Raw genomic sequence first — 84,057 nt, 5'->3', positions numbered from 1 at the left:
ATGCATCAAGCCACCACGAAGTGGTTTTGCATGGCTTGATGCCTGTAACAGGAAGCCGAAGGCTGAACTGTTACAAGAAAGGAGAGCTTTGCAATGAGTGAACCAGATGTATTGGTGTATCTGATGACCGGGTTTTTGGACAGTGGAAAAACACAATTTTTAAATTTTACTTTGAAGCAGGAGTACTTTCAGATTGATGGAACAACACTTCTTCTGCTCTGTGAAGAGGGAGAAGAAGAATACGATGCAGAAGAACTGAAAAAATATGATGTAGTCATGGAATCCATTAATAGTCAGGAAGAACTGACAGAGGAGTATCTGTTGGCACTGGATATTAAGTACCGCCCGGAGCGTGTCATTGTGGAGTACAATGGCATGTGGAAGGTCAGCGATTTTGAAGCTCTCCGTCTGCCTGCCGGATGGGGGATCGAACAGAAACTGACAACTGTAGACGCAAGTACATTTCAGATGTATCTGACGAATTTAAAGCCGTTGTTTGTGGAAATGGTCCGCGGGGCGGAAATGGTTCTTTTTAACCGTTGTACAGACATCAAGCCGCTGGCAGGCTACCGCAGGAGTGTCAAAGTTGTCAGTCCGCGCGCAGAAGTGATTTTTGAAGACGATGAGGGTGAAATTGAAAATATATTTCAAGGGGATGTGCCTTATGATATGAATGCGCCCATAATTCAGATTCGGCCGGAGGACTATGGGATCTGGTACGTGGATGCGATGGAGAATCAGGACAAATACCGGGGAAAAACGGTGGAATATACGGCAAGGGTGCTGAAACCGAAGAGTTTCCCGTCTAAGTTGTTTTTCCCGGGAAGAATGGCAATGACTTGCTGCGAGGATGATACTACATTTTTAGGATATGTTTGCAAGAGCGCCTATGCGCCGAAGTTAAAAGCCGGGCAGTGGGTGACGATTCGCGCAAAGATACGCTATGAGAAGCTGGCAATGTACCACGGAAGCGGTCCAGTGCTGGAGGCGGAGTATATTGAAGAAGCCGAGGCGATTCCAGAACTGGTATATTTCAACTAGGGATGAACGGATTGCTGTTTACTCAGGTCTGCACATTTTGACTGCGAACAATAACCACATATTATTCTATAAGTGAATCTGGAAAATCTCCACTTGTCATACTTTTTTATATGAAGTATAATTAACGGCAGGAAAGACATGTGCTAAGTAGTTCCTGCGGATATTGTAATTACAGACAATTTGCTAAGAATCTGGAGGTAGATGAGATGGGGAAAACATTTGATGTCATTGCGATGGGAGAATTGCTGATAGACTTTACAATGAATGGACAGAGTGAGCAAGGGAACAATTTGTTTGAAGCCTGCCCGGGAGGAGCGCCATGTAACGTGCTTGCCCTGTTAAATAAGATGGGGAAGAAGACGGCTTTTCTAGGCAAGGTTGGTAAGGATCAGTTTGGAACGCTGCTGAGAGGAACGTTAGATGAAGTGGGGATTGATACGACCAGTCTTCTGACAGATGACGAGGTTAATACAACCCTTGCCTTTGTACATACATTTCCGGACGGAGACCGGGAATTTTCTTTCTACCGTAATCCGGGAGCAGATATGATGCTGACAGAGGATGAGGTAGACCCGGAATTTCTTGCACAGACAAAGATTTTCCATTTTGGTACCCTGTCTATGACTCATGATGGTGTCAGAGCCGCAACAAAGAAGGCTGTTAAAGCAGCAAAAGAAGGAGGAGCGCTGATTTCCTTTGATCCGAATTTGAGAGAACCGCTGTGGAGTTCTCTGGATCTTGCAAAAGAGCAGATGGAGTATGGATTCTCCCAGTGTGATATTTTGAAAATTTCAGATAATGAGATTCAGTTTGTATCTGGTATGGAGGATTATGACGATGGTATCCGTTATCTTCAGGAGAAATATCACATTCCGTTGATTCTTCTGACTATGGGAAAGGATGGAAGCCGCGCTTATTATAAGGGAATGCGTGTAGAACGCAGCGGTTTTTCTGTGAAGACGATTGAGACAACCGGAGCAGGAGACACATTCGGGGGAAGTACATTGAATTATCTTCTTGAGCATGATTTTGACAATCTGACAGAAGAACAACTCGGTGAACTGCTCATATTTGCCAATGCGGCAGCGGCGATCGTAACTACCCGTAAAGGAGCAATCCGTGCAATGCCAAAGCGCGATGAAGTAGAAACACTGATGCGGCAATAAATAAAATAGATATGAAAACATGCCAACAGATTCTTTAGAAAATAGGAATCTGTTGGCAATTATTATCTGGGAATACTCTTTATGAATGCTTTCTTCCTTCAAGGAAACTTTTAAATTTACCCGGTGAATAATTTAAAATTAGTTCTGCTGGGATTTCTGCCAGCTTTACCATCTCCTGTGCATAACTACAGTCTCCAATATGCTTTACCCCGTGACTGTCGCTTGACATGAGAATGGGATGGTGAAAATGTTTACATAGGTTCAGGATCATCAGTGTATTAAACCGGGTATCACCCCGATACCCATCGGGACTCAAAGAACTATTGTTGATTTCTAACAGAACCTGATGTTCAACAGCGGTTCTTACAAGCGCCAGAGGATCAACAGGATATCGTTCATCATCGCAATGTCCGATGATACAGACATAAGGATTCTTCATAGCGTTGATGTAAGCAGTTGTATTCTCTTCGATTGTGCCGGGCTTCTTGATCGGTGTATGTACACTGGCGATCACATAATCCAGATCCTTTAGAACCGAATTGTCCAAATCCAGTTTTCCATGACCGTCCAGAATGTTGACCTCTGCTCCGTAGAGCATTTCTATACCAAAGCGTTTCCTTTGTGCATAAGAGAGATTGCGGAAATATGATGGTCTTCCTCCGCCGAAGGTGGCGGGACCATGATCGGAAATACCCAGCAGTTTTAAATTGCTGGAAACCGCAGCCTTTGCCATATCGGTAATCGTAGCAGTAGATGCGTGGCCGCTTGCAATGGTATGTGTATGCACATCTAATTTCACAAAATCCATTTTACGTCATCCTTTTTAGTATTCTCAAAATAAAAAAGTCTGGTTTTTCAAATTTTACTTCAAAATAAAATAAAAAAATTTTCTATTATTATAGTATGAATTGTTTCTTATATAATGTCAAGAGTAAAAAGACAGAAAAAATATAAATTCAAAACAAAAACCAATATAAAAATGTTGTATTTTGTGGGATTGGAAATGTTATTAGCAAAAACAATGTTGGTTTGTGTTGTGATTTTGTTGACTTGAAGAGGAGAATAGAGTATAATGATGATAACTAATGGGAATGGGCGTATACCTTCTCAAAACAGTTAAATTATACGGGGCAGAACGGCTTATTACCTGTTTTGCTTTTGTATGGAAAGGAGATACAAGAAGATGGGGTTATATACCTATAATGCTGCAGACATTCAGAAGTCAGACCGTATTCCAAAGCTGGTTGAGAATCTGTACGCAAAGCTGCCGGAGATTGAATCGGCACGTGCGGTTTTGATTACGGAGTCTTATAAGCAGACAGAGAATGAGCCGATGATCATCCGCAGGGCAAAGGCATTTCAGCACATTCTGGAGAATATTCCGATCACGATCCGGGATTTGGAATTGATTGTCGGAAGTACGACACTTGCCCCCAGAGGCTGCCAGACTTATCCGGAGTTTTCTTATGAATGGCTGGAAGCGGAATTTGACACTGTTGAGATAAGAAGTGCAGATCCGTTTTATATTTCTGAGAAGACTAAGCGTGAACTTAAGGAAGCAAATGCCTACTGGAAGGGTAAGACAACCAGTGAACTGGCAACGTCCTACATGGAACCTGAGACGCTGCTGGCAATGGAGCACAACCTCTTTACACCGGGGAACTATTTTTATAATGGCGTGGGTCATGTGACTGTTAAGTACTGGGAAGTACTTGATATTGGTTTTGGAGGCATCCGGGGGAAGGCACAGGAAGAGCTGGAGAGGTTGAGCCTGGCAGATGGAGAATATCAGAAAAAGTCTCGTTTCCTGCGCGCAGTGATCATTAGCTGTGACGCTGCAGTTACATATGCAAGACGCTATGCTGCGCTGGCATTGGAACTGGCTGAGAAGTGCACAGATGCAGCAAGGAAGATGGAGCTTTTGCAGATTGCCCAGAATTGTGCCAATGTTCCGGAAAAGGGCGCAAAGAGCTTTTATGAGGCATGTCAGTCCTTTTGGTTTGTACAGCAGCTTTTGCAGATTGAATCCAGCGGTCACTCCATTTCACCGGGACGGTTCGATCAGTATATGTATCCTTATTATAAGAAGGATATGGAAAATGGCAGGCTGACAAGGGAGTTTGCCCAGGAGCTGATGGATTGTATCTGGGTGAAATTAAATGATCTGAATAAGTGCCGTGATGCGGCGTCCGCAGAAGGTTTTGCAGGCTACAGCCTGTTCCAGAACCTGATCGCGGGAGGTCAGAACAGTGAAGGAATTGATGTGACGAACGATTTGTCCTTTATGAGCATTCAGGCATCTATGCATGTGTTTTTGCCGCAGCCGTCGCTGTCGGTTCGTGTATGGAACGGTTCTCCGCAGGAATTCTTAATTAAAGCAGCGGAGCTGACCCGCACAGGAATCGGACTTCCGGCATATTACAATGATGAAGTGATCATTCCTTCCTTATTAAGCCGTGGATTAACACTTGAGGACGCACGCGATTACAACATTATCGGATGTGTTGAACCGCAGAAGGCGGGGAAGACCGAAGGCTGGCATGATGCGGCTTTCTTCAATATGTGCCGTCCGCTGGAACTGACATTCCATAATGGAAAGGACAAGGGCGTGCAGGTAGGACCGCAGACAGGTGATGTGGAAGAAATGGAGTCTTTTGAAGAGTTCTATCAGGCATACAAGACACAGATGGATTATGCGATAAAGCTGTTGGTCAATGCGGACAATGCCATTGATATGGCGCATGCAGAGAGATGTCCGCTTCCGTTCTTGTCATCTATGGTGGATGATTGTATGAAGAGCGGTAAAACGGTTCAGGAGGGCGGAGCTGTATACAACTTTACCGGACCGCAGGGGTTTGGCGTTGCGAATATGGCGGATTCTTTGTATGCGGTGAAGAAGTTGGTCTATGATGAACAGAAGATCACAATGAAAGAACTGAAACGAACATTGACTGTTAATTACGGAAGAGGTCTGAACGCAGACGACATTGCTGCTATGGCTGCGGAAATCGTCAGGGACATGAAAGAAGCAGGACAGGCAGTTGGTGAGAATGAAGTAGCAGCAGTACTGCAGACGGTTGTTGCGGCAACGGAGTCTGAGGAAATGAAGGCAGCCGGAGACAAAATCCTTGCAATGATTGAAGAGGTGCCGAAGTTCGGCAATGACATTCCGGAGGTGGATGCATTTGCAAGAGATGTGGCATATACCTATACAAAACCGCTCCTCCAGTATTACAATCCGAGAGGCGGACAGTTTCAGGCGGGACTCTATCCGGTATCTGCAAATGTACCGCTTGGTGCACAGACCGGGGCTACGCCCGATGGACGTCTGGCATATACACCGGTTGCCGACGGTGTTTCACCATCCGCAGGAAAGGATACACAGGGTCCGACTGCAGCAGCCAATTCGGTAGCCCGGCTGGATCATGGAATTGCTTCCAACGGAACACTGTTTAATCAAAAGTTCCATCCGTCAGCCTTAAGCGGCAGAAGCGGGCTCGAGAATTTTGTGGGGTTGATCCGTTCCTATTTCGACCAAAAGGGAAGTCATATGCAGTTCAATGTAGTCAGCCGAGAGACACTTCTGGATGCACAGAAACACCCGGAGCAATACAAGCATCTGGTTGTGCGTGTGGCAGGTTACAGCGCATTGTTTACTACATTGTCTAAGTCTTTGCAGGATGATATCATCCGCAGAACAGAGCAAGGATTCTAGGCAGCGGTGAATTCACAGAGGAAGGAACAAAGACAATGCAGGACTATTTAAAGAAAAAGGGACGTATCTTTGATATTCAGAGATATTCCATCCATGACGGCAATGGAATCCGCACGATTGTATTTTTAAAAGGATGTGTACTTCGCTGCCGCTGGTGCTGCAATCCAGAGTCACAATCCTATGAGATTCAGACCATGATGGTACAGGGCAGACCGAAGATCGTGGGACGTGATGTGACGGTAGAAGAGGTGATGGAGATTGTTGAAAAGGACCGCGCCTACTATCGGAGAACAGGCGGCGGAATTACTCTCTCGGGCGGAGAAAGTCTCTGTCAGCCGGAATTTTCAACGGCGCTTCTTAAGGCTGCAAAGGAATCGGGAATTAGCACTGCAATGGAAAGCATGGGTTGTGCCGAATGGGAGATCATCGACGGATTGCTTCCTTATCTGGACCAGTACCTGCTTGATATCAAGCATATGAATCCACGGAAGCATAAAGAGTATACCGGCAGGTCTAATGAACTGATGCTGGAGAATGCAATGAAGATCGCACGGTCTGGCAAAACAGAACTTAGTATCCGGATTCCGGTCATTCCGGGATTCAATGATACTACGGAGGAAATCAGAGACATCGCTGCCTATACAAAGCAGCTCCCTAATGTAAAGAGAATTCATCTTCTGCCTTATCACAGACTTGGTCAGGATAAGTATGAAGGTCTGGGAAGAACGTATCTGATGGGAGATGTGCCTCCCCCGGAGAACAATAAAATGGAAGAATTGTTAAAGACCGCCGGGGAAATCTCTGGAATAGAGTGTCAGATAGGTGGTTAAAGTGAACAGCAACAAACAACATTAAAACAACACAAAAACCACAAGAAAACAAGTTGACTGATGTGGGATTGTGTGGTAATATCAAATTAGTAACAATACAAAACAACTTTCGTTGTAAAAATCCAAGGAGGATAAAAGGATGCAAAACGAATACGAAATCAAAAAAGAAATGTGTGAAATCGGAAGAAGAGTTTACGATCGTGGAATGGTTGCTGCAAATGACGGTAACTTCTCTGTTAAGCTGAATGACAATGAATTCCTGTGTACACCGACAGGCGTGAGCAAAGGATTTATGACACCAGAGTATATCTGTAAAGTAGATGCAGAAGGTAATGTACTTCAGGCAAACAAGGGATTCAGACCTTCTTCTGAGATTAAGATGCACATGCGTGTGTACAAAGAAAGACCGGACGTTAATTCTGTAGTACATGCTCATCCGCTGTATGCAACAACATTTGCTATCGCAGGTATTCCGCTGACACAGCCGATCATGCCGGAAGCAGTGATCGCTTTGGGATGTGTACCGATCGCAAAATACGGCACACCGTCCACATATGAGATTCCGGACGCTGTATCAGAGCATCTTCAGTATTTTGACGCAGTTCTGCTTGAGAACCATGGAGCGCTTGCATATTCTGACAGCCTGCTGGCAGCATATCACAAGATGGAATCTCTGGAGTTCTATGCACAGCTGTTATGGCAGACAATGCAGATCGGCGGACCTCAGGAACTGAATAAAGAGCAGGTTGAGAAATTGTATGAGATCAGAAGACAGATGGGATTAAAAGGAAAACATCCGGCAAACCTCTGCCCGAATGCAAAAGCTGGTAAGCCAAGCTGCCATAGCTGCGGCGGTTCTTGCAGCAGTGCAGCACCGACAGCAGACGCAGAACTGATCGCGTCTATTACAAAGAAGGTTATGGAGCAGTTAGGTAAATAGTCAGCCACAGTACAGGTTAAGGTATTGCAGTAAGTGCAGAGCCTGTAAGAAAAGGCTCAGATAACAGGAGGCCTGTTATGAATGAACAGGATATTTCCAGAGCGGTACAGACCGTATTGGAGGAAATGCAAAATAAAGAAGCACATCATCACGCAGAAGGACATGTTTGTAAATGCAGTAAATATAAGATGACTTTGAAGCTTGCCAATGCTTTGATTGAAAAGGTCAAAGAAAAAGCGGCTGCTATGGGGATTCCGGTGGTTGTTGCAGTAGCGGACAAGTCCGGAAGACCGGTGGCAGTCCAGTGTATGGATGATGCTTACATAGCAAGCTATGACATAGCAGTAAATAAGGCCTTTACTTCTGCAAGCCTGAAGATGTCAACCGATACACTCAGTACGCTGAGCAGACCGGGAGATTCTCTTTATGGCATACAGTTCACCAACGCGGGCAAGATTGTGATCTTCGGCGGTGGTGAACCGTTGGAAGCAGAGGGCAGAATAATAGGAGCGCTGGGAGTAAGCGGAGGAAGCGCGGAGCAGGATACGGCTCTGGCGGCTTACGGTAAGGCAGCTCTGAAGGAGGTAATAGCGTGTCTGTAAATGAACAGATGGTTCAGGACATTGTGCAGGAAGTAATGGCAAAAATGCAGATTGCGGCTGACGTAACAGGAAGCCGTGGCGTATTTGCCGATATGAACGAAGCAATCGAAGCGTCCAAGAAGGCGCAGAAAATTGTTGCTAAAATGTCCATGGATCAGAGAGAAAAGATTATTTCCGTCATCCGCAGAAAAATCAAAGAAAATGCTGAAACTTTTGCACGGATGGGGGTTCAGGAAACCGGTATGGGAAATGTCGGACACAAGATCCTGAAACATATATTGGTAGCTGAGAAGACACCGGGAACGGAAGATATCACAACTACCGCATGGTCCGGAGACAGAGGACTGACTCTGATCGAGATGGGACCTTTCGGTGTGATTGGAGCGATCACACCATGTACCAACCCAAGTGAGACCGTATTGTGTAACACAATGGGAATGCTGGCAGGAGGCAATACAGTGGTATTTAATCCGCATCCTGCAGCGATTAAAACTTCTATTTTTGCGGTCAATTTGCTGAATGAGGCTTCTCTGGAAGCGGGCGGACCGGACAATATCGCAGTAACCGTGCAGAAACCGACAATGGAGACCAGCGATATCATGATGAAACACAAAGACATTCCGTTGATCGCGGCAACCGGAGGTCCGGGTGTTGTAACAGCCGTACTTTCCTCAGGTAAGAGAGGAATCGGTGCGGGAGCAGGTAATCCGCCCGCATTGGTAGATGATACGGCAGATATCCGTAAGGCAGCAGAGGACATTGTAAACGGATGTACGTTTGATAACAACCTTCCGTGTATTGCTGAAAAAGAGATCGTAGCAGTCGATTCTATTGCAGATGAGCTCATGCATTACATGGTGTCTGAGCAGGGATGCTACATGATCTCAAAGGAACAGCAGGACGCACTGACCGCAGTTGTATTGAAAGGTGGACGTCTGAACAGAGATTGTGTAGGACGGGATGCAAAGACACTGCTTGGTATGATCGGAGTTACCGTACCGGATAACATCAGATGTATTACATTTGAGGGACCGAAGGAACATCCGTTGATCGCAGAAGAGCTGATGATGCCGATTCTTGGAGTTGTCAGGGCAAAAGACTTTGATGACGCAGTGGAACAGGCAGTATGGCTGGAGCATGGCAACAGACATTCTGCACATATCCATTCCAAACATGTGGATAATATCACAAAGTATGCAAAGGCAATTGATACGGCAATCCTTGTGAAAAACGGACCGTCTTATGCGGCTCTGGGATTCGGAGGAGAAGGCTTCTGTACATTTACAATTGCAAGCCGTACAGGTGAGGGATTGACAAGTGCAAGTACATTTACAAAGAGAAGACGCTGTGTAATGACAGAGTCCCTCTGTATCAGATAATGGAGGTAGCAAAATGGAAATGAATTCTACGAATGTAGAAGCTGTTGTAAAACAGGTGTTGGAAAGTATGCTGAACCAGCAGGTTTCTGCGCCTGCGGCAAATGCAGGAAGTCAGGCGATTCCGGCAACAGCACGCGTTGCGATGCTGACAGCTTTGGAGCATTATGATATTAAGGAATTCCCGATGCCGGAAGTTGGCGATGGAGATATTCTTGTAAAGGTTGAAGGATGCGGCGTCTGCGGAACAGATGCACATGAATTCAAAAGAGACCCGTTCGGACTGATTCCGGTAGCACTCGGACATGAGGGGACCGGAGAAATTGTTAAGATGGGTAAGAATGTAAAGGCTGACAGCGCCGGTAAGCCGCTGAAGGTTGGAGACAAGGTTGTTACTTGTATGATCTTCAAGGATGACCCGGATATTGAGATGTTCGACCTGAACAAGAAGAACATCGGAGGAGCAGATGTATACGGACTGCTTCCGGATGATGATATCCATCTGAACGGATGGTTCTCCGATTACATTTTGATCCGTGAAGGTTCTTCAGTTTTCAATGTAAGTGATCTGGATCTGAAATCCAGAATCCTGATCGAACCATGCGCAGTACTGATTCATGCTGTAGAGAGAGCTAAAACAACAGGAATCTTAAGATTCAACAGCAGAGTCGTTGTTCAGGGATGCGGACCGATCGGATTGATCTGTATCGCAATTTTGCGTACCATGGGTATTGAAAATATTGTTGCAGTAGACGGCAATCAGCAGAGACTTGATTTTGCAAAAGAAATGGGAGCAGACAAGTCTGTGAATTTCATGGAACACAAGGGTGTTGACGCTCTGGCAGACGCAGTGAAGGACGCATTCGGCGGACACGCAGCAGACTTTGCATTCCAGTGTACAGGTTCTCCTGTAGCGCATGCGAACATTTACAAGTTCATCCGCAACGGCGGCGGACTTTGCGAGCTGGGATTCTTCATCAATGGAGGAGACGCAACGATCAATCCTCACTTTGACCTGTGCGCAAAGGAAATCACACTGGTTGGTTCTTGGGTATACACACTGAGAGATTATGCAACTACATTTGATTTCTTGAAGAGAGCAAAAGGAATCGGACTTCCGATGGATAAGCTCATCACACATGAGTTCCCACTTGAGCAGATCAATGAAGCTCATGTGACCAATCTCAAACAGGCAGGTTTGAAGATTGCAATTGTAAATAAATAACGCAATCCCACATAAAGGAGAATTGATATGGGAGAGGCAGTAGGTATGTTGGAGGTGTTTGGGTTGGCAACCGCATTTGCAGCGGCAGACGCAGGCTGCAAGGCAGGGAATGTTACACTCGAAACTTTTGATAAGAACAAACCGGCAAATGCGGACGAATTACCTGTACCATTGATCGTTATGGTGAAGTTTCGCGGAAGTGTGTCAGATGTAGCGGCGGCTCTGGAGGCAGCAAGCGCAAGAGCAAAGGAGCTTGCAGGAATCGTAACTGAATACGAGATTGCAAGACCGACAGAAGATACAGAAAAGATGTTGAAACTAAGTGGTATGGATAAATAAAGCATAAAAAAATAGTATTTTAATTTCAGGAGGAAATAAAAATGGCACAGCAGGCATTAGGAATGGTAGAAACAAGAGGTCTTACAGCAGCAATTGAGGCTGCAGACGCAATGACAAAGGCAGCAGAGGTTACTCTGGTAGGAACAGAGAAGATCGGCTCCGGACTTGTAACTGTTATGGTACGCGGAGATGTTGGAGCTGTTAAGGCAGCAGTTGAGACTGGCGCAGACGCAGCAGGAAGACTTGGAGAGCTCGTAGCTACACATGTAATCCCGAGACCGCATAACGATGTAGAGAAAATCCTTCCTACCGTTTAATTTGTGTAATCATTGAGTAAAGGAGCAGTCTCATGGGACAGGCATATGGATTTTTTGAAATTCCGAGTGTGACCGCAGCAGTCGCAGCGTTGGATATTATGTGCAAGACCGCTGATGTGGAGATGGTCACATGGGAGAAAAAATTAGGTGGAAGACTTGTAACAATTATTATCCGCGGAGATGTCTCGGCGGTGACACAAGCCATCGAAACTGCCGCAGCAAATGGAATCAAACAACCTGTTGCTCATGTGGTGATTGCGAGTCCTCATGAAGAGATTATCAAGCTGGTGAACAACAGCGCGAATCGGATTGCATAAGGAGGGCAGGTACAATGGCAGAAGAAAAGAAAACGACTGCGAAAGCAGGAGAAGCAAAGAAAACAACGACGGCCAAATCACCTGCAAAGACTGTACAGAGAGTCAAAAAAACTGTACAGAAAGCAGAAGCGAAGGCAGAAACAATGATCATCCAAAAGGAGGAAAAAAGAATGTCACAGGAAGCATTAGGAATGGTTGAAACAAGAGGTCTTGTAGCATCTATTGAAGCAGCAGATACTATGCTGAAAGCTGCAAATGTAGTGCTGGTAGGAACAGAGAAGATTGGTTCCGGTCTTGTAACAGTTATGGTCCGTGGAGACGTTGGAGCAGTTAAATCAGCAGTAGAGTCTGGTGCAGAAGCAGCAGGAAGACTTGGAGAGCTTGTAGCTACACATGTAATTCCAAGACCTCATACAGACGTTGAGAAGATTCTTCCGGCAATTAAATAATCAGGTTGCTGAAACTGTGATACCTCTCAGGGTATCATAATATGGGAAACCTCCGGGACGATTGTAAGTACCGGAGGATTTCTCATAAAAAAGAGGAGAATTGATATGGACAATAATAACGTAGCATTAATTACAAAAATGGTATTAGATGTCATCGAGAGTCAGAAATCATCCAAAGAAAATGGATACCTTGTACCGGTAGGTGTTTCTGCAAGACATATTCATCTGACACAGGAGCACGTTGAAGCCTTGTTCGGAGAAGGCTATCAGCTTACAGAGAAAAAAGAGCTGATGGGCGGGCAGTTTGCGTCCAATGAAACAGTTACGATCGTGGGACTTAAGCTCCGTGCTATTGAAAATGTCAGAATTTTAGGTCCTGTCAGAAGCAAATCTCAGGTTGAGGTTTCTGCTACGGATGCTCTTCGTCTCGGTGTGAAGGCTCCGATCAGGGAATCAGGCAATATTGCAGGTTCTGCGCCAATTGCAGTTGTGGGACCAAAGGGCGCGATCTACCTGAATGAGGGCTGTATCGTTGCAAAGAGACATATTCACATGGCTCCTAAGGATGCAATGGCAGCGGGAGTACATGATGGTGATATCGTTTCTGTGAAAGCAGATAATGAGCGCGGAACCGTATTTAATAATGTACAGATCCGCGTGGATGACAGCTTTACACTGGAGATGCATATCGATACGGATGAAGCGAATGCAGCAAAAATTGTAACAGGAGATACAGTGCGCATCCTGTAACAGTGCAGCCGTAGGACTGAACTGTTACGGAGTTTGTGACTGGGAGAGGAAATTATGCTGATAGGAAAAGTTACAGGAAGTGTTGTTTCAACACGCAAAAGCGAAAATTTGATCGGAAATAAATTTATGATTGTAGATGTGTTGGAGCATATGCAGACCGGAGCCCGCCAGATAATTGCAATTGATAAGATCGGCGCGGGAATTGGAGAATATGTGCTGGTTGCGCAGGGAAGTGCGGCAAGAGTCGGAACCGGCATGAAGGACGCACCTATCGATGCTGCAATCGTTGGAATTATTGACGATGGAACAAGACTGGAGTAAAAGAATATGGATATGAAAGAATTAAGCAGCATATTGCAGCAAAACGGTATTGTCGGTGCAGGTGGTGCGGGATTCCCTACATATGCAAAGTTAAATGAGAATGCAGAGACTCTGATATTAAACTGTGCGGAATGTGAGCCGCTTTTGAGGTTGCACAGACAGATGCTTGAAAAGTATGCACAGGAGATTGTAGATACGTTCCACTTGATCGGAGAAGCAGTTGGAGCAAAAGAACTGATTATCGGGATTAAAAAAGCTTATACCGGGGCGATTGATGCGCTTAACGGTGTAATTGGCGAATATCCGGAAGTAAGATTGGGACTTTTGGATGAAGTGTATCCGGCAGGTGATGAAGTTGTACTCATTTATGAAGTGACCGGCAAGGTAGTACGTCCCGGCGGTCTGCCCATTGAACAGGGGGTTGCAGTATTTAATGTAGAGACCGTATACAATGCATACAGAGCTATTCATCAGGCAGTGCCGGTAGTAGATAAGCTGGTGTCTGTTGTTGCTGAAGTAGAGCATCCGGTAACTGTACGTGTTCCGATAGGCACATCTATTGAGGAGACAGTACGGCTCGCAGGCGCTGCTACAACAAAGAATCCGGTATATTTTATCGGAGGACCGATGATGGGATTCATTGGAAACGGTTCGCAGCCGGTGACAAAGACAACTAATGCCGTACTTGTTCTTCCGGAAGAGCATTGTATTATACAGAGAAAAAGACAGAAAACTTCTATTGATTTGAAGCGTGCGGCGGCTTGCTGCTGTCAGTGCTCCATGTGTACGGATCTGTGTCCGAGAAACAGACTGGGACATCCGATCCAGCCACATTTGTTCATGCGCGCTGCAACTTGTAAGGACATTCAGGAGCCGGATATTTTTGTAAATACATTTTTCTGTAGTTCCTGTGGACTGTGCGAGATGTACTCCTGTTTCCAGGGATTGTCTCCGAGAACATTGATGGCGGAATACAAAGCAGGACTTCGGGCAAATGGTCTGAAACCGCCGCAGGTAACTCCGGCGGAAGTGGGGCAGGAACGTGAGTACCGGAAGGTGCCGATGGAACGGTTGATGTCAAGACTGGATCTGACGAAGTATAACAAAGAGGCTCCGTTGGACGAATCAGAGGTTCCGGTTTCTAAAGTCAAGATTCTCTTAAGCCAGCATATCGGCGCCCCTGCTTCACCTATTGTAAAGCAGGGTGATAAGGTGGCAAAGGGACAGATGATCGCAGAACCGGCAAAGGGATTGAGCGTGGGAATCCATGCTTCCATTGATGGAACAGTCAAAGAAATTAGTGATAAATATGTAATCATAGAAACGCAGGGAGGACGTGCAGGTAAATGAGTAAGGCAATTGGAATGGTAGAATATAAGACTGTTTCAGCAGGTGTTACCGCAGCAGACGCGATGGTAAAGACCTCTGAAGTCAGTATCATTGAAGCACAGACCGTATGTCCGGGAAAATATATCGTGATTATTTCAGGAGACCTGAGTGCAGTCAATGCAGCAGTTGACACGGCGAAGACTCTTCACGGCAATCATCTGATCAACAGTTTTGTGCTCGGTAATCCGCACGAATCCATTTTTCCGGCAATTTACGGGGCTACAGCGATTGAAGATGTATCTGCACTTGGTATCATGGAAACCTACGATGCGACTTCCATTATTGTGGCAGCCGATGAAGCAGCAAAGACTGCTATCGTAGATCTGATTGAACTGCGTGTAGCAAGAGGCATGTGCGGAAAATCATATTTGATGCTGACTGGAGAAGTGGCGGCAGTAGAAGCGGCGATTGAACGTGCAAAGAACGTTGTGGCAGAGAATGGAATGTTCTTGGATTCCAGCGTGATCGCACATCCAGATAAGCAGATTAGGGACGCAATATTATGATGTAAGCATCAAAAGATGTTTTGACGCTTTTGATACCCGTATCATATAATAAAAACCAGGAGACAGTGCGATGCTTGCAATTGAACGGCGAAAAGAAATATTAATGAAGCTGCAATCTGAACGGCGGGTTGTGGTAAGTGAATTAAGTCAGCTTTACGATGTATCGGAAGAGACCATACGGCGGGATTTAGAAAAACTGGTGAATGACGGCGTAGCCATTAAGAGCTACGGCGGAGCGGTAATTAATGAGAATTCTAATCTTGATATTCCATTTAACATCAGAAAGAACCGTAATGTAGTCGGCAAGCAAAGGATTGCGGCGCAGATTGCTGAATTAGTTAAAGACGGTGACAGTATTATGTTGGATGCCAGTTCTACGGCGGTCTATATTGCAAAAGCGTTGAAGGAGAAAAAGGATCTGACGGTAATCACGAATTCCATTGAAATTATCATCGAATTGCTTGATATGTCTGAGTGGAATGTGTTTTCTACTGGGGGATTGACAAGGGAAGGTTCTTTTGCGCTTGTGGGACCCCAGACAGATAAGATGCTGAAAGCTTTCCACGTAGACAAGGCAATTATATCCTGTAAGGGGATTGGCTCAGATAAATCATTTACAGATTCGGATGAGCTTCATGCGAATAATAAGCTGACAATGCTGGAGGCTGCGTCGATGAAGATTCTGGCGGTAGACAGCAGTAAGTTTGACAAGACAGCGTTTACGGCGATCGGAACACTGGATGATATAACAACAGTTGTTACCGATGAAAAACCGGAGACAAAATGGCTTCAGTTATTTGAGGAAACCGGGATAAACTGTGTTTATCCATAACAGAGGGATAATATGAAAAGCTTTGATATTAAAACTAAAATTTTTTTCGGAGATAATGCGCTGGACAGACTGGAGGAAATCCCGTATAATAAAATATTGGTGATCACGGATCCTTTTATTGCGGACAGCAGTATGATTCAGCTGGTGACTGTACCTTTGGAGAAGGGGCATAAGCAGTATGATATTTTTAAAGATGTTGTGCCTGATCCACCTATTGAGAAAATTTCAGAAGGGGTACAGAAAATGCTTGCCTATAAGCCAGATGCAATTGTTGCGGTTGGCGGCGGCTCTGCGATTGACTCTTCCAAGTCAATTCGGGAATTTGCCCTTCGGGTGGAAAACTATGGAGATGTAGGACTGATTGCGATTCCAACGACGAGCGGGACTGGTTCGGAGGTGACATCTTTTGCAGTTGTAACAGACTCAAAAGACCGGGTCAAATATCCGCTTGTATCTAGGGATATGATGCCGGATGAGGCGATTCTGGATGCGGAGTTAGTCAAGAGTGTACCGCCGGCAATAACGGCGGACACTGGAATGGACGTATTCACCCATGCACTGGAAGCCTGTGTCAGCATTAATAGGAATGAATTTGCAACAGCGCTTGCCGAAAAGGCGATTGAGATTTGCGGCGTGTTTCTGCTTCGGGCATATCTGGACGGAAATGATACTCATGCAAGACAGAAGATGCATGCAGCGTCTTGTCTTGCGGGACTGGCATTCAATTCTGCATCACTGGGACTGAATCACGGAATGGCACATCAGTTAGGGGCAATCTTTCACATTCCGCATGGACGTGCCAATGCTATGCTGCTGCCTCATATCATTGAATTTAACAGCGACATCAATAAGCACAGCAAGAGCAGAAAAGAGTATCTTCCGGCGGTGAAAAAGTATGCAACAGTGGCGCAGATACTTGGATTGAGCAGTTATAATAAGATTATGACGGTCCGTTCATTGGTGAACTGGGTGCAATTCATGTTAAAGGAAATGGATATTCCGTTGTCGATCTCGCAGATGGGAACGATTTCGGAAGAAGAATATTTCAGGGCGATCGACAGAATGGCAGATGCTGCATTGGCAGATGCATGTACAGCGACCAATCCGCGTGTGCCGTCTAAAGAAGATGTTATTGCAATATATAAAGATTTATGGTAAAAACGTTACTGCGCACAGTAACCAAAGAACTGCTCTGTATAGAATCAGAACTTCTATACAGAGCAGTTCTTATATATGTTTGTAATTTATTAGTTTATAAATCTGTAAAGTGCACTTTTGCTCCTATTTACTGCTAATAGTAATCTCGATATTCACTTGGCGTCATATGTACGATTCTCTCAAAGGCTCTCAAAAATGTGAGAGTTGTCTTAAATCCTACCTGTTCTGCGATAGAGGTGACGGAAAGTTTGGAATAAGCCAGCAATTCTTTTGCTTTATTGATCCGAAATTCATTAACATATTGATGAACTGATACACCCAACTGCTGTTTGAACAGTTTACAAAAATAATATTTAGAGAAACCTACCTCGGCGCAGATTCTGTCAACAGAAAGATCTTCTTTGTAGTTTATGGAAATGAACTTTATTGCTGTATTTACACTGGTTTCTTGAGCAGGGGTCAAATCTTTGATGATATTGATATTGTAAGTTAAATCATATAATGATGTAAAAATATTGTGAAGCAGCATGGAGGTATGGAGATACTTCCATGTATTATTGGTAACGGAAGAATCACAGGCTAATTGATAAAGTTCCATAAATGCGTCCAGAACTCCGGAAAAAGGGTTAATCAGGATCACATTATTCTTCGTCCGGATTAGATTGTAGAACATTTTTGCATGAGTACCCCGGATAATGAAGTAATAGAATTTCCAATCCTTTGAAACCCGGGTGAAGGTAAGCGGCGTATTGCATGCTGTTGTGATCACAGAATGTGGCTGGATATATTGTGTGGCGGAGGTCTTGCTGTAACGTGCTGTTCCCTCAAGAGAATAAAGCAGCAGATAATCATTATAGTTATTCGCCATGCCAAGTTCAAATTTACGTTCAGAACAATACCCACACTCCAGGACAAGAAATGGAAAAGATTCTGCCAGTGAAGAAGTATGGAAGCTCTGTGTCTCAAATTCCTGTGGAAAGGAACGTTTCAGTGACGGCATATCAATTACTCTCCTTCTGTATTTTTGTTATCTTCTATAGTGTAATATGAATAAAAGTAAAAATCAAATAAAAAATTTGTTATTCATATTGACATAAAACTTATTTTTAAGAGTATTGTGATAATTTGAAAAATATCACAACAAAATAGTCGAAAAATGGCAGTGTACAAGTAAAAAACGCCAAAAAGACAAGAAATGATAGTAAAAAACCTATTTTTGATATTGAATATTGGGATAAAAATAGGGATATTAGATACACAAAGATACGGACGATGGTAAAACATCGGAAGTAAAACCGGAAAACAGAAGAAAGGGGCAAGACAAGATGAGTGAATATATCTTGGAACTGAAGGATGTAGTAAAAACCTTCGGTGGTGTTACAGCATTGAATGGTGTGCACTTTCAGTTGAAACGCGGTGAGATTCATGCTCTTATGGGTGAGAACGGTGCCGGAAAATCTACATTCATTAAAGTTATTACAGGAGTTCACCAGCCAGACAGCGGACTAATGCTGCTAGAGGGTGAAAAGATTACGTTCCGTTCCACAGAAGATTCTGCTAAGATGGGAATTGCAGCAATTTACCAACACGTTACAGCGTTCCCGGATTTGTCAGTAACAGAAAATATTTTTATGGGACAGGAGATTAAGAATAAGCTGGGAATTTATAATTGGAAATTGATGACAAAAAGAGCAAAAGAATTAATTGAACCTCTGAGTAAAAATATTGATGTTTCCAAACCGATGAGTACCCTTTCTGTAGCACAGCAGCAGCTTGTTGAGATTGCGAAGGCACTTTCCAGAGATGCCAGAATTCTGATCATGGATGAACCGACAGCTTCTCTTTCCAGAAGAGAATGTGAAGAGCTTTATCAAATTGCAGAAAGGCTGAGAGATGAGGGTGTATCGATTATCTTCATTACACATAAGTTTGAAGATATGTACCGGCTGGCAACACGGGTTACGGTATTCCGTGATTCACAATACATAGGATGCTGGGACGTAGATAAGATTTCCAATCAGAAACTGATCGGTGAGATGGTTGGCCGTGAATTGACTCAGATGTATCCGCCGAAGAACGCGACAATTGGAGAAACAGTATTGAAAATAAATAGCATTTCCAAGGAGGGATTTTTCAAGGATGTTTCTTTCGATGTTAGAAAGGGTGAAATCCTTGCACTGACAGGACTGGTTGGAGCAGGACGTACAGAAGTGTGCCAGAATATTTTCGGTATCATGAAACCAGATACAGGTTCTATTGAATTAGAGGGCAAGGAAGTGAAGATCAGCAGCCCGATTGATGCTTTGAATCTGGGGATTGGATTGCTGCCGGAAGACAGGCAGACACAGGGACTGATCAACGAACTTCCGATTTACCAGAATGTATCTTCCGCTGATATGAAGAAATTTATCAAGGGCGGCAAGTTAGATACAAATGCAGAAGAAGCAAAGGCGATTGAGCTGTGTCAGAAGATTCAGCTAAAGGCAAAAGACATCAGTGCGCCGCCGTCATCACTGTCAGGAGGTAATCAGCAGAAAGTGGTATTTGCAAAACTCTTGAACTGTGATCTGAAGGTGTTGATTCTGGACGAGCCTACAAAAGGTATTGATGTAGGTGCTAAATATTCTATTTATGAGATTATGAATGAACTGACAGCCAATGGATATGCGATTATCATGGTATCCTCTGAAATGCCGGAGGTACTTGGTATGGCAGACCGTATCGTGGTTATGCGCAGCGGGCGTGTGGCAGGTTCTTTTGACGCAGATGGAACGACTCAGGAAATGATTCTTGAAGCTTCATTAAAGCAAGATGAGGGGAAGGAGGACTAAAGGATGAACAAGAATAAATCTATGGTTTCAAAAATTACTGAAAGCAGAAACTTTGGTCTGGTTCTCGGTCTGGTAGTTCTTCTCATTGTAGCAAGGATTATCACCCCGTCCATGTATTCTGTGAATTCAATCATCAACATGCTCCAGAACAATGCGGTTTACGGATTGCTTGCAGTTGGGGAAATGATGGTTATCATTACAGCAGGTATTGATATTTCAATTGGTGCGACACTGTCTCTGACAGGCGTCGTATGCTGCCGTCTGATGGCAGAAAATCCGGGTGTTCCGGGAATTGTGTGGCTGTTGCTTGCGTTGGTGATCGGAGCGCTCTGTGGTGCTTTCAATGGAATTTTGGTGGGTTACTTTAAGATGGTTCCGATGATTGCGACGCTTGGTACAATGTATATTTTCCGTGGCTTCTCTTTTCTGTTCAGCGGCGGACAGTGGTGGTTCCCGCATCAGTTTACAGAAGGATACATGGCATTTGCAACAAAGAAAATTGCAGGTCTGCCATCCATTCTCTGGATACTGATCATTGTATTTGTCCTGGCGATTATTTTCCTTGGATATACAACAAAGGGAAGACGAATTTATGCAATTGGTACAAATAAAGAATCATCACAGGTAGCAGGTATCAAAGAAGCTAAGGTTGTATTCCTTGCAATGACATTGTGCGGTATGCTGGCAGGTCTTTCAGGGATGCTTTACACAGCCAATTACGCAACCTGCAGTTACATGATAGGCGACGCATACGAGATGACTGCAATTGCTATTTGTATTCTCGGCGGTGTCAGCATTGTCGGCGGTAAAGGAAAAGTAGACGGCGTTATTATCGGTTTCCTGATGATGGCGGTAATTACATATTTTATTAGTTTGCTTCCAGGTTTAAGTGTATGGTCTGATGCAATTCAGGGAGCGATTATTATCGCAGCCGTTGCTCTTAACAAATTTACGGAGCGCTCTGCTGAAAAGAGAGCACTGAAAGAAAGGAGTGCTTTGATCTAATGAGTGGAGAAAAGAATACAAATGTACCTGTAAGAGATTTATCTGTAAAGCAGGGATTTAAATTATCAAAGTTTTTGGTTAGCTGGGAAATGGTTCTGATCTATATACTGATTCTTATCAATCTTGTATTGATAGCAACAAGGACGAACCTTTATTTTGCACCGGGTACAATACAGGCGATCATTCAATCTGGTATGGATGTATGTCCGCTGGTTCTCGGGATGATTCTGATCCTGATGTTGGGAGATATTGACGTATCTGTAGCGTCTACAATGATTTTTGCATCTATGGTCACAGGTCTTTGCTGTCAGTCAGGAATGCCGGCAATTATCGGTGTTGTCCTTGGTATCGGGGCAGGAGCTCTGTGCGGTGCATTTAATGGATTTTTTGTAGCATATATCGGAATGCCGGCAGTTATCGTAACCATAGCGACTTCTATGCTGTTCAGGGGAGTTGTAAAAATTATTCTGGATGTAAATGTATTGAAAGTATTTCCAAGTTTCTATACAACCGTTGCATGGACAAATATTGCAGGAATCCCATTGTCACTGATTCTTTTCTTGGTCATGGGCGCAGGATTCGTATTCTTACTTCAGAAATCCAGATTCGGACGTAAACTGTACATAATTGGTAACAATCCGACATGTGCACAGTATTCAGGAATTGATGTAAAGAAAACAAAACTGATCGTATTTGTTATCATGGGCGCTATGTGCGGAGTTGCTTCTATTTTCTTTGTAGGAAGAATGGGAGGAAGTGTTTCATCCACAATGGGTACCGGATATGAAATGACTGCTATTGCTATTTGTGTACTCGGCGGTGTATCTACAAACGGTGGCAAAGGTAAGGTTTACGGACCCGTTATCGCAACATTGATTATGGCATTTTTAACTTATACGCTGGGACTTCTGGAAGTAGATGCCAACTCCAGAAAAATTGTGACGGGCTTCATCCTGATCATTGCGGTACTGATTCCGAACGTGAACAGAGAGTTACTTGCAAGCATGAAACTGAAGTTCATCTATAAAGGAAATAAGAATATAGAAGCATTGAATGTTAAGACAGCAGCAGAAGTGAAGGCGCTGAAAGAATCTATTGCAGAAGCGAAAAAAGATACTTCTTTAAACGAGACAGACAAAGCTTCCAAGATTAAAAAAGCAGAAGACAAGATTGATTCTCTCCAGAAAAAATGTAAGAAACAGACAGAACTCTGGCTGCGGGAGCAGAGAGAAGATGAGAAAAAAGCGAAAGAGAGATTCGCGGCAAAATAATAACTATATGCTATAAACAGCAGAAAGCTGTTTATATATAAAAAAAGGAGGATTATAGTATGAAAAACTGGAAAAAACTTGTTGCATTGGGAATGAGCGCAATGATGCTTGCATCATTAGCAGGATGCAGCACAACATCAGCTCCGGCTGAAGGCGGCAGCGAAGAAGCACCGGCAGCAACTGATGAAGGCGGAAAAGGCGGAGACATGGAAGGAACTCATGTGTTCATGTTCAAATCTACAGGAAATTCTTTTGGTGATTTGATGTATGAAGGATTTGCAGAGTATCTTGAAGCTAAGGGCGAAAAGACAGCATACAAGAGCCCGGCGGAAACAACAGTTGCAGCGCAGGTTCAGATGCTTGACGAATTGATTACACAGAATGTAGCTTCCATCACAATTTCTACAAACGGTGATGCAGGTTATGACGAAGTGTTCAAGAAAGCTCAGGAAAAAGGTATCCCGATTGTATCTGTAGACTCAGAGGCTAATCCAGAATACCGTATCTGCCACACAAATCAGGCTGAGACACAGGATATTGGTTCATATCTTGTTCAGGCAGCAGTATTGATTACACTTGGCGTTGACTATCCGGGAGATGGCAAGATGGAAGAAACAGTTAAATCAGAGCTTGGCAAATATTCAGGTGATGAGATTAAATTAGGTGTTCTTTCTGCATCTATTGATACACCAGTACAGAACTCTTGGATTGCAGCTATGGAAACAGAGCTTGCAAAAGACTTCTACGCTGGAAAAGTTAGTGCAGAACTTGACAAGAAATATGGTAACGATGACCTGACAGAGTCTACAACACAGGCCCAGGCATTTATTGCAGAGAACGCTGTTGACTGTATCATTTCTCCTACTACTGTAGGTATCGCAGCAGCAGGACAGGCTCTGAAATCTGCAAACAGCGAAATCAGACTGACAGGTCTTGGACTTCCGTCTGAGATGCAGTCCTTTATGCCGAAGTCAGCTGACGAAGATGCATTTGAATATGTATGTCCATACATGATGCTGTGGGATGTTATCCACCTTGGAGCAGTATCCGGTGCAGCTACATATGCAGCAGTTACTGATGGATTTGACGGAGCAGCAGGCGCTTCCTTTGAAATGGATGCTTTCCGTGATTACGAGGCTACAACATACGAGGCTTATGAGAGTGGAGAGGGTACAGCAGTTCTGGCTGGTACACCGTTCATCTTTGAAAAGAATAATATGGCAGAATGGATTGACGTTCTGTAAGAAGAACAAGTACAGAATTAGCTTAGCAAACAAAATAGAATGAAAAAGAAATGCCTGAACAAAACGGAATAATTCCGGGATGTTCAGGCATTTCTTTTCTGGTCTGGTAGAGCAGGAATTAAAATTATTTTTTTCCCTCAGAGGCATTTGTAAATTTAATATGCTGCTCTTCAAAAAACTTCAGCCAGTCATCGGAAAGTGACTGATTGCAGATTACACGGTTGATCATATACAAAGGAGCGATTGCCGATAATGTAATTTTACCAAACTTTGTATGATCGGCGATCAGGATACGCTCTCTTGCGTGTTCAAGCATTTTCCGCCGGATGCGTGCCTGACTTTCGCTGGAGTCAGTCAGACCGCATTCTATGCTGACTCCGGTACAAGATATGAACGCCTTGTCTGCATAATAGGTTTCCAGTGTTTCAAGGGCTGTGCAGCCATTAAAGGTTTGATACTTTTTATCCAGTTCACCGCCTACGCATATAACACGTGCGTTCTTTGAATCCGCTAAGGCATTTGCAATAAAAAGTGCGTTGGTAATTACAGTGATGTTTTTAAAATTACAGAAGCTCTGCGCGATTGCAAGGGCAGTCGTACTGGGGTCAAGAAAAACGGTGTCACCGTTTTGCGTAAAGCGGAGCGAGACAGAGGCAATGGAAGCTTTTTCCTTGCGGTAAGCATCCCGTCTCATATCATAGGAAAGCTCCTGCCGGGTATTTTGTCCGAGATAAGCTCCACCGTAAATCCGTGTAATACCATTCTCTTTCTCAAGCTCAGACAAATCTCTCCGTATTGTTTCTTCACTTACATCAAATGCAGCGCTGAGTTCTAATACGGTTACGCTCCCGTTTTCGTGTATTGCGGAAAGAATTTTTTCTTTTCGTTCCACGGGCATTAATGTTCTCTTTTTCATAATCTTTGACTCTCTTTATCAGTTGTTTTTTGCTAAAGAAGCGTCTGAGTATCAATGAAAATAGATTGCCGGATTAGATAAGATGCTCCTTTAGGTTCTCATATTGGTAAAATGTTTCCAGTGCGATTTGAATCTCGGTATCCCACCCGTCAGCCAGTTTTTGGTTATCTTCTTCTTTTGTTCCATCGGCATAATAGATTTCCCCGCTCTTTAAGTTAGAAGAAATACTGTAGATTGCTGCAGCTTTCTTTTTGAGCATATGTGCCGTAGTAAAGATAGCGGAAGCTTCCATATCCAAATTCACGCAGCCATAGCTGTATACACGGTCAATAAATTCGGGCGTTTCACCATAAAAAGAATCATCGGTAGAGCCGATTCCGGCATGTACATTAGTCGAACTTCCGGCAAGCGCAGCTTTTGCCTGTTGGATTAAGAGATAAGTCAGCTCAAAATCCGGTACTGCAGGGAAAGCGTCCGGGACGAAAAACTTAGAGGTGCCTTCATTCTTCATTGCACCGGTACTGATTAACAGATCGCCGACTTTAATTTTCGGATCAAGCGCCGCGGAGCTGCCGATTCGGATAACTGCTTCAGCTCCGATGTTGATCAGCTCCTGTGTAGCTATGGAAGCAGAAGGGCAGCCGAGACCCGTGGAAGTCACGGATACCTTTACTCCTTTATAATAGCCGGTAAATGTACGGTGTTCACGATGCATTCCGATAAATTCTACATTGTCCAAATATTTTGAGGCGCGGTCACTTCGTGCCGGATCTCCCGGTAAAAGGACATATTTTCCGATATCGCCTGGTTTTAAACCGGTGCAGTATTGACGGATTTCACTTGAAATTACTGACTGCTTGTCTACAGATCCCATATTATTTTCCTCCTGTTTTATCGATTTGCTGGATGATATAGTTTGCTGCTTTTTGAGCCTGATACAGGATTTCTCTTGTATCGGCACGGCAGAATTGCTTGTCTTTCATCAGAAATTCACCGTCTACCATAACGTCATTGATCTGTGTATCTGTATAGACAATATGAGAAGAAATATTCTCTGCGTTGAGGCGGAGAATCGGAGTCATGGCAGGCGTATCAATATCAATGGAAATGATATCTGCCCGCTTGCCGGGTTCAAGACTCCCGATCAAATTATCCATTCCAATTGCTTTTGCACCGCATATGGTCATCATTCGGACTGCGTCAATGGCATTCATGATACAGGGATTCATTTCAGTTACTTTCTGGATGAGAATGCCTGTTTTGGCGTCTGACAGAAGATTTAAACTGTTGTTGCTTTGTGCTCCGTCTACTCCGATTGTGATATTAATTCCCTTTTCTCTCAGTTTGGGAATTGGAAGAATACCTTCGCAGAGTTTTAAATTTGTGACGGGGTTATAGCTGACAGAAGCATGGTATTTGCGGAAAATATCCATGTCATCGTCAGAAAGGCAGATACAATGTGCGAACAATGTCGGACATTCAAAAATTCCGGCTTCTTCTGCTACCCTTGCAGGAGACATCCCATAAAGTTTCATCGCTGCGTCATTATCCCGCTGCGTTTCCGAAAGATGCATATGTATCATTGTACCATATTGCTGTGCAAGTTGCACGCATTCTTTTAGCAATTCGGGCGTGGTGCTGTACACATCATGAGGGCCGACACAAGGGTATATACGGCTGACAGATTTTTCGTGTCCGGGAATTGAATAAAAGTGCTCCAGATAGTCAGCAGCATCCTGGAGAGAATGAGCTGACTGTGGTGTTTCAAAGGAAAAAATACCCGGAGCTACAACAGAGCGAAGACCGGATTCCTCGGCGGCTTGAGAAATGGCATCGGCAAAATACCACATATCTACATTTGTGGTCATTCCGTTTGAAAGATATTCAAGGTAGCCGAGGCGGGAACCGGCATAGGTCAATTCCTGATTGAGATGTCTTTCGGCGGGCCACATGTATTTGGTCAGCCACTCGTGGAGAAACTTATCATCGGCTAACCCGCGGAAAAGGACGGATGGTGAATGTGTGTGTGTGTTGATCAGACCGGGCATGAGAATCCGGTTTTTTAAGTTGTACACCGTTCCTTTTTCGGGGATATCGTTTGCTGTTCCGATTGATTCAATGGTATTTCCACGAATCACAATTCTTCCGTCAGGGATACAGTCGTTGTTCTCGTTGACAGTAAGAATCGTGCAATGGTCAAGGGTTAGATAATTCTGCTCTTGAATCAATTTTAACCACCTCCTTTTTGTGGAGTATAGCATTAAAATCAACAAAAATCAACAAAAACAGTCAAAAAGATTGACACTAATATGGCGGTGTGATAGCATGGCAAGAAAATAGAAATAACAGGGAGGCAGCGAGATGGTAAAAGCGGCGATTATCGGTGCGGGGTTTGCAGGGGATGTACATGCCGAAGCGCTTCATGCATGCGGTGTATGTGTGGAGGTTGTTGTATGTCTGTCGGTGGAAGAAGCAAGGGTTTTTGCAGAAAAATGGGGGATTCCGAAGTGGGGAGATGACATCGCTCTTGCACTTCAAGAGGAGATTGATGTAGTTCACATTTGTACGCCGCCGACAACGCATGGAGAACTGATACGGAGCGTTTTGAAGGCAGGAAAACATGTAATGTGTGAAAAACCACTGTGTCTGGAGAATGAGGAAGCAAAGGAATTGCTGGAATCGGCTGCAAACACAGATAGGATTTGTGGATTAATGTTGAATGTCCGTTATCATATGGCATGTAAGAGAGCAAGACAACTGATAGCATCTGGAGAATTGGGGAGACCGGTGCTGATTCACGGAACATATATGCAGGAATTTGGCGCATTCCCGGCGCGTCTGGACTGGCGGTATAATGAAAAAACAGCAGGAAAAATGCGTACTGTAACCGAAATAGGAACGCATTGGCTGGATATTGCGCAATATATATCAGGACAGCGGGTAAAAGCCGTATCTGCCCAATTCGGCTGTTTTCATGAAACCCGGATTTTAAAAGACGGGAACACATATGCCGTTGATTCGGGAATGCAAGGAGAGCAGGTGTTTGTGGGAACAGAAGATGCGGCTGCAGTCAATCTGCGTTATGAAAACGGCGCTATTGGTACGCTTTTGCTATCGGGAGTTTCACAGGGGCGGGGGAACTATCTGAGTTTGGAAATTACCTGCGAAAATGGAAATATATGGTGGAACGAAGAAGAAAATAATGTGCTGAATATCGGAAGAAAAGGTGAAGGGATCCAAAAAGAAGTATTTGCATTTGGAAATGGATTTGCAGATACGTTTCGTTCTCTGATGCGCGCGTTTTATGATGCGGTTGAAAAAGGAGAAAAAACAGACGGATATCCCGGATTTGACAATGGAGCCGCAATCTGCCGTGTGTGCTGCGCGATTTGGGAAAGTGCACAGCAGGATGCGCGCTGGATAGAGATTGGAGGGTGAAAGATGGGGGTTAAGGAGAAGAAAAATGAATTAACTGCGGAGGAAGTGATCGAACTTCTGGAGCTTGAGCCGCTGGAAACAGAGGGCGGAATGTTTAAACAGACTTATTTCAGCAGCAGGAGAGAAGGCGGGATTCCCTATACGCAGGCGATTTATTATTTTTTGACAGAGCATTCGTTTTCTCATATGCACAGACTTACTAGTGAGGAAGTATACCATTTTTATATGGGGGATTGTGTGGAACTTTGTGAGTTAAAGAAAGATGGGAGCATGAAAGTGGTCAATCTCGGGACAGATATCCGTGCCGGAGAGCGTCCGCAGTATGTGGTAGAAGAGGGCTCATGGCAGGGGGCACGCCTGAAACCGGGCGGAAAATGGGCGCTTCTTGGAACAATGATGTGTCCGTGCTTCTCGGAAGGATGTTATGAACATGGAAATGCTTGTAAATTAAAGGAAAAATATCCGGAAGCCGAGTCGTATATTGAAGCTTTGACCGGAGAAGTCCGTGCATATTAACGAAAAAAATGCAGAAAAGTCATGGAAAATGATGGAAGAGTAACAAAAACAGAGGTGGGGACACGGTAAATTATATTGACAAATCAATGTTTTTTGTGATACTATGTGAAAAACACAAAAACGGTCAAAAATCAACAAAAAGGAGGAAATTAGAGCATGAAAAGGGAGTTTTTGAAAAAGATGACTGCAGTATTATGTTCCGGCGTTATGGTATTCGGCATAGCTGGATGTGGAGATTCCGGCAATTCGGAAACAACGGATGAGAGTGAAAAGTCAGAAAAATCGGCAAAAGTGGCGATTGTGTACACTGTGACTGGAAAAGGCGATTTATCCTTTAATGATTCGGCTTACAAAGGAGCAATGCGTGCAGTAGAAGAGCTGGGAGTTGAGGTTATCGAGGTAGAGCCGACCAGTTTATCAGATACAGAACAGGCATTTGAAGAAATGTCAGCGGAAGGGGATTACGACTTGATCATCGGACTTACTTATGAACCATTGGATGCGATTACCCAGGTGGCTCCGAATTATCCGGATCAGAATTATGCGTTAATTGATACCGATGCCGGTCAGGATAATGTGGAATCTTATATTGCACGTGAAAATGAGTCTGCATTTATGGCAGGATGTTTTGCGGCACTGATGCAAACCGAGGGGACAAGCACGCTTTTAAACGATGAGAAAAAGATTGGAATTGTGCCGGCAATGGATGCAGATGTGCCGAACAGACATGTAACAGGATTTACCTGCGGTGCAAAATATATCGACCCGGAAGTAGAAGTAATGGTAGACTATGTCGGAAGCTTTTCTGATACAGCAGCAGCGCAGGCTATAGCAAAGACCATGTATAATAATGGCGCGGATATTATTTACCAGGTAGCAGCAGGAGCTGGACTGGGCGTGTTTAAGGAAGCAGAAGACAATGGGTTTATTGCAATCGGACTGGATGATAATCAAAATCCGCTGCATCCGGACATCATTGGTATGAGTACTTTGAAAATGGTGGATGAATTCGTTTATACAGCTATTGAAGATGCAATAGGAGATGATTTTAAAGGCGGAGAAGTCATGTCAATGGGACTGAAAGAGGGCGGCGTAAGCTATACATTTGATGAAAGCAACATTGAAGTTCCGCAGAGCATCAAAGATAAAATGAAAGAAATTGAAGAGAAGATCATCAAAGGAGAACTTGAGATTCCGAATTCTCTGGATGGGATTGAAAAATTTGATGCTTCTTATTCAAACTAAGTAGAATTGACGTCAATTTACATTGATCAGAAAAGAGGCACTGTGATTTCGCTGTGCCTTTTTGCATACAACGGGGAATTTTGAAAACGGCAGCAAAGGAGAGAAAAGAAGATGAAAGCAGCTCTTCAGCTTAGTCATATTACGAAAAGATTCGGAAACGTAACAGCGAATGACGATATTAACCTGTCGATAGAGAAGGGAGAGGTACATTGCATTCTGGGAGAAAACGGCTGTGGAAAAACAACGCTTATGAATGTGATCAGCGGGCTGTACAGACCGGAAACGGGAGAGGTGTTTGTGAATGGAGAAAAAGCACAGATTGACAGTCCAAGGGATGCAATGAAGTATAAGATCGGGATGGTGCATCAGCATTTTATGCTCTTCAACCAAAACACTGTTTTGGAGAACATTATTGTGGGAGAGGAACGGTGCGGCGCTGTTTTAAAGACGGAGGAACAACGAAAAGAACTCCAGCAGATGATCGACAAATATCAGTTTCATGTCAATCTTGATGATAAGATACGGGATTTGTCTGTAGGTACGAAGCAGAGGGTGGAGATTTTAAAAGTACTCTACAGGGGCGCGGATATCATTATTTTTGATGAACCGACTGCGGTGCTGACACCGCAGGAAGCAGAGCATTTGATGGAGATTATCCTGGAACTAAAAGAAAGTGGAAAAACGATTTTATTCATATCTCATAAATTGAATGAAACATTAAAAATCGGAGATGCGATCACCGTCCTGCGAAAAGGACGCATTGTGTATGAATCCAAAAAGCAGAACACGACGGCTGAAAAACTGGCATTTGAAATGGTTGGAAAAGAGACAAAATTCGGAGGATTTACTAGAAATGAGTATTGTCCGGGAGATCCTGTACTAAAAGTGACGGAGGTCGGTCTGAAGGCTGAGAAAAAACCAGTTTCTTTTCAGGTTCGTGCCGGAGAGATCCTGGGAGTTGCGGGAGTCGATGGAAATGGACAGCAGGAACTTGAGCAGTTGATCGTGGGGATTTTAAAACAAAAAGAAGGCAGGATTGAGTTTTTAGGCAGGGACATTTCACAAAGTTCGATTATTGAGAGAAAGATGGCGGGGATGGCATATATTCCGTCAGACAGATTGGAATACGGGGTCATGGAGGGAGAATCCCTTTTGTTTAATTATTTACTTGGAAATCATGCAAGAAAGGGATTCAACATGCATGGGTTGATCCAGCATAAGAATTTGAAGCTTTATGCAGAGAAGTCTGTAAGTGAATATGATGTGCGTACAGTGGAGATTCAGGAAAAAATCGGAAATTTGTCAGGAGGAAACCAACAGAAAATGGTACTTAGCCGCGAGCTGAGTCAGAAGCCTAAACTAATTATAGCAGGTCAGCCAACGAGAGGACTGGATATCGGGGCAATTGAATTTGTACATACAATGTTATTGAAGGAGCGGGATAAAGGAAATGCTGTGGTGCTAATCAGCGCCGAGTTAAATGAAATAACAGAATTGAGTGACAGGATCCTGGTGCTTTATGACGGGGAAATTATGGCAGAGGATGCAGCGGACACATTTACAAGAGAATCACTGGGACTTCTGATGGCGGGGAAACGGAAAGAAGGTGAAGAACAGTGAAAGAAAAAGCAAAAAGAAACCTAAAAAAACTTACATTTCCCACAGTTACCTTTTTACTGGCGCTTTTTATCAGTGGAATCGTACTTGCGGTTATGGGATATTCCCCGTTAAAGGCATATCGACTGATATTTCTCGGAACTTTTAAGACAACGAGCACCATGGGAAATGCATTAGCAAACAGTATCCCGCTGATGCTTGCCGGCCTGGCAGTATCTTTGGCGGGAAAGGCGGGTATTCTGAATCTGGGCGTAGAAGGGCAGTTGTATATAGGCGGAATGTTAGGAACGGTATGTGCATTGTTCCTTCCTGTCCAGAACAGGATATTGATGCTGTTTCTTGTTCTGGCAGTGTCAATGCTGGGTGGAATGCTATGGGGTGGTATCGTAGGAGTGCTGAAGGCGAAATTCAAGACAAATGAGGTAGTGGTAGCGTTGATGCTAAATTATGTGGCTATTTTGTTTACCTCGTATTTGGCGGCAGGACCTTTGAAGGATCCGGATGCAGCCGTGAACCAGACTGCTAAAATCCCTGAGAACGCACGGTTTGTCCGTTTGATTCCGCGGACACAGATTACGGCGGCGATTTTTATCGCAGTGATCGTCAGCGTTTTGATCTGGTTTGTCTTCCAATATACTGTGGTTGGATATAAGCTAAGGAGTGTAGGCTCGAATGCGAAAGCATCTCTGGCAAATGGGATTCAATGCGGCAGATATCTGATTCTTTCTATGTGTCTGTCCGGTGCGGTTGCCGGTTTGATCGGTTCTACAGAGATTATGGGAAAATATTATCGCTTTACTGAAGGATTTTCAAATGATATCGGATTCACAGGAGTCGCGATCGCGGCGCTGGCAGGATATAACCCTTTTGCGGTAGTCTTAGTATCCATTCTATTCGGAATATTAAACGCAGGCTCACTGACCCTGGGAAGAGAAATGGGAGTGTCCAGTAAGATGTTTATGGTGATGCAGGGCATTATAGTCTTATTTGTAGCCACACCATATTTGCTTGAGTTGTTTGTGGCATGGAGAAGAAAAAAGGAAAGGGGGAAGAGCTAATATGCAGGCATGTTTTGATTTTATATTTTTAGCTGTAAATTTGGCGGTTCCTCTTGTTTTGGCGGCAGAAGCAGCTATGATCGCAGAGCGGTCCGGCGTGATCTGCCTTGGCGTTGAAGGAATCATGATATTCGGAGCATTTTTTGCCGTGACAGGAAGCTATTACACTGGAAATCCATGGCTTGGCGTATTACTTGCAGTAGCGGGCGGCGCACTTGCGGGGTGGATTTATGGAATATTTGCGGTCACGTTGAAAGGACAGCAGGTAGTAGTCGGGGTAGCCGTGAATTTTTTTGCAGCCGGTATTACACCGATGGTTACACAGCAGATATGGGGAAGCGAAGGGGCGAGCGCAACAGTCAATTCCATTGGCACGATGGATTTGTCCAAAATCTTTGGTGGAAGTACCGGGATTTCTTGGTTCGTATTTCTTACTATTTTGATTGTAGCAGGAATGTGGTATTTTATGTATAAGACGAAATATGGACTGCGGCTTCGGATGACAGGGGACTTTCCCCTTGGACTGCAAACCTGTGGGATCAATACCAACCGTTACAAATTATGGGCGATGACGGCAAGTGGAATTCTGGCTGCTGCCGGAGGCGCATACTTATCTGTGGGATATGGAAATCTGTTCGTTACGGATATGGTAGCGGGAAGAGGATACATGGGAGTGGCGGCAAATATTTTCGGAGGCTGGACGCCTCTTGGCGGCGCGTTTGCGGCTTTGTTCTTTGCAGTTGTGCAGACTCTGCGGTATACGCTGACGGATCTGGAACTTCCATCCCAGTTGATGCAGATGCTGCCGTATCTTGTAACACTGATCGCTCTGGTATTATTTGGGAGAAATTCAAAATCTCCGGAAGGGCTTGGAAAACTGTAAGCAGTTAAGAAAATAAAAAATAGGAGGAAAGAGATGGGAAAAACAATAAAACCCGTAGAATGGATGGGAGATTATGTAAAAATTCTGGATCAGACATTGTTGCCGGAGACAGAAAAATTTATGGAAATCCGGCAAGCAGAACAGATGTGGGATGCAATTAAGAGACTGTGCGTCAGAGGCGCCCCGGCAATCGGTGTGGCAGCCGGTTATGGCGTAGCGGTAGAAATGCAGAGATATACAGACAGAACACCGGAGGAATATCATGAAAAGCTGAAAAATGTTGTAGAGTATCTTGCAACATCAAGACCTACCGCAGTTAATCTTTTCTGGGCGCTGGATCGCATGGCGGAGACGGGCATGGCGAATCAGAAGGAACCCAATGCAGTGTGTCAGAAAGCACTTGAAAATGAAGCAAAGGCGATTGAAAAATATGAAGAGGCAGCCTGTGTATCAATCGGGGAAAATGCACTCACTCTTTTGAAGGACGGCATGACACTTTTGACACACTGCAATGCGGGCGGACTTGCAACTGTGCATTATGGTACGGCTTTATCCCCGATGCTTCTTGGCAGAGAAAAGGGAATTCATTTTAAGGTATATGCAGATGAAACCCGGCCGCTCTTACAGGGGGCACGCCTGACTGCGTGGGAACTGTATCATGCAGGCATCGATGTGACTGTGATCACAGATAATATGGCGGGCATGCTGATGAAACAGGGAAAGATAGATGCAGTGATCGTGGGATGCGACCGCATCGCGGCAAACGGTGACGCTGCGAACAAGATAGGAACCTATTCTGTGGCAGTGCTCGCAAAGCATCATAATATTCCATTTTATGTGGCAGGACCGGTTTCTACGATAGATCTGACTACGCAGACTGGAGATGAAATACCGATTGAAGAAAGGAAAGCAGATGAAGTGACTTGCGGATTTGGAAAACGTACAGCTCCGGAGGGTGTAAAAGTGTACAATCCTGCATTTGATGTGACGCCGCATGAATTGATTACAGCAATCATTACGGAAAAGGGAGTTGTTAAGAACCCAAATGAAGAAAAGCTTGCTGCCCTGCTGAAAAAAGAAAAATGATCAAGAAGATTTTGATTGACTGTGATCCGGGAGTAGATGATTCTCTTGCAATTCTTTTTGCTCTGTACCGAAAAGATGTGGAAATTGCAGGGATTACGACAGGGATAGGAAATGTAACTGCTGCGCAGGGCGCTGAGAATGCACTCCGGATTTTAAAATTAGCAGGAGCGGAAGACAAAATACCTGTATGCGCCGGAGCTGAGTGTACGATAGCAGGAGAAACCGAAGAGTTTCCGGAATTTATTCACGGTAAAAATGGAATTGGAAATGTAGAATTACCAGAGTCCCAACAGAAGACGGTTGAGAAGGATGTGTGTGATTTTATATACGAAAAAGCTTGTCAATATGAACACGAGCTGGTTCTGGTTCTGCTTGGGAGAATGACCAATATTGCCAATACGATTAAAAAATATCCCGATTTTTCAAAGAAAATAAAGCAAGTTGTAGCTATGGGCGGCGCGGTAGGAACATTTGGAAATGTGGGACCGGAAGTGGAGGCAAATATCGGTGGTGATCCGGAGGCGGCAGATATTGTTGTACAGGCTGCATGGGACGTGACAATGGTAGGACTGGATGTTACAATGAATACACATTTGCGGATGCAGGATGTAGAAGAAGCATGCAGATACTGCCGGGAAGAGTGCAGACCGGTTTTAGAATTTGCAAAAAATGAATTAGAATATTATATGGAAGGTGCGCGAAAACAAAACTGGATGCGTGGATGCTGCCCGTTCCATGATCCTCTGGCTATGATCGTAGCAGTAAATCCGGGGGTTGTATTCACACAGAAACGGATTACCAGAATCGAATGTAACGGTAAATATACGAGAGGAAAGGTTGTGACTGATCTGCGCGAATATCCAATAGAAGGACGGTATGTAACGCACTGTCTGCAAGTAGATTCAGTTCGTGCACTGAATGAATTCTTTGCGGTATTTCAATAGCCGCAGGCACGGGCAATTTTACTGAGGAAATTTTTTGCTGAAAAGACACAGAGTTGGAGAGAGGAATGTTGAAAATGATTGTTAAAACATTCTTCTCTCCACTTTTATTTTCTTTTATTGACAATTAAGCTGCAAAGGAGTATATTGGTCATATAAAACCGAAACGTTTCGGTTAAAAACATAGATCACACATTTTCAAACAGAGGAGGATATCAAAATGCCATTGGTTACATCAAAAAAAATGTTACTGGATGCTCAGAAAGGCGGCTATGCAGTCGGAGCATTTAATGTGGAGAATATGGAGATGGTGAAGGCGGTCATTGCGGCGGCAGAAGAGCTTCAGGCTCCGGTCATGCTTCAGACAACGCCGTCTACAATTAAGTATGGATCATTGGAAACTTATTTTGCAATTGTTGCAGCGGAAGCGAAGAAAGCAAGCATACCGGTGTGTCTCCATCTGGATCATGGCAGCAGTTTTGAACTGGCAGTACAGGCAGTGAAGGCAGGATATACTTCTGTTATGATAGACGGATCAGGAGAGAGCTTTGAGGATAATATCGCAGTCAGCAAAAGAGTCGTAGATGTGGCAGAGGCATGCGGCATTCCGGTAGAGGCTGAACTCGGCAAAGTTGGCGGGAAGGAAGACGATCTGGAAGCGGAGGCAGACACCAATACCGATCCAGCAGAAGCTAAGGAATTCGTAGAAAGAACAGGGATTTCTTCGCTTGCGGTCGCAATCGGAACTGCACATGGCTTTTATGCCGGAACGCCGGTTCTGGATAAAGAGCGTGTATCCCAGATTAAAGAGATCGTTCCTGTTCCGCTTGTTCTTCATGGCGCGTCCGGTCTGACGGACGAGGATGTCAGAGAATGCGTAGAGCGTGGAATCTGTAAAGTGAATTTTGCAACAGAGCTGAGAAAAGCCTATACAGACGCAGGCAAGAAGCTGATAGAAGAAAAGCCGGAGACATTTGATCCGAAGAAATTAGGCGTAGTCGGCATGGAGGCAGTCAAAGAACTGGTCAAAGGACGTATGAAAGTCTGCGGATGCAATGATAAGGCAGAGTAAAGAAGTAAGACTGCAAAGGGCAGGTGAGATATTTGGCAGCAACAATGAAAGATATTGCGAAAGCAACAGGGCTCGGTTTGGCAACGATTTCGTCCTATTTTAACGGGGGAAATGTGCGGGAAAAGAACCGGATCAAGATCGAGCAGGCGATCGAAGAACTTCATTTTGAGGTAAATGAGGTTGCACGGGGACTTAAGACGAACCGGACGAAGATAATCGGGATCATTATCCCGGAGCTGAACAATATTTTTTGTGCGGAAATTATTACCGAGGTGGAAGATATCTTGAGAAGCAAAGGTTATGCGGCCATGATCTGTGACTGCCGTACGGATGAGAAGCGGGAAGAGGAAGCAGTGGAGTTTCTTTATCACCGCAGAGTTGATGGTCTTATCATCATGCCGACGGGAAGGAATGGAGAGTATCTCCGGAAATTTATCCGCGCGGGGAAACCAGTGGTTCTTGTGGACCGGAAGATGAAGCAAATAGACTGTGACTGTGTTCTTGTGGACAACAAAGGCGCTGCCAAAAGTGCGGTGGAACGGCTGATCACAGCAGGTCATACTAAAATCGGTATGATAGCGGGACCGGAAGATGTGTATACGGCAGAAGAACGATTCCGCGGATATGTGCTTGCCCTGCAGGAAGCAGATCTGACAGTAGAGGATTCACTCATTGTCAGGGGCGATTATACCATTTCCGGCGGAACTGCCGCTATGCGGAAGTTAGTAGAGGATAATCCAGATATGACGGCAGTTTTTGTATCCAATTATGAGATGACAATGGGAGCTGTCATTGAGGTAAATGAATTGGATGTGAAGATTCCGGAAGAATTGTCGCTGATCGGCTTTGACAATGAAGAATTTGCCAAAGCGAGCATTCCGAGGCTCAGTATTGTAACCCAGCCGACCGGGGAGATTGGACGGCAGGTTGCCGGAATTATGCTGCAACGTCTGGGAATGGGAAGTACAGAGTCAGAGACAGGGGAACCGGAGACGCGGAAGCTGGCCACTTGCTTCTTAGAAGGAAATTCTGTGAAGAAGCTGCGCGATTCATAAAGTATAGTATACGGATTAAAAGAAACACAGGAGAGAGCTATGAAACCTTATTTATTAGGAATTGATATCGGAACAAGCGCCTGTAAGATCGCCATATTTGATAAGATGGGAAATGTAATTTCGGCAGCAAATGGTGATTATAATGTTTACTACCCGCACCCTGGATGGGCAGAACAGAATCCTGAGGAGTGGTGGACAGTTGTTTGTCAGGCAGTGAAAAAGGCTTTGGAAAAAGGACAGGTGAATCCTGAGGAGATTGCCGGAATCGGAATCGACGGACAGAGCTGGTCGGCAATCGCAGTTGATAAAGAGGGAAAAGTATTGACCAATACGCCGATCTGGATGGATACACGGGCTCAGGATATTTGTGAAGAGCTAAATACCAGGATCGGTGCGGATGAGATTTTTGCTTTGGCTGGAAATTCGCTCCAGCCGTCTTATACAACGGCAAAAATTCTCTGGTATGAGAGAAATCTGCCAGAGGTGTATGCGAATACATATAAGATTCTTCAGTCTAACAGTTATATTGCCTACAAGCTGACAGGTGTGATGACACAGGACATTTCCCAGGGGTACGGACTGCACTGCTTTCATATGCATACCGGACAATGGGATGAAGAAATGTGTAAGAAACTGGGGATACCGATGGATTTATTACCGGAGATTTATCCCAGCCATGCTGTAATCGGAACAGTGACAGAGGAAGCGGCAGACGTGAGCGGGCTGGCTGTTGGTACGCCGGTTGTGGCAGGCGGACTTGACGCAGCCTGCGGCGCCCTTGGAACCGGAGTTCTTCAAGCGGGGGAAACGCAGGAACAGGGCGGTCAGGCAGGAGGCATGAGTATTTGCACCGGTACATACAGGGCAGATCCGCGGCTGATATTGGGTTACCATGTGGTACCGGACAAGTGGCTGCTTCAGGGCGGAACCACCGGAGGCGGGGGCGTCATGCGCTGGATGGAGCGGGAATTTGGCGGCTATGAGCGGGAAGAAGGCAGACGGCGGGGAAAAAGTTCGCTGGAGTTGTTTAATGAGGAAGCGGAAATTGTTGCGCCAGGCAGTGACGGTGTGGTATTTCTGCCGTATATGGCTGGTGAACGTTCGCCAATCTGGGATGCAGAAGCTAAAGGTGTGTTCTATGGATTGGATTTTAGTAAGACGAAAGGGCATTTTATCCGTGCGGCAATGGAGGGGGTGGCATATTCTCTCCGGCATAACTTAGAAATTGCAGAGCAGACAGGGGCGGAGGTAAATGTCCTGCGGGCAATGGGCGGTTCTGCCAATTCCCTGCTTTGGACACAGATAAAGTCAGACATCACGGGGAAACCGATCGTGGTTCCGTCTTCCGATACGGCAACGACGCTCGGAGCAGTCATCCTGGCAGGCATCGGCATCGGAATGTATGAGAGCTTTGAAGAAGCAGTCAGACTTACTGTAAAGGTGAAGCGGACACATAAACCTAATGCAGAGAATACAAAAAAATATCAGAAGAATTATGATATTTATCTGGAGTTATATCAGCAGTTAAAGGATACGATGAAAAAATAAGGAGGCAGTAAATTATGAAAGCAGCAGTGGTATGTGCAAATGAAGATGTTCAGTATCTGGATTATGAAGAACCTACACCGGGGCCGGGGGAAGTGAAAGTGAGAGTAAAGGCTTCTGGAATATGTGGTTCGGATATTCCGCGGGTACTCCATAACGGAGTACATTTTTATCCGATCGTACTGGGGCATGAGTTTTCCGGTGATGTCGTAGAAGTCGGAGAAGGCGTAACAAAGGTTAAAGTAGGAGACAGAGTATCCGGCGCGCCGCTTCTTCCATGCATGAAATGTGACGACTGTCAGAACGGAAACTTCTCCCTTTGTAAGCATTATAGCTTTATAGGTTCCAGACAGCAGGGAAGTAATGCGGACTATGTTGTCCTTCCGGAGCAGAATGCAGTTGTGTTTGACAAAAGCATTTCTTATGAACAGGGAGCAATGTTTGAGCCTTCTACAGTTGCTTTACATGGACTGCTGCAAAATGACTATCAGGGCGGACGGTATGTGGCAATTCTGGGCGGCGGAACCATCGGTATGTTTATGATGCAGTGGGCAAAGATTTTTGGTTCCAAAAAGGTAGTTGTATTTGATATCAGCGAGGAACGTCTGGAGCTGGCAAAACGCCTCGGCGCAGATGAAGTTATCAATACAACAAAAGAAAATTATATGGAAGAGGCGAAGGCGATCACTGGCGGGAAGGGTTATGATTATGTTTATGAGACTGCGGGACAGGCACCGACCATGTATATGGCGTTTGAACTGGCGGCAAATAAGAGTCATATCTGTTTCATTGGAACGCCGCATGTGGACCTGACATTTACGCCGGCAATGTGGGAAAATATGAACCGTAAAGAATTTAAGCTGACAGGTTCGTGGATGTCTTATAGTTCTCCGTTCCCGGGAAAAGAATGGGAACTGACGGCACACTATTTTGCAACCGGACAGTTGCAGTTCGATCCGGGATTCATTTATAAAAAAATGCCTATGAGTGAGGCACAGGAAGCATTCCAGATGTTTAAGACGCCGGGATTAGTGAAAGGGAAGGTATTACTTGTCAATGAATAAGAGTTTATGCGCATTTGGACTATAAACAGTACTGAGATAAGTCAAAAAATTAATTTGTTATACACACATAAAAAGAAGGGAGGGATATGGATGATACTGACAGTGACGCTAAATGCAGCGATTGATAAGCGTTATGTGGTGGAAGGCGTTCAGATCGGTGAAGTCAACCGGGTGAAAGAATGCGTATATGTGCCGGGCGGAAAGGGACTAAATGTTTCCAAGCCGCTGGCGATCTCAGGAGCAGAGGTAGTCGCTACCGGATTTGTAGGTGGACATGCGGGAAATTATATAGAAGATGCGTTGAAACCCTTCCATATTAAAAGTGATTTTTATCATGTGGATGCAGAAAGCAGATCGTGTATCAATATCTGGGACGAAGTCAATCATATACAGACCGAATTTCTGGAGCCGGGATTTACGCTGACAGAAGATGATTTTGATGGATTTGTAGAAAAGTTTAAAGGACTCGTGGAGCAGGCAGAAGTAGTCGCCATGTCCGGCAGTGTGCCGAAGGGGCTGGACGGAACAGCATACCAGAGACTTGTGACACTTGTGAAGAAAGTGGGGAAAAAAGTCATTCTGGACACCAGTGGGAATTTGCTAACGATGGGAATTGAAGCGAAGCCCACAATGATAAAACCGAACATCGATGAAATCCGAATGCTCACGGGAACATCTTGCGACAGTCTGGAAGAGATGATTAAGGCGGCAGAGATGATCCATCAAAAGGGCGTGGAAATTGTGGCGGTTTCTCTTGGTGGTGACGGTTCCTTTGTGGTTTGTGAGGAAGGGATTTTCCGGGCGGAGGTTCCGAAGATTGAGACGGTCAATACGGTAGGCTGCGGAGATTCGATGATTGCGGGATTTGCGCTGGGATTGAGCGAAGGGCTTCCTATGGAAGAGATACTTCGGAAGGCAAGCGCGGTTTCTGCGGCGGCAGCAATGCGGGAAGAAACCGGATTTTATGTGAAAGAGGACATGGAGAAGATTTACCCTCAAATTGTGATTCATAAATTCTGAAAGGAGAATGAAATAATGGCAGAGTTTGTTGATTTGGATAAGGTGCCTAAAGTAAAAATTTATACCGGAGAGGAAATACCGGGGATTGGAATGGGAACATTTGGCTCCGACAGATTTTCGGCGAAAGAGGTGTCAGACGCAGTTGCAGGCGCAATCCGCTGTGGTTACCGTATGTTTGACTGCGCGGCATGTTATGGGAATGAAGACCAGATCGGGCAGGTTTTCAAGGAGGCGTTCGAGGAAGGCGTGGTAGAGCGGAAAGACCTCTACATTATGACAAAGGTATGGAACGATATGCATGAAAGAGTGGAGGAGTCGTGCAGAAAGAGTATTGCAGACTTACAGTGTGAATATATCGATATGTTCTTTATTCATTGGCCGTTCCCGAATTATCATGCGCCGGGCTGTGATGTGGAGTCTAGAAACCCGGATTCCAGACCGTTTAGTGTGGAAGAGTTTATCCATACATACAGACAGTGTGAGGAACTTGTGGAGAAAGGACTGATCCGTCATATCGGTATTTCCAATCTGACGATTCCGAAGCTGGAGGCGGTACTTCCGCTGATGAAGATCATGCCGGCGGCATGTGAGTTTGAATTACACCCATGTTTCCAGCAGCAGGAGCTGTTTGATTATATTGCAGCGCACAATATCCAGCCGATCGGATATATGCCTCTTGGTTCGCCGAAGAGACCGGAACGTGATATTTGTCAGGAGGATATTGCCGACATGGAAATGCCGGGGATGGTGGAAATTGCGAAGGCACACAACTGCCATCCGGCATTGGTCGCATTGAAGTGGGCAAGCCAGAGGGGACAGATTCCGATACCTTTTTCTGTACATGAAAAGAATTACGTCAGCAATCTGAAATGTTTGACAGAAGATCCGCTGACAGAAGAAGAGATGGCAGTGATTGCAACATTGGAGAGAAACAACCGTCTTGTAAAAGGACAGGTGTTCCTCTGGGAAGGTGCAAAAGACTGGCATGACCTCTGGGATGAAGACGGAGTCATTGTAAAATAATGGAATAAAATATAAATACAAATTTTAGAGCAGTATAGACGAAAAACCGTTATTGTTCACACCCTACGTGTGCTCCAGTAACGAAAAACCATCGTGTATACTGCTTTTTTTTAATGAGGTGTTTCACGAATTTAACGAACATGGTATAATGTACGCGAACACAAAGAATCAAGCGGCAAGAAGTGACATTTGATTCTTGTGCGCGAATCATAATGTAGTGCAACGGAATTATGGTGTAATTTAATTATAAGAAGATACAATGACTGTGGGAGGATTTGATGTGTATAAAGTACTGTTAGTAGATGACGAAATTCTGGTTCGTGAGGCAATTGGTAAGAAGATTGAGTGGAATAAGCTGGGGTTTGAACTGGCGGGGGATTGTGAGAATGGCAGAGATGCAGTTGATTTTGTGAAAAATAATCAGGTAGATTTGGTGCTTACGGATATTTGTATGCCCCACATGGATGGGATGGAACTGAGCCGCTGGCTGTATGAGAATTATCCTCATGTAAAGATTATTATTTTTAGCGGATATAGTGACTTTGAGTATGCAAAGCAGGCGATTCAATATAAGGTATCGGAATATATACTGAAACCTGTGACGGCAAAAGAATTAACGGAAGTTTTAAACCGTCTGAAAATCAAGCTGGATGACATGCGCAAAGAAGAGCGTAAGATAGATAAGTTAAAGAAAGTATATCATAATTATACAAAAAATGAGGCGCTGATTATTGCAAAGGCACTGTCAAGACTGGTGACTGGAACACAAGAAGTGGAAAGGAGTCTCTGTGAACTGCAAGACATGGGGATTGAGATAAAAGGAACGGTATTTCGGGCAGTGGTTGCAGATATTGATATATATTCAGCGTGGTGTGAGAATGGATGCAATGGTCTGAAAAAGGAAAGTGCATTAATGTCTTTTGTTGTAGAAAATATCAGCGGTGAGATTGTGGAGGAATATGAGGCGGGACTGGCCTACAGGGATTCAGACAACCGTGTCTGTATGCTGCTATGGACAGATGCTCCGCAAAGATTTAAGGAAGTTGTCCCGAACATGTGCAGGGAGATACAGGAACAGATAAGTATGGCAATGAACTTAAGTGTATCGATCGGAATAGGCTGTTATGTAAATTCCCTGGATGATTTACCCAAGTCATATGAGTCTGCAGTCGATGTACTGAAATATCGTTACAGTAAGGGAAATGGGGTCCTCATAGATTGTGAGGAAGAAATCAGAGAAGGGAATTTTCTGGAACTGGAATCGAAACTCAGAGAGATTACTTCTGCACTCAGAGGAGGGGACGAAGCCGGTCTTATGGCTGTTCTAGACAGTATCGAAAACTGGATCCGAGAACGGTATGTCAGCCGGAATAAAGCATCCTCTTATCTGAATCAGGTGCTTCATGCGATACACAAATGTGTTCTGGAGACAGATGAACATTTTGAACTAAATGAAATGCTTCTTTCCAAAGCGGCAGAAGCACAGAGCATTCAGCCAGCAATGAAGCTGACAAGGGAATACGCGCAAAAAGGTATTATTGCGATGAATGTGTCTGGACAGACCAGTGCAGAGCGGCAGGCGAATCTTGCTATGGACTATATGCAGAAAAATTACGGGGACTGTGAACTGGGACTGAATCAGATCTGCGAGTATTTAAATATCAGTACGAGTCGTTTCAGCAGCATTTTTAAAGAAGCAACAGGGAAGACATTTATCGAAGTGCTTACCAATATCCGCATGGAGAAGGCAAAGCAGTTACTGCGTCAGACAAGCCTTAAGAACTATGAGATCGCAGAAAAGGTGGGATTTAGTGATCCTCATTATTTCAGTATTGCATTTAAGAAAACAATTGGCATGACTCCGAAGGAATATGCAAGGGAGAAAAATTGATGGAAAAACCTACATTATTTATGCGTATGTTCGGCAGGTTTAAGAGCATACAGAGTACCATGATGCTTTCCTTCTCGGCATTAATGGCAGTTGCAGTGCTGATTTATCTTTTGATCGCTTTGAACTTTACAAAACGGACAATTTATGAGAACTCAGACAACTACACATCCCAAATCGTGAAACAGGTAAATTATGACATCGATACCTATATTGATTATATGGAAAATGTTTCTACGGTGATGGCGAAGAGTGCAGATATATCTTTATATTTGTTTGAGGACGAGCTATTGGAGAGTGAGAGGGAAGAAGAACGGGACCGTATACTTACACAGTTCAATACCATTATGGAGAGCCGTGAGGATATTTACAATATTGCGGCAGTAGCGGAGAATGGCAGATATATACTGAATCAAGGTGAGGATGAGCTGACTCCATATATTGATATTCAGAATTTGGACTGGTATCGGGCAGCCATGAATTCAGACACCGGAATCGCAGTGTCTTCTTCTCATGTGCAAAATGCAATTCAATCTAGTTATAAGTGGGTTATCACATTAAGCAGAGTACTTCTGAATAACCGGACAGGTGAGAAAGAAGGGCTTTTCTTTGTGGACTTGAACTACAGTGCGATCAGTGATCTGTGCAACAACAACAGTATTGGAAATAAGGGATACATTTTTGTGCTGGATGCTGAAGGTAATGTAATCTATCACCCGAAGCAGCAGTTGATGTATGGAGGTCTGCTAACAGAACATATTGATGAAATTATGAACTGTGAGAGAGATTCACTGACGGTGCGAGACGGTACAGAGCGTAAGCTCTATACTCTGTCACGTTCAGATAAGACTGGATGGATTGTAGTAGGGGCAGCATATACTTCTGAATTATTAAAAAATAACAAGCAGGCACAGATACTATATATATTGGCAGCTGTAATTCTGATTTTGGGAGTTCTTCTGATTTCAAATATGCTTTCCAGGGCAATTACCAGACCGCTGCGTCAGCTCACAGAATCAATGAGTATGGTGGAGAAAGGGCAGTTTGACCGGGCAAATGTATATGTGACGATGGAAAATGAAATTGGAAGCCTGGGTAAGTCCTATAATCTGATGACAGAGCGTATCCATACTCTTATGGAGGAAAATGTGTACGAGCAGAAGCAGAAACGTAAGAGTGAGCTGAGGGCGCTGCAGGCGCAGATTAATCCACATTTCCTTTATAATACACTGGATTCGATTATCTGGATGTCTGAGGCTGGACAAAATGATGAGGTTGTGGAAATGACTTCCGCTCTTGCCAAACTTCTTCGCCAGAGTATTAGTAATGACAATGAACAGGTTGAGCTGGTACAGGAAATGGAGTATGTACATAATTATCTGACAATCCAGAAGATGCGTTATCAGGATAAATTAGAATATAACATTGAGATTGAGCCCATAGTAAGTCATGTAAAGATTGTGAAACTGGTATTGCAGCCTATAGTAGAAAATGCAATTTATCATGGAATTAAATATAAAGGAAGCAAAGGGAGCCTGTGGATTCGTGCTTATGCGGACAGTGGGGATGTCTGTATCGCAGTTGAGGATGATGGAATTGGAATGGATGAAAATATGCTCAGCACGATTTTTGACGAGAAGGAAAAGAGCAGGAAGCAAAATGGTGTCGGTGTATCTAATGTACAGAAGCGTCTGAAACTTTATTATGGAGAAGAATACGGAATCACCTATGAGAGCCGGCCGGGTGTAGGAACACGGGCTATGATTAGAATTCCGCAGCAAGGAGACAGGGAACATGAGAAAATGGATTAAGACACAATGGACAAGTGCCCTGATAAGCTGTATTTTAGTAGGGATCTCGCTTTTTGTAATGCTTGCTCTGGTGTGGCCGGATACAAAGGAAAAAGATCCTTATAAACTAATATTTATTCCAAAGACAATTGATCCTTCCAATGGGTTCTGGACATCGCTGATTCAGGGGGCGAAACTTGGGGCGACAGAGTTTGGAGCAGAGATTGAAGTATATGGCACAGATTCGGAAGGGGATGTAGATGAGCAGCTTGAATTGATTTATTCTTGTATAGAGAAGAAACCGGATGCCTTGATGATTGCCCCGGCAGACTATTCCCGTACAACAGAAGCCTTGCGTGATGTGAAAGAGAGTGGAATCAAATTGATTCTGCTGGATTCGACAATTGACCAGAATATTGCAGATGCAGTTGTTTGTACAGACAACTATGTAGCGGGGAGGGAACTGGGAGAATATACCAGAAGATTTTTGGATGGAAAATCAGTAATTGGGGTTGTTGCTCATGTACAAGGAACCTCAACCGCAATGGAACGTGAAAACGGAATCAGGGATGGATTGGGAGAGTATGAAGCACGTATTGCAGATGTAGTGTTCTGTAACTCTTCTTATGAGAAAGCATATGAACTGACAAAGCAGATGTTGAGTGATTATCCCAATATGAATGTCTTGATCGGGCTCAACGAGTATTCAGCAATTGGCGCGGCCAGGGCTGTGCGTGATATGGGGGTGGCAGATAAGATACATATGGTTGGATTTGACAGCTCTATCGAGGAGATTCAGTATCTGGAAGCAGGGGTTTTTGAGGCGATTATCATCCAGAAACCATTTAATATGGGATATCTGGGGGGTGGAACAGACGATCAATGTACTGACCAACCGTGAGGTGGAGCGGGACATAGATTCAGGAAGTAAGCTGATTACAAGAGATAACATGTACGAAGAAGAGAATCAGAGACTGCTCTATCCCTTTTCTGACCAGTAAGGCGGAGAAAATATAAAAATTGCAATAAAACAGCGAGAACGGGTGTTTTTAATTAATAGGTTAAAAATTTACTGCATAGTAATTTTTTAACCTTTTTTAGTAAGATATTCAATTCCTATTTCTTTAAGAAAAGTTCATAATTTATTCATAAATGAGGCGCGCTTCTCGTGTCTCAGTAGTTATCTGTGCGTAATTCGGACAGAAAAAAGATAAGGAATAGGAGGAAGAGAAGTGGAAAAGATTAAACAGCATCCTTTGGTGAAAAAGGTGGGATTTAACAGAATTGTCTTGATTGTTCTGCTGATACTGATGTATCTGGCTTTCGGACTGATGACAGGCGGAAGTTTCTTCACTGCTTCACGTATTATGAATACGTTGAATTATGTGTACTTTCTAGGCTTCCTTTCTCTGGGCGTAACATTTGTTATTGCGACCGGAGGAATCGATTTCTCAATCGGACCAGTTATGTTCTGTTGTTCACTTGTTTCCGGATATGCTTTGGTGACATATGGTGTGCCAATGGCTGCAAGTCTGGTGATGAGCATTTTGATCGGGGTAGCATTTGGAGTATTTAACGGATACTTGGTAGCGTATTGGAAGGTGCCGCCGTTTATTGTATCTATGGCGAGCATGAATATCGCAAAGGGTATTGCAGCCGTATTTACAAAAACACAGTCTGTAAGCTGGCCGCAGTCGAATGCAGAGGGCGGATGGTTCAGAAATGTTATAAGTATGAACGGATTTCCGGTAGGTCTGGTTATTTTTGGCGGTGTTGCTATTATCTGTGCAGTTATCCTGAACAAGACGAAGTGGGGACGTTACATTCTCTGCCTCGGAAGTAACAAAGAGGCTGTCAGACTTTCCGGCGTCAACATTAAGAAATGGGAGATGTTAGCATACATCATCTGCGGAATATTGGTTGGTATTGCGTCTATCTTCTTTGTAGCTACATATACAACAGTTCAGCCGGGATACGGCGACCAGTACAACAACGAGGCAATTGCAGGCTGTGTAATGGGCGGTACTTCCATGGCGGGTGGACTTGCTTCCATCAGCGGTACTGTGATTGGAGTAATTATTATCTCTCTTTTGCAGCAGGGTATTCTTGCACTGGGATTTACGAAAGACTATCAGTATATTATTACTGGTCTGATCGTTATCGCAGCAGTTTACTCAGACGTATCTGCAAGACGTAGAAGGAATTAGCAATAATAGAAAGGAGAGATAATTATGGGTGACATTATTTTGACAATGAAAGATATTGACAAGTCTTTCCCCGGTGTTCACGCACTTGACCATGTTGACCTGGAGGTCAGAAAAGGCGAGGTTCTTGCACTCATGGGAGAAAATGGTGCAGGTAAGTCAACCTTAATGAAGGTGCTGACAGGTATTTATAAGAAAGATTCCGGTACTATTACATATGAAGGTAAGGAAATTGAGTTTAAAAATACAAGAGAGGCGCAGGATGCAGGTATCGTAATCGTGCATCAGGAGCTGAACATGCTTGGTCATCTGACAGTGGCACAGAACCTCTTTATCGGAAGAGAGTTCAAGAAGGGAATCAAGATTGATGACAAAAAGATGAACGAAGAGGCGAAAAAGCTGTTTGACAGACTTCATGTTGATATTAACCCAAAAGAGAAGATGTCGAACCTGACTGTAGGTAAGCAGCAGATGTGTGAAATCGCAAAGGCGGTATCTTTCGATGCGAAGGTTATTATTTTCGATGAGCCTTCAGCAGCCCTGACAGAGTCTGAGATTGAAGAGATGTTCAAGATTATCCGTGATCTGAGAGAAAAGGATATTGCGATGGTATACATTTCCCACCGTATGGATGAGATTAAGGTGATCACAGACCGGGTAACAGTTATGCGTGACGGTACTTATGTAGGAACTTTGATTACAAAGGACAGTACAAAGGAAGACATCATCAATATGATGGTAGGCCGTGTCATTTACGAAGAACCTAAAACAGAAAGCGCTGTTCCGGAGGATGCGCCGGTTGTCCTTAAGGTAGAGCATCTAAATGCAGGTAAAATGGTACAGGATGTCAGTTTTGAACTTCATAAGGGAGAGATACTTGGATTCTCCGGACTGATGGGTGCCGGACGTACCGAGACAGCCAGAGCATTGTTTGGCGCTGATCCGAAAGAGAGCGGAGATATCTATATTAATGGCGAGAAGGTAACGATCAATAATCCACAGGATGCTGTTCGATGTGGTATCGGTTATCTGTCAGAGGACAGAAAGAGATATGGTATCGTTGTACAGAAGAGTGTTGCTGAGAATACAACAATGGCTTCCATGAAAGACTTCATGAGCGGTATCTTTATCAATAAGAAGAAGGAAAAAGAGGTTTCAGAGCAGTATGTAGAAGCGCTGGCAACCAAGACACCGGATGTTGATCAATTGGTTGTGAACCTGTCTGGTGGTAACCAGCAGAAAGTTGTTATTGCGAAGTGGCTGACACGTGATTGTGAAATCCTGATCTTTGATGAGCCGACAAGAGGTATAGATGTTGGCGCGAAGAATGAAATTTATAAGCTGATGAATAAGCTCGTAGCAGAAGGTAAATCTATTATCATGATTTCCTCTGAAATGACTGAGATTCTCCGAATGAGCGACCGTGTGGTTGTTATGTGTGAAGGAAAGAAGACTGGTGAGCTTGATATTTCGGAAGCAAAACAGGAAACAATTATGAATCTTGCAACAAGAGAGATTGAATAAGGAGGGGTGAGAAGATGACTAAGAATAAAAAGTTTCTCGGATTAAAAGGGCGAGAGGCAATGGTATTGGGAATCAACATCGCAATGATCATTCTCTTTAGTGTTCTCAGCCCGACATTCAGGTCTTATCCGACAGTGATAAGTGTTCTGGATATTTCATATTATATTACATTGATGGCGCTTGGTGTTACTTTCCCGTTGATTACTGGAGGTGTAGACCTGTCCATCGGTACAGGACTTGTATCTTATGCACTGATCGGGGGATACCTTGTAGTACATAAGGGAATGCCGGTAGGCGTCGGACTTCTTGCATGTGTTCTGATGGGAATTCTGATTGGTATATTGAATGGTGTACTGGTAGCGATCATGGATCTTCCACCGTTTTTGGCAACACTTTGTACCTGCATGATCACGCGTGGTCTGGGACCGGCGCTGTGCGGTGGTATGGGTATCTCATGGCCGTCAGCAATGTCCGATCAGGGTGCATTCAGAAGTCTGTTTAAGCTTACTACGGCGGATGGAACCATTGTTCCGATCGGTATTGTATCCGTGATCATACTTGTGATCATTATGTCATTTGTATTGGATCACACAAGAGTCGGACGTTACATCATTGCGATTGGAAGTAACAAAGAGGCAACCAGGCTTGCCGGAGTAAATGTGAAGTTTTATCATATGATGGCATATGTTATCTGCGGTCTGTTTGCAGGACTTGCGGGAGTTGCATATGCAGCATATGTAGCAACGATTTATCCTGGATCAGGAGCCGGATTCGAGCTTGACGCGATCGGCGGAGCCATCGTAGGCGGTGTGTCTACATCAGGCGGTGTTGGAACGATCCTCGGAACTTTCTTTGGTGTATTTGTTATCTGTCTGATGAAGGTTGGACTTCCGTTTATCGGACTTCAGGCAAACTGGCAGCAAATCTTTACAGGTATCGTACTGATTGCAGCCGTACTGATTGACCTTGTAAAAAAGAAAAAATAATATTATAATAATAAGCGTATGATGTTCACAGCAGAACTTCATATAGAAACATTTTATTTCAAGGAGGAAAACAAAATGAAAAAGAAACTTGTAGCTGTTTTACTTAGCACAGCAATGGTATTCTCACTGGCAGCTTGCGGCGGCAAAGAGGAAAAGACGACAGACGAAGGCGCAACAACAGAAAAAACAGAGGCAACAGATGAAGGTGGAGACAGCAAAGATTATCACTTTGAAGTAATCGTAAAGAGCTTCCAGTCTACATACTGGCAGGCAGCTGTTCAGGGAATCGAAAAGGCTTGTGGAGAGCTTGGAGTAACAGCAGAGTCCAATGGACCGGCTACAGAGTCTGATATCGCTGACCAGGTACAGATGCTTGACAATGTTATCGAGAAAAAACCGGATGGAATCGGTCTTGCAGCATGTGATACACAGTCTGTAGAAAAGTCTCTTCAGGCAGCATTAGATGCTGGTATCCCGGTTGTATGTTTTGATACTGGTGTTGACAATGCACCGGAAGGTTCTGTATATGCTACAGTAGCTACAGATAACGCACAGGCAGGAGCCGTTGCAGCAGAGAACATGTTCCCGGTTATCGAGGAGAAGATCAAAGCAGCCACAACAGATGCTAAAGTTCGTATCGGTGAAGTTAACCAGGATGCTACAGCTCAGAACATTCAGCAGCGTGGACAGGGATTCATCGACAAGATGATTGAGCTGTGTACAGGTGCAGGAAAGAAGGTTGCAGTAGTTGGTAACGAGTTCTATGTAAATGCGGCAGAAGGCAAGGTTGATGAAGCTGAGGCTGAAATCATCATTGAAGTTGGTGTTCCGGCGCAGACAACACCTGACCTTGCAGCTACAGAAGCTCAGAAGATCATGTCTAAAGAAGACACAATCGCTATCTTCGGTTCTAATCAGGTAACAGCAGAAGGACTTATTCAGGCTAACAATACACTGAACAAGCTTTCCGCAGATCCGGAAAAGGGAATTGTCGGTGTTGGATTTGACGCTGGTACTCCTCAGAAAGAAGCAATCAAAAACGGACAGTTCCTTGGTTCTGTAACACAGTCTCCGTTGATGATGGGTTATGAATGTATCTACACTCTGACAGATATCTGTGACGGAAAAGACGTTGAGGACATCCCGATGAATGGTTACTGGTACAATGCAGATAACATGGAAGCTGATGATATCGCTCCGAACCTTTACGATTAATTCGTAACAGAGTTTACGTTATCTGAGGTTTTAGTAAAAAAAGAGACCGGGCAGATTTTGCCCGGTCTTTTCTAATACGCTATTATGATATAGTTGTAGAATTGCGGTTCAAATTGGGGTATAATCAATACTATAAAACATTAGGCACAGGAGGATTTATATGCTTCAGGGAATTGAAACAATATTTGATAATAAAGATGAGATGCTCAAGCATCTCAAGAAGAAAACATTTGAGAAGAACACAAAAGAGTTTCTTGCACAATACGGACACTTTTTTTCAGAAATGGCAGAGTACACAGCGCAGGCGGCGGATAAGACACTGGCTGCAGAAGAGATTGGAAAGTGTATTGTAGGGGCAGTGGAGCAGAAGTTCTCCAATAAGCGTGGGAAGATAGATGGAAGAACACAGATAGATTTGAATTTCTTTATGATTTATTATGTGTTCACAAGTATTCTTTGTTCAGGAGAAGATGGACAGATTATTGCAGAGGGAGTCCGCAATGTCTGGAGCAAGAGCTTCAAAGATGGAGATATTCAGTATACAGACTATGATTCGCTGTATAATTCTTTTAGAGAGAAGATTTTTGGTCTTTTCTAAAGTAAATAAGATGTTGGGGTCAAAAGCCAACTCTTTCATTGTAGGTGAATTGAAAGAGGGCTGGCTTTATTTAAGATATACTTTTGTAAAAAGTTTATCTTAAATATTGTTTTGGGGTAGTACCCTTATATTTTTTAAAGGTCTTGATAAAATAGCTCAGGTCGTTGAAGCCGGAGCTATAAGCTACTTCTGTGATAGACTGGTCTGTTGTCAGAAGCTGATAACAGGCACGCTCAATCCGGTAATAATTAAGGTAATCTACAGGGGTTCTGTGAGTCATATCCTGAAAGAAGCGGCAGAAATATTTTGGGGACATATTGACAGAATCCGCCATTTCCTTTAGTGTAATCTGATGCTTATAAGAGGACTCTATGAACTCCAGAGCTTGTTTTAACTGCAAAATTTTGCGGTGGCTTCGGCTTTGCTGTTCTGGTACGGAATGAAAATATTCACCGGAAAATATGATGCCGATTATCTGATACAGCGCGCCTAGTACCATAAGCTGATAACCCTCTTTTTTAGAAGAAATCGCATCAAACAGCGTCCAGACACTTTGGTGAAAATCATTATAAGAACCATAGTGGACATACTGAATTTCTATTTCATGATCAATGATCTTCCGTAAAAATTTGCAGCAGGAATCATTTTTGTTCATGAGCATATTCATATCAAAAACAAGGCAGTCATATTCGCAGTCATAGGGGATTCCTTCGTGGAGAGCTCCGGCAGGGATAAAAACAAAAGAACCGGCGGGAACGAAAAATTCCTGATCGTCAATGATGACTTTAAAAGACCCTTTCAGAATCCTGATAAATTCAAATTCCACATGCCAGTGCATAGCCATGTTGTATTGGGGATGAGTTGGGGATACATGGTGATATTCCAGGGGGAAATCTGCGGTTCCGCGCTGTCTGTTTTCACGATAGTTGATATATTGCATAATCAGTGCTCCTTGTCTTCATTCATGAGCCGTGCGCCGCGCTGCACGGTCACAGACCAGTACAGCATCGGGGGATGATATGTGAATATTATTATATTTTTTATCATTATAACACAAGTAAATAAGGGGATACAATGATAAAATAATACTATAAACAGATAAGATGATTCTATGTTACTGGAGCACCCGTAGGGTGTGAACAGTAACGATTCTACGTCCCGCGGACGTGAGATTGGAAAGGAGGCATAGCAGTGGGGGACACGAAAAAGCAGGTTCTTGCATTTGACTTCGGCGGCGGAAGCGGCCGTGCGATTCTCGGAAGTCTGGAGAACGGCAAGATTCATATGGAAGAAGTACACCGTTTTTCTAATGACCCGGTCATTTTAGGAGATACAATGTACTGGGATACGCTGAGACATTTCTTTGAAATCAAACAGGGAATCGTAAAAGCGAAACAAAAAGGCGGTTTCGAGAGTATCGGTATCGATACATGGGGTGTGGATTTTGGTCTTCTGGATGAACATGGAGCGCTTTTGGAAAGTGCGGTTCATTACCGGGATGACAGAACACTTGGTATGCAGGATGAGGTATTCAAGGCGATACCGAAAGAGAAGGTTTATGAACTGACAGGACTGCAGTTTGAGAACTTTAATACCATTTTCCAGTTGTATGCACTGGTTCAGAAGAGACCGTGGATTCTGGAAAAGGCAGACAAGATGCTGCTGACACCGGATTTGTTCAACTATTTCCTGACGGGAGAGAAGAAGGCAGAGTATACAATGGCTGCAACGACACAGCTGTTGGATGCAAGAACGAAGAAGTGGAGTGAGCCGATTCTGGAAGCGCTTCAGATTCCGAAGAGGATTCTTCCAGAGATTGTGCCGAGCGGTACAGTGGTAGGGACATTAAAACCGCAGATTTGTGAAGAATTAGGTGTAGAACCGGCAAAGGTAATTGCGATCACAGGTCATGATACACAGAGCGCCGTTGTATCTGTACCGACGCAGAATAAAGACTTCATCTTTATCAGCTGCGGTACATGGAGTCTGTTTGGTACAGAACTTGACGGACCGGTTATCGGAGAAAAATCGCTGGAGTGTAATGTAAGCAACGAAGGCGGATATGGTAATACAACTACATTGCTTAAGAATATCATTGGACTGTGGCTTGCGCAAGAGAGCAGAAGACAGTGGATTCGTGAGGGTCAGGAGTATTCCTTTGGAGAGCTGGAGAAGATGGCGCTGGAAGCAGAGCCGTTCCAGAGCTTCATCGACCCGGATTCACCGGAGTTTGTAGCAGCGGGAAATATTCCAGAGCGTATCCGCGAATTCTGCCGCAGAACAGGGCAGAAGATACCGGAGACAATCGGAGAGATTATGTGCTGTATCAACCAGAGCCTGGCATTGAAGTATAGATATGCGCTGGAACAGATTGAATCCTGTACAGGCAAACATTATCCGGTCATCAATATGATCGGAGGCGGCATTCAGAGTAAGCTGCTCTGTCAGATGACCGCAGGGGCTGCGGGAAGAAAAGTCGTTGCAGGTCCGGTTGAAGCAACAGCCCTTGGCAACATTGCTGTTCAGCTTATGGCGCTGGGTGAGATTAAAGATGTGGCAGAAGCAAGACAGATAATAGCAGATTCAGAAACTACATACGAGTATCTGCCGCAGGATGCGGATAAGTGGGATGCTGCGTATGAGAAATTTAAAACATTTATTCATTAATTTAAAGGAGGAATGCAATTATGGCAAAATCAAGATTGATTGGTGATTACCCGGTGATCGGAATCAGACCTACTATCGATGGAAGAAGAGGAGCTTTGAAAGTTCGTGAGTCTCTGGAAGACCAGACAATGAACATGGCAAAATCTGCAGCAAAGCTGTTTGAAGAGAATCTGAAATACACAAACGGTGAGCCGGTTAAGGTTGTTATCGCTGATACAACAATCGGACGTGTTGCAGAGGCGGCGGCATGTGCAGATAAATTCAAAAAAGAAGGTGTTGACATTACTCTGACAGTTACGCCATGCTGGTGCTATGGCGCAGAGACAATGGACATGGATCCAATGACTATTAAAGCTGTATGGGGATTTAACGGAACTGAAAGACCGGGAGCAGTTTATCTGGCATCAGTACTGGCTACACACGCACAGAAGGGGCTTCCGGCATTTGGAATCTATGGACATGACGTATGTGAAGCTGATGATACTACAATTCCAGAAGATGTTAAGGAAAAACTGTTAAGATTCGGACGAGCAGCAGTTGCAGCAGCTACAATGCGAGGCAAATCTTACCTGCAGATCGGTTCTATCTGTATGGGAATCGGCGGATCTATCATTGATCCGGCATTCATTGAGGAATACCTTGGCATGCGTGTAGAATCCGTTGACGAAGTAGAGATTATCCGCCGTATGACAGAAGGTATCTATGATGAGGCTGAATATCAAAAAGCTCTTGCATGGACAAAAGAGAAATGTAAAATTGGTTTTGACAAAAACCCTGAGGAACTTCAGAAATCTGCGGAAGCAAAAGAGGCTGACTGGGAATTTGTTGTAAAGATGATGTGTATCATCAAAGACCTGATGAACGGCAATCCGAACCTGCCGGAAGGATGCGAGGAAGAGAAAGTTGGACACAATGCGCTGGCAGCTGGATTCCAGGGACAGAGACAGTGGACAGACTTCTATCCGAACTGTGACTTCCCGGAGGCTATGCTGAATACTTCTTTCGATTGGAACGGAGCAAGAGAGCCTTACATTCTGGCAACAGAAAACGATGTACTGAACGGACTTGGAATGATGTTCTGTAAACTGCTTACAAACTCTGCACAGATTTTTGCAGACGTTCGTACATACTGGAGCCCGGAGGCTGTTGAGAGAGCAGCAGGTGGTTATAAGTTAGAAGGCAAGGCAAAAGAGGCTGATGGATTTATCCACTTGATCAACTCTGGCGCGGCTTGTCTGGATGCGAATGGTCAGGCTGTTGACGCTGACGGCAACCATGTAATGAAACCGTGGTATGAGGTAACAAAAGAAGATCAGGATGCGATCATGGCTGCAACAACATGGAATTATGCTGACCTGGGATACTTCCGCGGCGGCGGATACTCATCCAGATTCGTAACAGAAGCTGAGATGCCTGTAACAATGATTCGTCTGAACCTTGTAAAGAATTTGGGACCGATGCTGCAGATCGCAGAAGGATGGACGGTACACCTTCCAGACGAAGTGACAGATGTTCTGTGGAAGAGAACAGACTATACATGGCCATGTACATGGTTTGCTCCGAGAACAACAGGAGAAGGCGCATTCAAGACAGCTTATGATGTTATGAACAACTGGGGCGCTAACCATGGTGCGATCAGCTATGGACATATCGGAGCAGATCTGATTACACTTTGCTCTATCCTGAGAATCCCGGTAGCTATGCATAATGTACCGGAAGAGAAGATTTTCCGTCCGGCATCCTGGAATGCATTTGGTATGGACAAAGAGGGTTCTGATTACAGAGCATGTCAGGCATATGGACCGCTGTATAAGACGATCAGATAATCAAATATGTACAACATAAATGATGAGGGGCGCTCTTGTGAGCGCTCCTATATCAGATGTAGAAGGAATTTAAACGAATATTAGGAGGACGACATCATGTTAAAAGGTATTCCGAAAATTTTATCCCCAGAACTTCTTATGACACTGGCTGAGATGGGACATAGTGACCGTATTGTTATCGCAGACGGTAACTTTCCGGCTGAGTCTATGGGTAAGGACTGTATCGTAATCCGCTGTGACGGACATGGCGTACCAGAAATCCTGGACGCAATTCTTCAGGTATTCCCATTAGATACATATGTAGAGAAGCCGGTAAATCTGATGCAGCTGATGCCAGGTGATGTAGGCAAGGTTGAGACACCGATCTGGGATACATACAAAGAAATCGTTGCAAAACATGACGAACGCGGAGCAGATGCAATTGGCAATATCGAAAGATTTGCATTTTATGATGAGGCAAAGACTGCCTATGCAATTATTGCAACCGGTGAGTCAGCAATTTATGCAAATGTAATGCTGCAGAAGGGCGTTGTCGTAGATTAAATATATACTTACAAAATTTACTGGAGTGGTCCGTAAATGCAGACCGCTCCCCTTTTTTATTGCCTCAAAGTACTGGATGGTGATAGAATAAAGATAGTTCTAAGAAAATGAGGAAACGATATCATGACCATTACAGAAATTGCAAAGATGGCGGAAGTATCTGTATCCGCTGTCTCCAGATATTTGAATGACGGCTATGTAAGCGAGGAAAAGGTTCAGCGGATTAAAGCAGTGATTGAGAAGACTGGCTATCGTCCATCGAAGCAGGCGCAGTCTATGCGCACGAAAAAATCTAAGGTCATCGGTGTGATTTTGCCCAAAATCAGTTCTGAATCTATTGCCAGGGTTGCGGCGGGAATCAGCGAAGTGCTGTCGGAATCAGGTTATCAGATGTTATTAGCTAATACAGAGAATAATCCGAAAAAGGAAATGGAATACTTGCAGCTGCTGAATAACAATCCAGTGGACGGCATTTTATTTTCGGCTTCTGTTTTTGATAAGGCACATAAGGAGGCGTTAAGAAAACTGGACGTGCCTGTTGTGATCATCAGTCAGAAGTTTGAAGATTATGCCTGCGTATATCATGATGACTATGGCGCTGCCCGTGCCATGATAAAGCAACTGCTGGATAGTGGAAAACGCCGCATCGGACATATCGGCGTAACACTGAAGGATGAAGCGGCGGGAGTACAGCGGACGAAGGCTTTTTTCGATACTATGGAAAAATATGAAGTGTCTGTAAATCCGCAGATGGTGATGGAAGCTCCCTTTGTGATGGAAGGCGGTTATGAGGCTATGAAGCATCTGCTGAATAAGAATCCAGATTTGGATGGAGTGTTTTGTGCGACGGATTCATTGGCAGTGGGGGCTATGATGTACTTGAAAGAGATTGGAAAACAAATTCCGGAAGAAATTGCAGTGACTGGAATCGGGCATAACCGGATGTCAAGAGTCGTGACACCGACACTTGCAACGGCACATCTGCATTATCGTTCAAGTGGTGTAGAAGCGGCCAAGATGCTGGTGGAGATGATAGAACAGGAAAATGTGATATCTAAACAACTCATGCTGGGGTATGAAATAATTGAGGCGGAGAGTGTGTGAAAAGGATATCACTTACAGAGCTTTGTTATAACGTGATTTGGGCAAAAACAGACCTTGTGAGGGGAGGGTGACTCTTCACAAGGTCTGTTTTTTATAGAATTTTAAGAAGAAAGCAGAAATTATTTTTGTTAAAATTTGCTGAAAAAGGATACAGTATTTTGTGTGTTCTGCCAATTTACAAATGAGTTTTGTATGATAAAATATAATCATAATATGAAAACGATATCACATTATAAATCTTAAGAAAACATAGAAAAGTAATGAGTGATAAGATGATATAATGAAAACGATATCTTAAAGGAGGGCATTATGGATTATAGGGAAACAGCACAGCAGATTTTTGAAAAAATCGGCGGTAAAGACAATCTGGTTTCAGCAGCACATTGTGCAACGAGACTACGTTTAGTGATCGTAGACAATGATAAGTGTGACAACAAGGCAGTTGAGAACATTGATGGTGTGAAGGGCGTATTTTTTGCATCCGGGCAGATGCAGATTATTCTTGGGACGGGAACTGTAAATAAAGTATATGATGAATTTATCAAAATTGCAGGTATTTCCGAGATGAGTAAGGAAGAGGTGAAACGGGAAGCGGCAAAGAATGCAAATCCGTTTCAAAGGCTGATTAAGACAATCGGCGATATTTTCGTACCGATTATTCCCGCAATCGTTGCCAGTGGTTTTCTGATGGGAATCATGGAAGCGCTGAATTTTATGGTAAATAATGGATTCCTGCAGATCAGTACAGAAGGTTCTATTTATCAGTTTGCAGTATTATTCAGTAATGTAGCATATGTATTTCTGCCGATTTTAATTGCATTCAGTGCAGCAAAAGTATTTGGCGCGAATCCATTTCTCGGAGCGGTAATCGGTATGATTATGATTCACCCGAATTTGCAGAATGCATGGACAGTTGCAACAGAAGGGGTACAGAAGACACAAGATGTATTTTTCGGACTGTGGGAGATTGACATGGTCGGCTATCAGGGGCACGTTATCCCGGTTATCATTGCAGTATTTGTTTTGAGTGTGATCGAGAAAAAGCTGCATAAGATAGTTCCTCCGATGTTTGATTTATTTGTAACGCCTCTTGTCAGTGTGTTTGTCACAGGATATTTGACGCTGGCGGCGATCGGTCCGGTATTTGTGTTTGTTGAAAACGGGCTGCTCGGCGGAATCCAGAAGCTTTTGACTCTTCCGTTCGGGATTGGGAGCCTTATTATGGGCGGTCTGTATGCACTGACAGTTGTATCCGGTATTCACCATATGTATACAGTGATTGATTTGGGACAGCTTTCTATGTATGGACTGACTTACTGGCTACCCCTTGCATCTGCAGCGAATGTTGCACAGGGCGGCGCAGCCCTGGCGGTTGCAGTGAAAAGTAAAAATCCGAAAATGAAATCTGTTGCACTTCCCTCTGCACTGAGTGCGTGTATGGGAATTACAGAGCCGGCGATCTTCGGGGTGAACTTACGGTATGGAAAGCCATTTATTGCGGCATCTATCGGCGGTGCCTGCGGAGCACTTTACGCTTCCATTGTAGGACTTGGAGCAACAGGTACGGGGGTAACGGGAATTTTTGGAATCCTGCTTCATTTACATAACCCACTGAATTACGTAATCACAATGGTAATCGCGTTTGGTACAGCATTTGTACTGACAGGTGTTTTGGGGTTTGAAGAAGAGACAGAACAAAGCACAGAAGCAAAGGTTGTAGAAGGGAAGAGTGAAACAGAAAAAGTGAAAACGGAAACCGATGGTCAGCAGATGGAAACAGAGTTATCCGGAAAAAGAGCAGAATTTTTCAGTCCGATTCCGGGAGAAGTCATTGCGTTAAGTGAAATCCCGGATGAGACATTTGCATCGGGTGTGTTGGGAGACGGTGTTGGTGTAAAGCCATCTGAAGGAAAAGTGTATGCGCCATTTGACGGAACGGTGTCTACTGTATTTGATACAAAGCACGCAATTGGACTCACAGCAGAAGACGGTACAGAATTGCTCATTCATGTAGGAATTGAAACAGTGACATTAAAAGGAAAGCCGTTTCGTGTCCATGTGGAAAGCGGTCAGAAGATAAAAAAAGGAGCGCTTCTTATTGAATTTGATATAGATAAAATTACAGAAGCGGGTCTGTCTACAGTGAGCGCTGTAATTGTTACAGATTCCACAGAAAATAAAATGATTGAGTTTACAGCAAGGATATAATGAAAAAAGCAGAATATAGTAAAACAGGAGATATCAGCAAGATGAATACAGATAAGTGGAGATTACAATTGCATCTGATGCCGCCAGATGGGTGGTTAAATGACCCAAACGGACTCTGTCAGTTTCACGGGGAATATCATGTGTTCTTCCAATATTCCCCGGGGGAGCCGGAAGGAGGCATGAAGCACTGGGGGCATTATATCAGTCCGGATCTGCTTCATTGGGAGTATGCGGGAACTGCTCTTTCTCCGGAAGAATCCTTTGAGTCCAGAGGAGTATATTCTGGTTCGGCACTGGTGCGTGACGGAAAAATGTATTTATATTATACGGGAAACGTAAAACTTAAGGGCGACTATAATTATATAACGAATGGACGCCAGAGCAACACAGTACTTGTTGAAAGTAATGACGGAAGAACATTTGGCAGAAAAGAATGTCTGATGACCAATGCTGACTATCCATCCGATCTGACTTGTCATGTGAGGGATCCAAAGGTAGTGAGCGGAGCGGATATCGGGATCAACGATGGATGTGACTATATGGTGTTGGGAGCGAGAACAAGAGAAGATGTAGGAGAAATCTTGCTGTACCGTTCTGGGGATTTAAGACGCTGGGAATTTGTTCACTCCATCTCCTCTGATGAAAAATTTGGTTATATGTGGGAGTGCCCCGATGTGTTTATGGTAGATGGTCAGAAGATCCTCAGTATATCACCGCAAGGGATTGAGTCTGATGGAATAAATTATCAGAATCTGTATCAGTCGGGTTATTATAAGGTACAGGGAGATTTCGCAGGAGAATATGATCTTTGGGGGTTCAAAGAGTGGGACAGAGGATTTGACTTTTACGCTCCGCAGACCTTTGCAGATGAAAAGGGCAGACGGCTGCTGATAGGATGGATCGGAATGCCGGATGTGCCGGAGCATGAGAATCCGACAGTAGAATACGGCTGGCAGAACGCGCTTACTGTGCCGAGAGAAATCTGTTTGAAAAACGGACATATTACGCAGTACCCGGCAGAAGAGCTGAAGGTGTTAAGGGCAGAAGAGCAGGTGCTGGAAACCGGAGAAATTTCGGAGGAAATGTCATGCTATGATGCAGAGGTAAAAGTGAATCAGTCAGAAGAGTTTGAAATTGTTATTTCAGACAGTATTTACCTCTTTTATGAGAAGGACAAAAAGATTTTTACGCTGGAGTTTGATCAGGCGGCAGATATTGGACGGGGCCGCAGAAGCCGAAGCGTTCATCTGGACAAGTGCGAGACGGTCCGCATGCTGATGGACACATCTTGTATGGAGATATTCCTGAATGGGGGCGAAGAGGTATTCACATCTCGTTTCTATACAGAAAATGGAAAGAGCAGTTTTAAGATAAATAATCCGGGAGCAAAAGTCCATTACTGGAAGCTGAATACACTGGAGATAAAATAAAGACAAGAAGAAAGAACAGTAACAAAGGGAGCGGTCCGCTGAGTGCAGACTGCTCCCTTTAGTACTGTGCACAACCTGCTGATGTGCACAGTACTCTCCTTGTTACTGTTCACACGGCGCCTTGCACTGTGCTGCAAGGTGTCCGGTCAATGAAGTGATACAGCGATATATCCAGCCCCTCGCCGAAGGCGATTTAAAATGGGCTGGATACTGTTACTGGAGCACCCGTAGGGTGTGAACAGTAACCTCTTCTTTTCTGTTGCCGGGCATGCGATAGACAGTCCGGTGGACTGTTTTGAGTGATTGTGATATTATAGGAACACCAGGTATAATAGTTTCGATACGTTGTGAAAGAAAGGATGTTTATTATGAGTTACAAATTAGAAAAATTAGATAATTTTAGGGATTTGGGGGGATTGAAGACCAGAGATGGAAGAACGGTTGCGTTTGGAAGGCTGCTTCGTTCCGGAGAATTATCCAAGGTGACAGAGGGAGATATAAAAGTTCTGACAGAAGAGCTGCATCTTTCTAATATTGTGGATCTGCGTACGGTAAATGAAAAGAAGTCTTCGCCTGATGCCGAGATTTCGGGAATCAATTATATAGCGCTGGATTTCTTTGAAGGAGAGAAAGAGGGACAGGCGAATGGAAGTGAAGAGCAGCTGAAACAGATGCAGAATGTGGAACAGATATATTTGATGATGAAGGGATTGTATTCCTCTTTTATTACGAGCAAAAATGTAAGGGGAAAACTGTATGATTTTTTACAGATTCTTTTAAATACACCAAAGGGATCAACAATTTTCCATTGCTTTGCCGGTAAGGACAGAACGGGGATTTCTGCGGCAGTGATCCTGACGGTTCTTGGTGTGTCAAAAGAAGATATCATGGAAGATTATCTGAAAACAAATATATTAAGGCAGAATGTTAATGAGGAGATCCTGGCACAGTTGAGAGCATCGGATGTACCGAAGGAAATGGAAGAGGCGGTAAATGCGGCTCTTTGTGTGGAACAGGAATATCTGGAAATTTGTTATGAAATGGCTGAGAAAGAATATGGCTCTTTTGAAAAGTATATTTCAGAGGGAATTGGTTTGAAGGAAGGTGAATGGAACACACTTCGCAGTATGTATCTTTCATAGCGGTGAGGAATTGTTTTCATTTCTGCTGTAAAAGCATGATCTACTTTATACATATTTGAGGGGGGATATAAAATATATTGAATATAAAAAGATAATTTTATGTAATTTATATTAAAACGGGACAGGAAAGGATAATTCTATGGATTTTGCATGGCTTCGGAATAAAACAGTGAAAATGTGGCTGGAGATCGGACTTGCAGTGATGTTAGCACTCTGTCTTGGAATTGCAGGGGCAAAATTAAGTGACGGGGATGCCGTGCAGCCAGGAACAGAAACAGCCGCCCGGGCAGAGGCTGAAAACCAGGCAGCAGAGCAAAAATCAAAAATAGATACAAAAAAAAGCGAAGTAAAAGAAAAAGAAGAGATACAAGAAGTAATTGCAGAAGGGCAATATCCCATTATGGGAAAAAGTTCTGTTGCGATAGAAGACATGGCAGAGTATTTTTGTTCTGCGGGGGTGGAATATCCGGCAGAAATGATGGCAAAAGGCGGAGCAGATTCTATAGAAACTTTTTGTCAGATTTATGTAGAAGAAGCAGAAGCAGAAGGCGTGCTTCCGGAAGTTGCTTTTGCCCAGATGCTAAAGGAGACGGGATGGCTGCAGTACGGGGGAGATGCATCTATTGAGCAGTTTAACTTTGCCGGAATCGGAACAACCGGCGGTGGTGTGCCGGGCAATACTTATCCGGATGTCCGGACGGGAGTGAGGGCACAGATTCAGCATTTGAAAGCATATGCGACAACAGATACACTTAGCCAGGCTTGTGTGGATGACAGGTACGAATATGTAATCAAAGGCAGCGCGCCTTATGTGGAATGGTTAGGCAAGAATGAGAATCCCGAGGGACAGGGCTGGGCAACTGCGGAAAATTATGGTCCATCTATTGTAGAGATGATAAAAAACATGAAGGAACTTGCAGCCGAATAATTACGAATATTCTTCCAATTTCAGGCAATACTCCTAAAAAAGAAAGAAGGAGTGTAACTGTGAAGATATTGAACAGTTACGAAGGGGTTAGAAATGTCTGAAAAAAAGAAGAAACCGATCGATCTGAAAAATCTGGAGCAGGAAGAGAAATTAAAATATGAAATCGCCGAGGAACTGGGGCTTTTAGACCGTGTGCTGCAGGATGGGTGGAAATCTTTGTCATCCAAAGAAACGGGGCGGATTGGCGGTCTGGTTACAAAGCGCAGAAAGGAAAAAAGGAGTAAAAATAAACTGTCTGAAAAGGTTGAATAATTTGTCCCTTTTTGATACAATCGTATAGTTGAAAAGTGGAAAACAGGTGAGAAATCATGAACCGGAAGATTAATATATTTGGTATAGATATAACAGTACTTACCGCAAAAGAAGTAATGAAATGTGCGATACAGTATCTGGAAGAGGAAACTGTCAATACAATTGAACTGGTTACACTTGAGATGCTGATGAAAGAAAAAGATGATGAAATATGGCGGGAGCAGGTACAGAAATTTGATTTGCTGCTGCCGGGAGAGAAGGCATTGCTTGAGACATCAGAAGAACTGGAGCATAATTTGGTTCGGGATGTGGATAATGCCACTTTTTTAAGAATGTTTTTTAAATATCTGCAAAAGAACAGAAAAACGCTTTTCCTTTTAGCTGAGAGTGAAGATGAACTGGTACGAATACAGACCGTGCTGAAGCTGTATGCTTCCGGTCTTCTGATCGCCGGTCAGGCTGTTCTTCCGACAGATGGCAGTATGGAAGAAAATGTAATCAATGAGATAAATGGAGTTGAGCCGGACTGTATTTTGTCAGGGCTTTCAACACCTTATGGAGAAACATTTGCTGTCAGATGCAAGGCGCTGCTGAACGCACGTCTGCTGCTTAATGGAATTTTAGCAGTGTCTGAAAGTAAGGAGAAAAAAACATCTGGAAGAATTGTACAGTTTATGATGAAGAAGTTTTTTCATTATCAGGTGAAAAAACAAAAAACAGATATGACAGACATCAATTAAAGGAAAAGATTTTGTGTACTCTGTATAGGTCAAAAAAATGAATTTTCTGTTAAGAATTTGAGGAAATGCATAAAAAAGATGGATTTCCTCTTTATTTTTTTGTGCTTTTGCATTAATATATAAAATGTCAAGATATAGATATATATTTTATAGAAGAAAAATTTTGTGAAAAATGCACATGGATTAAAGAGGATGAGCGGAGGTTGTTGCCATGATAACGAATCAGATACTTCTGAATACAATGGAAGGTTTAAAAGGGATTTGTAGGGTTGATTTCTGCGTGTATGACACGGAGGGGAAGGCTCTGGCAGGTACAATAGAGAATGGACAAGAGTACGAAGACGCTGTAGTTTCTTTCGGACAGTCACCGGCGGAAAGCCAGGCAATACAAGGCTGTCAGTTCTTTAAGATATTTGACGAGCAGCAGTTGGAGTACATACTTCTTGCAGTCGGCGAGGGGGAAGATGCATATATGCTGGGCAGGCTGGCGGCTTTTCAGATTCAGAATCTTCTGGTGGCATATAAGGAACGTTTTGATAAAGATAATTTTATAAAAAATTTATTGCTGGATAATTTGCTTTTGGTGGATATTTACAACCGTGCAAAAAAATTACATATTGACACAGAAGTAAAACGTGTTATCTTTATTATTGAGACATCGCATGAAAAAGACAGTGCGGCGCTTGATAATGTCCGTAATCTTCTCGGCGGTAAGTCTAAGGACTTTATAACGGCTGTGGATGAGAAAAACATTATTGTGGTAAAAGAACTGTATCCAAGGGACGGCAGCAGAGAACTGGATAAGATGGCAAAGGAGATGCTTGCACTTTTGCGTGAGGATACCGGTGACGAGCGTATCCATATCGCATATGGGACTGTTGTCAATGACATCAAGGAAGTGTCCAAGTCCTATAAGGAAGCGAAGCTTGCTTTGGATGTAGGTAAGATATTCTTTGATGAAAAAGATATCGTGGCATATAGTACGCTGGGAATCGGCCGTCTGATCTATCAGCTCCCATTGCCGCTGTGCAAGATGTTTATCAAAGAGATTTTCGAGGGGAAATCTCCGGATGAATTCGATGAGGAGACATTGGCAACGATTAACAAGTTCTTTGAGAACAGCCTGAATGTATCGGAGACATCCAGACAGCTTTATATCCACAGGAATACTCTCGTTTACCGGCTTGATAAGCTTCAGAAAAGCACAGGTCTTGATCTGAGGGTCTTTGAAGACGCAATTACATTCAAGATTGCGCTTATGGTCGTTAAGTATATGAAGTATATGGAAACACTGGAGTATTAGAAAAGGCATGGTATACCGTAACAACCGGTGTTCATTCGGTATAGTTACCGGCGGTCTGAGGGGTAGGATAATTAGGAGGAACATATGATTGAATTAAAGAACGTAAAGAAGGAGTATTCAAAGGGGCATGCAGCCTTGAATGGGGTCTCCGTAAAGATTGAACGGGGAGAGTTCGTGTTTATCGTGGGTGACAGTGGATCAGGAAAATCAACATTGATTCGTCTGATCATGAAAGAGCTGGATCCAACGGAGGGGACGATTATTGTAAATGGTCAGAACTTAAACCGTATGAAGCATCGTCATGTTGCAAAATACAGAAGAGGACTAGGCGTTGTTTTCCAGGATTTCCGTCTTTTAAAAGACAGAAATATCTATGAAAATATTGCTTTTGCACTGCGTGTGACAGAGACACCGAACCGTGTTATTAAGAGAAAGGTTCCGGCAGCATTGTCACTGGTAGGTCTTGCTCAGAAATATAAGTCTTATCCGAAAGAGCTTTCCGGAGGAGAGCAGCAGCGTGTGGCAATCGCAAGAGCGATTGTAAATGAACCCGCTATTTTGTTGGCGGACGAGCCTACAGGGAACCTTGATCCTACAAACTCATGGGAGATTATGAGTTTGCTGAAAGAGGCAAATGAGCGTGGTACAACAGTACTTGTTGTAACACACAATCAGGAAATCGTGAACGAGATGAACGAACGGGTAATTACGATGAAACAGGGCGTAATCGTGAGTGATGAACAAAAAGGTGGGTATATAGATGAGGATTAGTACATTAGGATATGTAGGAAAACAAGGGGTTAAGAATATCGGAAGAAATAAGATGTTTTCGCTGGCAGCGATTGCAACTATGTCAGCATGTATTTTCCTCTTCGGACTTTTCTTTTCAATATTGCTGAACTTTCAGTATATTATCAAGACTGCGGAAGAAGGGGTTGCAATTACGGTATTTTTTGAGGATGATGCAACACAGTCACAGATCAATAAGATTGGAGAGGCGCTGAAGGCAAGAGAGGATGTTTCAGAAGTCAATTATGTGTCAGCCGATGCAGCATGGGACAAATTCCAAAAAGAGTATTTCAAGGATGCACCGGAATTGGCAGAAGGATTTAAGAATGATAACCCGCTTGCCGGATCTGACAACTATGAGGTATACATGAGGGTTGTGGAGGATGACGATGCCAGTCTCATTTCACAGGGGCGTTCTCTTTCAAAAACACAGCAGGATCTGGTTAAGTTTGCCAATGGACTGGAGGGAGTGAGGCGGGTAAACAAGTCTGACGTTGTTGCCAATATGCTTTCCAGTGTTAATGTATTGGTTGGATATGTATCTGTTGCAATTATTCTGATATTGTTTGGCGTATCTATTTTCTTGATCAGCAATACTGTATCTATGGGTATTACTGTGCGAAAGGAAGAGATTGCTATCATGAAATATATTGGCGCAAAGGATTTTGTGGTACGTTCGCCGTTCGTGATAGAAGGTTTGATCATGGGAATTATCGGCGCTGTAATTCCATTGGGACTGTTATATGTACTCTATGGAAAAGCAGTTGTTTACATTTTAGAAAAGTTCAGTATCCTAAACAACATTATCAGTTTTCTTCCGGTAATGAATGTATATCGTTACCTGCTTCCAGTCGGACTTCTGATGGGAGTGGGAATCGGATTTGTGGGAAGTTTCTTTACAGTGCGTAAGCATTTGAAGGTTTGATGGGGAGAGTTTATTCTTGCGAAGCAGAAATGATACACGAAGACTAATGCATAAATAATTAGCAGGGTGAGTAAAATATGAAAAGACGTAAGAAAAGTATGTTAAGTACATTACTCGTACTGATACTAAGTATGGGTATGGTTTTAAATGTTCAGGCTGTAACTATTGATGAGGCACAGAAGAAAGCGGATGAGCTTGAAAATCAGAAAAGTACTGCAGAGTCAGAAAAGAATTCTTTGGCGGAACAGTTGAATTCTATTGCAAAAGAGATGGAAGAGATTCAAAATAAGATTGAAAAGAAGCTGGAAGAGATTCAGAAAGCCGAAGATGAATTGGTGCAGGCAAAAGTAAATGAGAATGCGCAGTACCAGAGTATGAAGAAGCGTATTAAGTTTATGTATGAGAATGGAAATACGCAGATGCTTGAGGTTCTTCTGGAAAGCGAAAATATTGGAGATTTTCTGAATAAGGCAGAGTACGCCCAATCTCTTTCTGAGTATGACAGAGGACAGTTAACAGAGTTTCAGGAAATAGTAAAGCAGGTGGAAGCAGAAGAAGCAGCACTGAAAGAAGAATATGCGGAAATGGAAATTCTGCGAAGTGAATTGATTGCAAAGCAAGATAGCTTATCAGCTTTGATTGCTGAAAAAAATATTGAGATTTCTAATTTGGAAAAAGAAATTGGAGAAAATGCCAGCGTTTTGGAAGAATTAATCAAGAAGGCAGAAGAAGAACGGATTCGTCAGCAGGAGGCAGCGGCAGCCGCCGCAGCAGCAGCGGAAGCAGAAGCTGCTGCAAAGCAAAACGGAGGCAGCAGCAATGGCGGCGGAGGTTATGCGCCTCCGACGTCAGGCAATGTGGTGAGTGGAAGCGGACAGTTTACGCATCCATGTCCAGGTTCCACAGTATCTAGTACATTTGGATACCGTACCTTTGACAATTCTTTCCATAACGGATTAGATTTGGCAGCGCCGACAGGAACACCTACATATGCAGCGGCATCAGGAACTGTTTTATATGCTTTTTACAGTCAGAGTGCAGGAAACTGGGTTGTTATTGATCATGGAGATGGATTTGTTACAAAATATATGCATCATGATTATTATACAGTAACAGAAGGGCAATATGTGGAGAAAGGACAACAAGTAGGCGTTGTCGGGAATACAGGATATTCTTTCGGAGCACATCTGCATTTTCAGGTGGAGCTTAATGGTACTCCAGTTGATCCGCAGTTATACTTGTAAATAAAAATAATTTGGCAACCGGCAGCAGGCGGATTTGCCATATAGCAAAAAGGTTGGACTGCTATGAAAAAAGACAACAGATTTTTAAAAGGGGCGCTTGTTGGCGCCCTTGCTATGTTTTGTGTGATGACGCTGGGAGGAGGCTTGTGGAGACTGGCAGGGAGTGTTGGGCTGGTTCCGGCATTAACGCAAAAAGCTAAAGTAGAGAAAAAGTTAAATATTTTGGATACAATCGTTGATCGTTATTATCTGTATAAAGAGGATGTAGACGAAGAAGATTTGATTGAAGGCTTGTATGCTGGATACCTAGAAGCACTGGATGAGCCGTACACCAATTATTTTACAGAGGAGGAAACAAAAGAACTGCTCGAGAGTGTGACCGGTGAATTTTTCGGAGTCGGCGCGTTACTTTCGCAGGATGTAGATGCGGGGACGATTACAATTACTCAGGTATACGAGGATTCCCCGGCAGAAGAGGCGGGGATCCTTGCAGAAGATATTTTGATCCAGGTAGATGACCATGTGATTGCAGGTGAAAGCCTGGATGAAATCGTGACATGGATCAAAGGAGAGCAAGGAACGGAAGTGACCCTGCATGTTTTGCGTGACGGAAAAGAACTGGCGCTGACAGCTATTCGGGATACAGTACAGGCAATGACTGTTGACTATGAAATGAAAGACGGGCAGGTTGGTTATATTTATATTCAGGAATTTGACGATGTGACGGAAGATCAGTTCAGGGAAGCTCTGACCATACTGGAAGAACAGGGGATGAAAGGTCTGGTTATCGATATCCGCAGTAATCCAGGCGGCAATCTGGATACAGTTGTTGCAATGCTTCAGATGTTGTTGCCAGAGGGAGATATCGTATCCATTCGAGACCGGGATGGCGAGCAGGAGAAATATACATGTGACGGGACGAATGCATTTGATAAACCATTGGCAGTGCTTGTAAATCAGTACAGCGCCAGTGCATCTGAAATCTTTTCGGGAGCAATACAGGATTATGGAATCGGAGAGATCATCGGAATGACTACGTATGGTAAGGGTGTTGTACAGGATATCCTGGATTTGGGTGACGGTACGAGTATGAAGCTGACTACAGCAGAGTATTTCCTGCCAAGCGGAAGAAGTATTAATCAGAAGGGAATTATACCAGATGTGGAAGTAGAATTTGAGTACGAAGAAGAGAACCCCGGGTATGATAACCAGCTGGAAAAGGCATTGGAAGTAGTAAGGGGAGAAATAAATTAAGATAGTGCTTATTTGCTGCCATCTGTACAAACGTACTTTCAGCTTGAACAGTATGCACAATGGCAGCAGAAGCATTCAGATGGAGAGGCGGAATTATTTGATCTGATATTCCATTATATAGTCATCCATGATAAAGCCATTTCCGATATCAGCTTCCTGGGTATCTATGGTTTCAAAACCGAAATGGCGGTAGACTGCAAGGGAACCGTCATTGTGCTTGTTGCATGTAAGCCAGATGGCGCTTAAATGCCGTTCTTTGCAGAGTGCTTTCAAGAATTCAAAAGCCTGTGAGGCGAGATGCCGCCCGCGGGCTTCTTTTTTTAAGTAGAGCTTACTTAAGAATAGTCTGCCATCGTCTTCCTGATGAATTCCGCAGTATCCACAAAACTCATCGCTGTCAATTATCTGATAATATTCATAACCATTTTCAATCTGCTCTTTCAGAGAATGATAAGACTGGAATTTGTCGACCATATATTCTACCTGTTCTTTTCCGATGATAGGTACAAAGTGTTCATGCCAGATAATCTCTGCAAGTTCTGCAATTTCCTGAATTTGCTTATCATTTTCAGCTTTTACTGTGCGAAATGTATTGTTCATAATCACGTCTCCTAACTATAATACATATACAAAATTTCTTGTGAATGAAATTTCATATTTTTAAATTTTTTTAAGTATACCACTTTTTTTAAGAAATGGCGATAAAAAATAAAATATATAAAACTATGCTTTATAAAATCTTAATACATTTTACTAATTTATTAGCACTCACCAGAAAAGAGTGCTAAATTTTTGTTGACTTTTAAAAATCACTGTATTAGAATACTCCTTAGAGAAAAGATATAAAAACCGAAGAGTCTTATACAGACTCTTTGCAAACCATATTAATTATGTAAAAAGGAGTGTTTCAAATGGGAACAAAAAGAGGTAACTTATCAATCGACAGCGAGAATATATTTCCGATTATAAAAAAATGGGTATATTCTGACCATGACATTTTTGTACGTGAGCTGGTATCAAATGGATGCGATGCTATTACTAAGCTGAAAAAACTGGATATGATGGGCGAATATGATATGCCGGAGGATTACAAGGCAAATATTCAAATTATCGTGAATCCGGAAGAGAAAACATTAAAATTCATTGACAACGGTCTGGGAATGACTGCTGATGAAGTGGAAGAATATATTACACAGATTGCATTTTCTGGTGCAACACAATTCCTTGAAAAATATAAGGACAAGACGACAGAAGACGAGATGATTGGCCACTTCGGATTGGGATTCTATTCTTCTTTCATGGTTGCCGATGAGGTGCATATTGACTCCTTGTCTTACCAGACGGGAGCCGTCCCGGTTCACTGGGTCAGCGACGGAGGTACTGAGTATGAGATGCAGGATGGCAATAAGACAACTGTTGGAACAGAGATTACTTTGTATCTGAATGAAGATTGTTTAGAGTTTGCCAATGAGTATCGTGTAAGAGAAGTTCTGGAGAAATATTGCTCCTTTATGCCTGTTGAGATTTTCCTCTCTAAGGCAAATGCAGAGCCGGAGTATGAAACGATTGACGAGGCAGATGTTCTTGATACAGATGAGGTAGTGGAGCATATTACAGAAGAATTGAAGGAAGGGGAAGAAGGCGAGCCGAAGCAAAAGGCTAAGATTGTAAAACGTCCGGTTTCTCTCAGCGATATCCATCCGTTATGGACCAAGAATCCAAGTGAATGTGAAAAAGAAGATTATATCGCGTTTTACCGTAAGGTATTTATGGACTATAAAGAACCATTATTCTGGATTCACCTGAATATGGACTATCCGTTTAACTTAAAAGGAATCCTGTATTTCCCGAAGATCAATACAGAGTATGATTCCATTGAAGGAACGATTAAGTTATACAACAATCAGGTATTTATTGCGGATAATATTAAAGAAGTGATTCCGGAATTCCTGATGGTATTAAAAGGCGTGATCGACTGTCCGGATCTGCCGCTTAATGTATCCCGAAGCGCATTGCAGAATGATGGCTTTGTAGGAAAAGTAGCCGATTACATTTCTAAGAAAGTGGCAGATAAGCTGAACGGCATGTTCAAGACAGACCGTGAGAACTATGAGAAATACTGGGATGATATCAGTCCTTTTATCAAGTTTGGCTGTCTGAAAGACGAGAAGTTTGGCAAAAAGGTGAAAGATTCTGTTCTGTACAAGAATTTGGAGCATAGCTATGTGACTCTGGAAGAGTATATCAAGGCAGAGAAAGAAGCGAAAGGTATTACAGAAGACGATGCGCAGACAGAAGAGACTAAGACAGAAACTGAGAATACAGATACAGCAGAGGGTGATTCTGAAAAGGAAAAAGAAAAAGTTACGGTTTATTATGTAACTGATGAACAGCAGCAGAGCCAGTATGTGAAGATGTTCAAAGAGCAGGGACAGCAGGCTGTGATACTGAACCATAATATTGACACTGCGTTTGTGACATATATGGAACAGCAGAACGAAGATGTGAAGTTCCAGAGAATCGACGCAGACGTTCTGGACTCCCTAAAGGAAGAAGTGTCAGAGGAAGAGAAAGAGAATTTCCAAAAGACAACAGACAGCCTTGTAGAGATTTTCCGTACAGAACTGAACAACGACAAGCTGGAAGTGAAGGTTGAGAACCTGAAAGATGACAATGTGGCATCTATGGCGGTACTTTCCGAGGAATCCCGCCGTATGCAGGAAATGATGAGGATGTACAGCATGGGAGGGATGGATCCATCCATGTTCGGCGGTCAGGCAACACTGATCCTGAATGCGAACCATCCGCTTGTGAAGTTTGTTGTAGAGCATAAGAAAAGCAAAAGTGTGCCGATTATCTGTAAACAGTTGTATGATCTTGCAATGCTGGCACACAAGCCGCTGAGTCCGGAGGAAATGACGGCGTTTGTACAAAGAAGCAATGAGATTATGATGCTTTTGACAAAATGATTTTTTATTCTTCGATTATATGAATTTCCAGATAATCAAAATCAATGGAATCTACGAAATTATCCTGATAGAAACGCGCTTTGTCGTGGCGTTTGAATTCTGTGATCGTGGAATCCAGCCAGATGGGCTTACTTAAGTCAAATTCATAACAGATGGCATCCAGCGCATGAAAAATCTTGTGCGTGCGGGTGTCATCTGTTTTATCACAGATAACGGTATCGCGCAGCATTCTATTATCTTTAAATATCTTTCCCCATAAACGAAACATGGTAAACACTCCTTTATTTTATTCAAATAATCTGAAAACATTTTAGTAAGAGAACTCTATGAAATTGAGTATAACATCAGAACCAGATGTTGTATAGGATTTATTTATCTTACTGCGCATTTACAACCTAATACAGTGAGTTTTGCATATATCATGAAAAATTTTTACTGGATATGTGAAAAAGATAGTGCTATAATGTCATAGTGTTGTCAGGTGACAAGACAATAAAAGAAGGAGTGAGAGAAGATGAAAAGGTATTTGGACAAAATTTTTGTGGATGGTTTAAGCGGTATGGCACAGGGACTGTTTGCTACATTGATTATCGGAACGATTATTCAGCAGATCGGCAGCCTGATCGGAGGCAGTTTCGGAGAGCTGATCTACCTTGTAGGTAAGGTGGCGGCGGCAATGACCGGTGCGGGAATCGGAGTAGGAGTGGCAAGAAAATTTAATGCAGAACAGCTCGTTGTAGTATCAGCAGCCACAGCCGGTATGGCAGGCGCATTTGCAAGCCAGATTCTTTCAGGGGCGATTATGCAGGAAAATATAGTGATGCTTTCCGGACCGGGGGAGCCTTTGGGCGCATTTCTGGCAGCTTATGCAGCGATCGAAGTGAGCGGATTTGTGGCAGGCAAGACGAAGCTTGATATTTTGGTAACGCCTCTTGTGTGCATCGGTACAGGCTCAATAGTAGGACTTCTGGCAGGACCTCCGATTTCAGGTTTTATGGGATGGATCGGATCTATGATTAACTGGGGTACGGAACAGCAGCCGTTTTTGATGGGAATTGTTGTGTCTGTATTGATGGGGATGATCCTGACATTGCCTATTAGTTCAGCGGCAATCGGAATTATCCTGAATCTGTCTGGACTGGCGGCAGGCGCGGCAACAGTCGGATGCTGCTGCAATATGGTTGGATTTGCGGCTGCCAGCTTCCGCGAAAACAAGTTCGGCGGACTTCTGGCACAGGGAATCGGAACGTCCATGCTGCAGGTACCGAATATTGTGCGGCATCCGCAAATATGGATTCCGGCGATTGTTTCCAGTGCGGTTCTCGGACCCGTGGGAACCATGGTTTTTCATATGACTAGCAATGCGACTGGTTCTGGTATGGGAACAGCGGGTCTGGTTGGTCAGATTATGACATGGCAGGTGATGACCCAGACAGAGTCAGGTGTAATTGTGCTTCTGAAGATTCTGGTGATCCAGGTGCTGCTTCCGGCAGTTCTGACACTGGCAGTTTCTGAATTTATGAGAAAGAAAAACTGGATCAAATATGGCGATATGAAGCTGGATTTTTAAGGATTTGATACAATGGCTTTCTTAAAAAAGCGTGAAATCTGTGACAGATTATCAGGAATATGTTATAATAATCATTAATAAGTGGTTATAAGTAAAAAACGAGGTCACAGGGAGGCGATTTACAATTGGGAGGCGAACGACAGATCCGAGATGCAATCCGAAATTATGAAGATGTTGACAGTTGGAAGACAGTCATTTTTTTGTATAACGCAGCATTAAAAGAAGTTGGAACAAAGCTGGATATTCTTAATGATGAGTTTCAGCATGTACATAAGTATAATCCCATTGAGCACATTAAAACAAGAATAAAGACACCGGAGAGTATTGTTAAGAAGTTGAAAAGAAACGGATATGAGACATCTATTGAAAATATGGTGAAGTATATCAACGATATTGCAGGTGTGCGTTTGATATGTTCTTTTACTTCAGATATTTACCGCCTTGCGGAAATGATTGGCAATCAGAGTGACTTAAAAGTGCTGACTATTAAGGACTATATTAAGAATCCGAAAGTGAGCGGCTATAAGAGTTATCATATGCTCGTATCAGTTCCAATTTTTTTATCTGACAGTGTGGTGGATACGAAAGTGGAGATTCAGATCCGTACAATTGCGATGGATTTCTGGGCAAGTCTGGAGCACAAGATTTATTACAAATTCGAGGGAAATGCACCGGATTACATTAGTATGGAGCTTAGGGAATGTGCACAGATGGTGTCCGAGCTGGATGATAAGATGCTGTCGCTGAATGAGGCGATTCAGGCATGTCTCAGAGAAGAAGAGGGACACAGGCAGGAGCGGATCCAGATGAATGATGTAACGGAAAGTCTGATCGGCAGTAAGCCGGGGCAGAGAGAAGTGACAGTCTACAGTTAGAGAAAGAGAATATAATATTACATTTACGAGTACAGAAGAAGTGTTTTGAATCCGCTGTTAAAAGCAACGGGAGAAGAAATACTTCTTTTTTATGTGTGGGAATTGAAATTTGTAATGACGAAAAAAGGTCTGTTTTTACGGGGATTTGTCATTACCGCTTGCTTGACCTTGGTCTGGATTTCCCGTATAATAACAATTGAGTTTACAATCGTGTATCAAAAAAGAAAAAGAGGGAGCCGATATGGCAAAGGAAGTTAAAAATAAACTTATGGAGCTTGGCGCCGGGGGTGTATTGTATGTACTGGCACTGTGTTCTGTTCGATATTGGAATGTATCAGCGACAACGAAACTAATCGTATTCTTATTAGCATACATATCACTGATGGCGGGAATCTGCTGGCAGATGTTTAAGAATTTCCGCCGGGTTCATTTTTTTGATGAGAATTTTCTGATGCTGATTGCAACAATCGGAGCGATGCTGATTGGGAAATACACCGAAGCTGTCGGAGCAATGCTGTTCTTTCAGATAGGTAAGCTGATCGAGGCGATTTCTATGAGCAGGACTAAGAAATCCATTGCAAAATATATGGATATCCGTCCTGATTCCGCTAATAAGAAAGTAGGAAATAGTGAAGAAAGTGTGAACCCATCTGAGTTGAATCCGGGAGATGTGATTGTTATCAAACCGGGGGAGAAGATTCCGGTAGATGCAATAGTAACAGAGGGTGTCAGTACAATTGATATGAAAGCGCTGACAGGAGAAGCTATACCCAGAGAAGTGAAAATCGGACAGAAAGTATATAGCGGGAGTATTAACTTGAGCGGCCTGATTGAAGCAAGAGTGTCCAAAGCTTATGCAGATTCTACAGCATCACGTATTATGAAGCTGGTTGAGAATGCCAGTTATAAAAAATCAGATTGTGAGAATTTTGCAGATCGTTTTACAAGATTTTATACACCGCTTGTAACATTATTAGGAATTTTGGTTATGATTCTGCCGCCGATGATGATTGCTTCTCATGATACAGAGACATGGATGTATCGCGGATTGATTTTCCTTGTTGCAGCATGTCCATTTGGTTTGCTGATTTCTGTGCCGCTGGCATTTTTAGGCGGAATCGGTGCAGCTTCCAAACAGGGAGTGATGATCAAAGGAAGTAATTATCTGGAAGCATTGTCCAAGACAGAAACATTTATTTTTGACAAGACTGGCACACTTACGATGGGGGTATTCCATGTACAGGAAGTTTGTCCGAAAGGAATTTCTGAGGAAGATTTGCTGGAGATTACTGCACACGGAGAAGCTTACTCTAATCACCCGATTGCGGCTTCACTGAAGGATGCATATGGTTTGGAACTGGATACCAGCCGTGTAAAGGATATTAAAGAACATCCCGGATTTGGAGTGGAGGCTGTGATAGATGGAAAAACCGTTCATATCGGTAATTCCAAATTTATGAATAAATTGGGAATTTTTTATCAGCCCACTAATGAAATAGGATCGGCTGTATATGTGGCGGTCGATGGAGAATGTAAGGGGCATATTCTGATATCTGATGTTATCAGGCAGGATGCAAAGCGTACGATTCGCTGGATGAACCGGCGGCGGATCGAGGCAGTCATGCTTACGGGAGATAATGAGCGGGTGGCTGAAGATGTGGCGAAAAAGCTGGGAATTGAATATGTGTATGCCAATCTGATGCCCCAGGATAAAGTAGAACAACTGGAAGAGTTCATGGCGAGTCAGCTGGAAAGTGAAAAGCTTGCTTTTGTCGGAGACGGCATCAATGACGCACCGGTGCTTGCAAGGGCAGACGTAGGCATTGCGATGGGAGGTCTTGGGGCAGATGCAGCGCTGGAAGCGGCAGACATCATTCTGATGGAAGACGAACCATTCAAAATTATCAATGCAATCCGTATTTCCAGAGGAACTGTTCGTGCTGTGAGACAGAATCTGATATTTGCTATTGGTATGAAAGTGATACTCTTAATTATGGCATTTTATGGATATGTGTCTATGCAGGATGCGATTATTGCGGATATGGGTGTGATGCTGGTGAGTATTTTAAATTCATTCTGGGTGCTTAAATATCCGGAGTAAAAATGATTATAATAAAGAAAGTGTGAATAAAACCGTTATGAGTAAAGAGAATAAAGGTCAGGCAGTTTCTCGGGGGGAAATTTACAGGCGAAAGGTGCAGGCAAACACAAAGCAGAATAAACAGACAAGAGGGCGGGGTAACGCTTCTGGTGTGAGAACAGCACAGGCAAAAAAGGCTGCCACCAGTAAAAAACTCAGGAGGCAGAAAAAGAGAGGGTTGGGAAAAGGAATAGGGATAACACTGATTGTGATTTTCATCATTGCGGTGTTGGGAATCAGCGGATATTACGTTTATCAGTATCAAGGAAAATCAGCTGCTGAAGACTATGTAAAAAGGGGGGTTCAACTGCTTCAAGAGGAGCAATATGAAGAAGCAGTCAAGCAGTTTGAAAAAGCAATTGCCAATGAGCAGGCACAACAGGAACAGGGGAATACCGCGACTCTGACAGAGGACGGGACGCCGTATATTACAGAGGCTTACCGCGGTCTGGGAATGGTATATTATGTACAGCAGGATTATGGGCAGGCACGGATGAATTTACAGCAAGTCGTTGATTTAGGCGGGGGAGTGACCCCGGTTCTTTACAACCTGATAGGACTTTCCGCAATGTATCTGGAAGATTATGACGGGGCGCTAAGCGCTTTTGAAGCAGGAGCGGCGCTTCCTGCATCAGGGGCTTATACGGATACGTCTGGCGAAGAGCAGACGGCGGATTATTCTGCTGTGATTCAAGAAATGAAGCTTAACCGGATTGTCTGCTTCGAGAAGAAGCTGGACTGGGTCAATGCAAAGGCAGAGATGGAAGCTTACATTGGGACATATCCGGAAGATACGGCCGCACAGAAGGAGGCGGAATTCTTATCTACAAGATAGGAACAAAATAAGGAGGCGCGGGATGTAAAGACCGCGCTTTTGTGCAATCTATTTTCATATACAAGGAGATTTTTATGAGTCTATATGATTTAAAAGAACAGGAAGAGAGGGTTATTCTTGTGGGGGTGCAGGCAGATGACAGTGAGCCGGCAGAAGAATCCCTGGATGAACTGGGGGAACTTGCAAAGACTGCGGGAGCAGCCGTGGTTGGCCGGCTTATTCAGAAACGAGAGAATATACATCCTGCAACTTATATTGGAAAAGGAAAGATAGCGGAATTAAAAGAGCTCTTGTGGGAAAGAGATGCAACAGGGATTGTCTGTGATGATGAACTGTCTTCCGTTCAGCTTGGCAATCTGGAAGAGGATCTGAATTGTAAGATTATTGACCGGACTCTTTTGATTTTGGATATTTTTGCCGCCCGTGCAGTAACTGGAGAAGGGAAAATCCAAGTGGAACTGGCACAATTGAAATACAGGGCATCCCGGCTGGTAGGACTTCGTAATTCCTTGTCCCGGCTGGGCGGCGGGATTGGTACAAGAGGTCCGGGAGAAAAGAAACTGGAAATGGACCGCCGTTTGATCCGGGAGAGAATCAGCCGTTTGAAGAGGGAATTAAAAGAGGTGGAACAGCACAGGGAACTGATCCGCTCACAGAGAAAGCAGTCTAATCTGAAAGTAGCGGCGTTGGTCGGCTATACCTCTGCAGGAAAAAGCAGTATTGAAAATACGTTGACAGGTGCGGGGATACTGGAAGATGCTATGCTCTTTTCTACATTGGATACAACAACAAGAGCATTGGAGTTAGATGGAAAGCAGCAAATTCTGCTGACTGATACAGTCGGATTTATCCGCAAGCTGCCCCATCATCTGATTGAAGCATTTAAAAGCACTCTGGAAGAAGCTAAGTATGCAGATATTATCATCCATGTAGTAGATGCGTCCAATCCGCAGATGGACACACAGATGTATGTTGTATACGATACACTGCGTCAGCTTGGAGTAAGGGAAAAACCGGTTGTAACTTTGTTTAATAAGCAGGATAAAGCAGCAGGAGCAGGAGCATTGCGTGACTTTCAGGCAGATTATACTTTGCATACATCAGCAAAGACTGGTCAGGGGCTGGAAGAACTCAAAGCTGTCCTGGCAGAGATATTGCGGAAGGATCAGATTTATGTGGAGCGGTTGTATTCATTTGCAGAAGCCGGAAAGATACAGATGATCCGGCAGAACGGGCAGCTTCTTTCAGAAGAGTATGTTCCGGAGGGAATTGAAGTAAGAGCATACGTTCCGAAAGAGATATACAATAAAGTATAAAAGCTTTTATACGAAGACAGGAAGGATATAAAAGTCTGGAATATTATAATATTACAGAGTAAGATTAAATAAGGCAGGAAGCATGATTATGGATACAAAAACGAAATGTGTACTGGTTACCGGGGCTTCACGTGGTATAGGAAGAGCCTGCGCTATGCGGTTTGCCAGAGAGGGGTACCATGTATTTATCAATTCAGGGAAATCATTGGAGCAGTTAAATCAGCTTAAAGAGGAATTAACGGCATTAGGTGCAGAATGTACGATTGTACCGGGAGATGTGGGATGTTCTGAGGATGTACAGAGAATATTTCAGGTAATAGAAAATCAAGTCGATGGACTGGATGTTCTGGTCAACAATGCCGGAATCTCTTATATCGGGCTTTTGACAGATATGAGTGATGAGGATTGGAACCAGATTCTTCATACAAACCTGTCCTCGGCATTTTACTGCTGCCGTGCGGCGATTCCTTATATGGTTTCTAAAAAATGCGGCAGAATTATCAACATTTCTTCTATATGGGGGCGCATCGGAGCCTCCTGTGAGGCGGCATACTCTGCTACGAAAGCCGGATTGAATGGATTGACAATGGCACTTGCCAAGGAACTTGCCCCGAGCAATATTCAGGTCAATGCAATCGCCTGTGGAGTCATAGACACAGTAATGAATACACATCTTTCCGAAGAAGAGAGAATTATGCTTGCGGAAGAGGTTCCGGCAGGACGTTTTGCCGCGCCGGAAGAAGCAGCAGAACTGGTCTTGGATCTGGCAGAAAAGCACCCATATATGACAGGTCAGGTTATAGGATTTGACGGAGGATTCATATAGGATTCTCGTTGTGATTCCCTGGTTAGTGTGGTATGATTTTGGTATTAGAAGAAGTCCATAAACATCATAAAATCGGTTTTTCATTTCATGTATGAAATCATAAAGGAGGCAGAACATGATTAACGAAGCCATTGAGTTTGCAACGAAGGCACACGAAGGGCAGTTTCGTAAAGGAAGTAAGCGTCCGTATATCGTTCATCCGATTGAGGTGGCAGATATCGTAGCCTCTATGACGGAGGATGAAGAAGTGGTCTGTGCCGCAGTATTGCACGATACCATTGAAGATTGCAACGGTGTGACAGCGGAAGTTCTGAAAGATAAATTCGGAACCCGGGTTGCGTCTCTTGTGCAAAGTGAGAGTGAGGATAAGTCTAAAACATGGGAAGAAAGAAAAAGTGCAACAATTCAGCGTTTGGGAAAGGTTCCAAAGGAAGTACAGATGATCGCGCTGGCGGACAAGCTGTCCAATATGCGAGATATTGACCGTGATTATCCTAAGATTGGAGAGGAGTTCTGGCTTCGTTTCCGAATGCAGAGTAAGGCGGCTATGGGCTGGTATTACAAGAGTATCCGGGATGTTTTGCATGATGAATATGAAGATGTTCACGCATATCAGGAATATTGTAATCTGGTACGGAAATATTTCGGGGAGGGACCTGCTTCTCTGGCATGGAAGAACGAGATAAAAAGGAGTTTATAAAAATGGGGAAGACAAAGGTGATTTGCTTTGCAAATAATAAAGGTGGGAGCGGCAAGTCTACGACTTGCTCAAATGTGGGATATGGACTGACACAGTTTGGGAAAAGGGTACTTTTGATTGATGGCGATATGCAGCTAAATCTTTCCCTTTCTCTGTTTGATGAGGATCAGGTGCTGGCATTTGCGCAGAGTGAAAAGAATCTGTACGAAGGAATCCGCAGACAGGATGATTTGAAGGATTATATTGTATATTCTGATTATAAGAATCTGGATTTAATTCCGTCCTCCACACTGATGAGTTCTATTGAATATGAATTATTTACAAAATGGCAGAGAGAATATATTTTAAAGAAATGTCTTACTAATATTTTAGAGACGGAAATCTACGATTATATTCTGATTGACGCCCCGCCAACTCTCGGCGGCTGGGTGATGAACATTCTGTGCGCGTCGGATCAGATTATTATACCGGTAGAGTCTACGCCATGGGGATTGTTCGGGCTGGGAAATATGTTTGAGTTTTTAGAGCAGGTGAAACAGGTCGCGCCAGATTTGACGATCGGCGGCGTACTGATCACAAAGGTGGATACAAGAAAGAGTTATTTCAAGCAAACGATAGATATGCTGAAAGATCTGGAAGGGGTTAAAGTATTTGACACATTTATCAGGGTAGACAGCACAATCGAATGGTCACAGGATAATCATGCTCCGATTATGGCATATAAGAAAAGCAGCAGAAGTGCGAAAGAATATATGGAACTGACAAAAGAAATCATAAGGTTGTAGTGATATGTCAAAAATGGGGATACATAGACTGAAATCGGAAGGGCGTGTCTGATTGTCAGTATGTTTTAAGGAAGGTACAAATGAATCGGGAGTTATTGAGGGCATTGTCAGTGATTACTGAAGAGGAACAGCATATTTTGGACGGAAACGGAAACATTGAACAGCAGAGGTATACCGAAAAAAGGGAGTTAATCGTAGACTCTGAGAAATTGATGCAGAGAGGCAAGCTGATCCAGGTACGCCCTCATACCCGCTTTGTACATTTTCCGAAGCATAAGCACAATTATGTAGAAGTCATCTATATGTGTCAGGGAACAACAACTCATATCATTGACGGCAGCCGGGTAGTGTTGGAAGAGGGCGATCTGCTTTTTTTGAACCAGCATGCCGAGCAGGAGATTCTGCCTGCAAGGGAAACAGATATTGCAGTTAATTTTATTATTCTGCCTGAATTCTTTGATACCGCATTTTCCATGCTGGGAGAGGAAGAAAATACACTGAGAGAGTTTCTTATCGGAACGTTAAGCGGTAATAATGGTCTGAGTTCTTATTTATATTTCCATGTGGCTGATATTCTTCCGGTGCAGAATCTTGTAGAAAATATGGTGTGGACAATTTTTTATGATATGGGAAATAAGCGGAGCTGTAATCAGATTACAATGGGGCTTCTGTTTTTGCAGCTGTTGAATTATACAGATAAGATGGAGACCGGCAGTGGAAAGTTCCAGACAGAATTGACGGGAACCGTGCTCAGATATATAGATGATCATTATAAAAACGGAAGTCTGTCTGAATTGGCGGCAATGATGAAATACGATGTGTACTGGTTAAGCAGAGAGATTAAGAAGAATACCGGCAGGACATATAAGGATCTGCTGCAAGAGAAGCGGATGAATCAGGCGAGATATCTGCTGGATAATACGGGACTTCCGGTGGCAAATATCATTGAGTCTGTGGGATATGATAATACAAGCTATTTTTACCGGAGATTTCGTGAACGGTATGGGATGAGCCCTAATGAATATCGGAAGAGTGTGGAGAGAAAATGACCTTGATCTTGAGAGGATTAGATGTTGAATAGTAACGAAAAATAGAAGAATTGTGCAATCAGAAAAGTAAAAAATGAAATGGTACTATTTTTCTAAAGATAGTGCTATTTTTTTGTGTTTTGAAGTGGCATCTTTCACTTTTGTTACAATTTCCCTATGACGTCAGCAAGAAAGCTGAAAAGAAGACACATAATCCTGAATTATTCACGCTGGCGGTACCAATTATGGAAAAACCCGTATAGTTACTGTGTTTTCAACCGCTTTACATT

At 43.5% G+C, this 84,057-nt stretch carries 78 protein-coding genes; 70 read left to right on the top strand and 8 right to left on the bottom strand.

Features of this window, described 5'->3' with window-relative positions; genetic code table 11:
* Nucleotides 1-93: 93 nt before the first annotated feature.
* Both NFS18_RS08295 and NFS18_RS08290 read left to right on the top strand, forming a co-directional pair.
* Nucleotides 94-1,041, top strand: a complete 948-nt coding sequence (locus NFS18_RS08295; protein WP_251389622.1) for a TIGR03943 family putative permease subunit — start codon at nt 94-96, stop codon at nt 1,039-1,041.
* A gap of 206 nt (nt 1,042-1,247) precedes the next feature.
* Nucleotides 1,248-2,207, top strand: a complete 960-nt coding sequence (locus NFS18_RS08290; RefSeq protein ID WP_251389621.1) for a carbohydrate kinase family protein — start codon at nt 1,248-1,250, stop codon at nt 2,205-2,207.
* Nucleotides 2,208-2,286: 79 nt separating this feature from the next.
* Here the strand turns inward: NFS18_RS08290 and NFS18_RS08285 are convergent, their stop codons facing one another.
* Nucleotides 2,287-3,015: a phosphatase gene (locus NFS18_RS08285; RefSeq protein WP_251389620.1), complete on the bottom strand. Its 729-nt coding sequence runs from the start codon at nt 3,013-3,015 to the stop codon at nt 2,287-2,289.
* Nucleotides 3,016-3,390: 375 nt separating this feature from the next.
* Between NFS18_RS08285 and NFS18_RS08280 the strand changes: the two genes are divergently transcribed.
* The 16 genes from NFS18_RS08280 (at nt 3,391) to NFS18_RS08205 (ending at nt 17,273) form a co-directional block, all read left to right on the top strand.
* A complete protein-coding gene (locus NFS18_RS08280) occupies nt 3,391-5,922 on the top strand; it encodes a glycyl radical protein (protein ID WP_251389619.1) in 2,532 nt (843 codons plus the stop codon).
* Between the two features lie 35 nt (nt 5,923-5,957).
* On the top strand, nt 5,958-6,752 hold the full coding sequence (locus tag NFS18_RS08275) for a glycyl-radical enzyme activating protein (protein WP_251389618.1): 795 nt from the start codon (nt 5,958-5,960) through the stop codon (nt 6,750-6,752).
* A gap of 139 nt (nt 6,753-6,891) precedes the next feature.
* Nucleotides 6,892-7,692 carry a class II aldolase/adducin family protein gene (locus NFS18_RS08270; RefSeq protein ID WP_251389617.1) on the top strand — a complete coding sequence of 267 codons (801 nt, stop codon included), beginning with the start codon at nt 6,892-6,894 and terminating at the stop codon, nt 7,690-7,692.
* A 77-nt stretch (nt 7,693-7,769) separates the two neighbouring features.
* Nucleotides 7,770-8,294: a GlcG/HbpS family heme-binding protein gene (locus NFS18_RS08265; RefSeq protein ID WP_251389616.1), complete on the top strand. Its 525-nt coding sequence runs from the start codon at nt 7,770-7,772 to the stop codon at nt 8,292-8,294.
* On the top strand, nt 8,285-9,673 hold the full coding sequence (locus tag NFS18_RS08260) for an aldehyde dehydrogenase family protein (protein ID WP_251389615.1): 1,389 nt from the start codon (nt 8,285-8,287) through the stop codon (nt 9,671-9,673). Before NFS18_RS08265 ends, NFS18_RS08260 begins: the two co-directional genes overlap by 10 nt.
* A gap of 13 nt (nt 9,674-9,686) precedes the next feature.
* Nucleotides 9,687-10,895: a zinc-dependent alcohol dehydrogenase gene (locus tag NFS18_RS08255; protein WP_251389614.1), complete on the top strand. Its 1,209-nt coding sequence runs from the start codon at nt 9,687-9,689 to the stop codon at nt 10,893-10,895.
* A 27-nt stretch (nt 10,896-10,922) separates the two neighbouring features.
* Nucleotides 10,923-11,234, top strand: coding sequence for a BMC domain-containing protein (locus tag NFS18_RS08250; RefSeq protein WP_251389613.1), 312 nt, complete (start codon nt 10,923-10,925; stop codon nt 11,232-11,234).
* 41 nt (nt 11,235-11,275) lie between these two features.
* On the top strand, nt 11,276-11,551 hold the full coding sequence (locus NFS18_RS08245) for a BMC domain-containing protein (RefSeq protein WP_024853108.1): 276 nt from the start codon (nt 11,276-11,278) through the stop codon (nt 11,549-11,551).
* Nucleotides 11,552-11,583: 32 nt separating this feature from the next.
* Nucleotides 11,584-11,868, top strand: coding sequence for a BMC domain-containing protein (locus NFS18_RS08240; RefSeq protein WP_251389612.1), 285 nt, complete (start codon nt 11,584-11,586; stop codon nt 11,866-11,868).
* 170 nt (nt 11,869-12,038) lie between these two features.
* Complete coding sequence (locus tag NFS18_RS08235) at nt 12,039-12,317, top strand: BMC domain-containing protein (protein WP_044954962.1); 279 nt, start codon at nt 12,039-12,041, stop codon at nt 12,315-12,317.
* 105 nt (nt 12,318-12,422) lie between these two features.
* Complete coding sequence (gene pduL, locus NFS18_RS08230; protein ID WP_251389611.1) at nt 12,423-13,067, top strand: phosphate propanoyltransferase; 645 nt, start codon at nt 12,423-12,425, stop codon at nt 13,065-13,067.
* Between the two features lie 54 nt (nt 13,068-13,121).
* On the top strand, nt 13,122-13,388 hold the full coding sequence (locus NFS18_RS08225) for a EutN/CcmL family microcompartment protein (RefSeq protein WP_251389610.1): 267 nt from the start codon (nt 13,122-13,124) through the stop codon (nt 13,386-13,388).
* Nucleotides 13,389-13,394: 6 nt separating this feature from the next.
* Nucleotides 13,395-14,738, top strand: a complete 1,344-nt coding sequence (locus tag NFS18_RS08220) for a 4Fe-4S dicluster domain-containing protein (protein WP_251389609.1) — start codon at nt 13,395-13,397, stop codon at nt 14,736-14,738.
* Nucleotides 14,735-15,283 carry a BMC domain-containing protein gene (locus tag NFS18_RS08215; protein WP_251389608.1) on the top strand — a complete coding sequence of 183 codons (549 nt, stop codon included), beginning with the start codon at nt 14,735-14,737 and terminating at the stop codon, nt 15,281-15,283. The genes NFS18_RS08220 and NFS18_RS08215 overlap by 4 nt, the downstream gene beginning before the upstream one ends.
* A gap of 70 nt (nt 15,284-15,353) precedes the next feature.
* Nucleotides 15,354-16,115 (top strand): DeoR/GlpR family DNA-binding transcription regulator, encoded by a 762-nt coding sequence (locus NFS18_RS08210; RefSeq protein ID WP_251389607.1) that lies wholly within the window; start codon nt 15,354-15,356, stop codon nt 16,113-16,115.
* 12 nt (nt 16,116-16,127) lie between these two features.
* Nucleotides 16,128-17,273, top strand: a complete 1,146-nt coding sequence (locus NFS18_RS08205) for a 1-propanol dehydrogenase PduQ (RefSeq protein WP_251389606.1) — start codon at nt 16,128-16,130, stop codon at nt 17,271-17,273.
* A 133-nt stretch (nt 17,274-17,406) separates the two neighbouring features.
* On the opposite strand, the gene NFS18_RS08200 is transcribed toward NFS18_RS08205, so the two are convergent.
* Complete coding sequence (locus tag NFS18_RS08200; RefSeq protein ID WP_251389605.1) at nt 17,407-18,273, bottom strand: helix-turn-helix transcriptional regulator; 867 nt, start codon at nt 18,271-18,273, stop codon at nt 17,407-17,409.
* Nucleotides 18,274-18,598: 325 nt separating this feature from the next.
* On the opposite strand from NFS18_RS08200, the gene NFS18_RS08195 reads away from it, so the two are divergent.
* From NFS18_RS08195 to NFS18_RS08180, 4 genes are read left to right on the top strand one after another with little or no spacing between them, the layout of a single operon-like run.
* Nucleotides 18,599-20,104, top strand: a complete 1,506-nt coding sequence (locus NFS18_RS08195) for a sugar ABC transporter ATP-binding protein (protein WP_251389604.1) — start codon at nt 18,599-18,601, stop codon at nt 20,102-20,104.
* 3 nt (nt 20,105-20,107) lie between these two features.
* Nucleotides 20,108-21,109 (top strand): ABC transporter permease, encoded by a 1,002-nt coding sequence (locus tag NFS18_RS08190; protein ID WP_251389603.1) that lies wholly within the window; start codon nt 20,108-20,110, stop codon nt 21,107-21,109.
* Nucleotides 21,109-22,380: an ABC transporter permease gene (locus NFS18_RS08185; RefSeq protein ID WP_251389602.1), complete on the top strand. Its 1,272-nt coding sequence runs from the start codon at nt 21,109-21,111 to the stop codon at nt 22,378-22,380. The genes NFS18_RS08190 and NFS18_RS08185 overlap by 1 nt, the downstream gene beginning before the upstream one ends.
* Before the next feature lie 59 nt (nt 22,381-22,439).
* Nucleotides 22,440-23,624, top strand: a complete 1,185-nt coding sequence (locus NFS18_RS08180) for a substrate-binding domain-containing protein (RefSeq protein WP_251389601.1) — start codon at nt 22,440-22,442, stop codon at nt 23,622-23,624.
* A 124-nt stretch (nt 23,625-23,748) separates the two neighbouring features.
* On the opposite strand, the gene NFS18_RS08175 is transcribed toward NFS18_RS08180, so the two are convergent.
* The 3 genes from NFS18_RS08175 to NFS18_RS08165 form a co-directional block, all read right to left on the bottom strand.
* A complete protein-coding gene (locus tag NFS18_RS08175) occupies nt 23,749-24,540 on the bottom strand; it encodes a DeoR/GlpR family DNA-binding transcription regulator (RefSeq protein ID WP_251389600.1) in 792 nt (263 codons plus the stop codon).
* A 73-nt stretch (nt 24,541-24,613) separates the two neighbouring features.
* Nucleotides 24,614-25,414, bottom strand: coding sequence for a nucleoside phosphorylase (locus NFS18_RS08170; RefSeq protein ID WP_251389599.1), 801 nt, complete (start codon nt 25,412-25,414; stop codon nt 24,614-24,616).
* Nucleotide 25,415: 1 nt separating this feature from the next.
* Nucleotides 25,416-26,768, bottom strand: coding sequence for an amidohydrolase family protein (locus NFS18_RS08165; protein ID WP_251389598.1), 1,353 nt, complete (start codon nt 26,766-26,768; stop codon nt 25,416-25,418).
* A 133-nt stretch (nt 26,769-26,901) separates the two neighbouring features.
* On the opposite strand from NFS18_RS08165, the gene NFS18_RS08160 reads away from it, so the two are divergent.
* The 23 genes from NFS18_RS08160 (at nt 26,902) to NFS18_RS08055 (ending at nt 52,308) form a co-directional block, all read left to right on the top strand.
* Complete coding sequence (locus NFS18_RS08160; RefSeq protein ID WP_251389597.1) at nt 26,902-27,978, top strand: Gfo/Idh/MocA family protein; 1,077 nt, start codon at nt 26,902-26,904, stop codon at nt 27,976-27,978.
* Between the two features lie 3 nt (nt 27,979-27,981).
* On the top strand, nt 27,982-28,494 hold the full coding sequence (locus NFS18_RS08155; protein ID WP_251389596.1) for a cupin domain-containing protein: 513 nt from the start codon (nt 27,982-27,984) through the stop codon (nt 28,492-28,494).
* Between the two features lie 156 nt (nt 28,495-28,650).
* Nucleotides 28,651-29,739 carry a BMP family lipoprotein gene (locus NFS18_RS08150; RefSeq protein ID WP_251389595.1) on the top strand — a complete coding sequence of 363 codons (1,089 nt, stop codon included), beginning with the start codon at nt 28,651-28,653 and terminating at the stop codon, nt 29,737-29,739.
* 111 nt (nt 29,740-29,850) lie between these two features.
* Entirely contained in the window at nt 29,851-31,359 is a 1,509-nt protein-coding gene (locus tag NFS18_RS08145; protein WP_251389594.1) for an ABC transporter ATP-binding protein, read from the top strand.
* Nucleotides 31,356-32,414 (top strand): ABC transporter permease, encoded by a 1,059-nt coding sequence (locus NFS18_RS08140; protein ID WP_251389593.1) that lies wholly within the window; start codon nt 31,356-31,358, stop codon nt 32,412-32,414. The genes NFS18_RS08145 and NFS18_RS08140 overlap by 4 nt, the downstream gene beginning before the upstream one ends.
* 1 nt (nt 32,415) lies before the next feature.
* On the top strand, nt 32,416-33,297 hold the full coding sequence (locus NFS18_RS08135) for an ABC transporter permease (protein ID WP_251389592.1): 882 nt from the start codon (nt 32,416-32,418) through the stop codon (nt 33,295-33,297).
* A gap of 33 nt (nt 33,298-33,330) precedes the next feature.
* Nucleotides 33,331-34,383: an S-methyl-5-thioribose-1-phosphate isomerase gene (mtnA, locus tag NFS18_RS08130; protein WP_331477600.1), complete on the top strand. Its 1,053-nt coding sequence runs from the start codon at nt 33,331-33,333 to the stop codon at nt 34,381-34,383.
* A complete protein-coding gene (locus tag NFS18_RS08125) occupies nt 34,380-35,327 on the top strand; it encodes a nucleoside hydrolase (protein ID WP_251389591.1) in 948 nt (315 codons plus the stop codon). Before mtnA ends, NFS18_RS08125 begins: the two co-directional genes overlap by 4 nt.
* A 217-nt stretch (nt 35,328-35,544) precedes the next feature.
* Entirely contained in the window at nt 35,545-36,396 is an 852-nt protein-coding gene (locus tag NFS18_RS08120) for a class II fructose-bisphosphate aldolase (RefSeq protein WP_251389590.1), read from the top strand.
* A 32-nt stretch (nt 36,397-36,428) separates the two neighbouring features.
* Complete coding sequence (locus NFS18_RS08115) at nt 36,429-37,451, top strand: LacI family DNA-binding transcriptional regulator (protein WP_251389589.1); 1,023 nt, start codon at nt 36,429-36,431, stop codon at nt 37,449-37,451.
* A 39-nt stretch (nt 37,452-37,490) separates the two neighbouring features.
* Nucleotides 37,491-38,999, top strand: coding sequence for a xylulokinase (gene xylB, locus NFS18_RS08110; protein WP_251389588.1), 1,509 nt, complete (start codon nt 37,491-37,493; stop codon nt 38,997-38,999).
* Nucleotides 39,000-39,013: 14 nt separating this feature from the next.
* Entirely contained in the window at nt 39,014-40,060 is a 1,047-nt protein-coding gene (locus NFS18_RS08105; RefSeq protein WP_251389587.1) for a galactitol-1-phosphate 5-dehydrogenase, read from the top strand.
* Between the two features lie 90 nt (nt 40,061-40,150).
* Nucleotides 40,151-41,080 carry a 1-phosphofructokinase gene (gene pfkB / locus NFS18_RS08100; RefSeq protein ID WP_251389586.1) on the top strand — a complete coding sequence of 310 codons (930 nt, stop codon included), beginning with the start codon at nt 40,151-40,153 and terminating at the stop codon, nt 41,078-41,080.
* Between the two features lie 15 nt (nt 41,081-41,095).
* On the top strand, nt 41,096-42,103 hold the full coding sequence (locus tag NFS18_RS08095) for an aldo/keto reductase (RefSeq protein ID WP_251389585.1): 1,008 nt from the start codon (nt 41,096-41,098) through the stop codon (nt 42,101-42,103).
* 280 nt (nt 42,104-42,383) lie between these two features.
* Nucleotides 42,384-43,994 (top strand): response regulator, encoded by a 1,611-nt coding sequence (locus NFS18_RS08090; protein WP_251389584.1) that lies wholly within the window; start codon nt 42,384-42,386, stop codon nt 43,992-43,994.
* On the top strand, nt 43,994-45,802 hold the full coding sequence (locus NFS18_RS08085; protein WP_251389583.1) for a sensor histidine kinase: 1,809 nt from the start codon (nt 43,994-43,996) through the stop codon (nt 45,800-45,802). The genes NFS18_RS08090 and NFS18_RS08085 overlap by 1 nt, the downstream gene beginning before the upstream one ends.
* On the top strand, nt 45,786-46,682 hold the full coding sequence (locus NFS18_RS08080; protein ID WP_251389582.1) for a substrate-binding domain-containing protein: 897 nt from the start codon (nt 45,786-45,788) through the stop codon (nt 46,680-46,682). The genes NFS18_RS08085 and NFS18_RS08080 overlap by 17 nt, the downstream gene beginning before the upstream one ends.
* Nucleotides 46,648-46,782, top strand: a complete 135-nt coding sequence (locus NFS18_RS19360) for a hypothetical protein (protein ID WP_277613537.1) — start codon at nt 46,648-46,650, stop codon at nt 46,780-46,782. The genes NFS18_RS08080 and NFS18_RS19360 overlap by 35 nt, the downstream gene beginning before the upstream one ends.
* Before the next feature lie 231 nt (nt 46,783-47,013).
* Nucleotides 47,014-47,988, top strand: coding sequence for an ABC transporter permease (locus NFS18_RS08075; RefSeq protein WP_251389581.1), 975 nt, complete (start codon nt 47,014-47,016; stop codon nt 47,986-47,988).
* Between the two features lie 24 nt (nt 47,989-48,012).
* Nucleotides 48,013-49,509, top strand: a complete 1,497-nt coding sequence (locus tag NFS18_RS08070) for a sugar ABC transporter ATP-binding protein (protein WP_251389580.1) — start codon at nt 48,013-48,015, stop codon at nt 49,507-49,509.
* A gap of 14 nt (nt 49,510-49,523) precedes the next feature.
* Complete coding sequence (locus tag NFS18_RS08065) at nt 49,524-50,495, top strand: ABC transporter permease (protein ID WP_251389579.1); 972 nt, start codon at nt 49,524-49,526, stop codon at nt 50,493-50,495.
* 75 nt (nt 50,496-50,570) lie between these two features.
* A complete protein-coding gene (locus tag NFS18_RS08060) occupies nt 50,571-51,710 on the top strand; it encodes a substrate-binding domain-containing protein (protein WP_251389578.1) in 1,140 nt (379 codons plus the stop codon).
* Nucleotides 51,711-51,870: 160 nt separating this feature from the next.
* Nucleotides 51,871-52,308 (top strand): hypothetical protein, encoded by a 438-nt coding sequence (locus NFS18_RS08055; protein WP_251389577.1) that lies wholly within the window; start codon nt 51,871-51,873, stop codon nt 52,306-52,308.
* Nucleotides 52,309-52,402: 94 nt separating this feature from the next.
* On the opposite strand, the gene NFS18_RS08050 is transcribed toward NFS18_RS08055, so the two are convergent.
* Entirely contained in the window at nt 52,403-53,248 is an 846-nt protein-coding gene (locus NFS18_RS08050) for a helix-turn-helix transcriptional regulator (protein WP_251389576.1), read from the bottom strand.
* Between the two features lie 251 nt (nt 53,249-53,499).
* Between NFS18_RS08050 and NFS18_RS08045 the strand changes: the two genes are divergently transcribed.
* The 15 genes from NFS18_RS08045 to NFS18_RS07975 all read left to right on the top strand — a co-directional run bounded on the left by NFS18_RS08045 (nt 53,500) and on the right by NFS18_RS07975 (nt 70,723).
* Nucleotides 53,500-54,975, top strand: coding sequence for a rhamnulokinase (locus NFS18_RS08045; protein WP_331477599.1), 1,476 nt, complete (start codon nt 53,500-53,502; stop codon nt 54,973-54,975).
* A gap of 20 nt (nt 54,976-54,995) precedes the next feature.
* Entirely contained in the window at nt 54,996-56,801 is a 1,806-nt protein-coding gene (locus NFS18_RS08040; protein WP_251389575.1) for an L-fucose isomerase, read from the top strand.
* A 96-nt stretch (nt 56,802-56,897) separates the two neighbouring features.
* Nucleotides 56,898-57,344 carry an RbsD/FucU family protein gene (locus NFS18_RS08035; protein WP_251389574.1) on the top strand — a complete coding sequence of 149 codons (447 nt, stop codon included), beginning with the start codon at nt 56,898-56,900 and terminating at the stop codon, nt 57,342-57,344.
* A 123-nt stretch (nt 57,345-57,467) separates the two neighbouring features.
* The gene (locus NFS18_RS08030; protein WP_251389573.1) at nt 57,468-58,448 is read left to right on the top strand and encodes a LacI family DNA-binding transcriptional regulator; all 981 of its coding nucleotides are present in this window, start codon (nt 57,468-57,470) and stop codon (nt 58,446-58,448) included.
* Between the two features lie 309 nt (nt 58,449-58,757).
* Entirely contained in the window at nt 58,758-60,656 is a 1,899-nt protein-coding gene (locus NFS18_RS08025) for a PTS beta-glucoside transporter subunit IIBCA (protein WP_251389572.1), read from the top strand.
* Nucleotides 60,656-62,086, top strand: coding sequence for a glycoside hydrolase family 32 protein (locus NFS18_RS08020; RefSeq protein ID WP_251389571.1), 1,431 nt, complete (start codon nt 60,656-60,658; stop codon nt 62,084-62,086). Before NFS18_RS08025 ends, NFS18_RS08020 begins: the two co-directional genes overlap by 1 nt.
* Before the next feature lie 368 nt (nt 62,087-62,454).
* Complete coding sequence (locus NFS18_RS08015) at nt 62,455-63,228, top strand: tyrosine-protein phosphatase (RefSeq protein WP_251389570.1); 774 nt, start codon at nt 62,455-62,457, stop codon at nt 63,226-63,228.
* A 139-nt stretch (nt 63,229-63,367) separates the two neighbouring features.
* Nucleotides 63,368-64,156 (top strand): glucosaminidase domain-containing protein, encoded by a 789-nt coding sequence (locus NFS18_RS08010; protein WP_251389569.1) that lies wholly within the window; start codon nt 63,368-63,370, stop codon nt 64,154-64,156.
* 93 nt (nt 64,157-64,249) lie between these two features.
* Nucleotides 64,250-64,468, top strand: coding sequence for a small, acid-soluble spore protein, alpha/beta type (locus NFS18_RS08005; protein ID WP_251389568.1), 219 nt, complete (start codon nt 64,250-64,252; stop codon nt 64,466-64,468).
* 56 nt (nt 64,469-64,524) lie between these two features.
* Entirely contained in the window at nt 64,525-65,208 is a 684-nt protein-coding gene (locus tag NFS18_RS08000) for a WecB/TagA/CpsF family glycosyltransferase (protein ID WP_251389567.1), read from the top strand.
* 211 nt (nt 65,209-65,419) lie between these two features.
* Nucleotides 65,420-66,511, top strand: a complete 1,092-nt coding sequence (locus NFS18_RS07995) for a PucR family transcriptional regulator (protein ID WP_251389566.1) — start codon at nt 65,420-65,422, stop codon at nt 66,509-66,511.
* A gap of 84 nt (nt 66,512-66,595) precedes the next feature.
* Complete coding sequence (gene ftsE / locus NFS18_RS07990; protein WP_251389565.1) at nt 66,596-67,282, top strand: cell division ATP-binding protein FtsE; 687 nt, start codon at nt 66,596-66,598, stop codon at nt 67,280-67,282.
* Entirely contained in the window at nt 67,272-68,225 is a 954-nt protein-coding gene (locus NFS18_RS07985; RefSeq protein WP_251389564.1) for a permease-like cell division protein FtsX, read from the top strand. The genes ftsE and NFS18_RS07985 overlap by 11 nt, the downstream gene beginning before the upstream one ends.
* A gap of 77 nt (nt 68,226-68,302) precedes the next feature.
* The gene (locus NFS18_RS07980) at nt 68,303-69,469 is read left to right on the top strand and encodes a murein hydrolase activator EnvC family protein (RefSeq protein WP_251389563.1); all 1,167 of its coding nucleotides are present in this window, start codon (nt 68,303-68,305) and stop codon (nt 69,467-69,469) included.
* 63 nt (nt 69,470-69,532) lie between these two features.
* Nucleotides 69,533-70,723, top strand: a complete 1,191-nt coding sequence (locus tag NFS18_RS07975) for a S41 family peptidase (RefSeq protein WP_251389562.1) — start codon at nt 69,533-69,535, stop codon at nt 70,721-70,723.
* Nucleotides 70,724-70,816: 93 nt separating this feature from the next.
* Here NFS18_RS07975 and NFS18_RS07970 read toward each other — a convergent pair whose 3' ends face one another.
* Nucleotides 70,817-71,323: a GNAT family N-acetyltransferase gene (locus NFS18_RS07970; RefSeq protein WP_251389561.1), complete on the bottom strand. Its 507-nt coding sequence runs from the start codon at nt 71,321-71,323 to the stop codon at nt 70,817-70,819.
* A 311-nt stretch (nt 71,324-71,634) separates the two neighbouring features.
* On the opposite strand from NFS18_RS07970, the gene htpG reads away from it, so the two are divergent.
* Entirely contained in the window at nt 71,635-73,692 is a 2,058-nt protein-coding gene (gene htpG / locus NFS18_RS07965) for a molecular chaperone HtpG (protein WP_251389560.1), read from the top strand.
* A gap of 4 nt (nt 73,693-73,696) precedes the next feature.
* Here htpG and NFS18_RS07960 read toward each other — a convergent pair whose 3' ends face one another.
* Nucleotides 73,697-73,960, bottom strand: coding sequence for a hypothetical protein (locus NFS18_RS07960; RefSeq protein WP_251389559.1), 264 nt, complete (start codon nt 73,958-73,960; stop codon nt 73,697-73,699).
* 246 nt (nt 73,961-74,206) lie between these two features.
* Here NFS18_RS07960 and NFS18_RS07955 point away from each other — a divergent pair, with 246 nt between their 5' ends.
* From NFS18_RS07955 to NFS18_RS07915, 9 genes are all read left to right on the top strand, one after another.
* Nucleotides 74,207-75,262: a PTS transporter subunit IIC gene (locus NFS18_RS07955; protein ID WP_251389558.1), complete on the top strand. Its 1,056-nt coding sequence runs from the start codon at nt 74,207-74,209 to the stop codon at nt 75,260-75,262.
* Nucleotides 75,263-75,405: 143 nt separating this feature from the next.
* On the top strand, nt 75,406-76,137 hold the full coding sequence (locus NFS18_RS07950) for a GTP pyrophosphokinase (protein ID WP_334301860.1): 732 nt from the start codon (nt 75,406-75,408) through the stop codon (nt 76,135-76,137).
* Between the two features lie 241 nt (nt 76,138-76,378).
* Nucleotides 76,379-78,238: a heavy metal translocating P-type ATPase gene (locus tag NFS18_RS07945; protein ID WP_251389556.1), complete on the top strand. Its 1,860-nt coding sequence runs from the start codon at nt 76,379-76,381 to the stop codon at nt 78,236-78,238.
* A 37-nt stretch (nt 78,239-78,275) separates the two neighbouring features.
* Nucleotides 78,276-79,112 (top strand): tetratricopeptide repeat protein, encoded by an 837-nt coding sequence (locus tag NFS18_RS07940; protein ID WP_251389555.1) that lies wholly within the window; start codon nt 78,276-78,278, stop codon nt 79,110-79,112.
* A 74-nt stretch (nt 79,113-79,186) separates the two neighbouring features.
* Nucleotides 79,187-80,428: a GTPase HflX gene (gene hflX / locus NFS18_RS07935; protein WP_251389554.1), complete on the top strand. Its 1,242-nt coding sequence runs from the start codon at nt 79,187-79,189 to the stop codon at nt 80,426-80,428.
* Between the two features lie 88 nt (nt 80,429-80,516).
* Entirely contained in the window at nt 80,517-81,254 is a 738-nt protein-coding gene (gene ymfI, locus NFS18_RS07930) for an elongation factor P 5-aminopentanone reductase (protein WP_251389553.1), read from the top strand.
* Between the two features lie 115 nt (nt 81,255-81,369).
* A complete protein-coding gene (locus NFS18_RS07925; RefSeq protein ID WP_251389552.1) occupies nt 81,370-81,954 on the top strand; it encodes an HD domain-containing protein in 585 nt (194 codons plus the stop codon).
* A 2-nt stretch (nt 81,955-81,956) separates the two neighbouring features.
* Nucleotides 81,957-82,739 (top strand): ParA family protein, encoded by a 783-nt coding sequence (locus NFS18_RS07920; protein WP_251389551.1) that lies wholly within the window; start codon nt 81,957-81,959, stop codon nt 82,737-82,739.
* An 80-nt stretch (nt 82,740-82,819) separates the two neighbouring features.
* The gene (locus NFS18_RS07915; RefSeq protein WP_251389550.1) at nt 82,820-83,788 is read left to right on the top strand and encodes an AraC family transcriptional regulator; all 969 of its coding nucleotides are present in this window, start codon (nt 82,820-82,822) and stop codon (nt 83,786-83,788) included.
* Nucleotides 83,789-84,057: the final 269 nt, after the last annotated feature.

Origin of the sequence: Mediterraneibacter agrestimuris (assembly GCF_943193195.1) — a bacterium.
Classification (GTDB): Bacteria; Bacillota; Clostridia; order Lachnospirales; family Lachnospiraceae; genus Schaedlerella; species Schaedlerella agrestimuris.
The sequence above is the reverse complement of the archived record's forward strand: the minus strand, read 5'-3'. Positions and strand labels throughout refer to the sequence as shown.

Bases quoted from the DNA above. Each gene is read 5' to 3' on its own strand.
- NFS18_RS08295 (WP_251389622.1), top strand. From the start codon at position 94: ATGAGTGAACCAGATGTATTGGTGTATCTGATGACCGGGTTTTTGGAC.
- NFS18_RS08290 (WP_251389621.1), top strand. From the start codon at position 1,248: ATGGGGAAAACATTTGATGTCATTGCGATGGGAGAATTGCTGATAGAC.
- NFS18_RS08285 (WP_251389620.1), bottom strand. From the start codon at position 3,015: ATGGATTTTGTGAAATTAGATGTGCATACACATACCATTGCAAGCGGC.
- NFS18_RS08280 (WP_251389619.1), top strand. From the start codon at position 3,391: ATGGGGTTATATACCTATAATGCTGCAGACATTCAGAAGTCAGACCGT.
- NFS18_RS08275 (WP_251389618.1), top strand. From the start codon at position 5,958: ATGCAGGACTATTTAAAGAAAAAGGGACGTATCTTTGATATTCAGAGA.
- NFS18_RS08270 (WP_251389617.1), top strand. From the start codon at position 6,892: ATGCAAAACGAATACGAAATCAAAAAAGAAATGTGTGAAATCGGAAGA.
- NFS18_RS08265 (WP_251389616.1), top strand. From the start codon at position 7,770: ATGAATGAACAGGATATTTCCAGAGCGGTACAGACCGTATTGGAGGAA.
- NFS18_RS08255 (WP_251389614.1), top strand. From the start codon at position 9,687: ATGGAAATGAATTCTACGAATGTAGAAGCTGTTGTAAAACAGGTGTTG.
- NFS18_RS08250 (WP_251389613.1), top strand. From the start codon at position 10,923: ATGGGAGAGGCAGTAGGTATGTTGGAGGTGTTTGGGTTGGCAACCGCA.
- NFS18_RS08245 (WP_024853108.1), top strand. From the start codon at position 11,276: ATGGCACAGCAGGCATTAGGAATGGTAGAAACAAGAGGTCTTACAGCA.
- NFS18_RS08240 (WP_251389612.1), top strand. From the start codon at position 11,584: ATGGGACAGGCATATGGATTTTTTGAAATTCCGAGTGTGACCGCAGCA.
- NFS18_RS08235 (WP_044954962.1), top strand. From the start codon at position 12,039: ATGTCACAGGAAGCATTAGGAATGGTTGAAACAAGAGGTCTTGTAGCA.
- pduL (WP_251389611.1), top strand. From the start codon at position 12,423: ATGGACAATAATAACGTAGCATTAATTACAAAAATGGTATTAGATGTC.
- NFS18_RS08225 (WP_251389610.1), top strand. From the start codon at position 13,122: ATGCTGATAGGAAAAGTTACAGGAAGTGTTGTTTCAACACGCAAAAGC.
- NFS18_RS08220 (WP_251389609.1), top strand. From the start codon at position 13,395: ATGGATATGAAAGAATTAAGCAGCATATTGCAGCAAAACGGTATTGTC.
- NFS18_RS08215 (WP_251389608.1), top strand. From the start codon at position 14,735: ATGAGTAAGGCAATTGGAATGGTAGAATATAAGACTGTTTCAGCAGGT.
- NFS18_RS08210 (WP_251389607.1), top strand. From the start codon at position 15,354: ATGCTTGCAATTGAACGGCGAAAAGAAATATTAATGAAGCTGCAATCT.
- NFS18_RS08205 (WP_251389606.1), top strand. From the start codon at position 16,128: ATGAAAAGCTTTGATATTAAAACTAAAATTTTTTTCGGAGATAATGCG.
- NFS18_RS08200 (WP_251389605.1), bottom strand. From the start codon at position 18,273: ATGCCGTCACTGAAACGTTCCTTTCCACAGGAATTTGAGACACAGAGC.
- NFS18_RS08195 (WP_251389604.1), top strand. From the start codon at position 18,599: ATGAGTGAATATATCTTGGAACTGAAGGATGTAGTAAAAACCTTCGGT.
- NFS18_RS08190 (WP_251389603.1), top strand. From the start codon at position 20,108: ATGAACAAGAATAAATCTATGGTTTCAAAAATTACTGAAAGCAGAAAC.
- NFS18_RS08185 (WP_251389602.1), top strand. From the start codon at position 21,109: ATGAGTGGAGAAAAGAATACAAATGTACCTGTAAGAGATTTATCTGTA.
- NFS18_RS08180 (WP_251389601.1), top strand. From the start codon at position 22,440: ATGAAAAACTGGAAAAAACTTGTTGCATTGGGAATGAGCGCAATGATG.
- NFS18_RS08175 (WP_251389600.1), bottom strand. From the start codon at position 24,540: ATGAAAAAGAGAACATTAATGCCCGTGGAACGAAAAGAAAAAATTCTT.
- NFS18_RS08170 (WP_251389599.1), bottom strand. From the start codon at position 25,414: ATGGGATCTGTAGACAAGCAGTCAGTAATTTCAAGTGAAATCCGTCAA.
- NFS18_RS08160 (WP_251389597.1), top strand. From the start codon at position 26,902: ATGGTAAAAGCGGCGATTATCGGTGCGGGGTTTGCAGGGGATGTACAT.
- NFS18_RS08155 (WP_251389596.1), top strand. From the start codon at position 27,982: ATGGGGGTTAAGGAGAAGAAAAATGAATTAACTGCGGAGGAAGTGATC.
- NFS18_RS08150 (WP_251389595.1), top strand. From the start codon at position 28,651: ATGAAAAGGGAGTTTTTGAAAAAGATGACTGCAGTATTATGTTCCGGC.
- NFS18_RS08145 (WP_251389594.1), top strand. From the start codon at position 29,851: ATGAAAGCAGCTCTTCAGCTTAGTCATATTACGAAAAGATTCGGAAAC.
- NFS18_RS08135 (WP_251389592.1), top strand. From the start codon at position 32,416: ATGCAGGCATGTTTTGATTTTATATTTTTAGCTGTAAATTTGGCGGTT.
- mtnA (WP_331477600.1), top strand. From the start codon at position 33,331: ATGGGAAAAACAATAAAACCCGTAGAATGGATGGGAGATTATGTAAAA.
- NFS18_RS08125 (WP_251389591.1), top strand. From the start codon at position 34,380: ATGATCAAGAAGATTTTGATTGACTGTGATCCGGGAGTAGATGATTCT.
- NFS18_RS08120 (WP_251389590.1), top strand. From the start codon at position 35,545: ATGCCATTGGTTACATCAAAAAAAATGTTACTGGATGCTCAGAAAGGC.
- xylB (WP_251389588.1), top strand. From the start codon at position 37,491: ATGAAACCTTATTTATTAGGAATTGATATCGGAACAAGCGCCTGTAAG.
- NFS18_RS08105 (WP_251389587.1), top strand. From the start codon at position 39,014: ATGAAAGCAGCAGTGGTATGTGCAAATGAAGATGTTCAGTATCTGGAT.
- pfkB (WP_251389586.1), top strand. From the start codon at position 40,151: ATGATACTGACAGTGACGCTAAATGCAGCGATTGATAAGCGTTATGTG.
- NFS18_RS08095 (WP_251389585.1), top strand. From the start codon at position 41,096: ATGGCAGAGTTTGTTGATTTGGATAAGGTGCCTAAAGTAAAAATTTAT.
- NFS18_RS08085 (WP_251389583.1), top strand. From the start codon at position 43,994: ATGGAAAAACCTACATTATTTATGCGTATGTTCGGCAGGTTTAAGAGC.
- NFS18_RS08080 (WP_251389582.1), top strand. From the start codon at position 45,786: ATGAGAAAATGGATTAAGACACAATGGACAAGTGCCCTGATAAGCTGT.
- NFS18_RS08070 (WP_251389580.1), top strand. From the start codon at position 48,013: ATGGGTGACATTATTTTGACAATGAAAGATATTGACAAGTCTTTCCCC.
- NFS18_RS08065 (WP_251389579.1), top strand. From the start codon at position 49,524: ATGACTAAGAATAAAAAGTTTCTCGGATTAAAAGGGCGAGAGGCAATG.
- NFS18_RS08060 (WP_251389578.1), top strand. From the start codon at position 50,571: ATGAAAAAGAAACTTGTAGCTGTTTTACTTAGCACAGCAATGGTATTC.
- NFS18_RS08055 (WP_251389577.1), top strand. From the start codon at position 51,871: ATGCTTCAGGGAATTGAAACAATATTTGATAATAAAGATGAGATGCTC.
- NFS18_RS08050 (WP_251389576.1), bottom strand. From the start codon at position 53,248: ATGCAATATATCAACTATCGTGAAAACAGACAGCGCGGAACCGCAGAT.
- NFS18_RS08040 (WP_251389575.1), top strand. From the start codon at position 54,996: ATGGCAAAATCAAGATTGATTGGTGATTACCCGGTGATCGGAATCAGA.
- NFS18_RS08035 (WP_251389574.1), top strand. From the start codon at position 56,898: ATGTTAAAAGGTATTCCGAAAATTTTATCCCCAGAACTTCTTATGACA.
- NFS18_RS08030 (WP_251389573.1), top strand. From the start codon at position 57,468: ATGACCATTACAGAAATTGCAAAGATGGCGGAAGTATCTGTATCCGCT.
- NFS18_RS08025 (WP_251389572.1), top strand. From the start codon at position 58,758: ATGGATTATAGGGAAACAGCACAGCAGATTTTTGAAAAAATCGGCGGT.
- NFS18_RS08020 (WP_251389571.1), top strand. From the start codon at position 60,656: ATGAAAAAAGCAGAATATAGTAAAACAGGAGATATCAGCAAGATGAAT.
- NFS18_RS08015 (WP_251389570.1), top strand. From the start codon at position 62,455: ATGAGTTACAAATTAGAAAAATTAGATAATTTTAGGGATTTGGGGGGA.
- NFS18_RS08010 (WP_251389569.1), top strand. From the start codon at position 63,368: ATGGATTTTGCATGGCTTCGGAATAAAACAGTGAAAATGTGGCTGGAG.
- NFS18_RS08005 (WP_251389568.1), top strand. From the start codon at position 64,250: ATGTCTGAAAAAAAGAAGAAACCGATCGATCTGAAAAATCTGGAGCAG.
- NFS18_RS08000 (WP_251389567.1), top strand. From the start codon at position 64,525: ATGAACCGGAAGATTAATATATTTGGTATAGATATAACAGTACTTACC.
- NFS18_RS07995 (WP_251389566.1), top strand. From the start codon at position 65,420: ATGATAACGAATCAGATACTTCTGAATACAATGGAAGGTTTAAAAGGG.
- ftsE (WP_251389565.1), top strand. From the start codon at position 66,596: ATGATTGAATTAAAGAACGTAAAGAAGGAGTATTCAAAGGGGCATGCA.
- NFS18_RS07985 (WP_251389564.1), top strand. From the start codon at position 67,272: ATGAGGATTAGTACATTAGGATATGTAGGAAAACAAGGGGTTAAGAAT.
- NFS18_RS07980 (WP_251389563.1), top strand. From the start codon at position 68,303: ATGAAAAGACGTAAGAAAAGTATGTTAAGTACATTACTCGTACTGATA.
- NFS18_RS07975 (WP_251389562.1), top strand. From the start codon at position 69,533: ATGAAAAAAGACAACAGATTTTTAAAAGGGGCGCTTGTTGGCGCCCTT.
- NFS18_RS07970 (WP_251389561.1), bottom strand. From the start codon at position 71,323: ATGAACAATACATTTCGCACAGTAAAAGCTGAAAATGATAAGCAAATT.
- htpG (WP_251389560.1), top strand. From the start codon at position 71,635: ATGGGAACAAAAAGAGGTAACTTATCAATCGACAGCGAGAATATATTT.
- NFS18_RS07960 (WP_251389559.1), bottom strand. From the start codon at position 73,960: ATGTTTCGTTTATGGGGAAAGATATTTAAAGATAATAGAATGCTGCGC.
- NFS18_RS07955 (WP_251389558.1), top strand. From the start codon at position 74,207: ATGAAAAGGTATTTGGACAAAATTTTTGTGGATGGTTTAAGCGGTATG.
- NFS18_RS07945 (WP_251389556.1), top strand. From the start codon at position 76,379: ATGGCAAAGGAAGTTAAAAATAAACTTATGGAGCTTGGCGCCGGGGGT.
- NFS18_RS07940 (WP_251389555.1), top strand. From the start codon at position 78,276: ATGAGTAAAGAGAATAAAGGTCAGGCAGTTTCTCGGGGGGAAATTTAC.
- hflX (WP_251389554.1), top strand. From the start codon at position 79,187: ATGAGTCTATATGATTTAAAAGAACAGGAAGAGAGGGTTATTCTTGTG.
- ymfI (WP_251389553.1), top strand. From the start codon at position 80,517: ATGGATACAAAAACGAAATGTGTACTGGTTACCGGGGCTTCACGTGGT.
- NFS18_RS07925 (WP_251389552.1), top strand. From the start codon at position 81,370: ATGATTAACGAAGCCATTGAGTTTGCAACGAAGGCACACGAAGGGCAG.
- NFS18_RS07920 (WP_251389551.1), top strand. From the start codon at position 81,957: ATGGGGAAGACAAAGGTGATTTGCTTTGCAAATAATAAAGGTGGGAGC.
- NFS18_RS07915 (WP_251389550.1), top strand. From the start codon at position 82,820: ATGAATCGGGAGTTATTGAGGGCATTGTCAGTGATTACTGAAGAGGAA.